We start from the raw sequence: 115,343 nt of genomic DNA on the forward strand, positions 1-115,343 counted from the left end.
GCGCGTCCATGGCAGGCGTCGGCAGGTCGATCTCCGGCCCGCCGGAGATGCGGTGGGGAAATTGGCCGCCGGGCGAGAGAACCACGACGGATCGGGCCGCATCCGACAGGCGCCGATCGTGGGCGAGCACGTAGACGAGTTCGAGGGCGCTCGCGTTGGCGCCGACGATCAGGAGGTTGCGCCCGTCCGGCGACGCGGACAGCAGCCGCTCGCGTACGGCCGAAAGGGTGGCGTCGAAGGAGGGCGCATAGGCGTCGTCGATCAGACCGGACCCGGGTCCCGGCGACACGCCGGGCGGAAGGATCGACCGGCCGGGCGGGCTGCCGACGGCGAGGACGACCGACCCGGCCGCCAGATCCGCGACCGGGCTATCGGACCGCGCGACGGAGACCACGAAGCCCTGGCCGGCCCGACGCAGGTCGGTCGCCTCGCCGTGAAGGACGGTCACGGTGGCCAGACCGTCGCGGCGCGCGGCCTCGATCGCGTCGGCCATCTCGGCCTGGAGGAAGGCTCCGAACAGCCGGCGCGGGATGTAGGCCTCCGCGAACCGGCCGGACGCGATGGCGTCGGCGTTGCGGTCCTGCCACGCGCGGGCGCATTCGCCGCCCGCCTCGGCGAGGTCCGCCGTCCAGCGCGGCCGTTCGCGCACGAACCAGGCCGCGAACCGATCGGCGAGTTCGGCGGGCAGGAATTCAGCGGCCGTCGTGATGATCAGCGCGTTCGGCGACGAACGTCGGCCGTAGGGGAGTCCCGTCCAGGCCTGGTCGTCGCGCTCCACGACGACGACATCGACCGGGCGGTCCCACCTCGGAGATCGGCGCAGACGATCGAAAAGCGAAAGCACGGTGCAGCAGCCCGCCACGCCGCTCCCGATGACAGCCACGTCCGCTTCGGTCCGGTCCAAACCACGTGTGTTCAACCTGTTCTCCTATGGCGAGCCCTGCCGCCCCATCCGGCACGCTGTGGTCTTGCCGGAAGACATATGTCGGATTAAGGATGTATTTTGTTTAGGTTTTTATCACAATTGAAAGCAGCAGCCCGGGACTTCAAGGTCAGATCTCTATAGTCGATTTTCTTGAGCCGGCGCTACGCTCCGGCGCGTTGGATAGAAATCACGACGCGAGGCGAATAGAAAGGCGTCGTTCGTCTGCCCTACATTCGTCGACGTACAGCGGTCGAGCGCACTTCATGACAGCGATGGTTCATCCACTGGCGGAATGCCGGAGTACAAGTCTTGGCTCTGGAACAAAGATTTGGCAATTTTCGATCATCGAGACAGGCGCGATAATCGGCGCGGAGTGCAACATCTGCTCCCATTGTCTCGTTCACGGCGGCGTCGTCGTCGGTGACCGAGTCACCATCAAGAACGGCGTGGAGCTGCCGCCCGGGACCGAGATCGGCGACGACGCCTTCATCGGCCCGAACGCGAGCTTCGCGGCGACGAACGGCCGGGGCGCCGCGGCGCGCGACGCGCGCATCCGTGTGCTGAAGGGCGCCTCCATCGGCGGCGGCGCGGTGATCGCCGCCGGGGTGACGATCGGGGAGAACGCCATGATCGGCGCCGGCGCGGTGGTGACGCTTTCGGTGCCGCGCAACGCCATCGTGGTCGGCAACCCGGCGCGGATCATCGGCTACAGCGACGCGCCGGCGGCCGCGGCGCCGGTGCTCGCACCGGAGCGGATGCCGATCGGAGCGACCCCGTCCAACGTCAAGGGCGTGAGCCTCCACAGGATGCCCCTGATCGAGGACATCCGGGGCAATCTCACCGTCGGCGAGTTCGAACGGTCGGTGCCGTTCGCCGCCAGACGGTACTTCATGGTCGTGGGCGTGCCGAGCCTGGAGACCCGGGGCGAGCATGCGCACCGGGAATGCGAGGAATTCCTGATCTGCGTGACCGGCAGTTGCCGGGTGGTGGCGGACGACGGCGAGCGGCGCCAGGAGTTCAGGCTCGACAGCCTCGACCAGGGACTCTATCTGCCCCCGCGCGTCTGGCGGACGCACTTCGGCTATTCGAGCGACGCCATCCTGCTGGTGTTCGCATCGCACCACTACGATCCGGACGACTACATCCGGGACTACGACCAGTTCCGGCGCGAGGTTCTGCAGTCTCCATGATTCCTTTTCTCGATCTGGCGCCCGCCACCCGCGAGGTGCGCGGCGAACTCGACGCGGCGATCGCGCGCGTGCTGGACTCCGGCATCTACATCCTCGGCCCCGAGGTGGCGGCCTTCGAGGAGCGTTACGCCGACTACTGCGGCGTGTCGGCCTGCATCGGCGTCGCCAACGGGCTCGACGCCCTCGTCCTTGCCCTCCGGGCGGTCGGAGTCGGCCCGGGCGACGAGGTGATCGTGCCGTCGCACACGTTCGTGGCCACCTGGCTGGCGGTCGTCCACGCCGGCGCGACCCCGGTGCCGGTGGAACCGCTGGAGACGACCTTCAACATGGACCCCGCCCGGATCGAGGCGGCGATCACGCCGCGCACCAGGGCGATCGTGCCGGTCCATCTCTACGGCCAGCCCGCGGACCTCGACCCGATCCTGGCGATCGCCCGGCGCTTCGGCCTGAAGGTGGTGGAGGATGCCGCGCAGGCGCAGGGCGCCCGCTACAAGGGCCGCCGGATCGGCGGGCATGGCGACGCGGCCGCCTGGAGTTTCTATCCGGCGAAGAACCTCGGCGCGCTCGGCGATGCCGGCGCGGTGACGACCAACGATCCGGAGATTGCCCGGCAAGTCCGGCTGCTGCGGAACTACGGCTCGGAGGTGCGCTACTACAACGAGGCGGTCGGCCACAACAGCCGCCTGGATCCAATCCAGGCGGCGGTCCTGTCGGTCAAGCTCGCGCACCTGGACGCCTGGAACGAGCGTCGGCGCGCCGTCGCGGCGGCCTATCTGGACGGACTTCGCGATGTCCTGCCGCTGCCGGCGGTGCCGGCCGGCATGGAGCCGGTCTGGCATCTCTTCGTGGTGCGGCACCCGCGGCGCGACCTTCTGAAAGCCCGGCTGGAGGAGGCGGGCGTCGGCACGCACATCCACTATCCGGTCGCCTGCCACCAGCAGAAGGCCTTCGCGGCGATGCCGGTGGCCGGGGCCGACCTGCCGATCGCCAGCCGGCTGGCAGACGACGTGCTGAGCCTGCCCATGGGGCCGCACCTGTCGCTCGATGAGGCGGCGCGGGTGATCGCGGCCGTCCGGCATGTGCTCCGCTCGCCGGATCTTGCCGACGGGGCCGCCGGACGCGATGGCTGAGCCGTCGAGCCATCGGCACATTCTCCGGGCGGTCGCGCTCCTCGGCAGCTCCTCCGCCGTCCAGGTCGTCATCGGCATTCTTCGGGTCAAGCTGATCGCGGTCCTGATCGGGCCGGCGGGCGCCGGACTCGTCGGCCTCTACAGCGCGGTGCTCGCCATGACGAGCACGTTCGCGGGCTTCGGCCTGTCGCACGGGGGCGTCCGCGAACTCGCGGCCGAGAAGGAGAACCGGCCGGCGGCCGACGAGATCCGGCGGACGCTGTTCTGGGGCGGCGTCGTGCTCGGCGTCCTTGGGGCGCTCGCGGTCGTGCTGCTGCGCCATCCGATCGCCGAGCACATGGTGGGCGACCCGTCGCGCGCCGATGACGTGGCCTGGCTCGGCGTCGGCACTGTCCTGACGGTCATCGCGGCCGGGCAGACGGCCCTCCTCAGCGTCCTCGGCCCGGTCCGCGATCTTGCGGTGATCGGCGTCGTGTCCACCGTCATCGCATCCGTGGTCGGGATCGGCATGATCCTGCTCGCCGGCCTGGACGGGGCCGTGTGGGTCGTGATCGCGCTTCCGCTCGCCAGCGTCCTCGTCGGCGCCGTCTACGGCGCGCGGCTGCCGCGTCCGGCCTGGCCGCCGGTGCGGGTGGCCGGCGCGCCGGCGCGGTTCGGCGGCATGATCCGGCTCGGCATCGCGGTCACCATCGCGGGCGTGGTCGGCAGCCTCGCGCAGGTCCTGGTGAGAACCGCCGTGACGGACGAGCTCGGCCTGGACGCGGTCGGCCACTTCCAGGCGGCCTGGGCGATCTCGATGCAGTACCTGGGCTTCGTACTCGCCACCATGGCGGTCGACTACTATCCGCGCCTGTCCGCCGTGGTGGCGGACCGGGAGAAGGCCTCCGCCCTCGTCAACGACCAGACCGAGGTGGCGCTTCTCCTGGCGGGACCGTTCCTGGTCGGCGGCGTGGCTCTCGCGCCCGTCGTCATCCCGATCCTCTATTCGGCGGCGTTCGCGGAGGCGGTGCCGGTGCTCCGCTGGCAGATCGTCGGGGACGTGTTCAAGCTGGCCGCCTGGCCGATCGGCTTCCTGCTCCTGTCGCAGCGGTCGAGCCGGTGGTTCGTGATCACCGACGCCCTCTGGGGCGTGCTCTACGTGGCCTTCGTCGTGGTGGCGCTGCCCCGCCTCGGGCTGCTCTCGACGGGGGTCGGGTTCGCGGCCGCCTACCTGGTCTATTTCCTTGCGGTGCTTGCCGCGGCGGCGCGGATCGCCGGCCATCGGCCGACCCGGCGGAACGTGGGGTTGATCGGCCTTAATCTCGTGCTGATCGGGGCCGTCTACGGCCTATGCGCGGCGTCGCCGCTCGCCGGCGCGATCGTCGGCTGCGCCGTCGCGGCGCTCTATGCCGGCATGTCGGCGGTCCTCATCTCGAACCGGGTCGATCCGTCGTCGCGGCTCGGACGGGTGTACGGCCGGATCAGGCACTTCGCCCGGCGGCGTGCTGCCTGACCGGAATCGCCGGGCCGTGCGGATGCGGGTGCGCGCGCAGGGCAAATCGGTTTATGAAATCGAGATCCATCAGCTGAGGCCCAGACGACGGGTGGGGGGAATGGCATGCTGGCTCCGATCGACACGCGCCTGATGGCTCTGCTTTCGCTGCCCCGGAACGCCGTCGGGGCGGAGATCGGGGTGCACGAGGGGGCCTTCTCCCGGGAGATCGTCCGGATCGCCCAGCCGAAGCGCCTCTACCTGATCGATCCCTGGCTCCTGTTTCCCGGCGAGACCTACGCGGACAGCTGGTACGGGACCCGGCGCGCCACGCAGGACATCATGGACGCGCGCCATGCCCATGTGGCGGCCACCTTCCAGCGTCAGATCGAGGCCGGGTCGGTCCGCATCCTCCGGGCGCTCAGCGTGGACGCGGCCCTGATGATCGCCGACGACGAGCTGGATTTCGTCTATGTGGACGGAGACCACAGCTACGAGGGCGTCACCGCCGATCTCTCCGCATACGGTCCGAAACTGAAGGTCGGCGGGCTTCTGGTCGCCGACGACTACATGCTCGGCTCGTGGTGGAAGGACGGCGTCGTGCGCGCCGTGAACGACCTCATCGGCCGGGGGCAATACGCCATCGAGTTCAAGATGGGCTCGCAGATCGCGCTCCGGAAACTCACCGGGTGACGACCGGCCAAGCCGCCCGCGAGGACCGCCCAGTCCTCTCGGCCCGCCGCTCGGCGTCCGTTGCCCGCCACACCCCCCTCGGTCATGGTCCTCGACCGCGCACCGCCCTGGTCGTCCCGCCTGAGTCCATGGATCGTCGGCCGAAAGGCGACCATGTCGGGCGAGGGGAGACGGGTCGCGGGCCGGCCGGCGCGGATCGCCTTCGGGTTTGTGACGATTTTCTATTTTGATATGGAGTGATATCGGGGCCCTGCGGGTGGGGGAGCAAGCGGCCGACGAGGACCAGGACCCCGGATGAGAGTGAAGTTTATTGCCTATTACCTTCTGGCGCTGGGGTGCGTGCTTGCTCTCATGTCAGTCGTCTACAGCTACAGACCGGACCATGCGGGCGTCCTGGAGGGTTTGATCTATTCGATCCTATTGGCGTCTGTGGCCGTCATCGTCCTCTATCTTCTTCGCAGGCTGTTCTATTCTCGGTCCCGAGACACTCATCACTAGCATACCGTTGGGGGAAACGCGGCATCGGTTCCGCGTGCGGACGGACCGAAAGCCGGATCGTCGACCTTGCCGTTGACCGCGGCCTATTTTTGTACGCAAATCACAATGTTTCTATTTTGATATTGGGGCGAGTGGCTCTGGCTGGTCCGATTTTTCATGGAGATCGCCCGCGGGACGGCGATCTCGCTGCCATGCGTGGGTGGATCGGATACAGGCGGTCGGGGCTGGCGCGCGTCATCTGTTTCGGGGATGGGTGATGAGGCGGTCATCGATCGAACACATCAGAAGCAAGTTGCCGGACCGGGGGGCGCACCTGGAATGCCCGGTCTGCCACGGCCAGGATCTCAGATCGTCCATCAAGCAGGAGGACGTGCCGCTGGCGCTTCTCTACGAGGGGCAGGCGACCTCCTTCTTCGGCCCGCCCGGATATCTGCGCGTCTATTCCCTGACCTGCGCGTCCTGCGGCCACGTGATGCTGTTCGATGCGGACGTGATCGATCGGAAGTGACGCGCCGATACCCGGAGCGGCCCCGGCGTCGATGGCGGCCGCGGGCGTTCGAGGCGTCATCGGGGGAGGGCAGGAAGGCCCGACACCGCCTATGGTCAATGCATCGTTTCCGCCCACGGTGGCGGCGCGGTAAAAGGGAGGCGAGTCGGTTCTCCGGGCGCTGAGCCCGGCCTTGTACTGGGTGCCCGATGCATTTCTATGTTGCCCGAGTGACGCTCGCCTCAGGCGATGTGCTGCCGCCCATCACCCTCTACGCGGACACGGCCGTGGAGGCCGAGCTTGCGGTCAGCCGGATCCCGGGCCTTCGGGACAGGGACAAGGTCGCCGTGACGGTCGTCGACAATCCCGCCGTGGAGAAGTGGCTGGGCAGAAGCCGCTCGGACGGCCGCGGCATCGTCCGCCACACGGTCGCCTGGACGGACGAGGTGCCGGGCACCTGACTTGAGAGACGACCCTCCGGCGCCGGCCACGCGGCCGGGCGGCGAGGGCGTATCCGCCCGTCTTCCCGGCGCATACGGGCGCGCGGAGAGGGCCGGCGGCGCCCGTCCATCCATGAGATCGCCGCAGTTGGCGGTTTGAACGGGGCCGGCCCCCAGGTGGATTTTCCCGGTGCGGCCTGCCCTTTCTTGTGCGATGCATCAGCCGAACGGCATAGATTGGCCGTTCGCGTCCATCGCCCCGAGCCGCAGCGAGTTCATGGCCACGAATCGCAAGATCTTCATCAACACGGTCGCGGGAGGCGCCACGCGGATCCTGGGGCTGGCGATCGCCTTCGTCACCACGCCGGTGATGATCGTGACCCTCGGCGACCAGGGATTCGGCCTCTTCACCCTGATCGGGGCGCTGACGGCCTACGCCGGCCTTCTGGATTTCGGCATCGGGCCGGGGCTCGTGCGCCACTATTCGGAATACACCGAACGGGGCGAGCCGCTGGCCGTCCGGCAGGTGACCACGTTCAGCATCGTGTTCTACGCCGTGCTGTTCCTCGTGGTGGCCGGTCCGCTCTACGCCGTGGCGCCGGCGCTCTGCGACCTCCTCGGACTGCCGGCCGAGATGCGCGACACGGCGGTCGCGTCGATCATGCTGATGTTCGGCTGGTTCATCCTGTCGTCGCTCGGCGGCGTGTTCGGATCGCGGCTCGTGTCGCTGCACCGGATGGACGTCGTCTCGGTGATCGCGCTGGTCGGACAGATCCTTTACGCGGCGCTCGTCATCCTGGTGCTGCCGATCTACCCGACCGTCACGGCGGCCATCCTGTTCAACGTGGGGCAGGTGCTGTTCACCGCGCTCGTAATGCTGGCGCTGGTGATCCGCGCGGACGGCAACCCGGTCTCCAACCCGTTCCGCATTCCCGGGGCGCTTGTGAAGAAGCTGCTTAGCTTCGGCGGGTGGATGCAGATCAACCAGTTCGCCGCCATCGTGTCTCTGGAGCTCGACAAGCTCATCATCGGCCGCTACCTCGGCGTGGCGGCGGTGACGCCCTACCAGATCGGCAACCGGCTGGCGACGCTGAACCGCCTGATCCCGCTCCAGTTCCTGTCGGCGATCGTGCCGGCGGCCACCAGCATCGCGATCCGCGCCCGCGGGCCGGAGCTGGAGGCCTTCTACGTGCGGATGAACCGCTACCTGATGGTGATGACGCTCGCCATCACGGGCTTCGTGGTGGCCGACGCCAACCGGCTGGTGCTCGCCTGGATCGGGCGGGAGTATGCGGAGGCGGTGTTCGTCATCATCGCGCTGTCGATCTCGTTCGCGGTCAACAACCTGACGGGCGGCGGGACGACGATCGTCCGGTCGGCCGGAATGCCGCGCTACGAGACCTACTACGCGCTGGTCTCCACCGGCCTCAACGTGGTGCTCACCCTGGCGGCGGCGCCGTATTTCGGGCTCGTCGGCATCATCGGGGCGACGATTGTGGCGAACGTGATCGGCTCGGTCTACTTCCTCGTCCTGTTCGGGCGGCTGTTCGACTTCCCGCTCTGGCGCTCGCTCCTCAGCTGGCTCATCCCGCTCGTCGCGGTCACGGTGGCGTCCATCCTGGCGGTCAAGGGCGTGCACGCGGTGTTCCCGCCGCAGGCGGACGCGGGACGCTGGGTGCATCTCGGCTGGCTGATCATCGAAGGGTCTCTGTTCATGCTCGTCTTCGTGCCCGGACTGTTCGTCGCGAGATTCTGCACGGAGGAGGAGACCGCGCTCGCCTCCCGCTTCCTGGCAGGCTTCCGCCGCACGATCCGGATCTGAGCGCGATGACCAGGCCCCTTTCGATCACCTTCGTGCTGCCGTCGTTCGTCACCTTTCCGATCGGCGGCTTCCGGGTCGTCTATGAATATGCCGACCGGCTGGCCGCCTACGGCCACCGGGTGACGATCGTCTTTCCGCGGAAGATCCTGCCCGGGGATCGGCCGGACAGCGCGCTGGATCCGGTCAAGGAACTCCTCTGGCCGGTGAAGACGCGGCTGAGGCACCGGCCGCTGGTGCCCTGGCACAGCTTCCATCCGGGCGTGAAGCTGCACCTGGCGCCGCGCGTGGTCGACCGCTTCATCCGGGACGCCGACGTGGTGGTGGCGACCGGCTGGCAGACGGCCGAGCCGGTGGCGCGGCTGTCGCCCTCCAAGGGCCGGAAGCACTACCTGATCCAGCACTACGAGACCTGGTCCGGCCCGAAGGAGGCGGTGGACGCCACCTGGCGGCTGCCGCTGAAGAAGATCGTCATCTCCAAGTGGCTGCGCGAACTCGGCCGGGAGCTCGATCCGGGCGGGGAGGTGGCCTACATCCCGAACGGGCTCGACTTCGACCGGTTCAGGATCATCGTGCCGCCGGAGAGCCGGCCGCTCAGCGTGCTCAGCCTCTACCACAACTTCGAATTCAAGGGCGTCGCCTACGCCCTTAAGGCGCTTGCGCGTTTCCACGAGCGCCATCCCGACGTGCCGGTCACCCTGTTCGGCGCCGAGGCCAAGGGGCCGGAGGTGCCGGACTGGATCCGCTACGTGGAGGGCGCGGACCAGGAGGCCCTGGTCAAGGACGTCTACAACCGCCACGCCATCTATCTCGGCGCCAGCATCACCGAGGGCTGGGGGCTTCCGCCGGCCGAGGCCATGGCGTGCGGCTGCGCCTTCGTGGGCACCGACATCGACGGCTTCCGGGAGTTCGCCGTTCACGAGGAGACGGCGCTGCTCTGCCCGCCGCGCGACGCGGACGGCCTCTATCGCAACCTGTGCCGCATGGCCGACGACCCGGCGCTTCTGAGGCGGATCCAGGAGACCGGCACGGCCCACATCCGCACCTTCACGTGGGAGCGGGCCGCGCGCGTCTTCGAGGCCTACGTCCAGGGCTGACCGCCGGGGCAGGGCGGGTCCGCCCGCTCCGCGTTCCGTGATCGCGGCGGGAAAACCGGCGCGACCGCTTCACCGTAAGAGACGGAAGCGGCGGCTTGGCTCTTCCCTCGGGGGGCCGGAGCCGTCCCCACGATACGGGAGGCCCTGCCATGATCCATCTCGCAACCGCTGCATTCAAACGGCCTGGATGCGCCCGCCGGATCGGCGCGGCCGCGCTCGCCGCGGCGATTCTCGCCCTTTCGGCCGGGCAGGCTGCGGCGGAGCGGCCGCCCATGACGTCCGCCGAGATCAAGAGGACGGTCAACGGCAAACGGATCTATCTGCAGACCCCGTTCGGGGGCGAGTTCCCCCTCTACTACCGGGCCGACGGGGTGGTGGACGGCAGCGGCGAGGCGCTGGGTCTCGGCCGCTTCATGGCGCCGAAGGACAGCGGAAAGTGGTGGGTGAAGGACGATCGCCTCTGTCAACAATGGCAGGAATGGTACGACGCCAAGCAACAGTGCTTCATTCTGGAGCGGACCGGCGACACCACTCTTTACTGGAAACGGGATGACGGGTTAGAAGGTGAAGCGCGGGTGGGGCAGTGAGAACTGGCCGACCTCTGGGTTCACGATGATGCGCTCGACGGACCGGCCGGTCGGACACGCTGATCCATTCAGGAAGCGTTAACGATTTACCGGAACAATGACCGGAGATCCCGTGGGGACGGGAACTACGGTTTCGTGGCTTGTTGGTGAAGCGTCACGAAGCGCTTCGCCGCGGTCACGCTTGTGCCCGGCGTTCGCATCTTCAGGTCAGGGTTGACGACATGATCGAACGGCGGAAGCAACCGCGAACGGACAAGGCCACCGCGTCCGTATCCCGTCTCCTCGCCGCGGTCGCCACGACCGTCCTCATCTCCGCCGGGCTCGCCGGGTGCGGCACGGTGGCGAAGGCTCCTGCCCCTAAACTCGCCAAATCCGAGATCGATCCCAAGTACGGCGTCGCGCCCAGCCCGCGGCTCTATCAGCCGGGCCAGTCGGTGCCGAAGGGCGGCGGCCGCGAGATGGTCGGCAAGCCCTACACGGTCGCCGGCAAGCGCTACGTGCCGCGCATCGACCCCGACTACAAGAAGGTGGGCCTCGCCAGCTGGTATGGCGACGCCTTCCATGGCCGCTACACGGCCAACGGCGAGATCTATGACGCCAACCACCTGTCGGCCGCCCATCCGACGATGCCGCTGCCGTCCTACGCCCGGGTCACCAGCCTGACCACCGGCCGAAGCGTGATGGTGCGCGTCAACGACCGCGGGCCCTATCACGGCAACCGGGTGTTGGACGTGTCGCGCCGCACGGCCGAGATGCTCGGCATCCGCCGGGCCGGCGTCGCCAAGGTTCAGGTTGAATATGTCGGGCCGGCGCCGAAGGAAGGCGACGACACCCGCATGCTGCTGGCCTCCTACAAGGGGCCGAAGGACATCGGCCCGATCGGCATGCCGGAGACGATGGTCGCCTCCGCCGACACGGGCATCGGCACGCTGCCGGGGCTCGCGTCCCGGGTCGCGGCCCGCCTGACCGGCTCCTCCGCGCCGGCCTCCGGCAAGGCGGCGCCGGCCGCCACACCGGCTGCGCCAGCCCCGAGCTTCGCGATGGTGGCCGCCGTGGCCCCGAAGCCGCGCCCGGCGCTGGTGGAAGAGGCCTACGTGGTCGTCGCCTCCGTCGACCCGGCCGACGCCTACCTGTCGGCGAGCCCGGTGCAGCTCGCCTCGCTCCAGGCGCCCGCCTCGAACGCGGTCCAGGACCAGGGCGGCCTCGCCGCCGCGGCGTCCGTCGGCTTCACGGAAGCGTCCTTCCAGGTCGGCCCGCAGCCGGCCGCCTACCAGCCGACGCCCGCCACCTATTCGGTCACCGACACGCTGATCGCCCCCATCCCGGAGGCGCCGCCAGCCCGGTCGTCCTACGCGTCCGACCGGATCGACCAGGCCTACGCGGCCGTGGACGACATCGGCTCGGGCGTGGCGCTGAACGAACTCGCGAGCGGTCTCGCCCGGCTGTCCGCGCCCGCCGCCTCGACCTCGGCGAGCGAGCCGGTGACGGCTCCGTCCGCCGCGGTCGTGGAGATCGGCGTATTCTCGAATCCGGCCAACGCGGAACGGATCGCCTCGGCGCTTCGCGGCGTCGGCAAGGTCACGATCGAGGACGTGGTCGTCGGCGGCAAGCCCATGAAGCGCGTTCGCATGGCCAGCCTGTCCGACGGTCTCAGCGCCGTCGAGGCGGTCGAGGCCGCCGAGCGGGCAGGGGCCCGGGGAGCGCGCGCGCTGGTTCGGTGAGCGCGCGTCGGGATTTGCGTGCATCGGGCCGCGGTCGGCCCGGAGGGTCGTCACGATGCGGTTCGTCGCCCTCCTTTGTTTCTACCTGTTCGCCGTGATCGGCTCGGCGGCGATGGCCGGCGCGGTCGAATCGGCCGCTCCGCGCGCGCTCGTCGTGGAGGTGGACACCGGCTCCGTGCTCTACGAGAAGCGCGCCGACCGGACCTTCGCGCCCGCCAACTTCGCCAAGCTGATGACCGCCGCGGTGGTTTTCGACGCCCTCGCGGCGGGTGAGATCACGGAGGAGACGGTCTACACGGTCAGCGAACAGGCGTGGCGGACGGGCGGCGCTCCCGCCCGCGTTACCACCATGTTCGCGGCGGTGAAATCCTCCGTCCCGGTGGGCGCTCTGATCCGGGGGCTGATCGTCTCCTACGCGAACGACGCCGCGCTCGTTCTGGCGGAAGGTCTGGCGGGATCTCCCGACGCCTTCACCAAACGGATGAACGACCTCGCCCGGCGGATCGGCATGTCCGACAGCCGGTTCATGAACCCGACCGGCTACCCGGACCCGGAGGCGCGCACGTCGCTCGGCGACGTCGTCAAGCTCGTCACCTATCTGCGGACCCGGCACCCGGGATACTCGGCGCTCTACACGCTGCCGGAGTTCGAGTGGAACAAGATCCGCCAGACCAACAAGACGCCCTTCCTGCGCGACCTCGCCGGCACGGAGGGACTCGTCGTCGCCTATGACGAGGCGGACGGATTCGGGGCGGTCGTTCTCGTCCGCCGGGACGGGCGGAGCATGCTGGTGGCCGCGAGCGGCTACACCAGCCTGACCCAGCGCGACGCCGACGTCCGCCAGCTCGCCGAGAGCGCCTTCAAGGACTTCGCCCGCGTGACCCTGTTCGAAGCCGACACGGTGATCACCACCGTGCGGGTGTTCGGCGGGACGGTGACGCGGGTACCCGTCATGGGCCAGACGCCCGTGCAGGCGACGCTGCCGGTAGGCGACCGGGAGGCGTTTCGCGCGCGGGTGATCTACGAGGGCCCGGTGCGTGCGCCGGTGAAGCAGGGCGATACGGTGGCGGCCCTGGAGATCCGGGTGGAGGATCGCGTCTACCAGACCGTGCCGCTCATCGCCGCCGCCGACGTGCCGGTCGGGGACCTGACCGACCGGGCGCGGGACGGGCTCGGCGAACTTCTGCTCGGCTGGTGGTGACGACTTCGCGGCGTGTGCTAGAGAAAGCGCGACGGACCGGGGGCGGGACAGACCGGGGCAGGGACGGGCACGTGCGCGGACGCTTCATCACATTCGAAGGCGGGGAGGGGGCCGGCAAGTCCACCCAGGTGCGGCTTCTCGCCCAGGCGCTCCAGGCCGTCGGCCGCGAGGTGGTGACGACCCGCGAGCCGGGCGGCTCGGCGACCGCCGAGGCGATCCGGGGCCTGCTCCTCTCCGGGCGCGCCCGCCCGCTCGGCACCCTTGGCGAGGCCTATCTGTTCGCGGCCGCCCGGATCGACCATCTCGCAGAGACCATCCGCCCGGCGCTGGAGCGCGGCCGGACGGTGCTCTGCGACCGGTTCATGGATTCCACGCGCGTCTACCAGGGCACCGCCGGCGCCCTCGACGCCGCCACCATCGACGCCCTGGAACAGGCGGCGGTCGGCGACACCCGGCCCGACCTCACCATCATCATCGACGTTCCGGTGGCGATCGGCCTCGGGCGGATCCGCGCCCGGTCCGGCGCGGCGGCGGACCGGTTCGAGGCGGACGACGTGGCGGTCCACGAGGCGCGGCGGGCGGGCTTCCTGGCGCTCGCCAGGGCCGAACCGCAGCGGTGCGTGGTCGTGGACGGGTCGGGCGACCCGGAGGCGGTCGCCGCGGCGGTCCGGGCGGCCGTGCAGGACCGGCTCGCCATCGCGCTGCCGGCCGGATCCTGATCGTGGCCGACGGACAGGACCATAGCCAGGACGCCGACTGGATCGAGGGCCTGCCGCTACCGCGCGAGCAGACGGCGCTCGTCGGCCACGACGCGGCGGCGCGGACCCTGCACGAGGCCTATGCGGGCGGGCGCATGCACCACGCATGGCTGATCGCCGGGCCGAAGGGCATCGGCAAGGCGACGCTCGCCTTCCGGTTCGCGCGCTTCGCCCTGTCCCACCCGGACCGCGACCGGGCGCCGCCGCCGGAGGCGGGGCTTCTGCCGGCCGATCCGGGCGTGGTCGCCAAGGTGGCGACCGGCGCGCATCCGAACGTGCTCCATCTTCGCCGGCCGTGGGACGAGCAGGCCAAGAAGCTGAAGACCGTGCTGACCGTGGACGAGGTGCGGCGGACCGTGAGCTTCCTCGGGAATTCGGCGGGCAGCCGGGGCGACCGCATCGTCGTCGTGGACGCGGCGGACGACATGAATCCCAATGCCGCCAACGCGTTGCTGAAGCTTCTGGAGGAGCCGCCGAACCGGGCCATGTTCCTGGTGATCAGCCACGCCCCCGGGGCGCTGCTGCCGACCATCCGCAGCCGGTGCCGGCGGCTTGCCTTGTCGCCGCTCGGCGAGGAGGATCTCTCGGCGGCGCTGGAGACGCTGGGATTGGAGGTCGATCCCGCCTCGCGGGCGCAGCTTGCCGCCATCGCCGAGGGCAGCGTCCGCCGTGCGGTGGAGTGCCTGGAAAGCGACGGGCTGGCGCTGTTCGGCGCCTTCGCGAGCCTCGCCGAGGGCTTTCCGGCCCTGCCGCGCAAGAGCCTGCACCGGTTCGCCGAACTCGCCACGGGCCGGCGCGGCAGCGACCATTTCGGGCTCGTGGCGGATTTCGCCCGGTCGTGGCTGCGGGCGCGCATGCATGCGGGCCTGTCCCAGCCCGGCGCGGATGTTCGCCGCTGCGCCGAAATCTGGGATACGGTGAACCGCATCGAGGCGGAAACCGAGACCTTGAACCTCGACCGCAAGCAGGCCGTGATGACGATCATCCAGAGCCTTGCGGAATGCGCACGACATTGAGTATCCGGGGTGCGCGGCCGCAGCTCGGCCGGACCGCGACCAGAAACGGGCTTCCATGAAACCGACGTTCTTCATCACCACGGCGATCAGCTATCCGAACGGGGCTCCCCACATCGGTCACGCCTACGAGGCGATGGCCACGGACGCGATCGCCCGGTTCATGCGGCTCGACGGCTTCGACGTCCGTTTCCTGACGGGCACGGACGAGCACGGCATCAAGATGCTGCAGACGGCGCGGCGCGAAGGCATCGGCGCCCGCGAGCTCGCGGACCGGAACAGCGCGCTTTTCCGCGACATGGCGGCCCTCCTGGGGCTCTCCAACGACGACTTCATCCGCACCACCGAGGAGCGGCACAAGCGGGCGAGCCAGGCGATCTGGGAGGCCATGAAGGCGAACGGCGACATCTACCTGGACAGCTACGCCGGCTGGTACTCGGTCCGGGACGAGGCCTTCTACCAGGAGAGCGAGACCGAGGTCCGGGCGGACGGGGTCCGGTACGGACCCCAGGGGACTCCGGTGGATTGGGTGGAGGAGGAGAGCTATTTCTTCCGCTTGTCCGCCTATGGAGACAAGCTGCTGGCGCTCTATCAAAGTAATCCGGACTTCATCGGGCCGGACGAGCGGCGCAATGAAGTCGTTAGCTTCGTCAAGGGCGGTCTGAAGGATCTTTCGATCTCGCGCACCACGTTCGACTGGGGCATTCCGGTGCCGGGCGACGAGCGGCACGTGATGTACGTCTGGGTGGACGCGCTCACCAACTACATCACCGCGCTCGGATACCCGGACGTGGAGGGCGATCTCTTCTCCCGTTACTGGCCCGCGACGCACGTGATCGGGAAGGACATCGTCCGCTTCCACACCGTCTACTGGCCGGCCTTCCTGATGTCGGCGGGCCTGCCGGTGCCGAAGCGCGTCTATGCCCACGGCTTCCTGTTCAACCGCGGGGAGAAGATGTCGAAATCCGTCGGCAATGTCGTGGGACCCAAGGACCTCGTCGACACCTACGGCCTCGACCCGGTGCGCTACTTCTTCCTGCGCGAGGTGCCGTTCGGCCAGGACGGCAACTACAGCCACGAGGCCATCGTGGCGCGCATGAACGCGGACCTGGCGAACGACCTCGGCAACCTGGCGCAGCGCTCGCTGTCCATGATCGCCAAGAACCTCGGCGGCGTGCTGCCCATGCCGGCGGACCTCAGCGACGCCGACCGGGCGATCCTCGGCGCGGCCGACGCCCTGCTGCCGATCTGCCGCGAAGCCATGGAAAAGCAGCAGATCCATCAGGCGCTGAACGCCATCTGGGCCGTGGTGGCGGACGCGAACCGCTACTTCGCCGCCGAGGCGCCCTGGGCCGTGCGCAAGACCGACGAGGTCCGGTTCGGCACCATCCTGTGGGTGACCGCGGAGGTGCTGCGGCAGGTGGCGATCCTCGCCCAGCCGGTGATGCCGGGAAGCATGGCGAAGCTCCTGGATCTTCTGGCCGTGCCGGAGGACGCCCGGACGTTCGCGGTCCTCGGCGAAGCGGGGCGGCTCGCGGGCGGCTCCACGCTGCCGGCGCCGGCCGGCATCTTCCCCCGACATGTGGACGACAAACCGGCCACCTGAGCGCCCTTGTCGCCCACATCGGGACGATCGATGCCGCGCCGGTCCACCGGCGCGGCATTTCGCTTCCATAGGGATGCGTACATATGTTGCCCGCCATATCGCCCATGCCGCAATGCGGCATCGGGCGGGCGTGAACCCTCGACAGGGGATGCCCCGGGGGCTATGTCGGGAGGGGCGCCGTCTTCACGGGATTCTATTCTTCGATGCTCGTCGACAGCCACTGCCACCTGGATTTCCCCGACTTCGCCGACGACCTGCCGGGCCTCCTCGCCCGGGCCGGGGAGTCGGGGGTCGGCCTGATGGTGACGATCAGCACCCGGGTCCGCCGCTTCGACCAGATCCGCGCGCTCGCGGAGGCGCACAAGCAGATCTATTGCTCGGTCGGCACCCATCCGCACAACGCCGGCGAGGAGCTGGACGTGACCGTGGACGAGCTCGTCGGCCTGTCCGCCCATCCGAAGTGCGTGGCGATCGGCGAGGCGGGGCTCGACTACTTCTACGACAGCGCGCCGAGGGACGCCCAGGCGACCGGGCTCCGCCGGCACATCGCGGCGGCGCGCATCACCGGCCTGCCGCTGGTCATCCACGCCCGGGACGCAGACGACGACATGATCGCCATCCTGAAGGACGAGGCGGCGGACGGCGCGTTTCCGGGGCTCCTCCACTGCTTCTCGTCCGGGCGGCGGCTGATGGAGGCGGGCGTGGACCTGGGGCTCTTCGTGTCCTTCTCGGGCATCCTGACGTTCAAGCGCTCCGAGGAGCTCCGCGCCATCGCGGCGGACGTGCCGCTGGACCGGCTGCTGGTGGAGACCGACGCGCCATACCTCGCGCCGCAGCCGTGGCGCGGCAAGCGGAACGAACCGGCCTATGTGGCGCATACCGCCAAGGTGCTGGGGGAGACGAAAGGGCTCGACCCCGACGCCATCGCCCGGGTGACCACGGACAACTTCTTCCGGCTGTTCACCAAGGTGCCCCGGGTTTCCGCCGCATGACCGGCGCGGTGCTCCGGTTCACGGTCCTCGGCTGCGGCTCCTCGCCGGGCGTGCCGCGCATCGGCAACGACTGGGGCTCCTGCGACCCGCGCGAGCCGAGAAACCGGCGCCGGCGGGCGTCGCTGCTCGTGGAGCGGATCGCGCCGGGCGGCGAGAAGACCGTGGTGGTGATCGACACCGGGCCGGACTTCCGCGAGCAGATGCTGGACAGCGGCACGGGCTGGGCGGACGGGGTGGTCTACACCCATCCGCACGCGGACCACATCCACGGGATCGACGACCTGCGCGCCTTCGTGCTCAACCGCCGCCGGCGGGTGGACGTCTACATGGACGCCGCCACCGCCGAGCGGATGCGCGAGGGCTTCGACTACTGCTTCCGGACGCCGCCCGGGTCCAGCTACCCGCCGATCTGCGTGGAGCACATCATCCGGCCGTGGCACTCGTTCTCGGTCGACGGCCCGGGCGGCCCGATCGACCTGCTGCCCTACGACCAGCAGCACGGGGACATCCGCAGCCTCGGCTTCCGGATCGGCACGCTCGCCTATTCGTCGGATGTGAGCGCCATGCCGGACGAGTCGCTGCCGCTCCTGCGCGACCTCGACGTCTTCATCGTCGACGCCCTCCGCTACACGCCGCACCCGAGCCACTACTCGCTGGACGAGGCGCTGGTGCTATCGAAGGTGCTGGCGCCGAAGCGGACGATCCTCACCCACATGCACATCGACCTGGACTACCAGGCGGTCCGCGCCCGCCTGCCGGCGGACGTGGAGCCGGCGTACGACGGGATGGTGATCGAGCTGCCGGTGGGGTGAGGGGACGGGGGGCGCTGAATATCCCTCCCCTTAGGGGAGGGTCCGGCGGAGCCGGGGGAGGGGTCGTGTTTGTGGGAGGTGCCGGGGCGCGTTTTCCGTCAGTGGAAGCGCTCTACTGTTGCCGAAGACGACCCCTTCCGGCGCTTCGCGCCACCTTCCCCTAAGGGGAAGGATGGTGTGGCGCATTTCCCTCGGGGGAAGCGCTCTACTGCTGCCGAAGACGACCCCTTCCGGCGCTTCGCGCCACCTTCCCCTAAGGGGAAGGATGGTGTGGCGCGTTTCCCTCGGCGGAAGCGCTTCACTGCGGGCGAAGACGACCCCTTCCGGCGCTTCGCGCCAACTTTCCCTGAGGGGAAGGATAGGCGGCGTTTTCTGTCCGAGGGGGCGCCTCGGCTGTGCGAGGACGACCCCGTCACCCGTTTCGTGCTACTCGCCTACACGGGAAGAGAGCGGGCGGCGGGCGCGGGGGCGGCCGCCGCCTTGTGCTTTCTCAGGAGCCCTTGCTGAGCTCGGTCCAGTAGGTGCCGGCGGCGAAGGTGGCGGACTTGCCGACGAGGTCGGGGCCGCCGAGGTCGGCGAGGACCTTGAAGAGGGTTTCGGCGTCGGCGACTTCCTCGGCGACCGGCCGGCTCGGGATGCCTTGGCGGAAGCGGTCGCGGAGGGCGTGGAGGGTCGGGTCGTCGTCGGCGCGGACGAGGGGGCGGATGCGCTCCCATTCGGCGTCGGACGACTTCAGGATCTGCTTGGCCTCGCGGGAGGCGGCGACGAAGCCCTTGGCGGCCTCCAGGTTCTCGGTCGCCCACTTCTCGCTGAAGACATAGCCGACCGCCGAGATCGCGCCCTTGGCGCCCATCGCGATGGCGGCGTCCTCGCCGGAGATGAGGGTGCGGAAGCCCTTGGCCTCCAGACGGGCGGCGAAGTTCCAGAAGGTGAGGGCGGCGTCGAGCTCGCCCGATTCCAGCTTCTCCGAGAGGAGCGGCGGCGCGCCGAACTGCGGGGACGTCTCGGCGGCGAGGTCGAAGTTGAAGTCGCGCTTGGCGAGGCCCTGGAGCAGCAGCCAGTTCTTGTCGAGCGGCCCGCCGGCGACGCCGACGCGCTTGCCCTTGAGGTCGGCGAGGGTCTTGATCGGGCTATCGCCCGGAACCATGACCGAGCCGACCGACGAGGAGAAGGGCACGAAGGTGAGGTCGGACCCCTCGCCGCGCTCGCGGGCGACGAGCAGCCAGTCGGACGTGATCACGTCCACGTCGCCGGCCTGGAGGGCGATGCGGGTCGCCTCGTTGTTGGCGACCTCGACCACATCGAGCGTGAAGCCGTGCTTCTTGTCGAGGCCGTTCTCGCGGATGACGTTGAGCTCCCAGTTCACGGTGCCGGTCTTCAGCACGGCGATCCGGATCGTTCCGCCGGCCGCGAAGGCCGGCCGCGCCGCGAGCGCAAGGCCGGTGCCGGCCATGACGCCCAGGAACTGGCGCTTGCTGAGAATGAAGGTCATCGATGAGTCCTCCCGTGAGGCGGCGCGTCGAGCGCGCCCGTCCCTTGTTCTTCGAACGCATTCCGGTTCGCGGGGACGGCGGCGCGTCGCGCGCGCGATCGCCCGTCGGTCGCCCGCGGTCGACGCCGACGGTAGGGACGGCGGTCGCCCGCCGCAATGCGGCCCTTCGGCTCGCCGAGGTTAAATTTTTGTAATCCCCACGCCGCTTTAGCGCCGCCCGCACGGGTCCGGCGCGGCATCGGCAGGGCTTCACGCGTGAAGCACGCGGAGTTCTGGCAACTGCTAATTTGCATGACAATAAAGACACCGTCCGGAATGACTTGACAATGAGAAGCGAACGGGACTTAAATAGCGCATGTCAACGTTGTCACTTGAGCTTGGCCGTAAGGCCGGGCTTTGGACACGGTGTCACCTGACTGTCGAATGCTCGTCCGACCCGAAGCGGTCTAGACTGGCGTTCCAACGAGAACAGCAGGGGGAGGAATGCGGTCGTGGTAACCTTGCGAGATGTGGCCCGCATGGCGGGTGTGTCCGCGAAAACCGTGTCGCGCGTGGTCAACGACGACCCCGCCGTGCACTCGGAGACGCGCGACGCCATCCTGGCCGTAATCCGGCAGCTCGACTACGTGCCCGACCACGCCGCCCGCATGATGCGGGCGGGAACGTCCAGCGTCGTCGGCCTGATGACCGACGTCGTGGCGACCACCCCCTACTCGGTCGACATCGTCCGCGGAGCGCAGGATGCCTTGCGCCGGGACGGCCGCACGCTCCTGATCGCCAACACGGAGGGCGACCGGGTGCTGGAGCGGGAATACTGGCGGATGTTCCGGGCCCACAAGGTCTCCGGCGTCATCTACGCCACCATGTACCACCGGCCGCTGGACCTCGGGGAGCCGGAGTTCGCCAGGACGATCGTGCTCGCCAACTGCTTCTCGCCGAAGGGCGACTGCCCGGCGATCGTGCCGGACGACGAACTCGGCGGCTACGCGCAGGCCGCCCATCTGCTGCGGCTCGGCCATCGGCGGATCGGCATCGTGTCGCTGAACCCGGTGCTCCGGGCGTCGGTGCTGCGCGGCGCCGGCTTCCGGACGGCATTCGCGGAATTCGACGTGCCGTTCGAGCCGGACCTGGAGCGGCCCGGGTTCACCGGTCCGATCGGCGAGGAGATGATCGTCGCCTACGAGGCGGCGCTCGACCTTCTCCGCCGGCCGAACCGGCCGACGGCGATCATCTGCGGCAACGACAAGATCGCCATGCAGGTCTACGGGGCGGCGGCGAGCCTGGGGCTCTCCATCCCGCAGGACCTGTCGGTGATGGGCTTCGACGACATGACCGTGATCGCCGAAACCCTGAGGCCGGCCCTCACCACCGTGGGCCTGCCCTATTTCGAGATCGGGCGGCGGTCCGTGGAGATCATGGCCGGGTTGCCGGCCGCTCCGCAGGCCGAACGCCACCAACCGATCCTGGTGCCGTGCCCGCTGGTGGAGCGGGACTCGTGCCGGGCCATCGCCTGAGGCGCCCGCGCCTCCAGGCTCAGCATCGACGTGCAGTTCATTCTTGAAAGGACGGCCGGGACGGGAGCCTGGCCGCGTAGGGAGGAGATTGGATATGACAACGATGTCAAAGGGCATTCTGGGCGGCGTCGTCGCGCGCGGCGCGGGTCTCGCAGCGCTTCTGGCGCTGTCGCTGACGTCCGTGTCGGCGGCGACCCTGAAGGTCTGGCACCACGGCGGCCGCGGCGACGGGGAGAGCGCCAACGTGGCCGCGCAGATCGAGGCCTGGAACAAGGCCAACCCGGACATGACGGCCGAACTCGTGCAGCTACCGGAAGGCGCCTACAACGAGCAGGTGCAGGCCGCGGCGCTGGCGGGCAGCCTGCCTGACCTCCTGGACTTCGACGGCCCGAACTACGCGAACTACGTGTGGTCCGGCTACCTGGCGCCGCTCGACGGGCTCATCGACCCGGCCGTGACGGCGAACCTCCTGCCGTCGATCGTCTCGCAGGGGACCTACGCGCCGGACGGCAAGCTCTACGCGGTGGGGCAGTTCGACAGCGGGCTGGCGCTCTGGGCGTCGAAGTCGCTGCTGGAGAAGGCGGGCGTCCGGATCCCGACCGGCCTCGCCGACGCCTGGACGCTGGCGGAGTTCGAAGACGCGCTCGCCAAGCTGAAGGCGGCGGGTGTGGAGTATCCGCTGGACCTGAAGCTCAACTACGGCAAGGGCGAGTGGTACACCTACGGGTTCTCGCCGATCGTTCAGTCGTTCGGCGGCGACCTGATCGACCGGACGACCTGGAAGGCCGAGGGCACGCTGAACTCCGAAGGCTCGGTGAAGGCGCTGACGGCGCTCCAGGGCTGGGTTAAGGCGGGCTACGTTGTGCCGGCCTCGGCGGGCGACGACGCCTTCTACGGCAAGAAGTCGGCCGCGATCTCGCTCGTCGGCCACTGGCAGTACGGCGCCCACACGGCGGCGCTCGGCGACGACCTCCTGCTGCTGCCGATGCCGAAGTTCGGCGACAAGGCGGTGACGGGGCAGGGCTCCTGGGCCTGGGGCATCCCGGCGGCGGGCGCCAACAAGGAGGCGGCGGGCAAGCTGCTGTCCTTCCTGATGAACGACGAGAACGTGCTCTCGATCACCAAACAGAACGGCGCGGTGCCGGGCACCAAGTCGGCGGCGGCTGCGGCCGACCTGTTCAAGCCGGGCGGCGCGCTCGCCCTCTACGTGGAGCAGCTGAACGCCATCGCGGTGCCCCGGCCGGCCCATCCGGGCTATCCGGTGATCACGGCGGCCTTCGCGCAGGCGGTGGACGACGTGGTCAACGGCGCCGACCCGAAGGCGGCGCTCGACACGGCGGCGGCGGCCATCGACGAGGACATCGCGGCGAACAGCGGCTACCCGCCCTTCGCCAAGGAGTGAGCCGCCGGGCGGCTCCGCGCCCCGCGAGGCCGCGGGGCCGCCCGTCTCCCCGATCCACCCGGCACGATCCGGACGACCGCCCCGACCGGGCGGGCCGGCCGGTCGCGCCCGTCCGCCGCCGCACCCTCACGAGTGGACCGCGCCGGCGAGGTCACCGCCATGTCCAGACCGAGATCCCGGCTTCACGACCAGTCCCGGCCCGCGCTCGCCCTGATGGCGCCCGCCGGCGTGCTGATCGTCGTCTTCATCATCGCGCCCTTCCTCCTCTCGCTGGTGCTCTCCTTCACCAACCAGCGGCTGGTGCCGAACCCGAACCTGCCGACGGCGTCGGTGGGCGTCGCGAATTACGTGCGCCTGCTCGGCAGCGGGGAGTTCTGGCAGGCGTTCCGCAACACCTTCACGTTCGCGCTCCTGACGGTGCCGCTGCAGTCGGCGCTGGCGCTGGGGGCGGCGATGCTGGTGAACTCGCGGCTGCCGGCCCGCAACGTGTTCCGCGGGATCTTCTTCCTGCCGACCGTGCTGACCATGGTGGTGGTCGTGGTGATCTGGTCGAACCTCTACCAGATCAACGGCTTCTTCAACGCGGTGGTGCGGACGATGACGTTCGGCGCGCATCCGGGGTTCGACTGGCTGGCGAACCCGTATCTGGCGATGCCGTCCATCGTGCTCGTGTCCATGTGGCAGGGCTTCGGCTTCCAGATGGTGATCTACCTGGCCGGCCTGCAGAGCATCAACCCGGAGCTCTACGAGGCGGCCCGGGTGGACGGGGCGACGCGGTGGCAGGAATTCTGGGCCGTCACCATGCCGGGCCTCCGGAACACCCACATCTTCGTGCTCGTGACCACGACCATCCTGGCGCTGAAGCTGTTCGCCCAGGTGGATCTTCTCACCAAGGGCGGGCCGCTCGGCTCCACCCAGACGGTGGTGCGGCTGATCTACGAGACCGGGTTCCGCAAGGGGCAGGTCGGCATGGCGGCGGCGCTGTCGGTGATCTTCTTCCTGGTCGTCCTCGCCATCTCGGTCGGCCAGCGGGTGTTCCTCAAGGAAGACAGGGAGGTCGCATGACCACGCGCTCCGAACGCCTGCTCCAGCTCGCCCTCGCGCTCCTCGTGGTGCTGATCGTGCTGGCGCCGCTCGCCCTGATGGTGGCGACGTCGCTGAAGGGCGACGAGGGCCGCATCCTCCTCGACATCGGGTCGCTCGCGGCCTTCTGGGTGAGCCCCGGGGAGGCGAGCCTGACCAACTACGTCCAGGTGCTGTCGTCGGCGACGCAGCCCTTCCTGCGCTTCCTGTTCAACTCGGTCTTCGTGGTCGGCTGGATCGTGGGCGTCGGGATCTTCGTGAACTCGGCGGCCGCCTTCGCGCTGTCGCGGATGCGGTTCCGGGGCCGGAACCTGATCCTGGCTGTGGTGGTGGCGCTCATCATCATCCCGATGGAGGCGCTCGCCATCCCGCTGCTCCTGATGGTGAACCGGGTGGGCTGGCTGGACAGCTACCAGGCGCAGATCGTGCCCTTCATCGCGCACCCGTTCTCGATCTTCCTGTTCTACCAGTTCTTCGCCAAGCTGCCGAAGGACATCGACGAGGCGGCCTACGTGGAGGGGGCCTCGCCGTTTCAGGTCTACTGGAAGATCGCGCTGCCTCTCTCCGGCCCGGTGATCGCCACCGTCGCCATCCTGCAGAGCCTGGAATACTGGAACGCCTATCTCTGGCCGCTGATGGTGACGCGCGGACCGGAGGTGCGGCCGGTGTCGCTGGCGCTCGCCCAGTTCTTCGGCACCCCGCCGCCGACCTGGGGCGACCTGATGGCCTTCTCGGTGATGATGAGCCTGCCGATCCTCATCCTCTATCTCGCGTTCCAGCGCTGGTTCATCCAGTCGGTCGTGGCGAGCGCGGTGAAGTGACCCCATGGGCGGGGCGGCCGCCGGCGGCGCGGCCGTTCCGCCCCCCTTCTGCCTCTCCAAGGAGACACCCGATGGCCTTTCGTCCGGAAGACCGCTTCGTCTGGGACTACTGGATCGTCCGCAACGGCGCGGACTACCACATGTTCTTCCTGAACGCGCCGCGGTCCATCGGCGACCCGGAGCTGAGGCACTGGAACGTCTCGATCGGGCATGCGGTGTCGCGCGACCTCACCACCTGGACCGAGCTGCCGCCCGCGCTGACGCCTGCCGACGGGCCGGCGTGGGACGACTACACCACGTGGACCGGATCGATGATCCGGCGGCCGGACGGGCGGTGGATGCTGTTCTACACCGGCACCTGCCGGGCGGAGAACGGTCTGAAGCAGCGGATCGGCGCGGCGGTTTCGGACGACCTCGTCCGCTTCGAGCGGCTGCCGGAAAACCCGCTGCTTCAGGTGGACACGCGCTGGTACGAGGTGCTGGAGGCGAACCTCTGGCACGACCAGGCCTGGCGCGACCCGTGGATCTTCCGGGTGCCGGGCGACGAGCGCTGGCACATGGCGTTCACCGCCCGCGGCCTGGAGGGGCCGGCGTTCGGGCGCGGCGTCGTCGGGCATGCGACCTCGCCGGACCTCGTCGCCTGGACGGTGGAGCCGCCGCTCGCCGCGCCCGGCCTCTACGGCCAGATGGAGGTGCCGCAGATCTTCGAGCGGGGAGGGCGCTGGTACATGCTGTTCTGCCTCGCCCACGAGCATTTCGAACCGGCCTACGTGGCGACCGGCCGGCCGGGGGTGGTGACCGGCACGCACTACCTGATGGCGGATCATCCGCTGGGGCCCTGGCGCCTGCCGGAAGACCGGTTCCTGGTGGGCGACCCGGTGGGGCGGCTCTATGCGGGCCGGATCACCGAGGCGCCGGACGGCGGCCTGGTGTTCATGGGATTTGAGAACCTCGACGGGGACCGGCGCTTCGTCGGCGGCATCTCCGACCCGCTGCCGGTGACCGTGCTCACCGACGGGCGGCTCCAGGTGGACGCCAGCCGCTACGGGATCGAACCGGCGGCGCGTTCCGGCGAATGATGTGCCGAATGATGTACAGTGACAACAAGCACGAGCGGGCAGGGGGCGCGAGCCCCCCTCACCTGCCGGCATGAAGGGAGGAGACCGATGGCGAGCCTTTCGATCGAGCGACTGAAAAAGAGCTACGGCGCGGTGGAGATCATCAAGGGCGTGGACCTGTCGATCGCGGACGGGGAGTTCGTGGTCTTCGTCGGCCCGTCGGGCTGCGGCAAGTCCACCCTTCTCAGGATGATCGCCGGGCTGGAGGAGATCACGAGCGGCGAGCTGAAGATCGACGGCGCCGTCGTGAACGATCTCGCCCCGAAGGAGCGGGGCATCGCCATGGTGTTCCAGTCCTATGCGCTCTATCCGCACAAGACGGTCTACGACAACATGGCCTTCGGCCTGCAGATCGCCGGGACGGACAAGGCGGAGATCGACGCCAAGGTGCGCAACGCCGCCCGCATCCTGAAAATGGAACACCTGCTGGACCGGCGACCGAACCAGCTGTCGGGCGGCCAGCGCCAGCGGGTCGCCATCGGGCGGGCGATCGTCCGCAACCCGAAGGTCTTCCTGTTCGACGAGCCGCTGTCGAACCTCGACGCGGCGCTGCGGGTGACCATGCGGGCGGAGCTCGCCAAGCTGCACCGGGACCTCGCCGCCACCATGATCTACGTGACCCACGACCAGGTGGAGGCGATGACGCTTGCCGACACGATCGTGGTGCTGGAGGGCGGCAACGTGCGTCAGGCCGGTTCGCCGCTGGAGCTCTACCACCTGCCGCGGAACCTGTTCGTGGCCGGCTTCATCGGCTCGCCGAAGATGAACATGCTGCCGGCGACGGTGTCCGCCGTCGCGCCCGCCGGTCTCACCGTGTCGGCGCCGTGGCTGGCGCCGACGGTGATCCCGGTGAATCCGGGCGGGGTCGCCGTCGGGGCGACGGTGACCGTCGGCATCCGGCCCGAGCACATCCAGGCCGGCGAGGGCGCCGTGTCGGTGACCGGCACCGTGGGCCTCGTGGAGCGCCTGGGCCACCAGACGATCGTGGAGATCGCCGTCTCCGGCGGCGGGCTGACGGCGCTCATCGACGGCGAGACGATGACGTCCCCGGGCGAAACCCTGACCGTCGGCTTCCACCCGAAGGACGCCCACGTGTTCGACGCCGCCGGCGAGGCGCTGACGCGCCTGGTGGTGCCGGAGATCGCGAAGGTGCGCAAGCAGAGGCCGGCGGCCTGAGCGGGGCGGCGCGCCGGACGGTTCCGAGGGGACCCGGCGCGCTCAGCCGGGTCCGTTCAGCCGGACATGTTCCTCCACCCGGCGACGCACCTCGTCCTGCTGGCCCGGCTTCAGGCGCGCCATCGCCTTGTCGAGCTTGGCCTTCGCCTCCTCGACGAACTGGTCCATGACCGGGTGCTCGAACGACTGCAGGTCCGTGAGCGCATAGTTGAAGGCGGCCTCGATGGGATCCTTCCGGGTTCCGACCCCCTTGTCGTACATGTCGCCGAGCCGCAAGCGCGCCTCGCCGAACCCGCGCTCGGCGGACAGCGTGACGAGCGCGAAGGCGCGGGCGGCGTCCTTCTTCACGCCGACGCCTTCGCGGTAGAGCTGGCCGAGGAAGAGCGGCGCGAAGGCGTTGCCGGCGGCGACCGCCTTCTCGAACCAGTAGCGCGCCCGCGCCGTGTCCTTCGGGGCTCCGCGCCCGTCGAGGTGGCGGTGCCCGAGACTCGTCATGGCGTTGGTGTTGCCCACGAAGGCCGCGGCCTGGAACAGCTCGAACGCGGCCGCCTCGTCCTTCTCCACGCCCCAGCCGCTGAGGTGCATGTTGGCGAGGAGGTCCATGGAGTTCGGCCAGCCTCCGGAGCTGGCGAGCCGCAGCCAGAGCACGCCCTCCGCCGGCGACGCGGCGACGCCGAGCCCCTGAAGGTAGGCGAAGCCGAGGTCGGTGCGGCAGCGCGGGTTGCCGAGTTCGGCCCCTTTCCTCAGGAAAGGCAGGGCGGCCGCCATGTCGACCGGCCGACCACGCCCGGTCATGGACATGTAGGCGAGGTTGGCGAAGGCGGCGGAATAGCCCCGAGCCGCCGCTTCCCGGTAGAAGGCCTCCGCCCACTCGTACCGCTTGCCCATGTCGAGAAGCCGGCCGACCTGGAAGAGCAGGCGCGGATTGTCCGGCGCCTTCGCGAGGTCGCCGATGCAGACGCGCGACGCGACGCGAAGGTTGACGAGGCCCCAGCGGATGCCGGGCGACAGGCGCTGCGGATCGTCCGGATCGCCGGCGACCAGATCGCACGGGGTCGCGAGCGTGCCGAGGCCGTCCGGGGTGGCGGGCAGCACGGTCGGCCACAGCCGCACCTGCGGGGGCGGACTGCGGTCGCCCGCGACACCGAACGCGAGGCTCTGAAGGTCGGGGGCCGCATCGGGGTCGGATGCCGCGCCGGCGCCGGCACGGGTGAGCCGGCCGACGCCCGCAGCCTCGCCCCTGGCGAGGGAGATCGTCCGGGCGGCCGCCCGCTCGGCGAGCGCACTTCCGGGGAAGGTCTGCTGGAAGAGCCCGAAATCAGACGGTTCGGCGCTGTCCTTGATGTAGGACCAGAGAACCAGGTCGAGGTCCGGGCGGGTTTCCGGCGCCGCCGCCACCACCTCCGCCTCCGGGCGAAGCACCACGTCGAAGGCGGCGTCGCCCTCGGACATCGGCACCTGCGCGCCGCGGGTGGCTTCTCGCACGGTGCGGCGGACTTCCCGCAGGGCCGACTGGAGGCCCTTGCCGGGCTCGCCGAGCGTATTGGCGACGACCGTCGCGAAGATGCTGTTGCCGCCCGGGTTGCCCTCCGCGTCCGGCAGGGCGGTCGCGCCCGAGTACGAGACGAGCAGCCTCGCCCGTCCGGCGGTGATGGACGGCTGGCGGGCGAACGGCCGCACCGACCGAGTGCCGGGATCCTTCGCGAGGGCGGGCGCCGGAATGCCGTCCAGCATCACGACGGTGGCTTCGGCGCCGGCGTCGAGCGCGTCCACCATGCGGGCGAGGGACCAGCCGGGAGGCGACCTGTCCGCCCCGCCGGCGGGGGCATCGACGGCCGTCAGGATGACGTCACCCTCCGCGCCGCTGCCGACGCCGGTGTAGTAGAAGACCGCCAGGTCGCTTCCCGCCACATGACGCGAGACCGTGTCGGCCACCGCGTCGAGTTCGGCGGCACGCAGGTTCTGGACGAGCAGAACGTCGAAGGCCGCCTCCCGAAGGGTGGTGGCCATGAGTTCGCCGTCCGCCCGGGCGGTGGCGAGGCGCCGGTCGCCGAAAGCCTCGTTGGAGACCACGACCGCGGCGCGTCGCCCGGCGGCGTCCGCAGCGCCGCCGAGGCCGACGACGAGGGCCGCGCCGGCGAGGGCCAGCGCGACGAGGCGCCGAGAGAGGGTTCGGCCGGCGGTTTCCGCCGAGAGCGCGGTCATGGATGGCTATCCTCCGTCAGGGGAGCTGGCGCACGAGCCGGAACCCGAAATTGGTGTCCCGCTCGACCGGATCGCTGCGCATGCGCGCGCTGGAGCGGGCAGCCGACGGCTGGCTGAGCCAGGAGCCGCCGCGAAGGACCCGCTCCTGACACTCCGGATCGGACGCCGGCTCGGCGGTGCCCGACGCGGCCGAGTAGTCGTCGCGCCAGCAATCGCCGACCCATTGCCAGACGTTGCCGATCATGTCGGAGAGGCCGAACGGGTTCGGCCTGAAGCTGCCGACCGGGGCGGTGCCGGCGTAGCCGTCGGAACAGCCGTGCGGCGTGCCGGCCCAGGCCGAGGCGTCGCCGGCCGTCCGTCCCGGCGCGAGGGCGGCGGTGTCGTAGACGTTGGCGAAGCCGCAGGCGGCGGCCGGGTCGTCGCCCCAGAAGCGGGTGGTGTCGGTTCCGGCGCGGGCGGCGTACTCCCACTCGGTCTCGGACGGCAGGCGCCAGACGGCGCCGGTCCGTGCCGAGAGCCATGCCGCGTAGGCGTTGGCGTCCGTCCAGCTGACGTTGACGACCGGCCGCTGCCCCCGGCCCCAGCCGCCGTCGTCGGGCACCGGCGGGCAGCCGCCGTCGGCCACGCAGGCGTCCCACTCGGCGAAGGTGATCGGAAAGCGCGTCATCGCGAAGGCGCCGACCACGGCCCGGTGGGCGGGCCGCTCGTTGTCGGTGGCGGACCGGTCCTCGGCGGACGCGCCCATCAGGAAGGAGCCCGCCGGCAGGCGGACGACCTCCGGGCAGGTCGGGCAATCGCGCGCGGATGGAGGGGCCGGGGACTCGGTCGCCGGAAGGGCGGATCCGGCCGCCGGAAGGGCGGATCCGGCCGCCGGAAGGGCGGGCGAGGGCAGGGCGGCGACGAGGACCCGGCGTTTCTCCGCCGCGGCGGCGGCATGGGGGCTGTCCGGGAAGCGGCGCAGGAAGAGGTCGTAGGCGGCCGGATCGTCGCTGCCCTCGATGGCCCGCCAGAGCACGACGTCCGCCGTCTCGCCAGCGGTCTGGGCCGGCGGCCCCGCGAGGTAGACGTCGGCGACCAGCGAGGAGTTCTCCCACGGGGTCTGCCGGCCTTCCGTGGCGGCGATCACGGCCTGGCGGGCGCGCGTCAGCATCTGGCGGATCTCCAGGCCGGGCGTGCGGATGTGCGCCAGAAGGGCGGTGGTGAACGGGCTGTTGGAGGCGCCGCCGCCGCCATCGGACGCGACCGCCTCCGGGCTGGTGGCGAAGGCGATCAGGGTGCCGGTGTCCTGCACGTTCAGGCGCGCCAGGCCGCGCCCCACAGACCGCCCCGCCGCGGTTGCCATGAAGCCCTCCTTGAACGGATTGTCGCGGCAGGCGTCCAGGAGGAGGATGCGGCCGCGGGCGCCGGACATGGCGCGGAGCAGCGCCTCGGCGCCGATCGCCTCGAACTCGAGGTCCAGTCGGCTCTCCAGGCGCACGTCGGTGGGCAGCAGCCAGTTCTCGTTGTCCACCTGGACGCCGTGGCCGGCATAGAAGACGAGCGCCAACTCGGCCCCGTCGGCGATGCGGGCGAAGTCGCGCAAGGCGCGGGTGAAGGCGGCGCGGTCGAGGTCGATGCCGTCGACCACCTCGAAGCCGAGGTCGCGGAGGGCGCCGGCCATGGCGCGCGCGTCGTTCGGCGGGTTGACGAGCGGCGTGACGGTGGCGTAGCGGCCGATGCCGATCACGAGCGCGGCCCGCCGCTCCGCCGACGCCGCGGTGGCGATATCGGCGAAAATGACGCAGGCGATCACCAGCCCGGCCATCGCCGCCGCGACCCCGCGCCACCAGCCCGCCCGCACGCCAGACCGCCCAGCCATCCGTCCCACTCCCGCCGCGGCAAAACAGCCGGCCGCGCCCCGGCAGTCCTCGCGCAGCGGCGCCGGATCGTCGGCCGTGAAGACGAGTGTATCGCCGCCCCGATGATCCGTCGACGCCGGGATCCGGCCTGTAGAGGGCAAGATACATTACCGTTTTCGATTGTGGCGCCGACACCGGATCCAATGGTAGCGGCCGGATGTCAAGATACGTAAAGAGGCGCGCGCTGAAGACGCGTCATCAAATTAGATGATGCGTAAAGCGCGACTTGTGGGAGACTGCATCATCCAATGATAGAGTCACCCGATTGCCTGCGAGTCTGATGTGACATGACCGCATGGTACGTTTCCGCCTGCCCGCCGTTTATGCAGACAATTCTATCCTAGTTCAGGATCTTCCCGTGATGGGCAAAGTGATCTTTGCATCCATAGGTATCGTCTTGCCTGTGGTGCTGTCTTACTTGGCGGCGGGTCATCTGCCCGGGACGACGTTTCCGGTGATCGCGCTCGGCGCGACGGCCTTCAGCCTGATGGCGCTGAACCTCCTGTTGGCCACCCGGGCCCCAGGGCTGGACCGCCTGTTCGGCGGTCTCGACCAGATCTACTTCACCCACAAGTGGCTGGGCATCCTGGCGCTCGTCTGCGCTTTCCTGCACCAGCAGATCAAGATCAGCACCGACGGCAAGGAGGTGATGCAGACCCTCAGCCTGCTGGCTGTCGACGTGGCCGAGGTCGCCTTCCCGATCCTCGTCGTTCTGGTGCTGATCAGCTTTTTCAAGCGGCTGCCGAAGGTGCCGTTCGAGATCCCCTACGGCATCTGGCGCTGGTCGCACCGGCTGCTCGGCGTGGTATTCGCCGCGCTCGCGTTCCACCAGTTCTTCGTGAAGGCGCCGTTCGACAACAACGTGCTGCTGGCCACGCATCTCAACGCGATGGCGGTGATCGGCCTCGCCAGCTTCGGATGGACGATCGGGGCGCCGCTGATGCGGCGCAGGACCTATCGGGTCGCCGCGGTGACCAAGCACCCGGCCGCGACCATCGTCGACCTGGAACCGGTCGGCCGCGGCATCGACGTGCGGCCGGGCTCGTTCGCCTTCGTGTCCTTCTCGGCCAAGGGCCTCGGCGAGCCGCATCCGTTCACGGTGTCGGAGGTGCGGCCGAACGGCGGCATCCAGTTCTCGATCCGCGGGCTCGGCGACTTCACCCGCCGCCTGCGCGACGCGCTTCTCGTGGGCGACACGGCCCGCGTGGAAGGCTGCTACGGCCGGTTCGACTACCGGCGCGGCGGCGCGCGGCAGGTCTGGACCGCCGCCGGCATCGGCATCACGCCCTTCCTGGCCTGGGCCGACTCGCTGCCGGACAGCGGCTCGCCGGAGATCTGCCTCGCCTATTGCGTGCGCACGGAGGCCGAAGCCGTGGGCCTGGAGCGCCTTCGCCGGGCGGCCGAACGGGTGCCGGGCTTCACCTTCCGGCTGCACCAGAGCGAGACCGAGGGCCGGTTCGACGCCGCGCGGCTCGCCGCCCTGGTGCCGTTCGACATCACGACGGCGAGCTTCTGGTTCTGCGGCCCGGCTCCGCTGCGGGAGGCGCTCCGGAAGGGACTGAAAGGCCTCGGGAAGACGCCGAGGTCCATCCACTTCGAACGGTTCGAATTCAGGTGATCGCCGGCGATCGGGAGGCCGACATGAGGGGTAGCATGGCTGGACGTGCAGGCATCATCGCGGGCGGCCTGGTTCTCGCCCTGGCGGGGTCGGCGGCGGCGCAGGAGCCGTTCGCGGACGGCGCGTTCTCGTCGCACACGCCGGACGCCGCGCGCGGCGCGGTGATCTACAACGCGTCCGGCTGCGCGACCTGCCATTCGGTCGAGGGCAACCTGGACCTCCTGGCCGGCGGACGCGCGTTCGAGAATCGGCTCGGCAAAGTCTACGCGCCGAACATCACCCACGATCCGGTCGCCGGCATCGGACAGTGGACGGACGCCGAGTTCCTGAACGCGCTCCTGCGCGGTGTCGCGCCGGACGGCCACAGCTACTACGGCGCCTTCTTCCCCTATCTGGCCTATGCGCGGATGAAGCCGGAGGATGCGCTCGACCTGAGGGCCTACCTGAAGACCCTGCCGCAGAGCGACGCGCCGTCGAAGGAGCACGAGGTCAACTTCTTCGGCCGCAACGCGCTCCTGCTCATGGACAGCCAGCGGCCCGCCCTGACGCCGCCCGCCGATCCGCAGATCGCCCGCGGGCAGTATCTGGTGGAGGCGCTCGGCCATTGCGGCGAATGCCACACGCCCCGCAGCGGCCTCGGCCTCGACGAGGACGCCGCCTTCACCGGGTTCCTGGGCTACTTCGGCGACTTCGCGCCCGACATCTCCAAGGAGCGGCTGGAAACGTACGGGCCGGCCGCGTTCGTGACGGGCACGCTGGCGAACGGGCTGAAGCTGAACGGCAAGCCGATCGGCGCGGCCTCCATGCTGCGCATCGCCGCCGCGACGGCCAAGCTCAGCATGGACGACCGGGCGGCCATGTACGCCTACCTGACCAACGCGCCGGTGGACGTGTCGAAGCTGCCGGCCGAGACGATCGTCGCCAAGGCCGGCGACCAGGGTGGCGTCGCGCCGAAGCCGGCCACGCCGGTCGCGTTCGATCCGGTCGCCGCGGGCAGGTCGACCGGATCGGAAGGGCTGATGCAGATCGTCGCCGCGGCCTGCGAGGAAACGGCCCCGGCGCCGGCCGCCTCGTTGGCCGTCGCCCCGCCGGTCGCGGCCGGAGTGCCGCCGGAGGTGGAGCGCGCGGCGGACCGGGTGATGGACCAGAGCTGCCGCACCTGTCACGGCCCCGGACAGCGCAACGACCGGACCTTTCCGATGCACGACATCGCCGACCTGGCGGCGGACCGGTCGGCCGTCATCCCCGGCAACCCCGACAAGTCGCCGCTCTACCAGTCGATCGCGCTCAACCGCATGCCGCTCGGCACCAAGCTGAAAGCCGAGGAGCTGGACGCCATCCGGACCTGGATCATGGCGCTCGGGGCCGCGCCGGCGACGGCGACGCCCGCCGCGACCGACGCGAAGGCGGCCGCGACCGGCAAGCAGACGCTGCCGCGCTACGTGGGCGGCGACCTGACGGCGCTGACCATGGCGGCGGTGGCGGACCTTCGCTCCCTGGAAGAGACGGACCGCCCGTTCATCCGCTACATGAGCTTCGCGAACACGCCGCTGCCGCAGATCGACTGCAAGGCCGAAGGCGTGCTGCGAAACCCGATGCACTACCTCCATGCGGGGTTGAACAAGTTCATCAACTCGGTGAGCCGGGGAACGCGGCTCGCGACGGTGAAGCCGGTCGCCGGAACGGAAGGGACGCTGGTCCGCATCGACCTGCGCGACTACGGCTGGAGCAGCGACGACTGGCTGTCCCTCACCACCGGCGCCTATACCCACGGCGCCACCGAGGCGGGCTTCTCGCCGGACAGCTGGGCGGATCTCGCGACGATCTACCCTTATTCGATCGACCCCATGTCGGACGACCTGACGGCCGTGCTGGCGAACGGCACCGGCGCGGCCGTGCCGATCCTCAACGCCAGCTGGTTTGTGCACTTCGCCTCGCAATCGCCCTTCTACGACCTGCTCCTGCGCCTGCCGGCGGACATCGCCGAACTGGAGACGCGGATGGGCCTCGACGTGACGCGGCTGATCCAGCAGGGCGAGGTGGTGCGCGCCGGCTTCGTGGAGGGCAGCTCCGGCGTGTCCGATCACAACCGCATGCTGGAGCGGTTCGACCTGACCCGGAACGGCTACTACTGGAAGTCCTACGACTTCGCCGGCAGCGACAATCGCCAGTCGCTGCTGCAGCATCCGGACGGCCCGGTCGCGGCCATGCCGCTCATCTCCGGGACCGAGCCTTTCGAGCATGACGGCGGCGAGATGATCTTCAGCCTGCCGAACGGCATGCAGGGCTATTATCTCTCCACCGCCGCGGGCGAGCGGCTGCTGGTCGGTCCAAGCTCCATCGTGTCGTTCAGGAACAAGCCGATCGGCAAAGGCGTGGAGATCGTCAACGCACGCTCCTGCTTCGACTGCCACGAGAACGGCATCATCCGGAAATCGGATGAGATCCGCAGCTTCATCGAGAGCTCGAACCGCTACACGAGGGAACAGCGCGACGCCCTCCTGGAGATGTATGTCTCGCCCGAGGACCTGGAGGAGCACTATACCCGCGACATCGCGGCCTTCGTGTCGTCGCTGGAGACGATCGGCGCCGTGCAGCCGTCGGCGGCCGGCATTCCGGTCAGCCTGCAGGCGCCGACCCCCGCCGGCGGTCAGGAGATCGTGACCTTCCTGGCCGACCTGCAGTTCGAGAACCTGGATCTCCAGGACATCGCCCGAGCCTTCTTCCTGACCGAGGACGAGTTCCGCGAGCGGGTGAAGACCATGGGCGATCCGCACCTGATGCAGACGGTGGACGTCTGGATCCGGCGGATCGACGACGGGCTGTTCGTGACACGATCGGAGATCGAGGAAGTCTGGTCGGCCCTGCTGCCGCGCCTGACCGATTTCCGGCCGCTCGGCGGGACGAACGTGGCCTTCCAGCCCCAGAGTCTCGCAGGGAACCTGGAACAGGCAGCGGCCTTGGCGCTGGCCGCGGAGCTGAAGGCGAAGGCGGTGCCGTTCACGCCGCCGAGCACGACGGAACTCGCCCCGTTCAATCCTGTGGTGAAGCCCGCCGACGCCCTGCAGCTGCAGCTGTCGGTGCCGCGCGTGAACGTGAAGGTGAACGACCTCCTGCAATTCGACGTCAAGGCGACCAAGCGCTGCGAACTCCAGGTGCTCTACGTGGAGGAAACCCGGGTCGTGGAAGACCTGCCGACGGAGGTGATCGGCCCGGCCTTCCTGGAGGCCGGGGAGACGCGTCGCATCCCGTTCCCCGGATCAGGCTTCCAGTTGCGCTTCGACACGCCGGGCCGGGGCGAAACCATGGTGGCCTTCTGCCGGGAGGGTGGCCTCGGCACCAAGCGGATCACCGGCGCGGCCGCCATGGCCTTCGCCAAGGAGCGCTTCCAGCCGCTGTCGCGAGGCATCGTGATCGAGCGGACCCAGCAGGTGGCTGCCGACAACGGCCTGAGCGCCACCAACGTCATCACCTTCGACGTCGCGCCATGAGCGGGGAGGGCAGAATGGGCATCCTACGGACATGCATCCTTGCCGCCGGGATCGCGGTCGCGACGGCCGCGCCGCCCGCGCGGGCGGAGACCGGGTGCGCGGCGACGCTGGCCTCGCTGCAGTCGTCCTACGGGGGCGGCGACGTCGCCGCGGTGATCGCCGGGTGGAAGGCCGTCGAGGCGGACGCATCCTGCTCGGCCGCCCAAGTGACGGGCGCGCGCTCGCAGGTGTCGGCGGCGATCGCCAAGATGGCCCAGGAGAAGCTCTCCGCCGGCGACGCCACGGCGGCGGACGCGATCGTCCGGCAGGCGCCGGGCGTCCACTGGGCGGTCCAGGCCGTGCGCGGCGACATCGCGGCCCGCAAGGGCGACCGACCCGAGGCGGCGAAGCTCTACAACGCCGCCCTCGACAGCCTCGGCGACCCGGCGCTGACCGCGCAGACCGAGGCGCTGGTGCCCATCGCCGGGCGGCTCGCGCTGCTGGCGCAGGAGAACATGATGCTGGCCGGCAGCATGGAGGCGACCGTGACGCGCGGCGGCGAAGCCACCGGCGTGATGGCGGTCATCGCGCGCGGGCTGGCGGTGGAACGGGCCAACCCGGCCGTGGCGACGGCCACCCAGTCGCCGGCGCCACCGCAGCCCCCGGCGCCGGCGCAGACCCTGGCGCCGACCCCATCGCAGCCGGCGGCGCCGCAACAGACGGCGCTGGTGACGGTGCAGGAGGCAGGCGCGCAGGCCTCGGCGCCCGCGCCGGCCGAACCGCCGGCGCAGAGCCCGGGTCAGGTCGCCGCGAAGGCGTCCGACGCGGCCGCGGGCGTTCAGTTCGACGGCGTGCAGATCCAGAGCGGCAACACGTTCAACGTCATCTCGGCCGCCGCGCTGCAGGTGCAGTCCGTTTTCCTGCCGATCCGGTTCGGCTTCGACAGCGACCAGCTGGACGGCGACGGCACACGGGAGGCGCAGCGTCTGGCGGCCTTCCTGAAGGCGAACCGCGTGGCCGGCGTCGTCATCGCGGGGCACACCGACGACGTGGGCGACCCGACCTACAATCTCGACCTTTCGCTCCGGCGCGCCCGTGCGCTCGCCGATTTCCTGGTCAAGGACGGCGTGCCGTCGCGGATCCAGATCGTTGGAAAGGGCGAGGCCGAGCCGCCCGCGGTGGTGGACGCCCAGATCTATTCGACGGACGAGCTGCGAACCATAGCGCGGCGAGTGGAGGTGGCTTTTGGATCGTGAAGGCCTTGGCGGGTTGGCCCTTGCCGTGTTCCTCGCGGCCACCGCTCCCGCCGCAGCGAAGGACTGGGGACTGGTGGTCGGCATCAACGACTACCGGCACCTGGTCGCGGCCGAAGAGACGGTGCCCGGCCAGCTGAGCGACCTGCAAGGCGCGGTGAACGACGCCATGGTGATCGCGGAGTCGCTTCGCGCGGCCCGGGTGGACCTGCCGGACGACCGGGTGCTGCTCGACGCGTCCGCGACGCTGGACGCCTTCCTCGGCGCGTTCGAGAGCATCAAGACGCAGGCGACCGCGGGCGACACCATCATCGTGACCTTCGCCGGCCACGGCGGCCAGGAGCATGAAGTCTCGGCCCCGGTGGACGAGACCGACGGTCTCGACGAGACGATCATGTTCCATGATTTCGACCCCGCGAACGCGCGGGAGGGCCGACTGAACGACGACCAGCTGCGGACGCTTCTGGAAGGCGCGGCCGCGTTCCAGGTTCTGTTCGTGATGGACAGCTGCCATTCCGCGGGCCTGGAGCGCAAGGTCGCCCGCGGCACCGGGTTGCGGCGCACCGGCGGCGTCTGGGACATCCCGCTCGACCCGATCCCGGGTGAAGCGCCGAGCGGCCAGGGAGACTCCGGCCTGCCGCCTCTGCCGAACGTGACGCAGATCCTGGCCACCGCCACGGAGGATCGGCTGGTGCAGGAGACCGTGTTCGAAGGGAAGCGTCACGGCGCGCTGTCCTGGTTCTTCGCCAAGGCGGTCGCCGGCGAGGCGGACCAGAACGGAGACGGCGCGCTGACCCGCCTGGAGATGGCCGCCTATATCGGCGACCGGGTGTTCACCCACATGGAGCAGAACCAGCAGCCCCGGTTCCTGCCGCGCGGCGATCCGTCGGTGATGCTGCAGTTCCGCGAACCGGCCAGTCCGGTCGCCGAGGTGATCGACCCCAAGGCGATCCTTGTCCAGCTGATCGGCGAGCCGCCCCCGTCGCTCGACCTCGCCACCTGCGGCTGCCGGCTGGTGCCGAGCGGCGGTGCGGTCACCATCGAGCGGAGCGGCGCCGGGTGGACCGTCTACAACGGCGTCGGCGACAAGGTGACCGAGTTCACGGGCGACGTGGGGCCGCACCTCGCGCGCGCGAAGTTTCTCCTCGACCTCAACGCCGCGAAGGTGACGCACCTGCCGCCGATCGAGATCGTGCCGCAGCAGTCCGCCGCCCGGCAGCCGCTGGACGCGCTCGTGGGGTTCGACTTCCGGCCGCCGACGCCGGATCTGGTGTTCATCACGCTCTTCAACGTGGCGAGCGACGGGCGGCTCCAGTACGGCCTCTATCCGCCGGGGGTGCGGGAGGACGTGCCGGCGCCCGACGGCCTGTCGCTGCGCTTCACCGTGGTGCCGCCGACCGGCGAGGACCAGCTGGTGGTGGCCTGGTGCGCCCGCCCGCCGCTGGCGCTGCACGCGCTGCTGGCGCAGCACAACGACCGTCTGGTGCCGCCGATGGCCGATGTGGTCGCGGCGGCGTCGGACACGACCTGCCAGTTCGGCCGCATCGGGCTCTTCACCGAAGGCGGCTGACGCGGAGCGCCGGTCCGGCGCGGGAGCGTCCGGACGGTTCTCCGGGCGGATGAGGGCCGGGGCACGGGAGAGGGGACGACCCGCGATCGGGGAGGGGCGTCCGTTGGATCTGCATGAGGCCGCCGGGGCGGCCGGAATCGAGCGAGGGTGAAATGAGCGTCTTCAGCATGCTGCGCCGGGTGCGGGGACTGATCGGCCGAAGCGCGTCGGTCGCCGTGACGACGGCGGTCCTGGCCGGATGCGCGACGGCCAACCAGGTTCCCGAACTCTGCGCCACACCCCAGGCGGCCCAGCGCGACCCGAAGTGCGCCGAGCCCGTTAAGGCGCAGAAGCCGGTGGCGTCCGCCCGGACGTCCGCCGCATTCGCGGTGGGCAGCGGACGGGACAGCGGCTCGGACTACTGAGCCGGCGGACGCCAGGACCGGAATGCCGGCTCGAGGAGCATGGTTGCGGCCGGCTGCGGGCCTTGAACGCGGGTTGGCAAGGCGGGGGCGCGAACGCGGCCGGACCGGCGGCCCGGTTCGGCGCGGTCAGATGCGGATGGCGGGGCTGCGGTCCGCCCGGACGGTGCGGGCGGCGTCCTCCACGAACCGCGCGATTTGGTCGGCGCCGTTCGCTCCGTCCGAATGGGACCGGCAGGCCTCGGCCATGCGCGCCCGCTCGGCCGGATCGAGGAGGGTGCCGACCAGGTCGCGCGCCACGGGGGTGTGGAGATCGCGGCGGCAGACGAGCCCGCAGCCGCTCAGCTCCGCCCAGATCGCGCGGTTCACCTGCAGGTCCATCTCGGGCGCCTCGTTGGGCACGAACAGGGTCGGGATCGCGCCGAGGATCGCCTCGTGGAAGGCGTTGTAGCCGGCGGCCAGGATGGCGGCGTCGAACGCGGCGGAATGCCGGAAGGCCGGAAAGAGGCGGACGGCCCGATGCCGCGGATGGTCCGGGCCGGGTTCCTCAGGGCCGACCTGGACCGGCGAGCGGATGTCCAGAAGGATCGTGTCGGGCCGGGAGAGAACCGCCTCGACGAGGACCGTCCGAAGCGCCGCGAGGGGATAGTTGTTGCCGCCGCCGAGCTGCAGGGCGACGACGGTCGCGTCGTCCGGGAGGCCGAGGTCCCGGCGGGCGGCGGCCCTCGGCAACCGGTCGGCCGGCGACAGGTGCAGGACCGGCGGCACCTTCATGACAAGGTCGCTCTCATCCGTCGTGGGGCCGAGGTCGAACGCGGCGGCGAGTTCGCCGGGCTCGATCACCGCGTCGAAGCGGCGGGCGGCGTCGAGGAAGGGGCGGTGGCTCTCCTGCCACATGGGCCGGCGGACCCAGATGGTGAAGGCGTCGCGATAGACCTCCAGAGCCCGCAGGATGCCCCCGAAGGCGGCCGTCGCGTCGTAGAGCACCACGCGCGGACGAAGACGGATGAGGAGCTCGAGCACCACCTCCGCCATGTGGTCGTTCCAGAGCGGGACCGGCAGACCGCCGTTGCGGTGGTGCGGCAGGAATTCGGTCGGATAGCCGGCCTGCCGGACGACGGAGGCCGCGTAGGACATGGTGGCGAAGACCGGCCGCAGCTGGGGGGACAACCGGTCGGCGATCGCCATCTGCTGGACGAGATGGCCGACGCCGATCCCGTTCGACGACAGGAAGAGCACCGGCCGCTCGGGAAGAACCGGCGGGGAGGTGAGGGGTGAACCGGTCGGGAGCGACGATGGGGACGATCGGAGGGACCCGCTCCAGCGGCCCTCGGGCGACTGGGCGGATGCGAGGCGGGACCGGCCGTCCGCGAGGATCGGCTCGACGCGCCGGGCGAACCGATCCGCCCCGAACGTCTCCTCCACGAAGGCGCGCACCGCGTCGGACCGACTCTGCCACGCCCCCGGGGTCGCCAGGAGGGCGCGGACCGTCGCCTCCACGTCGGCGGGAACGCAATAGAGGGCCGCATCGCCGAAAAGCGGCCGAAAGTGCGGCGGCAGGATCACCGGCACGCCCGTCGCCATGGCCTCCAGGGTGGTCCGGCCGAACGCTTCCGACCATGCGTCCGAGTGGAAATAGACCCACACGTCGAGACCGGCGAGAAAATCGGCGACCGGTTCGCTGTTGAACGCGACGAGATCCCAATCCGGCGGCCGCTCCGGATAGAGGTCGAACAGGAAGTCGCCGGCGCCGAGCACGCGCACGGTCCAGCCGGGGGGCGTCGGGTAGGCCGCGCGCGCGTCCTCGATGGTGTCCGGCCACTTCTTGGGATCCGGGCGGGCGTGACGGCCGATGATCACCCGGTCCGCGCCCGCCTGTGGATCTCGTGGCGGCCGACGCGGCCAGGCCTCGAGCTCGATGAGGTTCAGCCAGTCGGCCGGCATCACGACCGACCCGGCCGGCGGGCGCGCCGGCAAGCCCTGGCGGACGACCGACGACACCGGCGCGATTTCCACTGTCCGCCCGAACGCCATGCGGCCATTGGCCACCACGGCGTCCAGGTCGTACTGGAGGCGACCAGCGGCATCGCGCCTCGGGTGGTGGAGAACGACGACCAGGCGACCGGCGCGAACCTTCGGACGCGGCACGAAGGCATGAGTCAGGATGGACGGGTGGTGGACAAGAACCACGGCCGCTTCGACGGCCTCCTCCGGGTCGACTCGCTGGACGAGGCCTTCATCGACGGCGGCGGCGATCTCGGGGTGGCTGGCGAGCGTCCGGCGGATCACCGGGCCCTTCACCATGAGGAGACCGCAGCGAAGCCCGAGGCGGGCCGCCGCCCGCATCTCGACGGCCACCGCCGTGCTGACGCCGCCTTCGAAGCGCGGATCGGTGACGAAGAGAAGGTCGACCGTCCGCATCAGGCCGCCGACGCTCCGCGGGCGGCACGCGCGGCTTCAAGGAAGCGGTCGACGTTCATCCCATAGGCGACGACGCTGACGGGCTTCCACTTGAGGAGAAGGAGCGTCCACTTCTCGGCCAGATAGTCGGGCCAGTCCATGAGGTGCCGGAACCGAACCTGGTCTTCGACGGGCGCGAAGTATTCCAGCGCCGCCTGACGGGCCAGGAAGGGACCGAACACATCGGTGCTGACCAGGAAGACGAGCTTGTGGCTGGCGTTGAAGGTGTCAAACACCTTCTCGACGATTTCGACGTGCTCGGCCGGATCCACCTCGAGAAGCGTGACGAGGAGAACGGGAGGCGTCGCTGTCGGCACGGGAGGCGTCGCTGTCGGCGGGGCGATATCCTCGGGGTCCGCCGGCGACGGATCCGGCGCCGCGACGGGCCGGTCGGAGAACAACCGCTTCAGGAACGCTCGCATGAAGGTCAAAACCGACGGGGCGGGGAGGGCCATTTGCGGCCGATGACCAGGACGATAGCCGCCGCCGCCGCCTCGTTCAACCCGCCGCCCTGGCGCGGAGCCGGCGGGGAGGGCGGGTGGAGGGGAGGGACGGGCGCCCTCCCCTCGGGCGGTCAGCGGGGGATGGTGCAGGCCTTGGCGCCGCGCACCTTGGTGGCGTAGCGGACGGCCGGATAGCCGTCGAAGAAATCGGCCACCACGAAGGTGCCGGACTTGTCCGGCGCGATGATGCTGGTGGCGACGAGCGAGACGGTGGAGAGGTTCATGTCCTGGGTCTGGACCTCGATCTCGGTGAGGATCTTGTCCTTGAACCGGTTCGTCACGTCCCAGGTGAAGGTGTTGAACTGGGCCTGCCAGGAGGGGTTCTCGGCGCGCAGGTCGCGGAACTCCTCCTTGGAGAGCGGCTCCGGGGTGCAGCTCGCGTAGGCCTCGTAGAGGCCGGATTTGCGCAGGTCGTCGAGGGCGGCGGCGTCGCACCGGTCGCGGCACTGTTTCACGGTGTCGGCGAACTGGAAATAGTCGTCGGTCTTCGGCGGACGCTCCGCCATGCAGCCGGCGAAGCAGCCGCGGGCCGGGGCGGCCGACGCGGCGGCGAGGGGGGTGAGGCCGGCCGCGAGGGCGGCGCCGAGCAGGATGAGGCAGCGCGAGGCGCGCGGGGCCGAAGCCGTCATTGGGTCGTCTCCTCGGCGGCCCGCCCGGATCGATGCGCCCGGGTTGCAAAACGGCCGCCCGGTGCTGCTACGCCCGGGCGGCCGTTTTGGTTCAAAGGCCGGAACGCCGCAACGGGCGGTCCGGCCGGACAAGGAGTCTCGCGTCCGGCCCCCGGAGACCGTTACTTCAGGAAGCCCTTGCTCTTCAGGTAGTCCTCCGCGACCGCCTTGGCGGGCTCGCCGCCCACCTGGATGCGGGCGTTGAGGTCCTGGAGCGTGACGAGATCGAGGCTCTCGAACACCGGCTTCAGGGCGGCCTCGATGCCGGGGTTCTCCTTCAGGGTCTCCTCGCGCACGATCGGGGCGGGCGCGTAGACCGGCTGGACCGACTTGTCGTCCTCCAGAACCACGAGGCCCGACGGCCCGATGGCGCCGTCGGTGCCATAGACCATGGCGGCGTTGGCGCCGTTGGTCTGGTCGGCGGCCGCCTTGATGGTGGCGGCGGTGTCGCCGCCGGAGAGCACGATCAGCTGGTTCTCCTTCAGGGTGAAGCCGTAGGTGGACTGGAAGGACGGCAGGGCGGCCGGCGAGTTCACGAACTCGGCGGAGCCGGCCAGAACGACTGTGCCGCCCTTGGCCACCCAGGCGCCGAAATCGGTGAGCGTCTTCAGATCGTTCTCTTCGGCAACTTCCTTACGGACGGCGATCGCCCAGGTGTTGTTCGCCGGCGCGGGCGTGAGCCAGACCACCTTGTTGGCCTCGTAGTCGAGCGTCTTGGCGGTCTCGTAGCCCTTGGCGGCGTCCTTCCAGACGGGATCCTCGGCCCGGTTGAAGAAGTAGGCCGCGTTCCCGGTGTATTCCGGATAGATGTCGATCTCGCCGCCCGTGATGGCCTTGCGCACCACCGGTGTCGGGCCGAGCGACACCCGGTCCTCCGTCTCGATGCCATTCGCCTGAAGGACGAGCAGGATCATGTTGCCGAGAAGCGTGCCCTCGGTGTCGATCTTGGACCCGACCACCACGTCGGCCGCCGCCATGGACGGGGATGCCAGCAGAAGCGCGATCGCAAGAGACAGGGACCCGGTCTTGTTCGCCATGGCTTGAAGCCTCGCTTGATGAAGGAGAAGAGAACGCCGCAACGCCAACGCAGGGCGACGGCAAAGGTTCAGTTTGAAGCGCTTACGCAAAATCGGCGGAATGGATCGTGCGACTGGAGAATTCTCGCGGGCCAAGCGTCAACGGGTGTCAGGATCGGCGGTAGGCCCGGTAATGCCTCCAGTGTCACGCGAGGGGCGGGGGCACGGGTTTCGGTGAGGAGTGAGAGGAGGGTTTTTGCGCTTGCCGGGCAGGCATTTGGCCGAGCATCCGGACGTGAAGATGTGTTCACCCGGAGATATCCGATTCGCATAAGGGATATTATGGAACGCACGATGGAGCCCCAGGTGGCTGGAATTCCGGGCGGATACGCCTGGACGGACGCAGCATAGCACCGGTGGATCCTGCCGATCACATCCCGTCTGCGTCCGGATCGTCGGCCAGCCTCGCCTCGGCTTCCTCCAGCGTCATGGACACGACGGCGCGCGCGACGCCGTAGCCGTGGCCGGCGCGGCAGAGCGCAGCGATGTCCTTGGCGGCGCGGTCGTCGCCGGACCGGCCGGGCGAGCGCCACGGGCCGAGCCGCCGCCGGCGGGCGAAGGCCAGCGCGGCGGACCGCTCGCTCGGCGCCTCGCGGGCCACCACGGCTTCGGCAAGGTCGCGGTCCACGCCCTTTGCGGCGAGCACGGCCATCATCTTGCGACGGGACAGGCCCTTGCGGGCGCCGGACGCCACCTTGGTCTCCACGAAGGCCTCGTCGTCGAGAAGGCCCAGGCGGCGGCAGGCGCCGATGGCTTCGGAGATCAGCGCATCCGGATCGGCGATGTCGCGGCCGGTCACCGTGGCGCGGCGGCGGATCTTGCGGCGGAGAACCCGGACGAGATTGGCCTCGGACGAGGCGTAGCGCTCCAGGTAGGCGAGGGCGGCGCGGCGCAGCCAGTCCCGGTCGGCCGTCGATGCGCCCTCCCCGGCCGCGCCCGCTGTGTGCTCGCCGTCGCTCATGAGGCGAGGATAGCGGGTCGGGCGAGCGGACCGCAAGGCGGCCCACGACGCGTTTTCCATCAAAGACTTGGCGGGGTCGCCTGAGGGGGCGGTCGCAGGTCCGGCCGCCGGCCGCGCGGCAAGGTGGGAAAGCGGCGCGGAGGCTTGAACCGGCCGGCCGTCGCCGGCCGGCGGACGGGCGGGCTCGCGCGGTTTCATGTATGCGGCGGAAGCGATGCGATTGAGCGGCCGGACTGCCGATCTGCCCTTGACTCGCGCCGGGGCGGCTCTACATTGAATTGCGAATAGTTTGCAATTGCAGTCCAGCCCCTTTTCAGACGGACCCCATGACCTCCATCGACCGACGTGCTTTCCTGCAGGTTTCGGCGGGCGCCTGGTTCGCCGCCGGTCTGCGTCCGGCCGCGGCGGCGCCGGTGCTCTCCGTGGTCGGCACGACGGGGATGATCGCCGACGCGCTCCGCTCCGTGGGTGGCGACCGGGTCGCCGTCCAGGGTCTGATGGGCGAAGGCGTGGACCCGCACACCTATCGACAGACCCGATCGGACATAGCCGCCATGGTGAAGGCGGATGCCGTGTTCCGGCACGGGCTCTATCTGGAGGCCCAGCTGGAGGACTTCTTCGCCGACTTCGCGCAGCACCGGCGCCTGTTCACGCTCGCCGAGGCCGCCGTGCCGGCGGAGCGGCTGCTGGCGCACGACGAGTACAAGGACCGGTTCGACCCGCACGTCTGGATGGATCCGCGGATGTGGTCGCTGGTGGTGCGCGCGGCCGGTGACGCGCTGACCGAGCTCGACCCCGCGGGACGGGAGGTCCATGCCGCCAACCTCGCCCGCACGGAGCAGGCCATAGAGGCGGTCGCCGCCTATGCGGACGAGGTGCTGGCGAGCGTGCCGGCGGAGACGCGGGTGCTGGTGACCGCCCACGACGCGTTCAACTATTTCGGCCGCGCCTACGGTTACGAGGTGCTCGGCATCCAGGGCATCTCCACCGAGAGCGAGGCCGGGCTGGCGACCGTGGAGTCGTTCGTGGACGTGCTGGTGAACCGGGGCATCCGGGCGATCTTCGTGGAAAGCTCCGTCTCGGACCGGAACGTGAAGGCGCTGATCGAAGGCGCGGCGGCGCGCGGGCACACGGTGACCATCGGCGGCCAGATCTATTCCGACGCCATGGGTCGGCCCGGCACCTACGAGGGCACCTACGTGGGCATGATCGACCACAACGCGACGGTCATCGCCCGGGCGCTCGGCGGCACAGCGCCCGCCGCCGGCCTGAACGGGCGCCTCGGCGCGGTGAACTGACGGAGGAGCGGCCATGCTGAAGCGAGCGTCCGTCCTTCCCGAACCGACCTCCCCGTTGGACGTCTCGGCGCCGCTGTCGGTGCGCAACCTCACGGTGGCCTACCAGGACATGCCGGCGGTGTCGGCGGCGAGCGTGGACGTGCAGGCCGGCTCGCTGACGGCCATCGTGGGGCCGAACGGGGCGGGCAAGTCGACGCTCTTGAAGGCCGCGCTCGACCTCATCCCGCGGCGGGAGGGGCGCGTCGCCTTCTGGGGCCGGCCGTTCAAGGCCGCCCGGCGGCGGGTCGCCTACGTGCCGCAGCGGGCGGCGGTGGACTGGGACTTCCCGGCGACTGCGCTCGACGTGGTGCTGATGGGTCTCTACGCGGAGATGGGCCTCGTGCGGTTCGCGCGCCGGCGGCACAAGGAGAAGGCGCGCGCGGCGCTCGCCCGCGTCGGCATGGGGGACCTCGCCGACCGGCAGATCGGACGGCTTTCCGGCGGCCAGCAGCAGCGGGTGTTCCTGGCGCGCGCCCTCGCCCAGGACGCGGACCTGACGCTCCTCGACGAGCCGTTCGCGGGCGTCGACGCCGCCACCGAGGCGGCGATCGTGGACGTGCTGCGCGACCTCAACGCGGCCGGCCGCACCATCGTGGCCGTGCACCACGACCTCGGCAGCGTGACTAGCATCTTCGACCGGGTGATCCTGATGGCCGGCCGCGTGGTGGCGGCCGGGCCGACCGCGGAGGTGTTCACCCCCGACCTCCTGGAGGCGACCTACGGCGGCCGGCTGGCGGTGGAGACCTTCCCCGAGGAGGGCCGCCGGCCATGACCTCGCCGGCCGTCGACGCCGCGGACGCCCTCCTCCAGGCCCTCACCTTCCAGGCCGGATACAACACCACGCTCGTGTCGATCGGAGCCGCGCTCCTCGGCGCGAACGCCGGCGCGATCGGGACGTTCGTGACGCTGCGGCGGCGGGCGCTCGTGTCGGACGCCATGAGCCACGCCACCCTCCCCGGCCTCGCCATCGCGTTCATCGTGATGGCGCTCGCCACCGGCGACGGCCGCTTCCTGCCCGGGCTGATGCTGGGCGCGGTGGCGACGGCGGTGCTGGGGCTGCTGGCCATCGACGCCATCACGCGGCACACGCGGCTGGACGAGGACGTGGCGATCGGCGCGGTGCTCTCCACCTTCTTCGGCGCCGGCGTGGTGCTGATGACCGTGATCCAGTCCATGGACGTGGGCGGCCAGGCTGGCATCAGCGGGTTCCTGCTGGGCGCGACGGCGGGCATGCGGCTGATCGAGGCGCAGACCATCGCGCTGTCGGCGGCGGTCGCCGGGTTGCTGGTGATGGCGCTGCGGCGGGCCTTCACGCTCGTCTGCTTCGACCCGACGTTCGCGGCGGCGACCGGGGTGGACGTGCGCCGGACCGACCTGATGATGATCGGCCTCCTCCTCGTCGTCATCGTGATCGGCCTCCAGGTGGCGGGGCTGGTGCTGGTGGTGGCGCTCGCCATCGTGCCGCCGGTGGCGGCCCGGTTCTGGACCGACCGGGTGGGCACCATGACGCTGGTCGCCGCCGGGATGGGGGCGGTCTCCGGCCACGTGGGCGCGGCGCTGTCGGCGGCCGGGCCAGGCCTGCCGACCGGGCCGCTGATCGTGCTGACCGGCACGGCGATCTTCATCGTCTCCATGCTGGTGGGGCCGGCGCGGGGCGTCTTCCCGGGCCTCCTCGGTGGGCGGAGCGGGGAGGCGGCGCGATGAGCGACTTCGTGATGCTCTCCCTGATGCCGATGGTGGTGGGCACCGCGGCCGCCCTCGCCTGCGCGCTCGTCGGCAACTTCCTGGTGCTCCGGCGCCAGAGCCTGATCGGCGACGCGGTGAGCCACGTGGTGCTGCCCGGCATCGTGGCGGCCTTCCTGCTGACCGGCGTGGTGGCGCCCATCCCGATGCTGGCGGGGGCGACCGTGGCTGCCATCGTGGCGGCGGGCCTGATCGCCCTCGTGCGCCGGGCCGGCGGCGTGGAGCCGGGCGCCGCCATGGGGGTGGTGTTCACCAGCCTGTTCGCGGCGGGCGTCCTCCTCCTGGAGACGTCCGGCGCCCGGTCGGTCCACCTCGACGTGGAGCATGCGCTGCTCGGCAACCTGGAGAGCCTGATCTGGTTCGAGGGGCTCGGCTGGTCGGCGCTTCTCGACCCGAGCGCCCTCGCCGCCGTGCCCCCGCAGGTCTGGCGGCTGATCGTGGTGCTGGCGATCGTCTCGGCCTTCGTGGTGCTGTTCTGGAAGGAGCTGGTGCTCGGCTCGTTCGATCCGGTGTTCGCCGCCACGGTGGGCGCGCGGCCGGCTCTGTTCGACGCCGCGCTCATGCTGCTGACGGCGGTGGTGGCGGTGTTCGCGTTCGAGGCGGTGGGCTCGATCCTGGTGGTCGCCATGTTCGTCTGCCCGCCCGCGGCGGCCCGGCTGATGACCGACAGGCTGGTGCCGCAGGTGATGTGGAGCCTCGCCTTCGCGGTGCTCTCCGCCGTCGGCGGCTACGTGCTGGCGGGCTATGGGCCGCTCTGGCTCGGCTACCAGTCGAGCGTCAGCGCGGCCGGCATGATCGCCGTCGTCTCCGGCCTGATCCTCGCCGCCGCCTGCGTGGCCGGGCCGCGGCGGAAGGGCACCCGGTCGATCGGCGCGCCGGCCTGAGCGGCGGACGGCCAGTGGCCTCCCGGCGGCGGCGGTGATAGGGAGGAGCCCCGTTCCATCCGACGAGGAGCCGCCCGTGCAGCCCGGCCGCGACATCACGATCCTGCTCGACATCATGGCCCGCCTCCGCGACCCGGAGACCGGTTGCGCCTGGGACGTGGAGCAGACCTTCCGGACGATCGCGCCCTATACGATCGAAGAAGCCTACGAGGTGGCGGACGCCATCGAGCGGGGTGACCGGCCGGACCTCTGCGACGAGTTGGGCGACCTGCTGCTCCAGGTGGTCTATCACGCCCGCATGGCGGAGGAGGAAGGCAGCTTCGCCTTCCCGGACGTCGTTCAGGCGATCACCACCAAGATGATCCGCCGGCACCCGCACGTGTTCGGCCCGGAGGAGACCCGCTCGGCCGTCATGGCCAAGGGGCTCTGGTCCAAGATCAAGGCTGAGGAGAAGGCGGAGAAGCGGGCGCGCCGGGAGGCCGCCGGGCTCGGCGAGGAGGACGGGCTGCTCGCGGAGGTGCCGGCCGGCATGCCGTCGCTGTTCGCGGCGGTGAAGCTGCAGGACAAGGCGGGAACCGTCGGGTTCGACTGGAACGACCCGAAGGCGGTGATCGCCAAGATCCGCGAGGAGCTGGACGAGATGGAGGCGGAGATCGAGGCCGGGTCGGGCGCCTCGGCCGTCGAGGGCGAGCTTGGCGACGTGCTGTTCGCGCTCGCCAACCTCGCGCGCCACCTGAAAGTGGACCCGGACGCCGCGCTGCGCTCCACCAACCAGAAATTCCGCAAGCGGTTCGGCTACATAGAGCGAAGCCTCAAGGCGCGCGGCCAAACCTTCGCCGAGGCCGGGCTGGAGGCGATGGAGGCGCTCTGGCAGGAGGCGAAGACGGCGGACTGAGGCGGCCGGGCGCGCCCGCAGGGGGTGGCGACGGGGATGGTCGGACGTCCCTCCCCGCCTCGCCGCCGCCTCCCTCCCCTGCCGCCCGATTGATCATCCCGGCGTCCGGATAGGCAGCGCATGCCACCGGATCGACGCCGGAACCGTTTTTGGCATTCTCGATATTTTTGCCGCCCGCCTGAGGGGTAGGCTTTCCCCATGGGTCGACCCGACCGCGGTCGGCCGTTCACGTGGGGCAGACATACGATGACGGTAAGAACTCAATTCGGCATGCGTCTGGTGCGCGCCGCGGCCGCCGGCCTCGCGCTCGGCTCCCTCGTCGCCGCCGGGGCCACCGGCGCGCGGGCCGAGGTGCTGAAGATCGGCAACGAGGGCACCTATCCGCCCTTCTCGATCGTGGACTCGTCTGGCCAGGTGGTGGGCGTGGAGCCGGACCTCGCCCGCGAGGTGTGCAAGCGCATGAACGTGGAATGCGAGATCGTCGCCATCGACTTCAAGGCGCTGATCCCGTCCATGCTGCAGGGCAAGTTCGACCTGATCGCCACCCAGCTGGCCCCGACGGCCGAGCGCGCCGAAAAGGGCCTGTTCAGCCGCCCCATCGTGTACAACCCGACCACCTTCGTGGTGCCGGCCTCGTCCGACTGGACGTTCACGGCTGAGGGCCTCGCCGGCAAGAAGATCGGCCTGCAGCGCGGCGCCGCGACGATCAAGTACATCGAGACGCACTTCGGCAAGACCATGGAATTCGTGCTCTACGACAACCCGGACCAGATCAAGCTGGACCTGCTGGCCGGCCGCATCGACATGACGTTCGACAGCAAGATCAACTGGACCATGGAGCTGATCAAGAAGCCGGAAGGCAAGGACTGGAAGCTCGTGGGCGATCACTGGATCGGCGACCCGTCCGTGCCCGAGGACAAGCGCGGCTTCTCGTGGTTCGTCCGCAAGGACAGCCAGGAGCTGCTCGACAAGGTGAACGTGGCGCTCGACGCGATCATCGCGGACTGCACCTACACCAAGATCCGCGCCAAGTACCTGGACGTGCCGACGCTCCAGGGCGACGCGGACTGCGTGGCGAAGATGAACTGACCGGCAAAGAGCTGGTGGAGCGAGAGGCCGCCGGGTGGCAACGCCCGGCGGTTTTCGCGTTTCCCGGCGAAATGGGAAGAAATGCGTGGGTGGTCCGCCTGCGCGGACCATGACGGTGGAGGGTGGGGCGGACGGGGAGCTAGGCGGGCTGGAGCGGGCGTTGCCGCAAGGCGATGTCTCGGTGCGCCCTCCCCTTCCTGTTCGTCATGGTCGGCTTCGGGCCGACCATCCACGCATCTGCGGGGGGAATGCCTGGTTCGCGGGCGAGGACCATGACGGTGGAGGGTGGGGCGGACGGGGGTGCGCCCTCCCCTGCGTGTTCGTCATAGTCGGCTTCGGGCCGACCATCCACGCATTGCGGCGGGGGAATGCTTGGTTCGCGGGCGCGGACCATGCCGGTGGTGGGTGGGGCGGTGTGGTCTAGGGCGCCGTCCAGTCCTCGACCTGGAGGCCGGACACGCGCGCGAACTCCCGGACGTTGTTGGTGACGAGCGGCAGGTCGGAGGCGATGGCCTGGGCGGCGATCCAGAGATCGTTGTTGCCGATCATGGCGCCGCGACGGGCAAGGTCCGCCCGGATCACCGCGTAGGCTCGGGCCGCCTCCGAGGTGACCGGCAGGATCGTGAAGTAGGCGAACACGGAGTCGAGGAGCGCGCGAGACCGCGCCGGGTCCGGGCTCTTCTCCACACCGAAGAGGAGTTCGCCCTCGGTCACGACCGAAAGGGCGAGGTCGCCGACCGCGTGTTCGGCGATGCGGGTCCGGAGGCGGCTCGTCGGCGCGCTCTTCTTCAGGTGAACGAGGACGTTCGTGTCGACGAGATAGCGGATCGCCATCAGGGCTCGTCCCGCTCCTGGGGCGCGGCGTCGTCCGGCACCTCGAGAAGATCATCCGGAAGGGCGTCGATCAGGTCGAAAAGGCCGGCCATGGAGCGGGGCTTCTCCCGCAGCACGATCTCGTCGCCCCGACGGAAGATCTCCACCTCGGTCGAGGTGAAGCGGAACTCGCGGGGGAGACGGACGGCCTGGCTGTTGCCGGACATGAAGATCTTGGCGGTGGGCATGGGCGCTCGCGTATATATGGGACGGATATACGGTAGCGGAGGGATGGGTCGGGGGCAAGCGGCGCGGGAAAATGCGTGGGTGGTTCGCATGCGCGGACCATGGCGGTGGAGGGAGGATGGGAGGGGTGTCGCCCCTCCCCTCAGCGTCGTCCGAAGCCGCTGCCGCCTTTGGTGCCTCGGCCCTTGGCCTTGAAGCTGGCGACGCTGGGGTAGCTGCCCTTGCGGACGGGTTCGGGGGGTGGGGGTGGCGGGGTGACCGGCATGGTGAGCTTGGTGGGCGCGCCGGATTTGGCCTCGTCGACCATCTTGGCGAGACGGACCAGGATGGCGGCGGTGCCCTTGAGGCGCTGCTCGGGGTCGGGCCAGTCGCGGACGAGGACGATCTTCTGGTCCGGGCGGATCTTGGCCATGATGCCCTGCTCGCCGATGTACTTGACGAGGGCCGGCGGGTTGTCGAAGCGGCCCTCGCGGAAGGAGATGACGACGCCCTTCGGGCCGGCGTCGATCTTGTCCACGTTGGTCTTCCGGCAGAGCGCCTTGATGGTCACGATCTTGAGGAGGTGTTCCACCTCGGTCGGCAGCGGGCCGAAGCGGTCGATGAGCTCGGCGCCGAAGGCGTCGATGCTGGAGGCGTCCTCCAGGTCGGCGAGGCGGCGGTAGAGGCCGAGGCGGAGGGTGAGGTCGTTGACGTAGTGGTCCGGGATCATCACCGGCGTGCCGACGGTGATCTGCGGGCTCCACTGGTCTTCCGACAGGCTCTCGTCGCCGGTCTTCAGGGCGGCGACGGCTTCCTCCAGCATCTGCTGGTAGAGCTCGTAGCCGACCTCCTTGATGTGACCCGACTGTTCCTCGCCGAGGAGGTTGCCGGCGCCGCGGATGTCGAGGTCGTGGGACGCGAGCTGGAAACCGGCGCCGAGGGTGTCGAGGCTCTGCAGCACCTTGAGGCGACGCTCCGCCTGGGCGGTGAGCTTCTTCTCCGCCGGCGTGGTGAAGAGCGCGTAGGCGCGGGTCTTGGAGCGGCCGACGCGGCCCTTCAGCTGGTAGAGCTGGGCGAGGCCGAACATGTCGGCGCGGTGGACGACCAGGGTGTTGGCGGTCGGGATGTCGAGGCCGGACTCCACGATGGTGGTGGAGAGGAGGACGTCGTACTGGCCTTCGTAGAAGGCGTTCATGATGTCTTCCAGGTCGGTCGCGGCCATCTGGCCGTGGGCGACCGCGACCTTCACCTCCGGCACGTGCTTCTCCAGGAATTCGCGCTGGGAGGCGAGGTCGGAGAGGCGCGGGCAGACGTAGAAGGCCTGGCCGCCGCGGTACTTCTCGCGCAGGAGCGCCTCGCGGATGACGAGCGGATCGAACGGCGTGATGAAGGTGCGGACGGCGAGGCGATCCACCGGCGGCGTGGCGATCAGCGACAGTTCGCGCACGCCGGTGAGGGCGAGCTGGAGCGTGCGCGGGATCGGCGTCGCCGACAGGGTGAGGACGTGCACGTCGGCCTTCAGCTCCTTCAGGCGCTCCTTGTGCTTGACGCCGAAGTGCTGCTCCTCGTCGATGATGAGGAGGCCGAGGTCCTTGAAGGTGATGCCCTTGGCGAGAAGCGCGTGGGTGCCGACGACGATGTCCACGGTGCCGTCGGCGATCCCTGCGCGGGTGGCGGCGAGCTCCTTGGCGGGGACGAGGCGGGACGCCTGGCGGACCTCGATGGGCAGGCCGCGGAAGCGGGCCTCGAAGGTGCGGAAATGCTGGCGCGACAGCAGTGTGGTCGGCACCACCACGGCCACCTGCTTGCCCGACATGGCGGCCAGGAAGGCGGCGCGGAGCGCCACCTCGGTCTTGCCGAAGCCGACGTCGCCGCAGACGAGGCGGTCCATGGGGCGGCCGGAGCCGAGATCGCCCATGACGCTGTCGATGGCGTTCAGCTGGTCGTCGGTCTCGTCATAGGGGAAGCGGGCGGCGAACTCGTCATAGACGCCTTCGGGCGGGATCAGCGACGGGGCGGTGCGGAGCATGCGGGCGGCGGCGGTCTTGATCAGCTCGTCCGCCATCTCGCGGATCCGCTTCTTCATCTTGGCCTTGCGGGCCTGCCAGGCGCCGCCGCCGAGCTTGTCGAGCTGGGCCTCGGTGTCCTCCGAGCCGTAGCGGCTCAGGAGCTCGATGTTCTCCACCGGCAGGAAGAGGCGGTCGCCGCCGGCGTACTGGATCTCCAGGCAGTCGTGCGGGGCGCCGGCGGCCTCGATGGTCTTCAGGCCCATGAAGCGGCCGATGCCGTGGTCCACGTGGACGACGAGATCGCCCTCGGCGAGGGCCGCCACCTCCTTCAGGAAGTTGTCCGCCCGCTTGCGCCGGTTGGCGCCGCGGATGAGCCGGTCGCCGAGCACGTCCTGCTCGGCGACGACCACCACCTCGGGGAGTTCGAAGCCGGTCTCCACGCCGAGGATGGCGAGGGGCAGCACGTGCGCGGGCGACTTCAGGGCGGCCGCGAGGTGCGGCACGGTGTCGGTCTGCTGGACGCCGTGGTCGGCGATCACCTGGGCGAGGCGATCGCGGGAGCCCTCCGACCAGCAGGCGAGGACGACGCGCCGGTTCTCCGCCTTGAGGGCGCGGATGTGCTGGACGAGGACGTCGAACACGTTGGCGTCCGGGCTGGCGCGCTCGGCCGCGAAGGACCGGCCGGTCTTGCCGCCGAGATCGACGATCTTGGCGGACGACTGTTCGGGCCGATGGAAGGGCGTGAGGCGGGCGACGTCGCGGCTGTCGAGGGCGGCCTTGACCTCGCGCTCCAGGAGGTAGAGCGCGCCCGGCGGGAGCGGCTTGTAGGGCGCGCCGGCGCCGCCGTCCTTCAGGGCCTGGATGCGGGCGTCGAAGTGATCGGCGACCGTGACGAGGCGCTCGGTGACGGCTTCGTCGGCGAGCGGGTCGAGCACGTACGGGGCGTCGGGGACGTAGTCGAACAGGGTGGCGACGCTCTCGTGGAAGAGCGGCATCCAGTGCTCGACGCCGGCGTAGCGACGGCCCTCGGAGACCGCCTCGTAGAGCGGGTCGCCGGACGTGGCGGCGCCGAAGGCGGCCACGTAGCCCTGGCGGAAGCGCTTGATGGAGGCGGGCGTGAGCTGGACCTCGGACATGGGCACGAGGTCGAGCCGGATCAGCTGGCCGACGGTGCGCTGGGATTCCGGATCGAAGGTGCGGATGGATTCCAGCGTGTCGCCGAAGAAGTCGAGCCGGACCGGGTATTCGGCCCCGGGGGCGAAGAGATCGAGGATGCCGCCGCGGACGGCGTATTCGCCGGTGTCGCGGACGGTGGAGGTGCGGGAAAAGCCGTTGTCCTCCAGCCAGGCGGTGAGCGTGCCCATGTCGATGCGGTTGCCGGGCGCGGCGGCGAGCACCGCGCCGGAGACGAGCGACGGCGGCACCACCTTCTGGACGAGGGCGTTGACCGTGGTGAGGAGCACGAAGGGCCTGGCTTCGTCGCGGCTCGCCACGAGGGCGGCGAGCGTCGTCATTCGGCGCGCCACGATGGCGGGCGTCGGCGAGACGCGGTCGTAGGGAAGGCAGTCCCAGGCCGGGAATTCCAGGATGCCGATCTCGGGCGCGAAGAAGGCGAGCGCGCGCTGGAGCTGGGCGAGGCGCTGGCCGTCGCGGGCGACATAGACGGCGCGCACACCCTTGGCGGGGCCGGACCGGGCGATCTCGGCGAGCGCGTAGGCCTCCGCCCCGTCCGGCACGCCCGCCACGGTGACGGCGCGGTATTCGTCGAACAGGTGGGCGTCGAGGGGCTTCTGGTCGGAACGGGGCATCTCGGCTCGTGGAAGCAGCCTCGACGCCGCGAAGGGTCGGCCGAGGGGACAACGGCAGGTCTCCGCCGAGCCCCCGAGGGGCCCGTCGGCATCGGGCTTCTATGTAGCGCCGGGCGGCGGGAATGTCAGGGGGAAAGCGTGCGACACGCGAGGACCGCCGCCCTGCCTGGTCAACCGGTCAATCGGTCAGCCGGTCAGCGGATTGGCGAGCGCGAAGGCGAGGACCTTGTCGGTCACGGGGCCCTTGTAGTTGTCCGGCGTCGGCTCGCGGCCCAGGATCCAGCCGAACAGGTCGCGGTCGGGCACTTCCATGAGGCGCTCGAACGCCCCGAGTTCGTCGTCGGTAAGGTCGGCGATGTGGGCGTCGGCGAAGCGGCCGAGGAGAAGGTCCATCTCCCGCGTGCCCCGGTGCCAGGCGTGGTAGAGCGCCTTGCGCCGGCGGGTGTCGAGGTCGTCCGAGGTGCGGGTGAGACCGTAGGACTTCACGGACATGGGCGGGCTCCGGGCATCGGCGGTGTGTGTCGGCGGATATGTAGCGCGGCCGGAGGCGGCTGTCAGGCGCGCCGGGCCGTCGCGGGACGGAACTTTCGCATCATGTCGGACCGTTCGGGCGGGGGTGGCGGGAGCGGCACGCCCGCGGCGGCTCGGGGATCGGCTAGGCTGCCTGCGGCGCGAGTCGGCCGGCCACCGGCCGCCGAGGGCGCGAGCGGCTGCTGACGCGTGCGGGCGGCGGATGCGCGCAGCATGGCGCCGGGGCATCCCGGCGGAACGGAGCATCATGGGCGGAGCGGATCGGCGGCTGTACGGCATGGCCCTGGTGGCGGTGGGAACGGTGCTCTGGAGCACGGCGGGCCTCTTCATGCGCTCGTTGGATCTCGATGTCTGGACGGTGCTCGGCTGGCGCGCGCTGTTCGGGGCGCTGGCGCTGTGGCTGATCGTGCTGGCGCGGCACGGCCGGAAGTCTGGCGAGGCGGTGCGCTCCATCGGTCTTGCCGGGCTGGTGGCGGTGCCGATCACGGCGGCGTCCATGGTGAGCTACGTGGCGGCGCTGAAGCTGACCACGGTGGCGAACGTGCTGGCGGTCTACGCGACGGTGCCCTTCCTGGCGGCGCTGATCGCCTGGGTCTGGCTCGGCGAGCGCGCGACGCCGCGGGTGCTGCAGGCGAGCGGGATCGCGCTCGTCGGCATCCTGGTGGTGACGGGCTTCTCGGCGCGGCCGGAGGATGTGGCGGGCAGCGCCCTCGCCTTCGTGATGACCGCGAGCTTCGCCGTGGTGCTGGTGATGGCGCGGCGATATCCGGGGATGGAGATGGCGTCGCTGAACGCGCTCGGGGCGGGGCTCGCGGCGCTTCTCGCCTGGCCGATGATGGGCGAGGCGATCCCGCCGGCGCGGGACCTTCTGATCCTGGCGGGGTTCGGCGTCACCACGTCGGGGCTCGCGTATCTGCTGTTTCTCGTGGGCGGCCGGCACATCCGCTCCAGCGAGGCCGGGCTGATCGGCATGACGGACGTGGTGCTCGGCCCGCTGTGGGTCTGGCTCGCGTTCGGCGAGAACCCGGGCGTGGCGGCCGTGGTGGGATGCGCCATCGTGATGGCGGCGGTGGGCTGGTACCTCATGGACGCGCTGCGCGCGGAGCCGGCCGGGGCGGGAGGCGGGTGAAATCCTGCACCCCGAAGGCAGGTGGCCCGAAGGGTCGGATAGGGCTGTCGTCCTTGTGGGCGGGGCTTGGTCGCAGGGTCGGGAACGATGGCGTTGGTCAGGGTTGCTGGAGCGGGATGGTTCCAAGACGATCCCTTCCGGCCGGCTTTTCCGGCCACCTTCCCCTGAGGGGAAGAATATCGGCGGCGATCTGGGTGCCGGCTCCGTTGTAGCTCCTCGCCTGCGCTTGGGGTAAAGCCGGGCGACGCGGTGTTTCCCTTTAACCTGAACCGACTCGCCTGATGCGCCCTGCCCTTCTCAACCCGCTGTTCGCGCCGCTCTCCGCCCTGCCGGGCGTGGGGCCGAAGCTGGCGCCGAAGATGGGGCGGCTGGTGGGGCCGACCGGCGAGACGGCGCGGGAGGCGGTGATCGCCGATCTGCTGCTGCATCTGCCGCGCGAGGTCGTCGACCGGTCGCGGGAGGCGCTGATCGCGACGGCGCCGGAGGGGGCGATCGTGACGCTGAGGGTGCGGGTGGACCGGCATCGGGCGGCGCCGCCGAACAACCCGCGCATGCCCTATCGGGTGATGGTGCACGACGAGAGCGGCGAGCTGGCGCTGACCTATTTCCACGCGGAGAAGGCCTGGCTGGAGAAGCTGTTCCCGGTGGGGGAGATGCGGCTCGTGTCGGGCCGGATCGAGTGGTTCAACGGCTCGCCCCAGATGGTGCATCCGGACCACGTGGTGAGCCTCGACGAGGCGGAGAAACTTCCGCGCATGGAGCCGGTCTATCCGCTGACCGAGGGCGTCACGGCGCGGGTGTTCCGCAAGGCCGTGGAGGGCGCGCTGGAGCGCCTGCCCGCGCTGCCGGAATGGCAGGACGCCTCGGTGCTCGGCCAGGAGCGGTGGGTGGGGTTCGGCGAGGCGCTGCGCCGGCAGCATCGACCGTTGGAGCCGTCGGACCTGTCGGAGGAGAACCCCTTTCTCGCCCGACTCGCCTATGACGAACTGCTGGCGGACCAGTTGGCGCTCGCCCTTGTCCGCCGATCCTTGCGCACGGTGACCGGACGGGTGCGCCGGCCGACCGGAGCCTTGCAGGCGAAGATCCGGGCCGCCCTGCCCTTCGCGCTCACCGGATCCCAGGAAGGCGCGATCCGGGACGTGCTCGCCGACATGGCGGCGCCGACGCGGATGATCCGGCTCGTGCAGGGCGACGTGGGCTCGGGCAAGACCATGGTGGCGCTGTTCGCGGCGGCGGCGGCCGTGGAGGCCGGCGGCCAGGCGGCCTTCATGGCGCCGACGGAGCTCCTGGCGCGCCAGCACGCCCGGTCCATCGAGCGGCTTTGCGAGGCGGCGGGCATCCGGCTCGCCGTGATGACGGGCGCGGACCGGCCGAAGCAGCGCAAGGAGACGCTGGAGGCGGTGGCGATCGGCGAGGTGGACATCCTGGTCGGCACCCACGCGCTGTTCCAGCAGGGCGTGCAGTTTCGCGACCTGGCGCTCGCCGTGGTGGACGAGCAGCACCGGTTCGGCGTGCACCAGCGGCTGGCGCTGTCGGCCAAGGGGGACCGCACCGACCTCCTCGTCATGACGGCGACCCCGATCCCGCGCACGTTGCAGCTCTCCTATTTCGGCGACATGGACGTGTCGCAGCTGACCGAGAAGCCGGCCGGTCGCAAGCCGATCGTAACGCGGACCGTGTCGCTCGACCGGCTGGACGAGGTGGTGGACCGGATCGAGGCGGCGGTGCGGAGCGAGAGCGCCAAGGCCTACTGGGTCTGCCCGCTGGTGGAGGAGAGCGAGGTGAGCGACCTCGCCGCCGCCACCGAGCGGTTCGAGATGCTGAAGACGGTGTTCGGCGACGCTGTGGCGCTGGTCCACGGCAAGATGAAGCCGGCCGAGAAGGACGCCGCCATGAGGCGCTTCGCCTTCGGCGAGGCGCGGGTGCTGGTGGCGACCACGGTGATCGAGGTGGGCGTGGACGTGCCCGACGCCACCATCATGGTGATCGAGCACGCGGAACGCTTCGGCCTCGCCCAGCTTCACCAGTTGCGCGGGCGCGTGGGCCGCGGCAAGGCGGCGTCCACCTGCCTCCTCCTGTTCAAGGGGCCGCTCGGGGAGACCGCCAAGGCGCGCCTGTCGGTGATGCGCGACAGCGAGGACGGCTTCCGCATCGCCGAGGAGGACCTGCGGTTGCGCGGCGGCGGCGAACTGCTCGGCACCCGCCAGAGCGGCGCGCCCGGTTTCCGGCTGATGCGGCCGGAGATCCACGGGCGGCTGGTGGAGATGGCGCGCGACGACGCGGCGCTGGTGCTGGCGCGCGATCCGGATCTGGCGGGAGAGCGAGGTCAGGCGCTCAGGGTGCTGATGTACCTGTTCGGGCGGGACGAGGCGGTGCGGCTGATCCGGGCGGGGTGATAAGGAGATTGTCAGAAAGCGCAAAAAGCTTGTAAACTAGATGCGCCTGGACGGTGGAGGTGAGGACCATGGGCAGGACGCGACCTGCGCGCTCGGAGCTGATGCCGCCCGGTACGCCGTCGACAGACGGTACGCCCGTCGACAGTGGAAACCGACATAGCCGGACCGCGACACGGCAAACTGAGCCGGTCGAGGCACCGTTCGACGCAGCCCGATGGGCGGAGGAGAATGGCGACGCGATCAAGCTCTGGAAAGAGTGGGCAGAGCGAAACGGACCGTTTCTGAAGCCGATCTGGGACCGGTGAATGGCCCGGTTCGACGTCTACCCCATGCGGGGGTCCGACGATTGCTTTCTGGTCGCCGTCTCCAGCCCTCTGATCGATGGCCTCGGCGTGCGGGTCGTTGTCCCGCTTGTGCCGCCCGACCGAGTACCGCCGGCCACACCAAGGCTCCACCCGCAGATCAGCTTGAACGGACAGCGTCTCGTGCTCGTGACGCACATGATCGCCGCGGTCCCGATCAGCGACGTGCCGGTCGCCATAGGCAGTGCCTCTCAGGAGGAGTACGCCATCGGCCGCGCGCTCGACCTTATATTCTATGGCTTCTGAACAAGGTTGCCGGATCCGCGACGGTAGGGTGCTCAATACCGAGACAGCGGGCAGAACGAACAGACATGCGCCGCCCCATAATCCTTCGGTTCTTCGGACAGATGCCGTCATCCCGGCGGACGCCGGGATCAAACTGCCGCATAGATCGATCAAGCCGGGGCGGCGTTGGCCCAGGTCGGTTGGACCCCGGCGTTCGCCGGGGTGACGACCTGCATGGACCTAGGCCCCCGCCCCTTCAGTCCGCCTCCCCTCAGGTGATCACGTCCGGGGCCTCGCGGCCGGTGCGGGTCTTGATCTGGGCGAGGGTTTCGGCGGCTTCGATGACGGGCTTCAGCGCCTCCTGGGCGTCGAGGCCGTGGCGGGCGGGGTCCTTCTCGTAGTTCTCCAGGTAGACGCGGAGGGTGGCGCCCTCGGTGCCGGTGCCGGAGAGGCGGAAGACGAGGCGTTCGCCGCCTTCGAAGAGGATGCGGATGCCCTGCTTCGTGGTGGTCGAGCCGTCGACCGGATCGAGATAGGAGAAGTCGTCGGCGGCGGTGACCTTGAGGCCGGCGACCGTCTGGCCGGGGAGGTCCGGCAGCATGGCGCGCAGGTGGTCCATCAGGCCCTCGGCCGAGGGGGCGTCCACCGCCTCGTAGTCGTGCCGGGTGTAGAAGGTGCGGCCGAACTCGGCCCAATGCTTCACCTGGATGTCCTTCAGGCTCTCCTTGCGGACGGCGAGGATGTTGAGCCAGAGGAGCACCGCCCAGAGGCCGTCCTTCTCGCGCACGTGGTCGGAGCCGGTGCCGGCGCTCTCCTCGCCGCAGAGGGTGCAGAGCCCGGCGTCGAGGAGGTTGCCGAAGAACTTCCAGCCGGTCGGCGTCTCGTAGGCCTTGATGCCGAGCTTGGCGGCGACGCGGTCCACGGCACGGCTCGTAGGCATGGAGCGGGCGACGCCGGAAAGGCCGCGCTTGTAGCCCTTGGCGAGGTGGGCGTTGGCGGCCAGCATGGCGAGGCTGTCGGACGGGGTGACCACGGCGCCGCGGCCGAGCACGATGTTGCGGTCGCCGTCGCCGTCGGAGGCGGCGCCGAAGTCGGGGGCGTCGGGGCCCGCCATCAGGTCGTAGAGCTCCTTGGCGTAGATCGGGTTCGGGTCCGGATGGCCGCCGCCGAAGTCGGGCAGCGGGACCGCGTTGACCACCGTGCCGGCGGGGGCGCCGAGCACCTCCTCCAGGATGCGCTTCGCGTAGGGGCCGGTGGCGGCGTGCATGGCGTCGAAGCGCATGGTGAAGCCCGACTTGAACAGGCCCGCGATGGCGTCGAAGTCGAACAGGCCCTCCATGAGGGTGACGTAGTCCTCCACCGGATCGACGATGTCGACCACGCTGTCGCCAAGCGCGGCGGTGCCGAGGGTGTCGAGGCCGAGGTCCGCGCCCTCGGCGATGTGGTATTCGGAAATGGTCTTCGTCCGGGCGAAGATCTCGGCGGTGACGCTCTCGGGCGCGGGGCCGCCGTTGGCGCCGTTGAACTTGATGCCGAAGTCGCCGTCCTCGCCGCCGGGGTTGTGGCTCGCCGACAGGATGATGCCGCCGAAGGCGCCGAGCTTGCGGATCATGTTGGACGCGGCCGGCGTGGAGAAGAGGCCGTTGCGGCCCACGACGAGGCGCTTGGCGCCGTTCGCGACCGCCATCCTGATGATGGTCTGGATGGCGCGGTCGTTGAAGAAGCGGCCGTCGCCGCCGACCACGAGGGTCTCGCCCTTGACGCCGCCGACACCGTCGAAGATGGCCTGGACGTAGTTCTCCAGGTAGCCGGGCTCCATGAAGACGCGGGTCTTCTTGCGCAGGCCGGAGGTGCCGGGCTTCTGGCCCTCGATGGGGGTGGTCTGGATCGTCTTGATGGTCATGCCCCGTTCTCCGCGGTTGCTTTGGGCGGGCGTTTGCGCGTGTCGGCGGCGACTTCGGCAAAGGCCAGGATGGACCGTCCCTGCATCTCGATGAGGCGGCCGGGTGGAAGGGTGGCCCGTGAGGCCGGACTGCCGGTCGGCGCGTCGGTGGTCAGGATGGGTTCCCATCCGTGGCCGGCCTTGCCGCGCGGCAGGGTGATCGGAAGCTTGTCGCTGCCGGCGTGGACGAAAATGAGGACGGCCGGGCCGTCGGCCTCCAGGTGCGGCAGCGCGGCGCCGCGGAGCACGACGCCGAAGGAGCGCATGCCGCGCTGGCGCCAGTCGTCGGCGCTCGCCGGCTGGCCGCGCGTGTTGAACCACTGGACGTCGAGCATGTCGTCGGACGCCCGCTCCTCGGCATGGAGGAACCGGCCCTGGCGCAGCACCGGGTGGGCGCGGCGAAGCCGCGCCACATGGGCCGTGAAGGCGACGAGATCCGGGTCCTGGGCCGCGCCGGGCCAGTCCACCCAGCCGGTCGGGTTGTCCTGGCAGTAGGCGTTGTTGTTGCCGCCCTGGCTGTTCCCCAGTTCGTCCCCCGCCGTCAGCATGGGGACGCCCTGGCTGAGGAAGAGCGTGGCGATGAAGTTGCGCACCTGTCGCCGGCGGGTGGCGAGGATGCCGGGCAGGCCGGTCGGACCCTCGACGCCGTAGTTGGCGGAATGGTTGTCCGAGTGGCCGTCGCGGTTGTCCTCCAGGTTCGCCTCGTTGTGCTTGTGGGCGTAGGAGACGAGGTCGTGGAGGGTGAAACCGTCGTGGGCGGTGACGAAGTTGATCGACGCCCAGGGCCGGCGGCCGCGCCGGTCGAACAGATCGGCGGAGCCGAGGAGGCGGGCGGCGAACTCCGGCGCCACCGCCTCGTCGCCGCGCCAGAAGCGGCGGACGGTGTCGCGGTAGCGGTCGTTCCATTCCGAATGGCCGGGCGGGAAATTGCCCACCTGATAGCCGCCGGGGCCGATGTCCCAGGGCTCGGCGATGAGCTTGACGTCGGCGAGCACCGGATCCTGGCGGAGGGCGCCGAGGAAGCGGCCGTTCGGGTCGAAGCCGGTCGGCTCGCGGCCGAGGGTGGCGGCGAGATCGAAGCGGAAGCCGTCGATCCCGAGGGCGGTGACCCAGTAGCGCAGGCTGTCCATGACCAGCTGCGTGACGCGCGGGTGGCCGACGTTGAGCGTGTTGCCGGTGCCGGTGTCGTTCACGTACCAGCGGGGGCGGTTGGGATTCAGCCGATAGTAGCTGGCGTTGTCGAAGCCGCGGAAGGACAGCGTGGGGCCGTGCTGGTCCACCTCGCCGGTGTGATTGTAGACCACGTCGAGGATGACCTCGATGCCGGCGGCGTGGAAGCGATCCACCATGGCGCGGACCCGCTCCAGGGTGCCGACGCCGCGGGTGGTCTGGTCGTAGCGGGGCTCCGGGGCGAAATAGGCGATCGGCGAGTAGCCCCAGTAGTTGGTGAGGCCCTTGCGCACCAGGAAGCCTTCGTCGGCGAAGGCCTGGATCGGCAGGAGTTCGACGGCGGTGACGCCGAGGCGCACGAGGTGGTCGAGGATCGCCGGATGGGTCAAGGCCTCGTAGCGGCCGTGCAGCTCCTCCGGGACGGCCGGATGGCGCATGGTGAGGCCGCGGGCGTGCGCCTCGTAGATGACCGTCTCGGCCATGGACCGGTTCGGCCGCCCGGTCACCGGCGGCAGGAGGCCGGGGTCGGTGACGAGGGCCTTCGGGACGACGGGCGCGCTGTCGCGGTTGTCGAAGGTGAGGTCGTCGAGGGTGAGCGCCTGGTAGCCGGCCATCACGTCGGCGGAGCGGATGCGGCCGGTGAGCACCCTGGCGTAGGGGTCGATCAGGAGCTTGTGGGGATTGAAGCGGTGGCCCGCCTCCGGGTCGTAGGGCCCGTGGACGCGGAAGCCGTAGGCTGTGCCGGGCCGCAGGCCGGGCACGTAGCCATGCCAGACCTCGTCGGTCAGTTCCGGCAGGCGCAGCCGGGCGTATTCGTGGCCGGTGAGCGGCGCGAACAGGCAGAGGTCCACCGCCGTCGCGTGGGCGGAGAAGACCGCGAAGTTCACGCCGTCGCCGTCGAAGGTGGCACCGAGCGGATACGGGCGCCCGGCCATGACCGCGTGCCCGCCGGCGCCGGGCGATCCGTCAGACGGGGCGCCGGCCGAGGAGATCATCGTAGAGCGCCTTGTATTCGGCGGCCGAGGCCTCCCACCCGACCGGGTGGGCCATGGCCTTGGCCTGGATCTTCTTCCACGTCCGGCGATCGTGCCAGAGAGCGAACGCCCGTTCGAGCGCGAAACCGAGACCGGCCGCGGTGACGGGCGAGAACTGGAGCCCGGTGGCGCAGCCGGTGCGGAGCGCCGCCTCGTTGGCGTCGATCACCGTGTCGGCGAGGCCGCCCGTGCGGGACACGATGGGCAGCGTGCCGTAGCGCAGGCCGTAGAGCTGGGTGAGGCCGCAGGGCTCGAAGCGGGACGGAATCAGGATGGCGTCGGCGCCGGCCTGGAGACCGTGGGCGAGCGTCTCGTCATACCCGATATGGGCGGCGACCTTGCCGGGATAGCGGCCGACCGCCTCGGAAAAGCGGCGCTCCAGCCCCGGTTCGCCGGTGCCGAGGACAGCGAGCTGGCCGCCGCGGGCCACGATGGCGTCGAGGTGCGGCAGCACAAGGTCGAGGCCCTTCTGGCCGGTGAGCCGGCTGATCACGGCGAAAAGCAGGGCCTCCGGGTCGTCGGAGAGGCCGAGGCGTCGCTGCAGGTCGGACTTGCAGCGCGCCTTGCCCTGGAGCTTGCGGACCGAATAGACGGCCGGGAGCAGCGGGTCGGTCTCCGGGTCCCACTCGCCGTCGTCGATGCCGTTGACGATGCCGCTGAGGACGTCCGCCCGCTCGTTGAGAATGCCCTCCATGCCGAGGCCGTATTCCGGCGTGCGGAGTTCGCGCGCATAGGTGGGGCTGACGGTGGTGAGCCGGTCGGCGAAGACGAGGCCCGCCTTCATGAAGGAGGCGTTGCCGTAGAACTCGACGCCGGCGGGCGAGAAGAACCAGCCCGGCAGGCCGAGGCCGGCGAATTCGCTGGCCGAGCAGAGGCCCTGGAAGGCGATGTTGTGGATGGTGAAGACCGTGCGCGGGTGCGGGTCCTCCGATGTGGCGAAATAGGCCGGCACCAGGCCCGCCTGCCAGTCGTGGGCGTGGATCACCTCAGGATGCCAGCCGCTGGCGCCGAAGCGGCCGACCGCGGCGCCGATCGCCCCGAGGGCGGCGAACCGGCGCGGATTGTCGGACCAGTCGCGGCCGTCGACCCCGGCGTAGATTCCGCCGGGACGGTCGTAGAGGTGTCCGGCCTCGAGCGCCATGACGGGGAGCCCGTCGCGGGTGGAGCCGAGGAGCAGGCGTCCGGGGCCGCCGAACACGTCCGGATAGGCGGCGACTTCGTGCACGCCCTCCAGCTTGTCGAGAACGCCCCGATAGGCCGGGATCATGACACGGACGTCGGCGCCGAGGCGCGCCAGGGCCAGCGGCAGGGCGCCGACCACGTCGGCGAGGCCGCCCGTCTTGACGAGCGGGTAGCATTCGGAGGCGACGAAGAGGATGCGCACGGAAGGACGCTCCTGTCAGAGGCTGGCCGGTCGCGCGCCGGCGGAGGCCGGCCGGGAACCGATGAGGGCCGATCGCGGACCGGCGGAGGCCGGCCCCGAACCGTTCGGGGTGAGCCGCGGACCGGCCGGTGCCGGTCGCGGACGCGCGGCATCCGTGGCTGGTGGTGTCTCCCAGTGTGTCAGTGTCCGCCCCGCCCTCTGGTGGCCGGGCGCCGTGACGCGCCCGTCCCATCCCCGATCCCGTGTCGCCGCGAGCGGGCGTTTCCGCGCGCCGCAGCCTTCTGGTGAACGAGGCGGCTCCCGTCCGGAGCCGCACCGCTCAAGCTATGCACGGAGAATGCGACAGAACGGTTGCCATTCCGTCGCCATCAGCTCCGCGATTGTCCGGTCTCGTCGCCGGACCCGTCCGCCGGCGGGGCGCCCCTGCCCCGCCTCGCCGTCGGCGATCCGCCGACCTGCGTCTCAGACGGCGATCTTGTCGATCATCTGCTGGGTAACCAGGCAGATGCCGCCTTCGCTGCGGCGGAACCGGCGGGCATCTTCCTCCGGGTTCTCGCCGATCACAAGCCCCGGCGGGATGACGACGCCACGGTCGATGACGCAGCGCTTCAGGCGCGCGCCCCGGTTGACGGTGACGTACGGCATCACCACGCAGTGCTCCAGGTCCGAGAAGGAGTGGGCGTGGACGCCGGTGAAGAGCAGCGACTTGTCGATGCGCGAGCCGGAGATGATGCAGGCCCCCGACACCAGCGACGACGTGGCCATGCCGCGACGGCCGTCCTCGTCGTGGACGAACTTGGCCGGCGGCACGATCTCCGCATAGGTCCAGATCGGCCAGTCGCGGTCGTAGAGGTCGAGCGCCGGGACGAAGTCGGTGAGGTCGATGTTGGCTTCCCAGAAGGCGTCGATGGTGCCGACGTCGCGCCAGTAGGGCTCCTCCTCGGTGGTGGAGCGCACGCAGCTTTCGGAGAACTGGTGGGCGACCGCCTTCCCGTTCTTGACGATGTGCGGGATGATGTCCTTGCCGAAGTCGTGGCTGGAGTTGGGATCGCCCTCGTCCTGGCGCAGAAGATCGAGCAGGAAGTCCGTCTTGAAGACGTAGATGCCCATGGAGGCGAGGGCCACGTCCGGCTTGCCGGGCATGGGCGGCGGGTCGGCCGGCTTTTCCACGAAGGCGAGGATGCGGCCGGTCTCGTCGATGTGCATGACGCCGAAGCCGGTGGCCTCCATGCGCGGGACCTCGATGCAGCCCACGGTCACGTCCGCATCGGACGTGCAGTGCTGCTCCAGCATGATCTCGTAGTCCTGCTTGTAGATGTGGTCGCCGGCCAGGATGATGATGTATTCGGGCGCGTAGCTCTCGATGATGTCGATGTTCTGGGTCACCGCGTCGGCGGTGCCGAGATACCACTTGTCCTCGGCGACGCGCTGCGACGCCGGCAGGATGTCGAAGCTCTCGTTGCGCTCGGGCCGGAAGAAGTTCCAGCCGTTCTGGAGGTGCCGGATCAGGCTGTGCGCCTTGTACTGGGTGGCGACGGAGATGCGCCGGATGCCCGAGTTGAGCGCGTTCGAGAGGGCGAAGTCGATGATGCGGCTCTTGCCGCCGAAATAGACGGCCGGCTTGGCGCGCCGGTCGGTGAGTTCCTTCAGCCGGCTCCCCCGTCCGCCGGCGAGCACGAAGGCCATGGCGGAGCGCGCCAGACGTCGCTGGCCCCGATGTTCGTCCCTCATCCCTTCCTCCCGTCGATTGCGGTTCGTGGACGGCCGTCCAGGACGATCGCCCATGCCGCGATTCGCTTCGGCGATGGTCGCATGCTTCGCCGAGTCCACTATGGCGGTTCGCCAGCGGTTTGTCTTCCCTCGGGAAACCGATCAAGACGCGCGCATATGACCCGGAAAAGGATTAAGAAACAAAGCGGTGCCCCGCCCGCCGGATGGTGCCGGACGGTCGGGGCGGGACAGCTGCGGCAGAGCCGGAGCCGAAGCTCAGGAGAAGTAGGGGTTGCCTTCCAGGACCACCACCTCGGTGCCGGTCGGCACGCGGCGGTAGAGGTCGATGGCGTCCTGGTTGATCATCCGGATGCAGCCGGACGACACGTTGGAGCCGATCGTCCAGGGCTCGTTCGTGCCGTGGATGCGGTAGAGCGTGTCGCGGCCACCTTGGTAGAGGTAGAGGGCGCGGGCGCCGAGCGGGTTCTGCAGGCCGCCGGGCATGCCGTCGGCCCAGAGCTTGGCCTTCTCGTCGCGGGCCTGCATCTCCACCGGCGGATGCCAGCTCGGCCATTCGGCCTTGCGGCGGATCACCGCCCTACCCGACCAGCCGAAGCCCTCGCGCCCGACGCCGATGCCGTAGCGCATGGCGCGCCCGTCCGGCTGGACGAGGTAGAGGTACTTGTCGTGCGGCTCGATGACGATCGTGCCGGGCGCCTCTTCGGAGTCGTAGCCGACCTCGCGGCGGAAGTAGCGCGGGTCGATCTGGCGCAGGTCGATGGCCGGAATCGGGAACTGCTCGTCCGGCATCGCGCCGTACATGGACAGGTATTGCGGGTCGCGGCGGGGATCGGTGACGACCGGCACCATGGGCACGCCGCCACCGGCGCAGGCGGACAGGGCAAGCGGAAGACCGGCGAGAAAAACGCGACGCGAAACCGCCGACCGGCGGGACTGTTCGACGATCGGCAGGGACTTGTTGGTCATTGTGAACCTTCTGAGGCGCAAGCGTGACGGACGTGCGTTCATCCGCTGAACGTTGCCACATTGCAGGCGGTTCAATTGTTAGAGCGTCACATGGACGTGAGGTAAACAGCCGCCGTCCACGTGCCCGACGAGTGTTGCTGCGCCGCAACGATCATCGACCGCGGTCCGCGCAGGGCGCTTCAGGCCTCGGCGGCGGCGGCGTCGTCGCCCTCGGTCCAGCCGGAGAGGTCGAGCTCGGCCGTCGTGATCGCGAACACCGGCGGGGCGAAGGTCGGGATGACCGCCTCCTGCGGAGAGGATACACGAACGGACCGATAGCCGTCCGGCGCGGGGTCGCGATGCACGTGCACTTCCATGCGGACGGCGCCGGCGCGAACGGGTTTCACGGCCGGCGGCGACCGGTCAGTCCTTGCTGTCGTAGGGGTTGTCGCCGGTGGAGCGCATCTGGATGCGGATCGGCACGCCGGGCATGTCGAAGGTTTCGCGCAGGCCGTTGACCAGATAGCGCATGTAGCTCTCCGGCATGGCCTCCGGGCGGGTGCCGAACAGGACGAAGAAGGGCGGACGCGTCTTCGCCTGGGTCATGTAGCGGATCTTCAAGCGGCGGCCGGACACGGCCGGGGGCGGATGATGCTCGATCAGCGCCGACAGCCAGCGGTTCAGGCGGCCGGTGGAGATGCGGGTGTTCCAGAGGTCGTAGGCCTTGACGCAGGCGTCCATCAGGCGGTCGAGGCCCTGGCCGGCGAGGCCGGAGACGGGGACGAGCTGCAGCCCGCGAGCCTGCGGGAGCAGCCGGTCGGCCTCCTCGCGCAGTTCCTTCATCTTGGCGCTGCGGTCCTCGATGAGGTCCCACTTGTTGAGGCCGATAATGATCGCCCTGCCCTCGCGGATGACGAGGTCGGCGATCTGGAGGTCCTGCTTCTCGAACGGGATGGTGGCGTCGAGGAGGACGACAACCACTTCGGCGAACTTGATGGCGCGGAGCGCGTCGGCGACGGAGAGCTTCTCCAGCTTGGCGGAGACGCGCGACTTGCGGCGCAGGCCCGCGGTGTCGAAGAGCTTCACCTCGCGGCCCTTCCAGGACCAGTCCACGGCGATGGAGTCGCGGGTGATGCCGGCCTCGGGGCCGGTGAGGAGCCGGTCCTCGCCGACGAGGCGGTTGATGAGCGTGGACTTGCCGGCGTTCGGGCGGCCGACCACGGCGATGCGGAGGGGGCGCACCGGATCGTCCACGATCGCGTTGCCCTCCTCGTCGAGGTCGATGCCGGTGACCGCCTCGTCGGAGAAGTCGGGCGGGGCGTCCGGCTGGGCGTCGATGATCGGGCGGAGCGCGTCGTAGAGGTCGGCGAGGCCCTCGCCGTGCTCTGCGGAGAGGGCGATGGGCTCGCCGAGGCCGAGCTCGAACGCCTCCATGATGCCGGGCTCGGCCTGCCGGCCCTCCGCCTTGTTGGCGACCAGGATGACCGGCCGGTCGATGCGGCGGACCACTTCGGAGAAGTGCTTGTCGAGGGGCGTCAGGCCGGACCGCGCGTCGATGACGAACAGGATGGCCGAGGCTTCCTTGATGGCGGTCTCCGTCTGGGCACGCATGCGGCCCTCCAGGCTCTCCGGATCCGCCTCCTCCAGGCCGGCGGTGTCGATCACCTGGAAGCGCAGGTCGCCGAGCTTGGCGTCGCCGATGCGCCGGTCGCGGGTGACGCCGGGCGTGTCGTCCACGAGCGCGAGCTTCTTGCCGACGAGGCGGTTGAAGAGCGTGGACTTGCCGACGTTCGGCCGGCCGATGATGGCGACGGTCGGGGTCATGGGCATGTCGGGAACTCCTCCTGGAGGCGGTGCGGCGCCGTTCGCGGCCGCAGCCTCAACAAACAAACGAGAACGGCACCCGGTCGCCCGGCGGGGCGTCCTTGCGGGTGCCGTGGATCATCCGGGTCGGAGACAACGGCGAAACCCGCCGGTCGATCCCCGCCGCGGTTCAGTTCAGCGCCACCAGCGACCCGTCGCCACCGAGGACGACGACGGTGCCGCCGGCCGCGACGGGCGCGATGACGCCCTCGACGCCGATCGCCGCCGTGGTGCCGGCGACGCCGGACACCGCGTCGACCGTGATGAGCTTGCCATCCACCGAGACGAGCCAGAGGCGGCCGCTGCCGAGGAGCGGGCCGGCCCAGCTGGTGCGGGTCTTCTTGTCGCGGACGACGGGGAGCTGGGTGGCCCAGAGCACGTCGCCGGACGACCGGTCGAGCGCCACGAGGCGATCGTCGAGGTCGACCAGGAAGACCGCGCCGCCGGAGACCACCGGCATGTGGGCGCTGCCGATGTCCTTGGCCCAGATCTCCTCGCCGGTGGCGAGGCGCACCGCGATGACGCGGCCGCTGATGCCGGTGGCATAGACGACGCCGTCGTTGATCACCGGGCTGGCGGACGCGTCCTGGATGCCGGTGACGGCGGCCGTGCGGGCTCCGCCGCCGACGGACGCGCCCCACTTCTGCTCGCCGGTGGCGACGTCGAAGGCGAGGATTTCGCCGCTGGACGACGGCACGATCACCAGCCCGCCGCCGACGGCGGGGCTGGCCGCGCCGACGAGGCTGGCGCCGGAGCCGCTGGTGGTGCCGGTCCACAGGATCTTGCCGGTGGCGGCGTCGACCGCGTGGACGCTGTTGGAGCGGGTGACGACGAACACCTTGCCGCCGCTCGCCGTGGGAGCGCCCCGGGCCGGGCCGGTGAGACGCGAGCGCCAGACCTCGGCGCCGGAGGCGGCGTCGAGAGCGACGAGCTCGCCGTAGCCGGTGGCGGCGAAGACGCGGCCGGCCTCGCTGGCGACGCCGCCGCCGGACACCGCGGCGTCCTCCCCGTCCGGACTGACGTCCGCCGACCAGGCGCGGCCGCCGTTGGCGAGGCCGTGGGCGCTGACGACGCCGGTTGGGCTGTAGGCGTAGATGCGGCCGCCCGCGATCACGGGCCGGGCGGCGACGCGGATGCCGGCGGACGAGCCCAGCCCGAAGCCGAAACCGCTGCCGGACCCGGAGCTGCCGGCCTTGACGGCGAACGCGCGGGCGCCGGTGCCGTTGACGGCCACGTTGCCGGGATTGTTGCCGGCCGTGCCGCCGGGCTGGGACCAATCGGCGAGCGCGGTGGCCTGGCCGATGACCGCCGGGCGGCCGGTGCTGGCGGCGACCGGGTCGGAGCCGGGGAGCACGGCGCGGCGGGCGCCGGGCAGAACCTGCTCCTCCTGCTTGAACGGATTGAGGCCGGACAGGGTCTCGCCCGGGCCGTCCGCGCAGGAGGCGAGACCGACCGCGGCGGCGAGGAGCACGAGCGCGCCCGCGCGATGCGGCCGGATGGTCATGACGCGGTCTCCGGCGCCTTGGTCTCGGCGGGGCCCTTCTCGGCGTCGATGATGGCGCGCAGGATCTCCGCCCGGGAGCGGATGTCCTGGGAGAGCGCCGGGTCGGCGAGGACGGCCTCCACGCGGGTGCGCGCCTCGGCCCAGTCGCCGGCCTTGATGGCAGCGAGCGCGATCAGTTCGCCGGCGGCGTTGCGCCAGGAGTTGGTGGGCGCGGCGAGCGGTTCCAGGCGGGCCTTCACGGCCGCGAGGTCCTCCACGTCGAGCGCCAGCATGGCGGCGCGGATGCGGGCGAGGTCGCGCAGGTCGGTCGGGACGGCGGCGGCGTCGGCGAGCGCCTGGAACGCCTCGATGGCGCCCGGCACCTCGCCGGCCTTCGCCTTCTCGGAGGCGGCGCGGAAGCGGGCGAGCACCCTGTAGCCGTCGGGGGCGTCGGACGCGAAGGCGAGCAGGCGCTCGGCCGCGGCGGCGGGATCCGCCTCGGCGTCCTTCAGGGCCGTCATGTAGGCGCTGCCTGCCTCGGCGGCGCGCGTGGCGGCGTAGTGCTCCCAGATCCGCCAGCCGGCGACGCCGACGACGATCAGCACCGCGATGGCGATGATGACCACGCCGTAGCGCTGCCAGATCTTCTTCATTTGCTCGCGCCGAAGGTCTTCGCCGACCTCGTCGAAGATGTCCGCCATCTTGGAACCCGTGTCCTTCCCCTGTGGGCGCGCGCTTTCCGCCGGCGCGGGCCTCGGTTCCACGCGTTTACAGGGTTTCTTCAGCCGCGCCAACCTGAGCGCGGCGGTGCCGACGCGAAAACGTCACGCGAGCGGCGCGACGCCGAACAGGGCCTCGTGGGCCCAGAGCACGAACAGCCCGTAGAGCGCGAGGCCGCCGAGTACCGCGATGCCGTCGTTGAGCGGCCCTCCGGGCGCGCCGACCGACGCCTGCCGGGGGTGCCGCTTGATCGAGATGCGGTCGACCACCGCCCAGGCGAGGAAGCCGCCGAAGAGGACGAGGTCGGCCAGCGTGCCGTTGGCGAGGAGATGGGCGAGCGCCCAGAGCTTCACGGCCACCAGCATGGGGTGCTTCAGCGTCGTCTTGATGCGCCCGGGCAGATAGGCGGCGAGGAGCAGCGGGAAGACCGGCAGCATCAGGAGGAGCGCCAAGTGCCGGGTGGCGGTGGGCGGATCGAAGAGGACGATCGGCGCCTCGCGGGCCGCGCCGTAGCCGATCACCACCAGGACGAGGCCGACGGCCGCGACCACCGAATAGAGAAGCTTCCAGGCCCCCTCGCCCCAGCGGGCGATCGCCGCCTCGCGGGGGGCCGGCGCGACGATGCGGACGGAATGCACGCCGAGGAAGACGAGGAGGCCAAGAAGGAGGAGTGCCATTGTGGTCGGGTCCGTTCACCGTGCCTAAACCGGGATGGTCCGCACATTATACGGTGCGTCAACCGTAAGCTTTAGCGGCGTTTCAATGCATGGCTGCGACCATTTGCAGACCCCCGGTTCCTCAGATGGGTCCGACCATGGTCCGCGCCGCAGCCCTCGTCCTCGCAGCCTCCCTGCCCTGCCTCGGCCTGACCGTCGCCCCGTCCATGGCGGACGTGCGGGCCACGAGCGCCGACCCGGTGCCGACGGCGGACCTGCGCCCGGCCGTGGACCCGGTCGTGGTCGCGAACCTCAGGCCCTCGGTGGACCCGCTGGCGGAGATGGCGCCGCTGGCCGAGGAGCCGCGCCCCCAGCCGGCCCTGGCCGACCGGATCGCCATGCGGCCGAAGCTCGTCGCCAAGGTCAGCCTGTCCCGGCAGACCATGACGGTGCTGGTGGACGGCGAGGTGGCGCACACCTGGGAGGTTTCCACCGCCGGCAAGGGCTACCGGACGCCGAAGGGCGTTTGGACCCCCTATCGCATGCACACGATGTGGTACTCGCGCACATACGACAACGCGCCGATGCCGCACTCCATCTTCTTCACCGGCGGCTACGCGATCCACGCGACGCCGCACCTGAAGCGGCTGGGCACGCCGGCCTCGCACGGTTGCGTGCGGCTTCACCCGGACAATGCCAGGATCCTGTTCAAGCTGGCCAAGACCTTCGGCCGCGACCGGATGCGGGTGGTGGTGGAAAACTGAGCCGGACGATGGCACGCGCTGGCGCGGCCGGCGCGAGCGACGGGCGCGGGACACGGGCCCGCGCCTGCCCGAACGGTTGCGGCGCGCCGGGCAGGCCTGTCTCCTAGAGCGCTTTCCGACCTGACGGAATCGTCAGGTCGACAAGAAAACGCTCCGGATTCAATAAGCTGGAGCATTCTCTCGGCGATTAAGTCGTGCAACTTGATCGGAGAATGCTCTAGCCTTGTGCGCCTGGCCGGGACGTCTGATCGCGGATGCGGTCTTCAAGCTCGGCCATCTCCGGCGTGTAGGCCTCGCCGAAGTCGGCGGCTTCGAAGATGGGGCGGATCTCGATCTCGCTGCGACCCGGCATGGGGTTCGGGCAGCGCTTCAGCCAGTCCACGGCTTCGGCCATGTCCTTCACCTGCCAGATCCAGAAGCCGGCCACGAGGTCGCCGGTCGCGCCGAACGGCCCGTCCACCACGGCGCGATCCGGCCCGTCGAACACGACCCGCTTGCCCTTGGAGGACGGGTGCAGGCCCTCCCCGGCGAGCATGACGCCGGCGTTCGCGAGCTCGACGTTGTAGCGGCCCATCGCTTCAAGAAGCTCGCTCGACGGCACGACGCCAGCCTCGCTCTCGGCCGTCGCCTTCACCAGAACCATCACACGCATGTGTCTCTCCCCGGATGACCGGAGCCCTGATCGGCCCCTGTGACCCGAGGACGGCGGAGGCGGCGCCGATCCGACACGCGTCGGCGACTTTCTTCCGGACCCGGCGGCCCTGACGGCGAGCGGGCGTCGACGCCGGGGTCAGGAGCGCTCGGCGTAGTAGGCGGAGCGGCCGGAATAGAGGTAGCCGTCGCCCCGGAATTGCTCGTACTTCCGCTGGACCTGCATATCGACCTTGTTCAGGACCACGCCGAGGCACTTGCGGCGGAGGCGTTCGTCCTGGACGAAGATGTCGCGAACGGCCTGACGGGGTGTCCGGCCCCATTCGACGACGACCAGGAAGGCGTCGATCCGGTCGGTGATGGCCCGCACGTCGATCACCGGGGCGACGGGCGGCAGATCGACGATGATGTATTCGGACCGTTCGCCGGCGGACGCGAGCAGCGCCTGCATGGCCGGAGAGGCGAGGAGCTCGCCGGTGTGCGAGACGCGCTCGCGGACGACGGCGGGCAGCACGGCAAGTCCCGTTTCCCGCTCGACCAGGAGGCAGGCTTCCAGCGGCTTGCCGTCGACGAGCATGTCCAGGAGGCCGGTCTCCGCGTCCGCCGCGACGGAACGGGTCAGCCCGGGGTTGCGGAGGTCGCAGTCGATCAGCAGGGTCCGGGCGCCGAGATTGGCGAGGAGCGACGCCAGGTTCTTCGAGACCGTGGACTTGCCCTCGCCGGGAAAGGTGGAGATGACGCCGATGACCTTCACCGGCTTTTCCACGAGCATGAGGTCGGCGGCGATCTTGGCGGCCCGAAGGGTCTCGGCGAAGGCCGACAGGGGCGCGTCGAGGGTCTGGCGCATGACGGCGCTGGACGTGCGGATGAACCGGTCGGCGCCGCCGTTCGGCGCAGTCTCCACGGACCGGCGGGGCTGGAGCGGCAGGAGGCCGAGGAATTCCAGCCCGAGCACGCCGCGCACCTGATCGCCGGTGCGCAGGCCCCGATCGCCGAGTTCGCGGATGGCGCCGGCGACCACCCCGGCCATGCCGCCGAGAACCAGGGACAAGGCCAGGATGAGCGGCTTCCTCGGAAAGCTCGGCTCGCTCGGCGGCATCGCCACCGTGATGACACGCGCCTCGCCGACCGGGAAGGACTGTTGCTGCACCGTCTGCTGATGACGCTGCAGGAGGCTTTCGTACAAGGTGCGGTAGCTTTCCGCTTCCCGCTCCAGCTCGCGCAGCGTGACGAGGGTCTCGTTGGTGCCCGCGTTCGCGCCCACCATGGAGGCGAAGCTGGCCTCCACGCTGGCCTGGCGCGTCTTCGCGATCTCGTACTCGCTCCGATAGCTCTGGGCGATGCGGCCGAGCTCGTCGAAAATCACCGTCTGGAACCCGGCCATGTCGCTCTTCAGCTTCACGGCCTGGACGTGCTCCGGCCCGAGAGTCCGGCTGATGTCGGCGTAACGCTTGGCGGCGTCCAGGTACTTGGAGCGGAGATCCGCGATGACGGGGTTGCTGAGCGCCTCGCTGACGGCGGCGTCCAACTGGCCGCTGCTGACGATCTCCTCGATCCGCCGGACCTTCGCCTCGGCCTTGGCGGTGTCCGCGCGGGCGGCCGCCACCTGGGCGTTCATGTCGGTGAGCTGCTGGTCGCCGAGGAGCGTGCCCTTGGAGGCGATCAGGTCGTGCTCCGCCCGGAAGCGCTGGACGGCCAGGTCCGAGTCGAGCGACTTCTGCCGCAGGTCCTGCAGGCGCGACTGCATCCAGTCGCCGGCGCGGCGAGCGGCGTCGAACCGGGCGTCCAGCTGATCGAGCAGATAGGCGTCGCCGAAGCCGTTGCTGATACGCGCCGCCTGTCGAGGATCGGACGACGTGTAGCTGATGTTGATGACGTAGGTCGCGCCGGACCGGGACACCTGGAGATTGGTCTCGATGATCTTCAAGGCCGCGCGCCGCTTCTCCATCTCCACGTCCGAGACGGAGGGCGGTTCGATCCCGAGCGAGCCCTTCAGGTCGATCCAGTCGAACAGCGGCTCGATCGCGCGGTCGATGATGGACTCCTCGATGCCGAGGAATCTCGGATCGTTTGCGAGATCGAGCCGGTCGATCACCGACAGGGCGATCCGTTCGGCCTTCAGAAGCTCGACCTGGCTGTCGATCTTCGCCGTGTCGTAGCGCATGTCGACGCCGGTCTCGCTTTCGGCAAAGCGGATCTGCTGGTCGTCGACGAGAAGCTGGGTGGTGGCGGTGTAGAGCGGCTGACTGCCGAAGATGAAGACGAGGCCGAGAAGAAGGCCTGCGATGCCGCCCGCCACGATGACCGGCATCTGACGCCCGGCGGCCGCGACGAACTGGTCGAGATCGACGGTGAGTTCGTCGAGGGGCTCGGCCGAATGGCCGTAGGCCCGGGAGGTTCCGGACGGCCCAGACGACCCATGGGTTTGCGACGGCATGGAACCCTGATCAGGAGCGGGCTTGCTGGACATGAACACCAAAACGACGATGAGGACTGGAGATGGCGAGGCGGATGCCGGCCATCCGGCCCCGCCGCGCGCCCGGCGAAAGCCGGATATCGTGAGGAGCCGCCGATCGAGCCGACCGCCTGCCCGCGGGTCGGCCGGGGAACGCGGTGGTCGGCATGACGCGCGCATAGGGCGCAAGACCGCCGCCCAAGGACTGTACACCTGTGTCATTTGTTACTAGTTGCCGTCGCGCCGTGCAAGTCGGCGCCCCGCCCCGTGGGCGTCTCGACGGGGTCATGGCGAGTGCGTCTCGACGGCGCGTTCGGCTCGCGCCGGCGACATGCGGTGGGGACGGAGAACGCCCGAGGCGCGGCCGGACGATCGGGCGAGGACCTGGTCGTAGACCTCGGCGGTCCGCTGCGCCATGCGGGCGACGGAGAAGCGCTCCTCGGTGAGACGCCGGCCCGTCCTGCCGAAGGACAAGCGAAGGGCGCGGTCCGCGAGCCGTCGGACCGCATCGGCGCCGGCCGCCCCGTCCTGGCTGGGGAAGAGGAACCCGTTGACCCCGTGGGCGACCACGTCGCGGTTTCCCACCACGTCGGTCGCCACGACCGGAAGCCCTTCCGACATGGCCTCGAGCACCGCGAGCGGCATGCCCTCCCAGCGCGAGGTTGACAGAAAGGCGTGCGCCGTGCGGAACACCGCTCTCGGGGCGGCGCACGGGCCCGCGAAATGGACGCAATCGGCGAGGCCGCGGGCCATGGCCGCCTCCCGGCAGGCGGCCAGACGCTCGCCGGTGCCGAGGACGGTGATCCTGAACGCCGGAGACGCCGGATCGGCCCGGAGCCAGCCCGCGATGTCCAGGATGAGGTCCGGGTTCTTCTGGACGTCGAAGCGGTTGACGGCGACGATATGGAGCCTGTCGTCGGCCGGTTCGGCGGCCCGGAGCGGCGGCGTCGCCACGCCGTTCTCGATGACGCGGAGCTTGGAGGGCGCGACCACGCCCGTGCCGGCGATCTGGCGGCGCTCCCCCTCGGACACGCAGATCGCGGCCGCCGTTCTGAGGCCGAGCAGCGCTTCGACGCCGAGATAGGCGAGCGTCGCCGCGCGACCGTAGCCGCCGACATGCAAGCCGTGGAAGGTGTGCACCGCGGGTTTCCCGGTGAGCGCCGACAGGAGGCGGCCGTAGACGCCGGCTCCCTTGCCGTGGGAGTGGATGAGCGCGACGTCGCGGGCGCGGACCTCGCGCGCGAGGTCCAGGAGGGCGGTCCGGGAGAAGGCCCGGTGCGGGACGTCGACCAGCCGCCCGGCGCCGACGACGCTTGCGAAGCGCTGGCGGTAGGGCTGCTCGTCCGGACAGGCCACGTGAGCCTCGTAGCGGTCCGGCAAGTGCGCGAGCAACTGATGGAGGTGCTCGGGGCCGCCGCCGATGTCGGCTCTGACGGTGATCTGGAGAAGCGCGGCGGGGGTCATGCGAATGAACTCCCGGTGCTTGCGACCCGCACCGGATGGCGGGACCTATCCAAGCGCGCGACAAGGCCGAGGCTGAAGCCGATCAGGTAGGGCGTCGGCGTCAGCCAGAAGCCGCCGCTACCGAAACTGGTGACGAGATAGGCGACCAAGCCGACCTTGTACAACCGAAGTTTCCAGGGTCCCAGGGCGGCGATGATGAAGGCGTAGAACCCGACAAGAACGAATATCCCGTAGTATTGAGCGATGCTGAACGGAAGTACTTCGTACACGGGCATGATCGAGCGGTTCGACATCTCACCTATGAATACGATCGCTATGTTGTCGGACATGCGGCTCAGCCACATGTCGGTCTTCAGCCAGCGCATGTTGTCGGTCAGGTCGCGCTCGAACAGTTTGGCCGAAAGCAGGTCGACGACACCGCATTCACCGCTGTCGCACGCCAGACTGAGCGCAAGCACAAGGCTGAAGAGGACAAGCGCGACGATGATCACGGCAACCAGATATCGACGCGCAAAAAACAGCACGAAGAGCAGATCGATGATCAGGAGCGAGATGTAGCTCGTCGTGCTTGCGCTGTAGAGGACGACGATATGAAGGAATATAAAGCTGACGTACCTCAGGTATATGTTCTTCTCCAGGCTGAAGACGATCGGGAATAGGATGATCAATGCGATCGAGAATAGATTGCCATTCTGATAGGTGCTGAACAATTTGTACGTCTCGCCGCCGAGACGATGGATCACGTTCGACCGAGTGATGATCTCGTCGAACTCGTCGACGTAGTTCGCCGTGACGTACTGGATTGCGACCTGGTCGGCACCGAAGAGCAATTGCAGGAGGGAATATGCGATCAGAAAGTAGAATGCGAAGAGGATGCTGCGGTGCAGGAACTCGTCGTCAATCCTGATCCACTTCATGAAGTAGTAGACGCCGAGTCCCGTGAGTGGAAGAAACAGGAAAAACAGTCGGGCCGCGCGCCGCGCCTGCACTCCGCCGGAGGCTTCCGAAAGGACATGGCCCAGCCATATGACGGACGCCACCAGGATCAAGGCGAGGCCGATCTTCTCGACGCTCCAACCGAAGTGCCTTACCGCCAGCAGCCATCCGACGGCCGACACGATCTGTCCAACTATGACGGATGCATAGATCGGCACATCGCCGCCGACCAGAACGCCGGCTTTCGGAAGCGCCACAACGGAAATCGCGAACAGAACGACGAGTGGCGCGGCGACGTCGACAGTCGGGCCGGCGGGAGACTGGAAGCTGCGCGCGCGTGCGATCATGCCCACTGCCCGAAACGGCCGGAGCCTCGATATGACGGCGCGCCACTCCCGGCAGCCGCATCCGGAAGGGGGCGGAGCGTCGAAGAGGTGGCGGTCGTCATCCTGGCCGCACCCAGTGGGTCAGGTCCCGGCCGAGTTCGTTGGAGAGCAACTCCACGTCCGCCCGGAAGTAGGCCATCATCTCGGCTTTCAGACCGGGCGAGATCGGTTCGCGGTCCTTTCGCTGGTTGAGCCGCTTCTTGATCCATTCGACGGGCGGATAGCGGTTCTCCCAGAGATGGCGGCGGAGACGCAGGACGGGGCGCTCCAGGATCGCCGGCGGCGTCAGGACGGCCTTCGCAAGCCACTCGTAGCGGTGGCCATGCGCCGAGTTGACCGTCTCGAACCTGGTCCGGCCATCGTCCGGCAGGCCGAGGAAGGCGAGCGTCTCCCGGTAGACGCGGCCGGGGTCGCTCTTGAAGTCGTCGAAGACGATGATCCTCACCTGGTCGGCCGGCGCGAGCCGTCTGAGCCGCGCCACCTGGGCGCCGAGGGACGCCACCTCGCCATATTGGAGAAAGGCGGGTTCGCGGCACGCTTTGGGGATGCGATCACCGCGGGCTCTTGCCTCCTGGGCGCGCCAGGCGTCCTCGAAGGAGACGATGTCCTCGTGAAGGGAGTAGCGCTGCTCCATGTGGTAGGCCGGCGCCAGGTCCACCGGATTGCGCAGCATGGCGATGAACTTCGCCGCCGGGTTGAAGGCCAGGATGTTGGCGACGGCGACGGTGGAGCGCAGATACCGGGTGCTGCCCTCGGCAACCACGGTGTGGCGGGCCGGGTCCGCCTTCCGGAACAGGGCGAGGTAGTCGTCGAGATCGCGGAGCGACATCTCGTGCTTCAGGCGCGGAAAATCCGAGCACCAGTAGAAGGGCTCCTTCGGAACGCAGAAGAAGACGTTCTCGTGCGCGGCAAGGTAATGCGCGAGCGCCGAGGTGCCGGTCTTCGGGGCGCCGATAATGAACGTGTCAGGTTTCATCGATCCAGTGCCTCAGGCTTCGTCCGGTCAGCTGTTCGGTGAGAGCGACGTCGGCCGCGAAGGCCCGGCGCAGGTCGAGCGCGAACGACCGCGGGATCGCGGCGCGCGGCCTGTGCTCGGCGATCGCCGCCGTCATGCGGGATTTCAGGGCGGCCGACAGGTGCGCGCGGAGCAGGCGCTTCGCCGACCGGACCAGCGGCTTCAGGATGGCGGGCGGCGCCTGATAGAGGCGCGACAGGCGCCGGAACCGGTTGAAGTGAGCGCCGCCGACCACCGGAAAATCCGTGCGGCCGTCATCGGGCAAGCCGAGGAAGCCGAGCGCGGCGAGGTAGACGGCGCGGGGGTCGCGCGCCATGTCCTCCGTGAAGAGCACGAGCAGCTGCTCCGACCGCACGAGGCTCGTCACCCGCTCCAGCTGCCGACCGAGGCTGGCGACCGCGAGGTACTGGAGTTCCGCCGGCTCCACGCAGGTGGGCGGGACGCGGCGCCCTGCCCGGCGCTCCTGCTGCAGAGACCAGGCGGTCTCGAAGTCCTCGACGTCCTCCTGGTGATTGAAGACCTTCTCCATGTGATAGGCGTGCGCGACCTCCGCCGGGTTGCGCAGGATCACGATGAACCGCGCGTCGGGCGCGAACGCCAGGATGCGGGCCACCGCGACCTCGGAGAGCAGGTAGCTGGTGGATGCGTCGAGGACGATCTTGGCGGATCCCGCGCGCCGGTAGAGGGCGAGGTAGTCGTCGAGCCCGCGCAGACGCACCACGGCTTCGCTGCGCTTCAGGTCCACACTCCAGAACGACGGCTCCTTCGGGTAGCCGAGGAAGACGTCCGGGTGCTCGGACAGGTAGTGGGCGAGCGAGGTGGTGCCGCACTTCGGCCCGCCGATCAGGAAGGTGTTGGGGCGCGGTCCTGCCATGGATCAGGTCCCGCTCTCGAGCCAGCTGGAGAAGGACTTGCCAAACGTCTCGTCCAGCCATGCGAGGTGCGGGGCCGCCAGCGCGCGGATGTCGCGGCGCAGCGCCTCGTCCACCTCGGGCTTGTCCCGCAGGCGGCGATAAAGGACGGCCTGGACCAACGGGTTGAACTTCACCGCCGAGATCAGCCGCTGGCCTCCGTGGCGCTTGAGGCGCTTGGAGGCGATGCTCGCGAGTTTGGCGAGCCAGCGGACCCGCGCGCTCCGGGCCACGTTCACGGGCTGGAGGACCTCCGGAGGAAGCGTGAAGGCCGGGACGCCGAGGAAGCCGGAGAGATCGTCCACCATCGCCTGCGGGCGGCGGGCGAGGTCGTCGAACCGATAGATGTGGATGTTCTCGGGCCCGAACCGCTCCACGTAGGGCTCGATCATGTCGCGGTAGCGAAGCGCGCCGTGGCTGCGCCCCTCCCTGTGCCAGTCCGCGAAGGTGCCGTCGAACTGCCCGCTGCGCCGTGTGAACAGGTAGTCCGAGACGCAGTAGTCGACCGGCTCCCGAAGCCCGATGACGATCTTCACCGGGCCGAGGTCGCGGAGGATCCGGTCCGCGGTCCGCCCGTCGCGCAGATAGCGGTGCGCGATCTCCCCGACCACGCTGTCCGCCGGGGCATCCGCAAAGAAGGAGGCGTACCAGCCGAGGCCCTTGTCGTGGTTGAGGTCGAAAAAGTTGGTCTCCTTCACCGGCGTCACGTAGATGTTCGGATGGGCGTTCAGGGCCTTGAGGAGCCATGTGGTACCGGCCTTGCCGGTTCCGACGTAGATGAAGTCCGGCAGCCGCATGGGAGTTGTTCCGCTCATTTGGGCCTCGCGGCGAGGCTGAGGATGGACGGATCGACCTTGAGCCGAGCCTTCGCCCGGACGACGCAGGCGACGTTCCAGGCGGATTGGCTGAAGGTCAGCGCGAGGGCGGCGCCGATCGGCCCGAGGGCGAGGCCGAGAGGCGCGAGAGCGGCGATCGAGACGCCGTTCACGATGGTGACGATCCGCAGGAAGTGGCGTTCGTCGCCGGTCATCTGCAGGAGCTGGGACGAAGAACCGGACAGGGCGTTGACGAGATAGCCCGCCGACAGGAGGACCAGCGGCCAGTAGGCGCTGCCGTAGCCCTCCCCGAACAGGGCCAGGACGTGGTCGCCCGCCAGGAGGATGAGCGCGAAGAGCACGCCGGTGGGCAGAGCCAGCCCGATCACGATCCGGGTGCACAGCCGCTGAAGTTCGCCCTCGCCGCCCCGATGGTGGCTACGGGAGATCATCGGCGCGGCGATCATGTTGGAGGCGATCAGGAACAGGTTGAGGAGCATCGAGACGCGCAGCGCCGCGAAGAAGGGACCGGTCTGCTCCGGGCTGAGGATCAGGCCGAGCACCACGACCGCCAGATTGGGCGCCGCCATGGTGACGACGCCGCTGGCCCAGAGACCCCACATGGCCTGGCGCCACGACGGGCGATCGCTCATGTCGGCCGGGCGCGTCAGGAGCGTCGTGGGACGGGTCACCGGGTGGGCGAAGGCCTGTCCGACAAGGATGGCGGCCAGGATGCCGCCGATCAGGAACAGGCCGCCGGCGGCGTCGAGCATGGGCATCACGCCGGCGGCGGACCCGAGCGCCGCCACCACGACGCTCGCCCGCCAGAGGATGTCGTTCGGCGCGAGGGCGAGAACCATGCCGCCCACGGCGCGGAGCACGTGCGCCTGATATTCGGCGAAGCCGAGCATGAGCGCGAAAAGGCCGGCGGCGACCAGGTAGCCGCGCGGCTCCAGCCCCGGAAGGATGAGAGCGACCAGAACCGTCGCGGTGGCGCAGAGGCCGCAGCCGAGCGCCACGAGACGGTAGCCGTCGCGGACCACGCCGGTGAGCTTGGCGGTCGCGCCGTCGTGATCGTAGACCGGCGCGAACCGCAGCACCAGGGTGCGCTGGCCGAGGCTGCCGACGGCGGCCAGCAGGGTGGCGAGCGAGAAGCCGAAGCCGAACCGTCCGAAGTCGTCCGCGCTCATGGCGCGGGCGAGGACCAGGAGCATCAGGAAGGACAGGCCGGCCGACCCCACCTTGATGACGAGCGCGGCGAGACCGCCCTTCATCAACCGGCGCGACAGCTCGTCGCCGACCAGCCGGTCGGCCAAGCGCCGGGCTCGTGCGACGGCGCCGCCGATCACGGCAGCGCCTGCAGGGCCGGGGCGAGGCCGAGCCGGGGCGCGACCGTCGTGGCGGCCAGGGCCTTGAGGAAGCCGCGCCGGAACTCCGCCTCGTCGAACTTGCGGGCGTGCGCCACCAGGGCGGCGGGATCGAAGCAGCGGCCGTCCGCCCCTTCCAGCCGTTCGACGGCGGCGATCAGGGACTCCACGGTCTGGTCGCCGAAGAGGAAGCCGCTCACGCCGTCCTCGACCGTCTCGACCGCACCGCCGCGTCCGTAGGCGATCACGGGACGGCCGGACGCCATGACCTCGACCGGGACGATGCCGAAGTCCTCCTCGCCGGGGAAGATCAGCGCCCGGCACCGGGCCATGTAGTGCTTGAGGGTTTCGAACGGCACACGGCCGAGGAAGGTGATGTTGTCGCGCGCGGTCTTCTTCAGCGCCCGCACGGCGGTGTCCGGGCCGCCGATGACGACCAGTTTGCGGCCGAGGCGGTTGAACGCCTCGACGGCGAGATCGACGCGCTTGTAGGGCACCAGTTCGCCGGCGCAGAGATAGTGGTCGCCGATCTCGCGGGCGGGCACCGGCGCGAACTCGTTCACCGCGACCGGCGGGTGGACGACTGTCGCGTCGCGCCGCCAGTATTTCTCGATCCGGCTCGCGACGTGGGACGAGTTCGCCAGGAAACGATCGACCCGGGCCGCCGATATGACGTCCCACTGGCGCAGGCGGTGGGTGAGCATGGGCGCCGCCAGCCGCGCCAGCGGACCCGCCTCGCCCCGATAGGCGTGGTAGTGGTCCCACAGGTAGCGCATGGGCGAGTGGCAGTAGCAGAGGTGCGGCACGCCGGGCGGCGCGATCACACCCTTGGCGGGGCCTGCCTCGCTGGAGATGACGAGGTCGTAGCCCGTCAGGTCGAGCTCCTCCAGGGCCATGGGCATCAGCGGCAGGTAGCTCTTGTAGAGCCGCGCCGCGCGCGGCAGCCGGGCGATGAAGGTGGTCCGGATCTCGTGACGCGCGAGGGTGGAGCTGATCCTGTCCCGGTCCACCACGTGGGTGTAGATGTCGGCGGTCGGGAACAGGCGGGAGAGGGCCTCCAGAACCCGTTCGCCGCCGCGCATGCCGACCAGCCAGTAATGGATGATCGCCACGCGCATCCGTTCGTGACCCGGGAGCGGTCCGGGTTGCATGGCGTCAGGGGCGACGAATAGTCGCTGAGGAACCGTCACCGGCCGAATTCCATGCCGCGGATCGGCCCGGGGATCGTGCACGAGGTGCGACCCGACGGCACGCGCGCGGCGGGAGCGACGGCACGAGACATCAATGCATGATCGTTAAATGCATATGCTCGCGTCATAGCGCGCTCCGGACAAATGGATCAAAACGGGACTGGTCGGGAAAAGAGCCGACAGGAAACAACATCATTCAGGACAATGTTATTTCTATCACACGTTTCTCAATGAATTGCTAGCGGAACGGCGACTCAGCACGCGGATCGGCGATTCCGAACGCGGCCGTTCGTCCGCCCACCTCTCGACGCGGTTGAGCGGGTCGTCGGACGGCTCATAGATCGTGGGTTGCGAATCCGAAGCCGATCAGAGGCGAACGAGATCGTCGATCGGCGGGACGCCGGCGCTGTCCGGGAAGATCGCATCGACGAGGCGTTCCTGGTCGACGCCGAGGTGGTCCCGCAGCAGGCCCTTGAAGAGCGAGCGGATGTCGAGGGTCGGCAACAGGTCGCGGCCCTCGTAGAGCGCGGACGCGCCGAGTCCCGGCCAGTCGGCCAGCACGCGGCCGCCCCGGACGGCGCCGCCGGCGAGGATGGCGACGGTGCCGACGCCGTGGTCGGTCCCCGACCCGTTGAGCCGCACCGTTCGGCCGAACTCGGTGACGGCGCAGACGATGGTCTGGCGCCAGACCGGCGCAAGGCTCTCGGCGAGGTCGTGAAGCACCGCGTCCAGCCGCTCAAGCTGACCGACGAAGCGGGCGTCGAAGGGCTCGCCGTCCACGTGGGTGTCCCAGCCGGAGAGATCCATGGCGCCGACCCGGGGTCCGGCAGGATCCAGGAGCAGCCGGCCGACGGCGGCGGCGGTCATGCGAGCCGTGTCCAGCGCACCCGGCCGGGACGGCGCCGCCCGGCCCATGGCCGCCTGGGCCGCGGTCTCGCCGGAGAGGTCGTCGAGCCGGAGAGCGGCCTTGAACACGCGCAGGAGCTCGGGGTCCGTATGGCGGTAGAGATCGGCCAGCCTGCCGCGGATGTCCTCGCCCGCGGCCGCGTAGCCCGGCGGCATCCAGGACAGCACCTCCGCTTCGCCGCGCAGGAGCAGCGGCACCGTGGCGCCCACGACCAGACCGCTCGCCGGACCGAGCCGGTCGCCCCGCGGCAGGGCGCCGAGCGCCCGGTTCAGCCAGCCGGAGCGCGAGCGCCCGACGCCCGGCAGGCCGGATTCGAGCACGTCCTGCGCGTCGAAGTGGGACCGCTGCCGATAGGGCGTCGACACCGCGTGAGCGATCAGCGCATCGCCGGACCGGTACAGGCGGCCGAGCGTCGGGAGCGCCGGATGGAGAACGAAGAAGCCGTCGAGCGGCAGGCCGCGCGCCGGATCGTCCGGCGAGAGGACGGCTTCGCCCCGCAGCCGGTGGTAGTCCGGGTCGCCGACGGGGGCGACCGCGCCGACGCCGTCCAGCCCGCCGCGCAGGTTGATCACCAGAAGGCGCGGGTCGCGGCCCGGAACGGCGCCCGCGATCCGCGTCTGGTACGCCCAGGTGATCAGCGCGCCGGTGCCGGCGAGAATCTGGCGCCGCGAGACATGACCGATGTTCATGGCGACTATCTCCTTTGGAAGCCGGGGCTCATGACCATGATGGCAAAGGCCTGCTCGCGGCTCTCCGCGCGCTGGACGACCAGCCGCGTGTCGGGATCGTAGGCCGCGCCGAGAATGCCGGCCGCGAACGCGTCGATGTCGTCGGGCAGGTCCGCCCGGGCGGCGACGGTCTCGGCCCAGTTCAGGCGCTCCAGCAGGGTGTCCGGCGCGAGCCAGGCATCCGGCGCATCCGGCCAGCCGGCTGGCGACGGCGGCGTCCAGAGCGGCTGCCCGAAGACGTCGAGGACGCGGATGATCTCCTGCGGCCGGGGCCGGACGCCGGACGCGCGCAAGGCCGCGACCACATGGTCGTAAGGGGCGAGGAACACGGGGCGCTCGGCCCGCCACATCTCCGGGTCCGTCACCAGGGCTCGGGTCATGGCGGCGAGATCGCCGTCGGTTCCCGCGTAGACGGCGGCGAGCCGGTCGGCCAGCGCGGCATGGGGAGCGCCCAGAAAATGGCGCACCAGCTTCATCGCCAGAAACCGGGCGGTCGACGGGTGATGCGCGAGGTCGCGGAGCACCGCGAGCCCCCTGCCCTCGCCGTCCCCGTTATAGCTCCGGCCGAGAACGGTCGCCGGACCGGGCTCGCGCCGGGCGGCCTGGAACCGGAAGTCGCCCAGTCCGTCGCCGTGGCCGGCGCGATCGAAGGTCCAGCCGGTGAGGATCTTGGCGAACTCGGTCACGTCCGACTGGTCGTAGCCGCCGTCCACTCCGAGCGTGTGAAGCTCCAGGATCTCGCGGGCGAGATTCTCGTTGAGCGCCTTGCCGGTACGCTGCCCGGCCCTGGACCTGGGCCCGACGGACTTGGTGCTGTCGAGGTAGCTCAGCATCGCCGGATGGCGGATGGCCGCGACCAGCATGTCCTCGAACCGCCCGAGCACGTGCGGACGGATCGCCTCGCGCTCGAAGAGACCGGCGAACAGGCGCACCAGCGGGCCGCGGTTCGCCGCGACGCAGAGGTGATTGGACCAGAAGGCGACGAGGCGCTCCAGGACCGGCGTCCCGGTCTCGACCGCCCGCAGGCAGCGCGCGTGCGCCTCGTCCCGGTAGATCGTACGGGCCGGGTTCGGGCCGGGCCGTTCCGGCTCGCCGGCTTCCTCGTCGACCATGGGCGAGTCCGCGGGGCGGGCCTTTCGGGCCTCCCGATGCGCCCGGTGCAGAGCGAGAGCGCCCTGCCGGTCGGGGAGACGCGCATCGGCCAGAAGCGCGTCGGCCGGCCGGTCGAGTTCCGCCAGAACGCTTCCGACCGGGTCGTGGAGCCGCTCGGCGATCTCGCCCGGGACTGCTCCGCAGCCGAACCGCTTCGTGGCCAGAAATGCTTGCAGATCCCTCGCCATCAGACCGTCCCGCCGTTATTCGGGAGAGGGTGGCCCTGTCAATTCAGGAAGGCAAGCGGGCAGGTTTATCGAAGTGTATCAACGCGACGCACCAGCACCGGCCGGGAACCGATTTGCCTTTAGGCGGATCATCCTCACTCCCACTCGATTGTCCGAACCCCAGCTAGGCAATTGATCCAGATGGGTTTTTCCTTGCTTGAGGCTTGCAGAGCCGACACTCGGGCCGTCGGAAAGCTACGGTATTGATATCGAAGGAAAAAACAGCACGAGAATACTTCTGGCGTTTCGCCAACTGTCGGGGACGATCGGACGATATTCGCACCTCGGGCCGCTCTGTGGCCGACGCAACCGGCCGCGAAAAGTACCGTCACCAACACGTATCACAATCTCGCCGCTAAGGCCGCCTGGGGCATCAGGAATGCTCCGATGTCTCGAACGACGGTCCCGAAATCACCCGGGTCATGGGCGACATCCCCAACAAAGGCACGCCACTGTCGCTGCTTCTGTGCATCCTCGGCAAATGCCGGTTTCAGCGCATCCGGCAGGTCGTGAGGTATCGCCGTCGCGCGCCGTGTGAAGGTGGCGGAAATCGCTCGCGGCAACCTGTCATCGTCGAAGGTGAAGGACCGGCTGAGTATCCAGATGTCGTAGTAGTCCTTCATTCGACTGTTGACCCGCCCCAGTGCCACCATCGCCTGGAATTTCTCGGCAATGACGGTCTCTCGCGCATAACCCCGCAGCCGGGGCATGGGAAAGTCCAACATGGATGGATAGTCCAGTTCTTCGGCGCCAGGTTCCAGCGCATCGCCAAAGCCGATGTCTATGGTCAGGCTGATCCGCGCGCCGCTGATGGAGGCCGTCGTCCGAAGCCTGAGCCCGCCATAGTCCAGTTCCTCACGGATGCGGTCGACGCGAAGTTCGTCAGCGTCGAACGCGACGCCATCGTCGGCGTCCTGCGCCAGGATCTCCCGAAACGTTGCCAGCATCGGCTCCGGGCTCGGATCGCCAAATCCCAGCAGGTCAAGGTCGCGGGTGCCGCGGTGCGGATCATCGAACCAACTCATCATCAGCATCGCACCCTTCAGCACGAAACGGTCGGCGTGGGATGATTTGCTGAGGCGGAAGAGCAGCCGCTCGAGGGCGAAGCGGGTCAGAACCAGGTCGAAGCTCTGGCCACTTGCCTTGGCGAGTTGCAGCAAGCGTGCGCGCACCGAGGCGCCGATGTTCTTGATCTCCTTAGCCATTGGCAATGAGCGCCTCGAGATACGGTCGGATCACCGTGGCGACGCCGCCGCGCTCGGCCTTTCTGGCAATATCGCCGGGAGTGGCCTTGCGCTGACGCAGCGCTTCCTGGAGGCCCTCGATCGCCACCGACAGGCCGATCTTGTTGCGATATCTGAAGCAGTCCGCGATCGTCTTGGCGACGCCGAAGACCTTGACGGGCACGCCCTCGACGGGGTGGGTTTCGACGTCCTCCGTCAGGAGGCGATCTGTAAAGCGCACCAGCCGTATAGGGGTGCCTTCGGGTTTCGGAGCCCAGTCTTTCTGGCCAATGGCGAGCCAAACCTGTCTCGGGAGTTGATCGGTCAGACCGTGGAACGTGAGGGCGGAAACGAGGCAAACCACGCCCTTCGGGACTCGTTTTGCGGCTTCTGCGAGACTGTGGTGAGCGTCGAGCGTTGCATCGGAGAGTTGGTAAAGCCCTCGTGCGAGCCGAAGCACCTCTCCATCCCGTTCCATGCGGCTCATGGTGGCGGCTGTCACACCCGCATCGCGCAGTTCCCCAAGGCGTGCGATTCCGCGCGCGGTGAGGAGAGCATGGGCAATCTGACGCTGGGAGGCGGGTTCAGCCACGATATGAAAGCTCGGATTTTCAAGTCTATTCTCCGAGACATTGTATCAGTATTCCCGCCCCTTGCGAAGCTATCCATACTCCGCGAAAGCTTCTTTCGACCGTCCTAACCCGAGCCCGATATCTGTCCTCTCTCCCAATCAGAAGTGACAGACATGACTTCGAAGAAACCAGGACGGGTGCGCGTTTTGATGATGCACTATCAAAATGATGCTGTGGGCTAATCTGGTCCCGTAACAGTACTGAAGCGTGCCGGCCCCAGATGATCGGCGCTCAAGACCCCCGACTCCACTTGTTGGCAGTGACGTCGTTCCCATCAGCCGGCTTCAGCAGCAAGTGCCTTGGAACGCTCAGAAACCAAGGCAATCACTTTGTCCAGCGCTGTTCGGGCCGCCTCCGTCTCAGCCGCAAAGGCGGGTAGCCGAAGCCCCTTCGCCCGATCGGCGACCCGCGCGGTCAGGTCCGCGATCGCAATTTCGGCATCGCCGACGGACACGCCGATCGTTCGCGCCAGCGCAAGGAAGTCCCGGCGCGTCAGACGACCGCCCGCGCGAAGACGCCCACCCGCGACAGCGCGACACAGTGCGTGCGTGCAGGCAGCTCAGCTACCGACCGACGGCACCATCATAGCAGTGATGCCCACTGCAGAGGCGATCGGGCTATTGAGCCGGGCCAATGCCGCCTATTGGCAGCGACCGGGTTCACGCCAGCCACCCCGACGTTGAAACTCCTTCGAGATGAGGGAGTCGACGTCAATGCTCATGCACCGCCTTCTGGAGGCCAGCGCCCTCCGCGTCCCGGATCGCGTCGCCTTTCGTTGGGTCGACCGCGACCGGACGCTGACCTACGCCGAAGCCGTCGCCGCCATGGAGCGGATGGCCGGTGCGCTCGCCCATCTCGGCGTCGCTCCCGGCGACCGGGTGCTGATCTTCGCCCACAACGGGCTCGACGTGCTCACGGCCATGCTCGGCGCCTGGCGGATCGGGGCGATCGCCGCGCTGGTCAACGTCCGCTACGCCGACGAGCTGGCCTACTACGTCGGCGACCACCGGCCGAAGGTGATCGTCTACACCCACGACATGGGCGCCCCGGTCCGGGAAGCGGCGCAGTCGGTCGGCGGGGTCGCGCACCTCGTCTGCATGGACGGGCCGCAGGAGGGCGCCGTCGCCCTTGGCGACCTGATGGCCGCCGCCTTCGCACCGCCGGCCGATCCGGGCAGGGCGGACGCGATCGCCCACCTCTCCTACACCTCCGGCACCACCGGCCGGCCGAAGGGCGCCTGTCTCGCCCACGAGCCGACCGTCACCGCCGCGCGCTGCATCGGGGAGCGGCTCCGGATCCGCGGCGACGACCGATCCTTCGGGCCGACCGCCCTCTCCTCCTCCTATCAGCTCGTCGCCAACCTGCTGCCGCAGATGGCGGTCAGCGCGACCATCAACGTCATGGGCCGCTGGACGGCGGCGACCGGCTACGACGCGCTCGCCGCCACACAGGCGACGATCTTCGTCGGCAACCCGGTCGTCCTCACCGACCTCCTGGAGGAGAGCGAGGCACGCGGCCGGCTGCCCTCCCTGCTCCGCTTCGGCCTCTCCGGCGGCGGACCGGTGCCACCGGCTCTGAAGATCGCGTTCCGCGACCGGCTTGCCCTGCCCCTCGTCGAGTCCTACGGCCAGAGCGAACTTGGCGGCTTCTTCGCCCTCGGCTTTCCGGAGTTGGAGCCGGACGACGGCAAACTGCTCCGCGTCGGGCCCGGCCTGCCCGACAAGGAGGTCGCGATCCTCACCTCGTCGGGCGAGGTCGCCGACCTCGGCCGGATCGGCGAGATCAGCCTCCGCGGCGGCTTCATGGCCGGCTACTGGGGCCGAACGGAACAGACCGAGGCCGCGACGCGCGGCGGCTGGCTGCGCTCGGGCGACCTCGGGGTGATGGACGCCGAGGGCTACGTCACCATGCGCGGCCGGCGGTCCGAACTCGTCACCGTCGACGGCGTCGACTGGTACCCACGCGACGTCGAGGAGGCGCTGGCGGCCGAGCCCGGCGTGTCGCTGGCGGCGCTGGTCGGGGTGACGGTCGCCGGCCGCACCCGACCGGTGGCCTTCGTCACCGCGAAACCCGGAACCCCGCCGGAACTCGCCGGGCTGAAGGCCGCGATCGCCCCCCGCCTCCCATACGACCTCGCGCCGCTGGAGATCCGGCTCGCGCCTTCGCTCCCGACCACGCCAACCGGCAAGATCGCCAGGGCGACGCTCGCCGAAACCGCCTTTGCGGAGGCCGCGGCATGACGGGCTCGCACGTCTGGTGGGACCACTCGACCGCGGATTTCGCCGCCCGCGACCTCTCGAACACCGTCGTGGTGTTCCCCGTGGCCGCGGTGGAGCAGCACGGCCCGCACCTCCCCGTCCAGGTCGACGCGGCCTGCCTGACGGCGAGGACCCGCTTCCCGCCATGACGCTTCCCGTCCGCGACCCCGAGACGATCGAGACGCGGATGGCGGACGGGGCGCGGCTCGTCGCCGACGTCTGGCGCCCAGCCGGCCCCGGGCGCCATCCGGTCCTGCTGATGCGCCAGCCCTACGGGCGTCGGATCGCCTCCACCGTGGTCCTCGCCCATCCCGCCTGGTACGCCGCACAGGGCTTCGTGGTAATGGTGCAGGACGTCCGCGGTCGCGGCGACAGCGAGGGCCGCTTCCGCATCCTCGCCGACGACGTCCAGGACGGCGCCGCGACCCTTGCCGCCGCGGCCGACCTCTCCGGGGGGGACGGCCGGGTCGCGACCTACGGCTTCAGCTACCAGGGCATGACGCAGTTCATGGGGCTCGCCGGCGCGCTCGCGGCCGGGACGGTGAAGCCGGCGGCGATGGCGGTCGCGATGGCGCCCTGGAACGTCCGCGATCACTGGGCCTTTCGCGGCGGTGCCTTCCAACTCCACGGCAACCAGCTCTGGGCCGTGCAGATGGCGGCAGAGAATGCGCGGATCGCCGGCGATGCCGCCGCCTACCACGCCTTCCGGTCGGCCGCCAGTCGCCTCTGCAGCGGACCGGTGCCGGCCCGGCTCGACGTGTTCGACGCCCATCCGCACCTCACGCACTATCTCGACTGGCTCGCCGACGACCCGGCCTATTGGTCATCCGCCTCGCCGCATGCGGTGCTCGCCGGCCGGCGACTCGACGTGCCGAGCCTGCATGTCGGCGGCTGGCTCGACGTGATGATCGACGGCACCTTCGCCGCGTACGACGCCTTCGCGGCGGGCGGCGCCGAGACGCGGCTGACGGTGGGCCCCTGGGCGCACATCCCCTGGGGACGCCACGTCGGCGCGCTCGACTGCGGCGAGGAGGCCGGGGCCGGCGGCGACGCGGCGTTCGCCGGCTTCCTGCGGCACGTGCTCCACGGCGACGATCTCCTTGAGGCGCCAGTCCGGCTGTTCGATCTCGGCCGGCGCTGCTTCGCCGGATTCGGATCGCTGCCGCGCGGACGGCGGACGACGCTGCACCTCGCTTCGACCGGGCGCGCTGCTCCGACGGTGACCGACGGACGGCTGACGCCGGAGGCGGTCACGTCCGGGGTAGACCGACTGGTTCACGACCCCTGGCGCCCCGCGCCCTCCGGCGGCGCCGGCTACCACGACAGATCGGCGATCGATGACCGCGGCGACGTTGCGGTCTACACGTCCGAGCCCCTGACGGCGGAAACCGTGCTCTGCGGCGCCGCCGTCGCGGAGATCGTGGTCGAGGCCGATCGCCCGAGTTTCGACCTCCATGCCACCCTGTCGGTGCTGCTTCCGGACGGCCCTGCCCTCGTGATCGCCTCGGGGACGCGGCGCTGCTTTGCCGGCGAAGAAACTGCCCCCGCGCCTGTCCAGCTTCATCCGACGATGATGACGCTGCCGGTCGGGAGCCGAGTCCGTCTGTCGCTTGCGGCCGCCGCCTACCCGGCCTTCATGGTCAATCCCGGGACCGGACGCCGGCCGGAGTACGCCGCTCTCAGCGATTGCCTTGTCACCACCCTCGCGATCGGCCACGACGGCTCGCGGCTGGTCCTCACCCTCCTCGACTGACGCTTACCACCCGCCGGTCTCGAGCCAGCGTTCCATCATCGCCATGCGGTCCCAGCCCCAGAAGGGCTCGCCGTCCGCAAAGAAGAAGGGCGATCCGAAGACGCCGCGCGCGACGGCCTCCTCGGACGTGGCGCGCACCGCGTCCTTCAAGGCCGGATCGGCGATGCCCGCTTTCAGGTCCAAAGGGTCGGCGTCGACGGTAACCGCCGCGTGGGCCGCGATCGCCTCGGTCGAGGAGGTATCGAGGGCGCCCGCGTAATAGGCGTGGAATATCGATGCGGCGAAAGTCGCCGCCCGGGCCCGGTCCTGCGCCTCGATCCAGTAGAAAGCGCGGGTCGCGGCGAGCGCGACCTTCGGGTGCTCGTCGGGCGGTGCGAAGGGCACGCCTTTCTCCCGCGCGATGCGCTCCCAGTCGCGGCGGGCGTAGTCGCTCTTCATCGGCGTCGAGGATAGCCCGCGCGCGCCGGTCACCTTGAAGGCGGTGCCAAGCATGAAGGGGCGCCAACGGATCCGCCGGCCGACCCGGCGCCCGAGCGCCTCAACGTCCAGCGCCGCGAAGTAGGCGTAGCCGGAGGAGAAGTCGAACCAGAACTCGATGTCGGTGGATGTCATGGGCGGGCGGAGTGCGCTGGAACGGCGGATCCGCAGGTTCGCCGTCGCCGCCCGGGCCGTCAACTTGCCTCAAAGGGGCTTGCCCATTCCTCAGACCAACTTCAGCGCCACGCCGTAGCGGGCGGTGAGCTTGCAGGTGTGGTGGTCCACCACGTTGGTGTCCGCGAGTTCCAGGTTGAAGAAGCTACGCTCGCCCTCCTCGAACAGCGGACCGGCGTGCCAGGTGCCGGTGTAGAGCATCACCGCCGTGTCGCCCGGGATTCGGAAGGCACGGATGTCATCAAGCTTCGGTTCGGCGCCGTCGACGTCGCGATCAAAGGGCGGCGCCACGGCCAGCCACCAGTCGTGGCCGCCGGCGGAGGCCAGCGTCTGCGTCACGCTGCGGTGACGGGTGATCTGCTTCACGACGAGGCCCCGCCCCGGAATGCGCATGCAGTAGAAGCGCGGCGTGCCCTGGGTCAGGTCGAGCTTGGCGTCGTGGTCGCCGAACTCCACGCCGTCCTCCATCGGCGGCACGACGGTGCCGAAGGGCGCGAAGCTCTCCGGGGTCAGCTCCTCGATCGCAAGGTCGCGGAGCGCGAAGTCGGCGGTGGTCGGCGTTTCCATGGGTGTCTCCTCCTCTGAAGGGATCTTGTCCTGAAAGGCCGGTGCGGTCAGCGCCAGCGGTCCTCGAAATCGTCGGGCACCGGCAGGTCCTCGCTGGTCCAGGCGAAGAGCTCCGGCAACACGTCGTCCAGTTTCTCCGCCAACAGCCGGCGCGTCACCCCGCGAACGAGCCGCGGCATGGCGTGGCGGTGGCCGCTGATCGATGTCGAGTGCGGGCCCTGGCTGACGTAGCTGAGCGCGTTGAAGGCGAAGACGCGGCGGACCCAGCTGTCGGCCTCGGCCCGCGGCTCGAAGCCGTAGCCCTCCGACAGATAGGGCAGCGCCGCGAGGCGGCCGTCCTCTTCGTCCGCCGGCGGGGCGAAGCGGTCGCCCCAGCGGGCGACGCGGTCCTTCAGCGTCGCAAGTTCGGGCCGAGCCGCGAGATCGACCACCGCACCGGTCGCCAGGATCAGGTGATCGTAGACGAGCGGCCCCGCGGGCGTCTCGATCCGCACCGCCCCGTCCGCCATCGACGCGCCAAGCCAGGGCGTGCCGGGTCGCAGCCGGCAACGCGGATCCTCCAGGGCTTCCGTGAAGCTGCGCATCGGCGGCGGCTGGTCGTGACGGCGGAAGAAGCGCGCGATCCGCCAGCGGGTCTCGTCCGGCAGCATCGGGAAGTGGGTCATCAGCCCGGCGGTCTCGAGCTGGCGGTGCGGGTTGGTGCGCGGCAGCCGCTCCCGGCGGAAGCAGATCTCGACGCTCGACGCGCCGGCCTTCAGCACCGCGATGGCGTTGTCGAAGGCGGACGCGCCGTGTCCGAGGATGCCGACGCGCCGGCCCGCGAGCCGGCGGACGTCGACCGGACCGTTGGAATGGTCGTAGACCGCGCGCGGCAGCGCCTCCGCGATGAAATCCGGGACGCGCCAGGCGCCCGCGCCGTCAAAGCCGGTCGTCAGCACCACGGTCCGGGCGTAGCGGGTGCGCGGCCGGCCGGCGACCAGCGTCTCCACCCGCACGAGAGGGCCAGCGTCGGCGATGTCGGTCACCACCGTCCGGTTCTCGATCTCGATCCCCACGACCGATGCGTACCAGTCGAGATAGGCCTTCCAGGCTGTGCGGGGGATCTTGTCCAGCGCCTCCCAGGCGGCCGTGCCGTAACGGGTCTCGTACCAGCGGCGCACCGAGAGATTCACGATGCCGAACTCGTTGCCGACCGTGACCTTCGGGGTCCGGAGTTCCGCCATGCGGGCGAAGGTGAGCCAGGGGCCCTCCTCGCCCGGCGCGCCCTTGTCGAGCACGGCCACGCGGGCGACGCCCTCGCGCTTCAGGTGGGCGGCGATGATCACGCCCGACTGGCCGCCGCCGACGCAGATCACGTCCTCGGCCGGCTGGCCGTCGGGACCGTCGACCGGTTCCAGCCAGGTCCGGTCCGGATAGCTCAGCGCCGCGAGGTCGGCGCGGGCGGCGTCCGCGAGCGCCTCGACGGGATCGGGAGCCTGGTCCAGCACGGCGCTCATTCGGCGGCCTCGTGTTCGACGGCGCGGTGCTTGGCGATCTTGGTCATCAGATGCGCGCCGGATGTGACGGGAACGAAGCCGCTCGGATCGGCGCCCTCGATGGGCAGCACCTCGATGACGGCGTCGTGGTTGGGCTGGTGGAAGAAGGCGATCGACATCCGGTCGCCCATGCCGAGGTCCGGCGGCAGCACGACCCGGTGGAGAGTCGACTTCCACGCCCCGCCGGTCCAGTCCTGCATCAGGTCGCCGAGGTTGACCACGAAAGCGCCGGGGATGTCCGGCACAGGGGTCCAGCGGCCCTCGGACAGCACCTCGAGCCCGCCCGGGGTCTCGTCGCGCTGGAGGATGGTGAGGCTGCCGTAGTCGGAATGCACGCCGGCCCGCAGTTGTCCGGGCTTCGCCGGGCGATTCAGCGGCGGGTAGTGCAGCACGGAGAGATTGGTGATGTGCCGGTCGATCCTGCCGTCGAAGAAGGTCTCCGGCAGCTTCAGGCCGAGCGCGAACAACCGCATCAGCTCGCGGGCGAGATCGGTCATCGCCCGGTAGTAGGCCTCGTAGGCCTCGCGCATGCCCGGTACCGCGTCCGGAAAGACGTTCTCGGCGAAATAGGCCAAGCCCACCAAATCGGCGCGGTCCTCGGGCGACACGTCGACCGGGCCGATGTTGTAGACCTCCTTGAGATCGGCCGGCGCCGGCTCGTCGAGCGACAGCGACAGGCTCTCGCTCTCGATCGGGATGAAGCCGCGGTAGGTCGTCGGCGTCACCGCGATCTTCGCCTTCTCCGCCTCGGGCAGCCGGAAGAAGGCCGCCGACGTCTCGCGGATCGCAGCGACCAGCGCGTCGGGCACCCCGTGTCCCGAGATCACCAGGAAGCCGAGGCTGCGGCAGGCGGCGTCGATCGCGGCCGCGGTCTCCAGCCGGGCGGCCGGATCGCCGGCGAGGGCACGGGAGAGATCGATGACGGGTATGCTCATGAGGATGCCTCCGGCTGTCCGGTGAGGGCGGCGGACGGGCGACGGGCGGCGCGCCGACGCCCTCTCCGGCGGTAGAGTTCGCTGAGGACGACGATCACGGCCGTCAGCGCGAGCACGGTGACCTGCATGGCGTTGAGGTCCGGCCGCAGTTCGCGGCGGAATTCCGAGGCGACCATCAGCGAGAGCGGCTGGGTCCGCCCCGCCAGGAACATCGCGATGGTGAGGTCGGCGAGCGAGAGGATGACGCCGACGGAGAAGGCGCCGGCGAGCGCGCTCTTGATCTGCGGCAGCAGGACGAGGCGGAAGCTCTGGAGCGGGGTCGCGCCGAGATCGCGCGCCGCCTCATCGAGCCGCGGATCGAGCCGGATCAGCACCGCGGACAGCATGGCCGTCGTGAAGGGCACCACCACCAGCGACTGGGCGAGGATCAGCGCGGTCGCGCCGCGCTCCAGCCCGATCCGGCTCATGATCATGGCCTGGGCGATGGAGAGCACGCTCTTCGGCACCACGAAAGGCAGCAGCACCAGCGCCAGGAAGGCGAAGCGCCACTTGAGGTTCGACGACGTCAGCGCCAGGGCCGCGGCGAGCCCGACCGTCATCCCGATCAGCCCGACTGGCTGGGCGACCAGGAAACTCGTCAGGAAGCCCGCATGGAAAGCGTCGTTGGCCGCGAGTTCGCCATACCATTTCAACGTGAAGCCGGAGAGCGGGAAGGCCATCAGGTCGCTGTCGTTGAAGGAGAAGATCGCCAGCACCACGATCGGCAGGTAGAGGAAGACGGTCGCAAGACCGAGGACGGTCCAGCCGGTGCGGCTCATGTCCGCCCCCGCTGCAGGACCGCCCGCGCGCCGCGGGTCTGGAGCAGGAGCGAAGCCAGACCGACGGCCGCGACGAACAGCGCGACCAGAAGGGCGAGCGCCAGCGCCGAGGCGAGCGGCCAGTCGAAGGCGGTGCCGAACAGGTTGTCGATTATCGCCATCGCCGTCGCGCCATAGGTGCCGCCCAGGAGGCTCGGCGTCAGCATCTCGCCGGCGGCGAGCGCGAAGACCGCGAAGACGCCGGCCGCGAGACCCGGCAGGGTCAGGGGAAAGGTCACGCGGGCGAAGGCGGAGATCGGCCGCGCCCCGAGGTCGCGGGCGGCCTCGATCAGGCGCCGGTCCACCATCTCGGCCGACACCCAGATCGCCAGCACCATGAAGGGCAGGTTGTTGTAGAGAAGCACGAGACCGATGGTCAGCGGCGAGAACAGCAGCACCTTCAGCGGATCGTCGATGAGCCCGACGGCCTCCAGCACCGCGTTCACCAGGCCCTCAGCGCCGAGCACGATCCGCCAGGCGTAGATCCGCACGATTTCGCCGGTGTAGAGCGGCGTCAGCAGCACGACAACCGCCACGCCCTTCCAGGCGGCGGGCAGCCGCGCGAGCGCGAGCGCGACCGGATAGCCGGCGAGGCCGGTGAGCAGGGCCGTCATGGCGCCATAGAACAGCGCCCGACCGATCAGCACCCAGTAGCTCGGGGTCGTGAAGAGTTCGGCCCAGGCGCGACCGGAAAAGGCCGGCACCAGTTCGAAATCCTCGACCTCGAAGACGCTGAAGATCACAAGAACGGCGAGCGGCGCGAGGCAGCCGAGCCCGACGAGCAGGGCCACGGGCAAGGCGAGATGGGCCCGGCCGAGCGCCGGCAGGCGCGCCGTCACGCCGCGATCCTCGTCACGAAGCAGCGCTCGCGGTCGAGCGAAAGGCCGATGGTCTCGCCGACTTCTGGCGGAGCGTGATCGGCGAAGCGGAGCGCGACGCCCTGCGCCACCGCCTCCACCATGGTCCGCTCGCCCTGGTAGACCGCATGGACCACGCTCGCGGGCAGGCCCGTACCGGTCGGCACCAGCGACAGGGCCTCGGGCCGGATCACCAGAACGGCCCGCTCACCGGCGGCGAGGCCTTCCACCGCGGGCGCGTCGACCGGACCGATCGCGGTCGCGATCGAAGCCCGGCCGTTGCCGGCGGCCGACACGGTGCCGTCGACCAGTGTCGCACCGCCGATGAAGTCGGCGACGAAGCTGTCGGCCGGCCGGGAGTAGATGGTACGCGGGTCGGCCGTCTGGGCGATCCGCCCCTTGTTCATGACCACCACGACGTCCGAGAGCGCGAAGGCCTCCTCCTGGTCGTGGGTGACGTAGACGAAGGCGATGCCGAGCCGGCGCTGCAGGTCCTTCAGCTCGACCTGGAGATGGGCGCGCATCCTGCGGTCGAGCGCCGACAGCGGCTCGTCGAGAAGCAGGAGCCGCGGCTCGGCGACGATCGCGCGGGCGACCGCGACCCGCTGTTGCTGGCCGCCGGACAGCTGGTGCGGATAGCGCTCGCCGAAGTCGGCCATGTGGACGGCGTCGAGCGCCCGCTTCACCCGGCCTTCCAAATTCGTCACCGCCGAGAGCAGGCGGAGCGAGAAGGCGACGTTCTCGAAGACGGTGAGGTGCGGAAAGAGCGCGTAGGACTGGAACACCGTGTTGACGGGCCGGCGCTCCGGCGGGACACCTTTCAGCGGAACGCCGTCGAGGCTGATCGTCCCGGCGTCCGCCGTCTCGAAGCCGGCGATCATCCTGAGGATCGTGGTCTTGCCGCAGCCGGAGGGGCCGAGGAGGGTCGTGAACATGCGCTCGCCGATGTCGAGGTCGACGCCCGCGACCGCCGGCGCCGCACCCCGGCCGTAGGTCTTCACCAATCCGCGGGCGGACAGGAGGAGGGGGGGCGCGGTGTCGGCGATCAGGGTGGACATGCGGTTCTCCCGGACTTCATTCCTCCCGCGGGGGTCGCCGCGCGGTCGGCCGGTGGCCGGAAACGCCCGGCGAGAGGGTTGGCCGACTGCCGTGGCCGGCCCGCCAGCTCTCGCCTGTTCTGCGGCTCGGCTCGGCCGATGCTCGTCAGGCGGCCTTCACCTCGTTCCAGACCTTCAGCCAGTCCGAGTAGTTGTCGGGGGCGACCGGCCACATGAAGCTCGACATCACGTCGAGGTCGTCGATGAAGATCGCCGCCTGCTTCTCGGGCGTGAGCGTGTCGCGGATGATCCCCGAGGAGGTCGCGTAGTTGCCGATCTCGGCGATGATCGCGGCATAGTCGGCCCCGAGCAGGTAGTCGCCGAAGGCGTAGGCGAGTTCCATCTTCTCCTCAGGCAGGCTCGCCGGGATGGCGAAGCAGTCGCACCAGCCCATGATGCCGGCCTTCGGCTTGGCCATCGCGACCGGCATCTTGTCCTTCAGCGCGTCGTAGGGGACGCGCCAGGAGAAGGCCGCCGTCACCTCGCCGGTAGCGAACAGGTTGGTAAGGTCGCCGATGGTCTGCCAGTAGGTCCGGAGCAGCGGCTTCTGGGCGATCAGCACCTTCTTGGCTTCGGCCAGCTCCGTCTCGTCGAGCAGGAAGGCCTTCTCCTTCGGAATGCCGAGGTGCAGGGCGGCGATGGCGATCGACTCCAGGGCGTAGTCGCGCATGGCGAGCTGGCCCTTGTACTTCTCGTCGAAGAGCGTCGAGTAGGTCGGCTCCTCGGCGTAGACATCCGTGCGGTAGACGATCGGGTTGAGGCCCCAGAGGTAGGGGATGGCGTAGGTCGCGCCGTCCTCGCCCTTGACCCGGTCGGTGGTCTTGAAGACGTCGTACATGCCGGCGACGCCCGGCATCCTGGAGAGGTCGAGCGGCTTCAGCACGCCCGCCTTGATGTAGCGCCAGGCGCCGTTGATCGACGGGTTGACGATGTCCCAGTCGGAAGCCGAGCCCGTCTTCAGCGCCGCGAACTGCGCGTCGTCCGAGGTGAGGTAGGAAAGTTTCACCTTGGAGCCGGTCTTGGCTTCGAAGGCGGTCACGTACTCCGGGTGGCCGTTGGAGTCCCAGGTGGCCCAGACGATGTCAGAGGCGGCGAGCGCGCGGCCCATCGGTCCGAGCACCGTCAGGCCCGCGCCGGCGGCGAGGCTGGCCAGAACCTCGCGGCGGTTCATCGAAAACACGGTCATCCTGATACTCCCCTCACCTGTCTGGTCGATCGGGCAAGTCTAGGTTCGGGTTTTCGCGGATGCCTATTCGGGCGCGGCTATACTGGATATAGGCCGGAATGATGCAGTGCAGAAAAGCGGCAGAACCTGCGGCGGGAGCCCAGAAAGAGGGCGCTTAGCCGACTTGACGCGCAGGCTCGAGGCCGGGATCGTGGGCCGTCCTGCCGCATCGTACCGGAGGCCGTCCTTGGCCCTGCCCGACATCGATTTCACCCCCTATCTCCGCCGGGCCTTCGCGCTCGCCGAGGAGACCGCCGCCGGCGGCAGCCATCCTTTCGCCTGCGTCCTGGTCGACGGAGCCGGCGCCATCGTCATGGAGCAAGGCAACGCCTACCATCCCCACCACGACATGACCGGGCATGCGGAGCGGGTGCTCGCCACCCGCGCGTCGCAGACCTGGCGGCCGGAGGCGTTGGCCGACATGACGATGGTGACCTCGGCCGAACCCTGCGCCATGTGCGCGGGGGCCGCCTACTGGGCCGGCATCGGCCGGGTGGTCTACGGGCTGTCGGAGGCGCGGCTGAAGGAGATCACCGGCGACCATCCGGAAAACCCGACACTGGACCTGCCCTGCCGGGACGTCTTCGCCGCCGGCCAACGGCCGACCGTCGTGGTCGGTCCGCTGATGGAGGACGAGGCGGCCGGTATCCACGAGCGCTTCTGGGCCGCGCGATGACTGACGATCCGTTCGCGACCGCCGGGTCCGCCGTTGTTCTCAATCCGCGGGCGGGCGGGTCCTACACGCCGGCCATGCAGGCGATCCTCTCCGATGCCGGGCTCGCGGCCGCGCGCGCGACGATCACCGGCTGGCCGGGCTATGCGCCGACGCCGCTCGTCGCGCTGCCGGGGCTCGCCTCCCGTCTCGGCGTCGGATCGATCGCCTACAAGGACGAGGGCGGCCGCTTCGGCCTCGGCAGCTTCAAGGCGCTCGGCGGCGCCTATGCGGTGTCGCGGCTGCTCGCGGCGGAAGTGGAGCGGCGCAGCGGCGTCCGGCCGACCGTCGCCGCCCTCCTCTCCGGTGCCCATGCGGACGCGGTCGGTTCGGTCACCGTCGCTTGCGCGACCGACGGCAACCACGGTCGGTCCGTCGCCTGGGGCGCCCGCCTGTTCGGATGCCGCTGCGTGATCTTCATCCACGCCACCGTCAGCGACGGACGGCGAGCGGCCATCGCCGCCTTTGGCGCGGAGGTCCGGCGAACCGCTGGCAACTACGACGACAGCGTCCGCACCGCGCAGGAGACCGCGACCGCCGAGGGCTGGTTCGTCGTCTCCGACACGTCCTACCCCGGCTATCGCGACGTCCCGAAGGACGTCATGCAGGGCTACGAGCTGATGGCGCTGGAGGCCTTCGAAGCGCTCGAGGCGCCGCCGACCCATATCTTCCTGCAGACCGGCGTCGGCGGCATGGCCGCGGCGGTCGCGGCGCTCGCCTGGCGCCGTTTCGGTGCGGACCGGCCGAAGATCGTCCTCGCCGATCCGGAGAAGGCAGCCTGCTTCGTGGAGAGCCTCGCCGCCGGCCGGCCGGTCGCCGTCCATGGCGACCTCGACACCATGATGGCGGGGCTCGCCTGCGGGGAGGTGTCGGAGCTCGCCTGGGAGATCCTGGCGACCGGGGCCGACGCGGTGGTCCGGCTACCGGACGCGGCGGCGATCGCCGCCATGCGCCTGTTGGCCGACGCGCCCTTCGGCGATCGGCCGGTCGTGGCCGGTGAGAGCGCCGTCGCGGGTCTCGCCGCACTCGCCGCGAGCCTCAAGGACCCTGCCGCCGCCGCGGCGCTCGGGCTAGGCCCGACCGCGCGCGTCCTGGTGTTCGGCACCGAAGGCGACACCGATCCCGATCTCTACCAATCCCTCGTCGGGCAGCCAGCGGCCGCCGTGCGCGCCCGTGCCACCGCCTGGAGCCCGACATGAGCCGTCGTTTCGTCGCCGCCGCCGCCCAGCTCGGGCCAATCCAGCGCGAGGACAGCCGGGCCTCCGTCGTCGCCCGCATGCTGGCCCTCGTCGAGCAGGCGCGCCGGCGCGACGTGCGGTTCCTTGTCTTTCCCGAACTCGCGCTCACCACCTTCTTCCCGCGCTGGTACTTCGAGCGGGAGGAGGAGCTCGACGCCTTCTACGAGCGCGCGATACCGAATGCGGACGTGGCGCCACTGTTCGAGGCCGCGAAGGCGGCCGGCATCGGCTTCCACCTCGGGTATGCCGAGCTGAGCGAGACCGGCGCCGGCGTCGTCCGCCACAACACCGCGATCCTGGTCTCGCCGGACGGCGAGATCGCCCTCAAGTACCGGAAGGTCCATCTTCCCGGGCATCGCGAGCACGAGCCGCAGTTCCCCTTCCAGCACCTGGAGAAGCGCTACTTCACGCGCGGCGACCTGGGCTTTCCGGTCGCAGACTTCCTCGGTGGCAAGGCGGGCATCCTGATCTGCAACGACCGGCGCTGGCCGGAGGCCTTCCGCTGCCTCGGCCTGCAGGGGGTCGAACTGGTCGCCATCGGCTACAACACGCCGCAGCACTATCCGCGCGCCCCGGAACACGACCGGCTGCAGGACTTCCACAATCATCTCAGCCTGCAGGCCGGTGCCTATCAGAACGGCACCTATGTGATCGGCGCGGCCAAGGCGGGGCTGGAGGGTGGCTGCGAGCTGATCGGGGGCAGCTGCGTCGTCGCGCCGACCGGCGAGCTTCTGGCGGTCGCGGCGACAAGGGGCGACGAGCTCGTCGCCGCCGAGATCGACCTCGACCGCTGCGCCGAGATCAAGGCGAACATCTTCAACTTCAAGCTCCATCGCCAGCCGCAGGAATACGGGCGCCTCGTCGAGGGCACCGGACAGTAGGAGCGGTGCCGGCCGCCTATTCCGCCGCCGCCGGCAGGCCGACGGTCCGGCCGGCGAGTTCGCCGGCGCGCAGCTCCGCCGCGACGCCCTTGAGGAGCTGGCGCAGCCAGGCGTGTGCCGGCGAATGGTGCTTGGCCTCGTGCCAGAGCAGATAGAAGTCCATCCGCCCGAGCTCCGGCGGCGCGTCGAGCAGGGTGAAGCGGCCGTCGCGCGCGATCTGCTCGGCAAAGGGCGCCCCGGTGGTGAAGACCAGGTGCGAGCCGGCAAGCACATGCGGCACGATCGCGTATTCGGGCACAGAAGCCGTGATCCGGCGCTTGCGGCCGAGGGGGAGCAGGCGGCCATCAATGGGGCTCAAGGCCGTCACCTCGGCGGATGTCGGCGACAGGTGATCCTCCTGCAGCCACCTGTCCAGCGTCAGCGGTTCGGTCAGGTCGGTCAATGCATGGCCCTCGCAAACCACGCATTTGATCTTGGTGGAGAGTAGCGGCGCGATGCGCAACTGCTCTGGAGGGTTCGGCCAGTTGCCGACGACGAGGTCGATCGCGCCTTCGGCGAGTTGGGCCATCAAGTCGTCGTAAGCGGGCATGGGCACCACGTCGACGCGGACGTGCGGCGCCTCGCGGGCGACCGCGCGGAAGATGCGCGGCAGGAACACAGCCCCGAGGCAGTTGGCGGCGACGATACGGAACCGCCTGTCGCTGCGCGCCGGGTCGAAGTTCGGCAGCGGCGAGAGAAGCGCGTCCATGTCGGCGAGCAGTCGGCGAACGCTGTCGCGCAATTCAAGGCCCCGCTCGGTAGGCACCAGCGTCCCGCCCGACCGGACGAGGATCGGGTCGCCCAGGAGGTCCCTCAGCCGCTTGAGCGCGAGGCTTACGGTTGGCTGCGTGTGGCCCAGCATCTCGGCTGTCCGGGAGACACTGCATTCGGTCAGAAGGATGAGGAGCGTTCGAAGAAGACGGACGTCGAGCGCTCCGTTAACAGCGAGCATGGTCTGACCTCCGCGTGTCGGAAACTGTGGGTCGATCGCAGATATGCAGATTCCGCGCCAGCAGGCGCGCGTTCGGCCTGAACTTCAGTTGCCGTCGAAATGCCGTCGCGTTTCGAAACCGGAGAACCCCCGCCCCTCCGGCCCTGACGGCCGGCGTCGGCGAGCTCGTTCTCCATGACGTGGACGCGGTGCCCGCGAAAGTGTCAACCTGACGGGCTGCCGCAGTTTCGATTCCGATCCGCTCAAGACCTTGCTAGGTCTAGAGGCATAGAACAAAGAAGCCCCGCCATTGCGCACGGTCTTCTCTGCCTGGTCCGAACCCCAACGTTGGAGCGCCGGAGGTTAGAGTTTCCAGGGCTCAAACCACTCAGACCAATGTCGAGGCCGCCCCGACAAGTCCGACACGAGGGTGACGCAGGCATCGACCAGGAGACCGGAGCGGTTCTCCATCAGCGCCTGGCCGAGGAAGGCGGGCTTCGCCTCCATACCGGGACCCCTGCGGAAGAGCCGAAGGCCGGGATTGGTCATCAAGGCATGAGTCTCGTGGGAACGCGTCTCGCCGCGGAAGTCGGCGTCGGCACTACCGCATACCATGCCGGCCCGTGCCCTGAAGGGACAGCTGCGGACATTCGGTGACTATCGAAATACCTGCGTCGACAAGTTCCCGATGCAGTATCCATCGGTATCCGGCCCTACGCTCCCCTCACTCCCACTCGATTGTTCGAAACCAAGCTAGTTCTTTGATCTAGAGGGGTTTTTCTTGCTCGACGGCCGAAGAGCCGACCCACGGGCTGTCAAAAGCTTACGGTTCTGATTTTAAAGGACAGATCGCACCAGGAATATTCTGCGCAGTTTCGGTATCTATCGGGGTCCATCGCCTCTCGGCACTGATTTTCGGCTGCTTGGTGTCGCTCCAGAGCCCACCTAAAAGTACCGTCATGTCTCTAGAGCAGAGTTCACACGCCCGTTCCTGCCTGCGGTTCTAGGTGGCCTCAGGCGCCGCTAGAGCGTTCTCCGTCCAAGTTGAATGACTTGGTCGATAAGAGAACGCTCCAGCTTATTGAATCTGGAGCGATTTCTTGTCGACCTGACGATTCAGTCAGATCGGGAAGCGCTCTAGCGCGCATCAGCGCGGTGCCTTGCTGGGGGGTGGACCCGGGGCGCTCGACCGCCCCTACGCTTCACCGCTAGCTTTCTGCGGAACCGGGCAGTTCCCGCAGCCGGTAAACACCGGGATCGACTCCAGTCGAGGCTAGAGAAAGTGTAATCTTCGTGCTACATATTCCGCCGATCTGCAGCGCGAAGGTGGCAAATGCCTACTCCACATACCCCTCCAGCAGCCGTGCGCCGCGCCTTGCGGAAGCTCGGCGCGGATATCCACGACGCCCGCCGTCGTCGCAAGCTGCCTATGGCGGTCGTGGCGGAGCGTGCCTTCACGTCCCGCTCGACCCTGCAGAGGGTCGAGGCTGGCGACACCAATGTGAGCATCGGCATCTATGCCGGCGTCCTTCAGGCCTTGGGCCTGCTCGAAGGTCTGGGCCAAATTGCCGACATCAGCAACGACAGCGTCGGACAGGCGCTGGCCAGTGCCGACCTGCCCAAGCGCGTCCACCTCAAGCGGCCAGCCGGACCGTCCCGCGATGGCTGACTTCGAGGTGCATATCGATCTCAACGGCCGCACGCGCCCAATTGGATTGGCGAGGAGCAATCGCGTCCGCGGCACGGAAACAATTCTGTTCGAGTACGATGGCGCGTGGCTTGAAGATCCGGACCGCTTCTCGATGGAACCAGCGCTCGCATTGACGCGTGGCGCCTTCGCTCCTCCTGGTGGCCTCGCGACCTTCGGCTCAATCGGCGACTCCGCGCCAGATACGTGGGGCCGCCGCCTTATGCAGCGCGCCGAGCGCCGCTTCGCCGACCGCGAGGGCCGCGCAGTCCGCACTCTCGCGGAAAGTGACTACCTGCTCGGGGTCGCGGATGAGACGCGGCTCGGCGCGCTACGGTTTCGCCGGGTCGGCGAAGAGACTTTTCGAGCGCCGATCAGGGTCGGCGTGCCCGCCCTGATCGAGCTTGGCCGCCTGCTTCAGATTACCGAGCGGATTCTCCGGGATGAGGAAACGGACGAAGACCTTCAACTCATCTTTGCGCCCGGCTCCTCCCTCGGCGGTGCGCGGCCGAAGGCCTCGGTCATCGACCAGCATGGCCATCTCTCCATCGCCAAGTTCCCGAAGGAGATCGACGACTACAGCATGGAAACCTGGGAGGAGATCGCGCTGCGGCTGGCCGGCCAAGCCGGCATCGCCACCCCACAACACGAACTTGTCGAAGTGGCCGGCAAGGCGGTGATGCTATCGCGACGCTTCGATCGCGATGGCGCGATCCGCATCCCGTTCCTGTCCGCCATGGCGATGATGGGCGCCAAAGACGGCGAGCGTGGCAGCTATCCCGAGATCGTCGACGCCCTGGCCCGGTACGGCGCGCAAGGAAAAACAGATGCTCATGCGCTCTATCGGCGCGTCGTCTTCAACGTGATGATCTCCAATGTCGACGATCATCTGCGCAATCACGGTTTCCTCTGGCACGGCAAAGCCGGGTGGTCGCTGTCGCCCGCCTACGACCTCAATCCAGTGCCGACCGACCTCAAGGCGCGCGTGCTGACGACGAACATCGACCTCGACGAGGGCACCTGCTCGCTCGATCTGCTCGAACAGGCGTCGGACTATTTCGCACTCACGCTCGCGCAGGCCCGCGCGATCATCAAAGAGGTCGCGACCGTGACCGCGACATGGCGCGAGACCGCGAAGGCCGCCGGTGCCCGGGCGGCCGAGATCACCCGAATGGCCAGCGCCTTCGAGCATGACGATCTCAAGCGGGCGCTGGCGCTATGATCACGACCTACGTTCATGGCTTCGATCCGCCAGCCGGCAGCCATGTCACACGCAGCGACAAAAGCCGCCAAGTCTTCGCGCTCGCCGCCGTTAGTATCCGTCACTCCCGCTAGATTTTTCAAAGTCGAAATTGATGCCTAGAAACATCCAACCCATCGGCCCATTCTGACGATCACTCGCCGAACAAAAAGGACCGTCGACGCTGCCGAAACCATTGTTGGCCCGGTGCTTGCCTCACTGTCATTTCCTGCAAAGATACTGAAGCGGAGAGCGGAGGAGCGATGATGCTGTCAGAAGCCAGCCGATGGCGGGGAGGATCGCTTGCCGTTGCCTCCGTGATCGTCCTCGTCGCCGTCACCGTCTTCGCCGCGATCGCGGCGCGAACGATCCTGCTGCCCACGCTCGAGCGCACCGCGGACGGCCGGCTCTCCTCGGCCGACGCGGCGCTCGACGCCCGGATCGCGCGCTACGCCTACCTGCCGGATCTCCTCGCCCGTTCGGCCGAGATCCAGGCGGTGATTGCCGATCCGTCGGGTGCCGACGCCGCGAACCGATCGCTGGAGCTCACCGCCGCGACCGCAGGAGCCGGCGCGCTCTTCGTCCTCGACCGGGACGGCACCACACTTGCTGCCAGCAACTGGCGCGAGGAGAGCAGCTTCGTCGGCCGGAACTACGGCTTCAGGCCCTACTACCGCGATGCCGTCGCCGGTCGACCTGCGCGCTACTATGCCGTCGGGGTCACCACAGGTGTCGCGGGCTACTTTCTGTCCGCTCCGATCTGGCACGGCGACGCGGTCGTCGGCGTCGTGGTCGTGAAGATCGACCTTGCCCCGTTGGAGGAGGAATGGGCCCGGTTCGGAGAACGGATCGCGGTCGTCGCCGAGGACGACGTGGTACTGCTGTCCTCCGCCCTCGCCGATGGCGCGCGGCAGGCGATCCCGGTGGGGCTCGCCTGCGCGGTCGTCGGGCTCGTGATCGGCACCATGACGCTGACCGGCCTCGGCACCGTGATCGGCGAAGCCTTGATCGCGATCGGGAAGGACAATCTCCTCCTCACTCTCGTGCTCACCATGCTGTTCAGCCTGCTTCTCGGCATGGGCATCCCGACGATCCCGAACTACATCATCACCTCGTCGCTCGCCGCGCCGATCCTGCTGGAGATCGGCGTGCCGCTGATCGTCAGCCACATGTTCGTCTTCTACTTCGGGATCATGGCGGACCTGACGCCCCCGGTCGCCCTGGCGGCTTTCGCGGCGGCACCGATGGCCAGGGAATCCGGCATGAAGGTTGCAATCCAGGCGGTCCGGATCGCCCTGCCCGGCTTCATCCTGCCGTTCATGGCCGTCTACAACCCGCAGCTCATGCTGCAGCCGGTCGCCGGGCTAGAAGGCGCCGCCTACTGGTCCTCCGCCGCGTTCGTGCTTATGAAGGCCGTCAGCGCTGTCCTGCTCTGGGGCATCGCAGCCTTCGGCTGGCTGGTCGGTCGTGCGTCCATCGCCGAGCGGATCCTGGCGGTGATCGCAGCGGTGCTGCTTGTGACCCCGATGCTTGCCACCGATCTCCTCGGCTTTGCTATCGGTGGTGTGGTCGCCGGGCTCCATCTCATCCGGACGCGGCGACCGGTGCGAGAAGCCACTGCGGTCGGTTAGGGACTGACCTGAGGGTACCGTCTCGCAAAACCGGCGGGCCCAGTTCCCCGCGCCGGTGACGCCGCGACGGCACTTCGGCGGATCCAAGGCCGGCGGTGGGCGCGCCGCCGGCCCTCGCGGCCTTCGCGGCCGCTCCGATGACCAGGGACTCCGGCATGAAGGTCGCCGGACCAGGTTGTAGTCGGCTGCAGCGGTCTCTCAAGCGCGCCAAACGCCCAAGCGCGCGAGACCCCGACTCGTCCTCGGATCACGTAAGCGCTACAAGAATGCGGCGGCGCTTGCGCTTCTGCCTCATGCCAAGCCGGCCGGTCCCTGAAGGGACTATTGCGGACGTTCGGTGACTATCGGAACGCCTGCTTCTACACATCCCCGACGCCGTATCCATCGGTATCCGGCCCTACGATCCCCTCACTCCCACTCGATCGTGCCGGGCGGCTTCGAGGTCACGTCGTAGACCACGCGGTTGACGCCCCTCACCTCGTTGATGATGCGGGTGGCGGTGCGGCCGAGGAAGCTCATGTCGAAGGGGTAAAAGTCGGCGGTCATGCCGTCGACGGACGTGACGGCGCGGAGGGCGAGCACGGATTCGTAGGTGCGCCCGTCGCCCATGACGCCGACGGTCTGGACCGGCAGGAGCACCGCGAAGGCCTGCCAGATGGCGTCGTAGAGGCCGGCCTTGCGGATCTCGTCGAGATAGATGGCGTCGGCCTGGCGCAGGATGTCGAGCTTCTCGCGGCTGATGCCGCCCGGGCAGCGGATGGCGAGGCCGGGTCCCGGGAAGGGGTGGCGGCCGACGAAGGCGTCGGGCAGACCGAGCTCCCGGCCGAGGGCGCGCACCTCGTCCTTGAAGAGCTCGCGCAGCGGCTCCACGAGCTTCATGTTCATGCGCTCGGGCAACCCGCCCACGTTGTGGTGGCTCTTGATGGTGACGGACGGGCCGCCCGTGAAGGAGACGCTCTCGATCACGTCCGGGTAGAGCGTGCCCTGGGCGAGGAAGGACGCGCCGCCGATCTTCTTGGCCTCGGCCTCGAACACCTCGATGAAGAGCCGGCCGATGATCTTGCGCTTGGTCTCCGGGTCCGTCTGGCCCTCCAGGGCGGAGATGAAGGTGTCGGACGCGTCCACGTGGACGAGCGGGATGTTGTAGTGCTCGCGGAAAAGCGTGACGACCTGCTCGGCCTCGTTGAGCCGCATCAGGCCGTGGTCGACGAAGATGCAGGTGAGCTGGTCGCCGATGGCCTCGTGGATGAGGACGGCGGCGACGGCGGAATCGACGCCGCCGGAAAGGCCGCAGATCACCTTTTCGGTACCGACCTCGGCGCGGATCTTCTCGATCGCCTCGTCCTTGTAGGCGGCCATGCTCCAGTCGCCGGAGAAGCCGGCCACGTGCCGCACGAAGCGCTCGATGAGGCGGGCGCCGTCGGGCGTGTGCACCACCTCCGGGTGGAACTGGACGCCGTAGAACCGGCGGTCGTCGTCCGCGATGGCGGCGAAGGGCGCGCCCGGCGAGGTGGCGACGACGCGGAAGCCCGGCGGAATGGCGGTGACGCGGTCGCCGTGGCTCATCCAGACGGTGTGGCTGGTACCCTGGTCCCAGAGCCCCTCGAACAGCTGGCAGGGCTCCTGGACGTCGATGAGGGCGCGGCCGAATTCGCGGTGATGGCCGGCCTCCACCTGCCCGCCGAGCTGGGCGCACATGGTCTGCTCGCCGTAGCAGATGCCGAGCACCGGGATGCCTGCGTCGAACACCGCCTGCGGCGCGCGGGGGGAGCCGGTCTCCGTGGTGGACGCCGGGCTGCCGGAGAGGATGACCGCCTTCGGCTGCATGCGCCGGAACGCGGCTTCGGCGTTCTGGAACGGCACGATCTCGGAATAGACCCCAGCCTCCCGGACGCGGCGGGCGATCAGCTGCGTCACCTGGCTGCCGAAATCGATGATGAGAAGGGAATCGTGGGTCATCGGCACCCCTGGCGCGGTCGGGTGCGGCCTCGGCCGCAGACGGTAAGGAATGCCCGCATGCGATAAGGCGTCAGGGTGCGGGGGGCAAGGGGAAAGTGACACGCAGGAGACGCGGGACCGAACCGGAAGACCGCTTGAGCGACGACGCGCCGCGCGGCCCTCAGGCCGCGCGCTCCAGGATGGCGGAGAAGAAGCCGTCGGTGCCGGTGGTGGCGGGGGTGAGGCGGACGGCGGAGCCGCCCTGCCCTTCCAGGGTCACGACGGTGCCGGGGACGGCCGGCTCGCCGGTGACCTTGGTCCAGGCGGCAGCGGTGTCGCCGAGCCGGAAGTCCGGCTGGGCGTTCAGGAAGGCGGCGACCTGGTCCTCGTTCTCCTCCGGCAGGATGGAGCAGGTGACGTAGAGGAGCCGCCCGCCGGGGCGGACGAGGCGCGCGGCCTCGGCGAGCACGTGCGCCTGCTCCTGCCGGCGGGTGTCCAGGGCGCCCGGCGCAAGACGCCACTTGGCGTCCGGCCGGCGGCGCCAGGTGCCGGAGCCGGTGCAGGGCGCGTCCACCAGGACGAGGTCCATGCGGTCGGCGAGATCGCCGAGCACGTCGGTCTTGCGCGGCTCGCGGATCTGGATGTTGTGGGCGCCGGACCGGGAGATGCGATCCAGGATGTCGCCGAAGCGACGCTTGTCGCTGTCGTAAGCGTAGATCTGGCCGCGGTTCTCCATGGCGGCCGCGAGGGCGAGCGCCTTGCCGCCCGCGCCGGCGCAGAGGTCCACGGCCTGCTCGCCCGCGTGGGCGAGCGACAGGAGCGCGGCGATCTGGCTGCCCTCGTCCTGGATCTCGAACCAGCCCTTCTTGTAGGAGAGTTCCGAGGCCACGTGGGGCGGCTTGTCGTCGGCGGCGCCGGCGGCGATGCGCACGCCGACGGGCGACCAGCGGCAGGGCTCCGCCCCGAGCGGCTCCAGCGCCTTCAGGACGGTGGCGCGGTCGCTCTTCAGGGTGTTGACGCGCAGGTCGATGTCCGGCCGGCCGGCGAGGCCGTCGCCCTCCGCCTCGAGCCGGTCGCCGAAGGCGCGCGCGAGCGACCCTTCCAGCCAGTCCGGCACGTCCGCCCGCATCCAGCGGGGCGCGTCGGCCGGGATGTCGCCGTCCTGCAGGCGCGCGCGTTCGTCGTCGGTGAGCGGGGCGGGGGCGTGGCGGTCGTCGGCGAGCGCCGCGTCGAGACCGGATACGCCGCGCCCCCAGAGGCGCACGTAGCAGGCGAGCGTCAGCGCGCGCGGCGAATCGGACCCCATGAGGGCCGCGAGCGATCCGCGCCGGCGGAGCGTGTCGAACACCAGGTTGCCGACCGCGCTTCGATCGCGGGACCCGGCGAACCGGTGGGCGAGGCCCCAGTCCTTCAGAGCGTCCTGGACCGGGCGGCGCGTGCGCTCCACGTCCTCCAGCACTTCGATGGCCGCAGCCAGCCGTCCGCCGTCCTTCATGATCCCATCCTCGGTTGACCCGTACGGGGATCTGCATAGGGGAGATGCGGATGGGGGTAAAGGGGCGCGACGCGGCGGCGGTCGGAGCCTGGCGATGCCGCCGGCAGGTCGGACCGATCCGGACGGGGCCTTATCCCGCCACGAGCCGCACCGACACCCAGGCCGTCATCAGCATCAGGCACCCTACCCCGACCAGAAACACCTGGAAGCGCTGGACGATCCGGTTGGAGCCGGTGTGGATGGCCGTATGCACGACGCGGCTCGCCACGTAGGCGAACGCCAGCACGACGAGGACCCAGTCGGCGAGGCCGAGCACCAGGGCGAGAAGCACGAGCGCGTAGAAGAGCGTCGGCGTCTCGAACTGGTTGTTCATGTTGTTGGAGACCTTGAGGACATCGTCCGGCCAGGCCCGGTGGTCGAGGGCGATGTTGCCGGTGACGCGCTTGGCCCGGGCGGCGGCGAAACGCACCCGGGCGGTCCAGACCATCACGGCGAAGGTCCAGGCGAGCTGCAGCAGCATCGCCAGGACGAGCGCGGTCGCGGCTGCCGTCATCAGACGGCGCCGGGGTAGTTCGGGCTTTCCCGGGTGATGGTCACGTCGTGGGCGTGGCTCTCGCGCATGCCGGCGGGCGAGATGCGCACGAACCGGGCCTTGTCCTGGAGCTCCTCGATGGTGTGGGCGCCCACGTACCCCATGGCGGCGCGAATGCCGCCGACAAGCTGGTGGAGGACCGACGAGAGCGGGCCCTTGTAGGGCACCTGGCCCTCGATTCCCTCCGGCACGAGCTTGAGGGCGTCGCGCACCTCCGCCTGGAAGTAGCGATCCGCCGAGCCGCGCGCCATGGCGCCGACCGAGCCCATGCCGCGGTAGGCCTTGTAGCTGCGGCCCTGGTGCAGGTAGACCTCGCCGGGGCTTTCCTCGGTGCCGGCGAACAGCGAGCCGATCATGACGGCCGACGCCCCGGCGGCGAGCGCCTTGGCGACGTCGCCGGAAAAGCGGATGCCGCCGTCGGCGATGACCGGGACGCCCGCGTCGCGCGCGGCCGCGACCGCCTCCATGATGGCGGTGAGCTGAGGCACGCCGACGCCGGCCACGATGCGGGTGGTGCAGATGGAGCCCGGGCCGATGCCGACCTTCACGGCGTCCGCGCCCGCGTCGATGAGCGCCTTGGTGCCGGCCCCGGTCGCCACGTTGCCGGCGATGACCTGCACGTGGTTGGACAGCTTCTTCACCTTGGTGACGGCCTGGAGCACGCGCTCGGAATGGCCGTGGGCGGTGTCGACGACCAGGAGATCGACTCCCGCGTCGATCAGCATCTGGGAGCGCTCGTGCCCCTGGTCGCCGACCGTGGTGGCGGCGGCGACGCGCAGGCGGCCCTGGTCGTCCTTGGCGGCGTTCGGGTGCAGGCGGGCCTTCTCGATGTCCTTCACCGTGATGAGGCCGGTGCAGTGGAACTGGTCGTCGACGACGAGCAGCTTCTCGATCCGGT

95 protein-coding genes and 1 pseudogene (2 of these 96 cut by a window edge) are annotated in these 115,343 nt (G+C 69.7%); 46 read left to right on the forward strand and 50 right to left on the reverse strand.

What is annotated here, in order from left to right:
- Positions 1-883, reverse strand: partial view of an FAD/NAD(P)-binding protein gene (locus HND91_RS05130; protein WP_181705456.1) — the 5' portion only. Its footprint begins 695 nt before the window's first position; 883 of the gene's 1,578 nt are visible here — the first part of the coding sequence; it begins with the start codon at positions 881-883; its stop codon lies off the left edge, out of view.
- 314 nt (positions 884-1,197) lie between these two features.
- On the opposite strand from HND91_RS05130, the gene HND91_RS23020 reads away from it, so the two are divergent.
- The 16 genes from HND91_RS23020 (at position 1,198) to HND91_RS05210 (ending at position 18,440) form a co-directional block, all read left to right on the forward strand.
- Complete coding sequence (locus tag HND91_RS23020) at positions 1,198-2,115, forward strand: WxcM-like domain-containing protein (protein WP_281379034.1); 918 nt, start codon at positions 1,198-1,200, stop codon at positions 2,113-2,115.
- Positions 2,112-3,245, forward strand: a complete 1,134-nt coding sequence (locus HND91_RS05140; protein ID WP_181705458.1) for a DegT/DnrJ/EryC1/StrS family aminotransferase — start codon at positions 2,112-2,114, stop codon at positions 3,243-3,245. The genes HND91_RS23020 and HND91_RS05140 overlap by 4 nt, the downstream gene beginning before the upstream one ends.
- Entirely contained in the window at positions 3,238-4,737 is a 1,500-nt protein-coding gene (locus HND91_RS05145) for an O-antigen translocase (RefSeq protein ID WP_181705459.1), read from the forward strand. Before HND91_RS05140 ends, HND91_RS05145 begins: the two co-directional genes overlap by 8 nt.
- 105 nt (positions 4,738-4,842) lie before the next feature.
- Positions 4,843-5,409 carry a class I SAM-dependent methyltransferase gene (locus tag HND91_RS05150; protein ID WP_181705460.1) on the forward strand — a complete coding sequence of 189 codons (567 nt, stop codon included), beginning with the start codon at positions 4,843-4,845 and terminating at the stop codon, positions 5,407-5,409.
- Positions 5,410-6,199: 790 nt separating this feature from the next.
- A complete protein-coding gene (locus tag HND91_RS05155) occupies positions 6,200-6,415 on the forward strand; it encodes a hypothetical protein (RefSeq protein WP_181705461.1) in 216 nt (71 codons plus the stop codon).
- 188 nt (positions 6,416-6,603) lie between these two features.
- Complete coding sequence (locus HND91_RS05160) at positions 6,604-6,855, forward strand: hypothetical protein (protein WP_181705462.1); 252 nt, start codon at positions 6,604-6,606, stop codon at positions 6,853-6,855.
- A 256-nt stretch (positions 6,856-7,111) separates the two neighbouring features.
- Positions 7,112-8,656 (forward strand): lipopolysaccharide biosynthesis protein, encoded by a 1,545-nt coding sequence (locus tag HND91_RS05165; protein ID WP_181705463.1) that lies wholly within the window; start codon positions 7,112-7,114, stop codon positions 8,654-8,656.
- Positions 8,657-8,661: 5 nt separating this feature from the next.
- The gene (locus HND91_RS05170) at positions 8,662-9,750 is read left to right on the forward strand and encodes a glycosyltransferase family 4 protein (protein ID WP_181705464.1); all 1,089 of its coding nucleotides are present in this window, start codon (positions 8,662-8,664) and stop codon (positions 9,748-9,750) included.
- A gap of 149 nt (positions 9,751-9,899) precedes the next feature.
- On the forward strand, positions 9,900-10,337 hold the full coding sequence (locus tag HND91_RS05175) for a hypothetical protein (RefSeq protein ID WP_210272589.1): 438 nt from the start codon (positions 9,900-9,902) through the stop codon (positions 10,335-10,337).
- A gap of 221 nt (positions 10,338-10,558) precedes the next feature.
- Positions 10,559-12,058: a septal ring lytic transglycosylase RlpA family protein gene (locus HND91_RS05180; protein WP_181705465.1), complete on the forward strand. Its 1,500-nt coding sequence runs from the start codon at positions 10,559-10,561 to the stop codon at positions 12,056-12,058.
- 55 nt (positions 12,059-12,113) lie between these two features.
- Positions 12,114-13,259 carry a D-alanyl-D-alanine carboxypeptidase family protein gene (locus tag HND91_RS05185; RefSeq protein ID WP_181705466.1) on the forward strand — a complete coding sequence of 382 codons (1,146 nt, stop codon included), beginning with the start codon at positions 12,114-12,116 and terminating at the stop codon, positions 13,257-13,259.
- A 71-nt stretch (positions 13,260-13,330) separates the two neighbouring features.
- On the forward strand, positions 13,331-13,978 hold the full coding sequence (gene tmk, locus HND91_RS05190; RefSeq protein WP_181705467.1) for a dTMP kinase: 648 nt from the start codon (positions 13,331-13,333) through the stop codon (positions 13,976-13,978).
- 2 nt (positions 13,979-13,980) lie between these two features.
- Complete coding sequence (locus tag HND91_RS05195) at positions 13,981-15,033, forward strand: DNA polymerase III subunit delta' (RefSeq protein ID WP_210272590.1); 1,053 nt, start codon at positions 13,981-13,983, stop codon at positions 15,031-15,033.
- A gap of 55 nt (positions 15,034-15,088) precedes the next feature.
- The gene (gene metG, locus HND91_RS05200) at positions 15,089-16,636 is read left to right on the forward strand and encodes a methionine--tRNA ligase (RefSeq protein ID WP_181705468.1); all 1,548 of its coding nucleotides are present in this window, start codon (positions 15,089-15,091) and stop codon (positions 16,634-16,636) included.
- A 203-nt stretch (positions 16,637-16,839) separates the two neighbouring features.
- Entirely contained in the window at positions 16,840-17,628 is a 789-nt protein-coding gene (locus HND91_RS05205) for a TatD family hydrolase (protein WP_181705469.1), read from the forward strand.
- Positions 17,625-18,440 (forward strand): MBL fold metallo-hydrolase, encoded by an 816-nt coding sequence (locus HND91_RS05210; protein ID WP_181705470.1) that lies wholly within the window; start codon positions 17,625-17,627, stop codon positions 18,438-18,440. The genes HND91_RS05205 and HND91_RS05210 overlap by 4 nt, the downstream gene beginning before the upstream one ends.
- Positions 18,441-18,930: 490 nt before the next feature.
- Here HND91_RS05210 and HND91_RS05215 read toward each other — a convergent pair whose 3' ends face one another.
- Positions 18,931-19,932: an ABC transporter substrate-binding protein gene (locus tag HND91_RS05215; RefSeq protein WP_181705471.1), complete on the reverse strand. Its 1,002-nt coding sequence runs from the start codon at positions 19,930-19,932 to the stop codon at positions 18,931-18,933.
- 509 nt (positions 19,933-20,441) lie between these two features.
- On the opposite strand from HND91_RS05215, the gene HND91_RS05220 reads away from it, so the two are divergent.
- The 6 genes from HND91_RS05220 to HND91_RS05245 all read left to right on the forward strand — a co-directional run bounded on the left by HND91_RS05220 (position 20,442) and on the right by HND91_RS05245 (position 27,046).
- Positions 20,442-21,446 carry a LacI family DNA-binding transcriptional regulator gene (locus tag HND91_RS05220; protein WP_343057148.1) on the forward strand — a complete coding sequence of 335 codons (1,005 nt, stop codon included), beginning with the start codon at positions 20,442-20,444 and terminating at the stop codon, positions 21,444-21,446.
- A 94-nt stretch (positions 21,447-21,540) separates the two neighbouring features.
- A complete protein-coding gene (locus HND91_RS05225; RefSeq protein ID WP_246329305.1) occupies positions 21,541-22,848 on the forward strand; it encodes an ABC transporter substrate-binding protein in 1,308 nt (435 codons plus the stop codon).
- 159 nt (positions 22,849-23,007) lie between these two features.
- Positions 23,008-23,913, forward strand: a complete 906-nt coding sequence (locus HND91_RS05230; protein ID WP_181705472.1) for a carbohydrate ABC transporter permease — start codon at positions 23,008-23,010, stop codon at positions 23,911-23,913.
- The gene (locus HND91_RS05235; protein ID WP_181705473.1) at positions 23,910-24,752 is read left to right on the forward strand and encodes a carbohydrate ABC transporter permease; all 843 of its coding nucleotides are present in this window, start codon (positions 23,910-23,912) and stop codon (positions 24,750-24,752) included. Before HND91_RS05230 ends, HND91_RS05235 begins: the two co-directional genes overlap by 4 nt.
- Positions 24,753-24,823: 71 nt before the next feature.
- A complete protein-coding gene (locus tag HND91_RS05240; RefSeq protein ID WP_181705474.1) occupies positions 24,824-25,831 on the forward strand; it encodes a glycoside hydrolase family protein in 1,008 nt (335 codons plus the stop codon).
- 87 nt (positions 25,832-25,918) lie between these two features.
- Complete coding sequence (locus tag HND91_RS05245) at positions 25,919-27,046, forward strand: ABC transporter ATP-binding protein (protein WP_181705475.1); 1,128 nt, start codon at positions 25,919-25,921, stop codon at positions 27,044-27,046.
- A 42-nt stretch (positions 27,047-27,088) separates the two neighbouring features.
- Here the strand turns inward: HND91_RS05245 and HND91_RS05250 are convergent, their stop codons facing one another.
- Positions 27,089-29,251 carry a caspase family protein gene (locus tag HND91_RS05250; RefSeq protein WP_181705476.1) on the reverse strand — a complete coding sequence of 721 codons (2,163 nt, stop codon included), beginning with the start codon at positions 29,249-29,251 and terminating at the stop codon, positions 27,089-27,091.
- Positions 29,252-29,267: 16 nt separating this feature from the next.
- Entirely contained in the window at positions 29,268-31,109 is a 1,842-nt protein-coding gene (locus HND91_RS05255; RefSeq protein WP_181705477.1) for an SUMF1/EgtB/PvdO family nonheme iron enzyme, read from the reverse strand.
- 494 nt (positions 31,110-31,603) lie between these two features.
- On the opposite strand from HND91_RS05255, the gene HND91_RS05260 reads away from it, so the two are divergent.
- The 5 genes from HND91_RS05260 (at position 31,604) to HND91_RS05280 (ending at position 39,464) form a co-directional block, all read left to right on the forward strand.
- Complete coding sequence (locus HND91_RS05260; RefSeq protein ID WP_181705478.1) at positions 31,604-32,767, forward strand: ferric reductase-like transmembrane domain-containing protein; 1,164 nt, start codon at positions 31,604-31,606, stop codon at positions 32,765-32,767.
- A 35-nt stretch (positions 32,768-32,802) separates the two neighbouring features.
- Positions 32,803-36,258: a c-type cytochrome gene (locus tag HND91_RS05265; protein WP_181705479.1), complete on the forward strand. Its 3,456-nt coding sequence runs from the start codon at positions 32,803-32,805 to the stop codon at positions 36,256-36,258.
- Positions 36,259-36,272: 14 nt separating this feature from the next.
- The gene (locus tag HND91_RS05270) at positions 36,273-37,493 is read left to right on the forward strand and encodes an OmpA family protein (protein WP_181705480.1); all 1,221 of its coding nucleotides are present in this window, start codon (positions 36,273-36,275) and stop codon (positions 37,491-37,493) included.
- 13 nt (positions 37,494-37,506) lie between these two features.
- Entirely contained in the window at positions 37,507-39,060 is a 1,554-nt protein-coding gene (locus tag HND91_RS05275; RefSeq protein WP_181705481.1) for a caspase family protein, read from the forward strand.
- Positions 39,061-39,212: 152 nt separating this feature from the next.
- Entirely contained in the window at positions 39,213-39,464 is a 252-nt protein-coding gene (locus HND91_RS05280; protein WP_181705482.1) for a hypothetical protein, read from the forward strand.
- 126 nt (positions 39,465-39,590) lie between these two features.
- Here HND91_RS05280 and HND91_RS05285 read toward each other — a convergent pair whose 3' ends face one another.
- The 5 genes from HND91_RS05285 to HND91_RS05305 form a co-directional block, all read right to left on the reverse strand.
- Positions 39,591-41,882 (reverse strand): glycosyltransferase family protein, encoded by a 2,292-nt coding sequence (locus HND91_RS05285; protein ID WP_181705483.1) that lies wholly within the window; start codon positions 41,880-41,882, stop codon positions 39,591-39,593.
- On the reverse strand, positions 41,882-42,238 hold the full coding sequence (locus HND91_RS05290) for a hypothetical protein (protein ID WP_181705484.1): 357 nt from the start codon (positions 42,236-42,238) through the stop codon (positions 41,882-41,884). Before HND91_RS05290 ends, HND91_RS05285 begins: the two co-directional genes overlap by 1 nt.
- Positions 42,239-42,495: 257 nt before the next feature.
- Positions 42,496-43,053, reverse strand: a complete 558-nt coding sequence (locus HND91_RS05295) for a hypothetical protein (protein WP_181705485.1) — start codon at positions 43,051-43,053, stop codon at positions 42,496-42,498.
- Between the two features lie 161 nt (positions 43,054-43,214).
- Positions 43,215-44,129, reverse strand: coding sequence for a glycine betaine ABC transporter substrate-binding protein OsmF (gene osmF, locus HND91_RS05300; RefSeq protein ID WP_181705486.1), 915 nt, complete (start codon positions 44,127-44,129; stop codon positions 43,215-43,217).
- Positions 44,130-44,538: 409 nt separating this feature from the next.
- The gene (locus tag HND91_RS05305) at positions 44,539-45,129 is read right to left on the reverse strand and encodes a regulatory protein RecX (RefSeq protein WP_181705487.1); all 591 of its coding nucleotides are present in this window, start codon (positions 45,127-45,129) and stop codon (positions 44,539-44,541) included.
- A 326-nt stretch (positions 45,130-45,455) separates the two neighbouring features.
- Between HND91_RS05305 and HND91_RS05310 the strand changes: the two genes are divergently transcribed.
- The 6 genes from HND91_RS05310 to HND91_RS05335 all read left to right on the forward strand — a co-directional run bounded on the left by HND91_RS05310 (position 45,456) and on the right by HND91_RS05335 (position 51,077).
- Positions 45,456-46,427 carry a metal ABC transporter solute-binding protein, Zn/Mn family gene (locus HND91_RS05310; RefSeq protein ID WP_181705488.1) on the forward strand — a complete coding sequence of 324 codons (972 nt, stop codon included), beginning with the start codon at positions 45,456-45,458 and terminating at the stop codon, positions 46,425-46,427.
- A 13-nt stretch (positions 46,428-46,440) separates the two neighbouring features.
- A complete protein-coding gene (locus tag HND91_RS05315; protein ID WP_181705489.1) occupies positions 46,441-47,238 on the forward strand; it encodes a metal ABC transporter ATP-binding protein in 798 nt (265 codons plus the stop codon).
- Positions 47,235-48,170, forward strand: coding sequence for a metal ABC transporter permease (locus HND91_RS05320; protein WP_181705490.1), 936 nt, complete (start codon positions 47,235-47,237; stop codon positions 48,168-48,170). The genes HND91_RS05315 and HND91_RS05320 overlap by 4 nt, the downstream gene beginning before the upstream one ends.
- Complete coding sequence (locus tag HND91_RS05325; protein WP_181705491.1) at positions 48,167-49,093, forward strand: metal ABC transporter permease; 927 nt, start codon at positions 48,167-48,169, stop codon at positions 49,091-49,093. The genes HND91_RS05320 and HND91_RS05325 overlap by 4 nt, the downstream gene beginning before the upstream one ends.
- 76 nt (positions 49,094-49,169) lie before the next feature.
- On the forward strand, positions 49,170-49,988 hold the full coding sequence (mazG, locus tag HND91_RS05330) for a nucleoside triphosphate pyrophosphohydrolase (RefSeq protein ID WP_181705492.1): 819 nt from the start codon (positions 49,170-49,172) through the stop codon (positions 49,986-49,988).
- A 270-nt stretch (positions 49,989-50,258) separates the two neighbouring features.
- Positions 50,259-51,077: a transporter substrate-binding domain-containing protein gene (locus HND91_RS05335; protein WP_181705493.1), complete on the forward strand. Its 819-nt coding sequence runs from the start codon at positions 50,259-50,261 to the stop codon at positions 51,075-51,077.
- A gap of 420 nt (positions 51,078-51,497) precedes the next feature.
- Here HND91_RS05335 and HND91_RS05340 read toward each other — a convergent pair whose 3' ends face one another.
- The 4 genes from HND91_RS05340 to HND91_RS05355 all read right to left on the reverse strand — a co-directional run bounded on the left by HND91_RS05340 (position 51,498) and on the right by HND91_RS05355 (position 56,424).
- A complete protein-coding gene (locus tag HND91_RS05340; protein ID WP_210272591.1) occupies positions 51,498-51,911 on the reverse strand; it encodes a type II toxin-antitoxin system VapC family toxin in 414 nt (137 codons plus the stop codon).
- A complete protein-coding gene (locus tag HND91_RS05345) occupies positions 51,911-52,138 on the reverse strand; it encodes an antitoxin (RefSeq protein WP_181705494.1) in 228 nt (75 codons plus the stop codon). Before HND91_RS05345 ends, HND91_RS05340 begins: the two co-directional genes overlap by 1 nt.
- A gap of 140 nt (positions 52,139-52,278) precedes the next feature.
- Entirely contained in the window at positions 52,279-55,932 is a 3,654-nt protein-coding gene (mfd, locus tag HND91_RS05350) for a transcription-repair coupling factor (RefSeq protein ID WP_181705495.1), read from the reverse strand.
- Between the two features lie 186 nt (positions 55,933-56,118).
- A complete protein-coding gene (locus tag HND91_RS05355; RefSeq protein WP_181705496.1) occupies positions 56,119-56,424 on the reverse strand; it encodes an FAD assembly factor SdhE in 306 nt (101 codons plus the stop codon).
- Between the two features lie 286 nt (positions 56,425-56,710).
- Between HND91_RS05355 and HND91_RS05360 the strand changes: the two genes are divergently transcribed.
- The 3 genes from HND91_RS05360 (at position 56,711) to HND91_RS05370 (ending at position 60,596) form a co-directional block, all read left to right on the forward strand.
- Positions 56,711-57,592 carry a DMT family transporter gene (locus tag HND91_RS05360; protein ID WP_181705497.1) on the forward strand — a complete coding sequence of 294 codons (882 nt, stop codon included), beginning with the start codon at positions 56,711-56,713 and terminating at the stop codon, positions 57,590-57,592.
- A gap of 281 nt (positions 57,593-57,873) precedes the next feature.
- A complete protein-coding gene (gene recG, locus HND91_RS05365) occupies positions 57,874-59,988 on the forward strand; it encodes an ATP-dependent DNA helicase RecG (protein WP_181705498.1) in 2,115 nt (704 codons plus the stop codon).
- Between the two features lie 305 nt (positions 59,989-60,293).
- Positions 60,294-60,596 carry a CcdB family protein gene (locus tag HND91_RS05370; RefSeq protein ID WP_181705499.1) on the forward strand — a complete coding sequence of 101 codons (303 nt, stop codon included), beginning with the start codon at positions 60,294-60,296 and terminating at the stop codon, positions 60,594-60,596.
- Positions 60,597-60,846: 250 nt separating this feature from the next.
- On the opposite strand, the gene HND91_RS05375 is transcribed toward HND91_RS05370, so the two are convergent.
- From HND91_RS05375 to HND91_RS05420, 10 genes are all read right to left on the reverse strand, one after another.
- Positions 60,847-62,478: an alpha-D-glucose phosphate-specific phosphoglucomutase gene (locus tag HND91_RS05375; RefSeq protein WP_181705500.1), complete on the reverse strand. Its 1,632-nt coding sequence runs from the start codon at positions 62,476-62,478 to the stop codon at positions 60,847-60,849.
- Entirely contained in the window at positions 62,475-64,622 is a 2,148-nt protein-coding gene (gene glgX / locus HND91_RS05380) for a glycogen debranching protein GlgX (RefSeq protein ID WP_210272592.1), read from the reverse strand. The genes HND91_RS05375 and glgX overlap by 4 nt, the downstream gene beginning before the upstream one ends.
- A 31-nt stretch (positions 64,623-64,653) precedes the next feature.
- Positions 64,654-66,105 carry a glycogen synthase GlgA gene (gene glgA / locus HND91_RS05385; RefSeq protein WP_181705502.1) on the reverse strand — a complete coding sequence of 484 codons (1,452 nt, stop codon included), beginning with the start codon at positions 66,103-66,105 and terminating at the stop codon, positions 64,654-64,656.
- Positions 66,106-66,567: 462 nt separating this feature from the next.
- A complete protein-coding gene (gene glgC / locus HND91_RS05390) occupies positions 66,568-67,836 on the reverse strand; it encodes a glucose-1-phosphate adenylyltransferase (protein WP_181705503.1) in 1,269 nt (422 codons plus the stop codon).
- Positions 67,837-68,091: 255 nt separating this feature from the next.
- On the reverse strand, positions 68,092-68,802 hold the full coding sequence (locus tag HND91_RS05395) for a L,D-transpeptidase (RefSeq protein ID WP_181705504.1): 711 nt from the start codon (positions 68,800-68,802) through the stop codon (positions 68,092-68,094).
- 179 nt (positions 68,803-68,981) lie between these two features.
- Positions 68,982-69,146 carry a hypothetical protein gene (locus tag HND91_RS05400; protein WP_181705505.1) on the reverse strand — a complete coding sequence of 55 codons (165 nt, stop codon included), beginning with the start codon at positions 69,144-69,146 and terminating at the stop codon, positions 68,982-68,984.
- A 58-nt stretch (positions 69,147-69,204) separates the two neighbouring features.
- Entirely contained in the window at positions 69,205-70,605 is a 1,401-nt protein-coding gene (der, locus tag HND91_RS05405) for a ribosome biogenesis GTPase Der (RefSeq protein WP_181705684.1), read from the reverse strand.
- Between the two features lie 169 nt (positions 70,606-70,774).
- A complete protein-coding gene (locus HND91_RS05410; protein WP_181705506.1) occupies positions 70,775-72,148 on the reverse strand; it encodes an outer membrane protein assembly factor BamB family protein in 1,374 nt (457 codons plus the stop codon).
- Positions 72,145-72,828, reverse strand: a complete 684-nt coding sequence (locus HND91_RS05415) for a tetratricopeptide repeat protein (protein WP_181705507.1) — start codon at positions 72,826-72,828, stop codon at positions 72,145-72,147. The genes HND91_RS05410 and HND91_RS05415 overlap by 4 nt, the downstream gene beginning before the upstream one ends.
- Before the next feature lie 123 nt (positions 72,829-72,951).
- Positions 72,952-73,524: an NnrU family protein gene (locus tag HND91_RS05420; protein WP_181705508.1), complete on the reverse strand. Its 573-nt coding sequence runs from the start codon at positions 73,522-73,524 to the stop codon at positions 72,952-72,954.
- Positions 73,525-73,649: 125 nt separating this feature from the next.
- Here HND91_RS05420 and HND91_RS23330 point away from each other — a divergent pair, with 125 nt between their 5' ends.
- Entirely contained in the window at positions 73,650-74,267 is a 618-nt protein-coding gene (locus HND91_RS23330) for a L,D-transpeptidase (protein WP_425485421.1), read from the forward strand.
- Between the two features lie 217 nt (positions 74,268-74,484).
- On the opposite strand, the gene HND91_RS05430 is transcribed toward HND91_RS23330, so the two are convergent.
- From HND91_RS05430 to HND91_RS05495, 14 genes are all read right to left on the reverse strand, one after another.
- A complete protein-coding gene (locus tag HND91_RS05430; protein ID WP_181705509.1) occupies positions 74,485-74,919 on the reverse strand; it encodes a YciI family protein in 435 nt (144 codons plus the stop codon).
- A gap of 138 nt (positions 74,920-75,057) precedes the next feature.
- The gene (locus HND91_RS05435) at positions 75,058-77,355 is read right to left on the reverse strand and encodes a polysaccharide biosynthesis tyrosine autokinase (RefSeq protein ID WP_181705510.1); all 2,298 of its coding nucleotides are present in this window, start codon (positions 77,353-77,355) and stop codon (positions 75,058-75,060) included.
- A gap of 303 nt (positions 77,356-77,658) precedes the next feature.
- Positions 77,659-78,837 (reverse strand): glycosyltransferase, encoded by a 1,179-nt coding sequence (locus HND91_RS05440; protein ID WP_181705511.1) that lies wholly within the window; start codon positions 78,835-78,837, stop codon positions 77,659-77,661.
- Positions 78,834-80,120, reverse strand: coding sequence for a hypothetical protein (locus tag HND91_RS05445; RefSeq protein ID WP_181705512.1), 1,287 nt, complete (start codon positions 80,118-80,120; stop codon positions 78,834-78,836). The genes HND91_RS05440 and HND91_RS05445 overlap by 4 nt, the downstream gene beginning before the upstream one ends.
- 97 nt (positions 80,121-80,217) lie before the next feature.
- Positions 80,218-81,135 carry a sulfotransferase family protein gene (locus HND91_RS05450; RefSeq protein WP_181705513.1) on the reverse strand — a complete coding sequence of 306 codons (918 nt, stop codon included), beginning with the start codon at positions 81,133-81,135 and terminating at the stop codon, positions 80,218-80,220.
- Positions 81,125-82,048 carry a sulfotransferase family protein gene (locus HND91_RS05455; protein ID WP_181705514.1) on the reverse strand — a complete coding sequence of 308 codons (924 nt, stop codon included), beginning with the start codon at positions 82,046-82,048 and terminating at the stop codon, positions 81,125-81,127. Before HND91_RS05455 ends, HND91_RS05450 begins: the two co-directional genes overlap by 11 nt.
- Positions 82,049-82,051: 3 nt before the next feature.
- The gene (locus HND91_RS05460; RefSeq protein WP_181705515.1) at positions 82,052-82,900 is read right to left on the reverse strand and encodes a sulfotransferase domain-containing protein; all 849 of its coding nucleotides are present in this window, start codon (positions 82,898-82,900) and stop codon (positions 82,052-82,054) included.
- Positions 82,897-84,216 (reverse strand): lipopolysaccharide biosynthesis protein, encoded by a 1,320-nt coding sequence (locus HND91_RS05465; protein ID WP_210272593.1) that lies wholly within the window; start codon positions 84,214-84,216, stop codon positions 82,897-82,899. The genes HND91_RS05460 and HND91_RS05465 overlap by 4 nt, the downstream gene beginning before the upstream one ends.
- 29 nt (positions 84,217-84,245) lie before the next feature.
- Positions 84,246-85,385 (reverse strand): glycosyltransferase, encoded by a 1,140-nt coding sequence (locus HND91_RS05470; RefSeq protein ID WP_181705517.1) that lies wholly within the window; start codon positions 85,383-85,385, stop codon positions 84,246-84,248.
- 438 nt (positions 85,386-85,823) lie between these two features.
- Positions 85,824-87,053 carry a DUF1501 domain-containing protein gene (locus HND91_RS05475; RefSeq protein WP_181705518.1) on the reverse strand — a complete coding sequence of 410 codons (1,230 nt, stop codon included), beginning with the start codon at positions 87,051-87,053 and terminating at the stop codon, positions 85,824-85,826.
- 5 nt (positions 87,054-87,058) lie between these two features.
- Positions 87,059-88,432 (reverse strand): DUF1800 domain-containing protein, encoded by a 1,374-nt coding sequence (locus tag HND91_RS05480; RefSeq protein ID WP_181705519.1) that lies wholly within the window; start codon positions 88,430-88,432, stop codon positions 87,059-87,061.
- A 380-nt stretch (positions 88,433-88,812) separates the two neighbouring features.
- Positions 88,813-89,676, reverse strand: coding sequence for a nucleotidyl transferase AbiEii/AbiGii toxin family protein (locus HND91_RS05485; RefSeq protein ID WP_181705520.1), 864 nt, complete (start codon positions 89,674-89,676; stop codon positions 88,813-88,815).
- Positions 89,669-90,286, reverse strand: a complete 618-nt coding sequence (locus HND91_RS05490) for a type IV toxin-antitoxin system AbiEi family antitoxin domain-containing protein (protein WP_181705521.1) — start codon at positions 90,284-90,286, stop codon at positions 89,669-89,671. Before HND91_RS05490 ends, HND91_RS05485 begins: the two co-directional genes overlap by 8 nt.
- 314 nt (positions 90,287-90,600) lie before the next feature.
- Complete coding sequence (locus tag HND91_RS05495) at positions 90,601-90,780, reverse strand: hypothetical protein (protein ID WP_181705522.1); 180 nt, start codon at positions 90,778-90,780, stop codon at positions 90,601-90,603.
- A 259-nt stretch (positions 90,781-91,039) separates the two neighbouring features.
- Between HND91_RS05495 and HND91_RS05500 the strand changes: the two genes are divergently transcribed.
- The 3 genes and pseudogenes from HND91_RS05500 (at position 91,040) to HND91_RS05510 (ending at position 94,337) form a co-directional block, all read left to right on the forward strand.
- Positions 91,040-92,566, forward strand: coding sequence for a class I adenylate-forming enzyme family protein (locus HND91_RS05500; protein WP_181705523.1), 1,527 nt, complete (start codon positions 91,040-91,042; stop codon positions 92,564-92,566).
- A pseudogene (locus HND91_RS05505) lies at positions 92,563-92,700 on the forward strand (creatininase family protein); the annotation flags it as partial. The gene HND91_RS05500 and the pseudogene HND91_RS05505, both read left to right, overlap by 4 nt.
- A 29-nt stretch (positions 92,701-92,729) precedes the next feature.
- Complete coding sequence (locus HND91_RS05510) at positions 92,730-94,337, forward strand: CocE/NonD family hydrolase (RefSeq protein ID WP_181705525.1); 1,608 nt, start codon at positions 92,730-92,732, stop codon at positions 94,335-94,337.
- Between the two features lie 3 nt (positions 94,338-94,340).
- Here the strand turns inward: HND91_RS05510 and HND91_RS05515 are convergent, their stop codons facing one another.
- The 8 genes from HND91_RS05515 to HND91_RS05550 form a co-directional block, all read right to left on the reverse strand.
- Positions 94,341-94,949 (reverse strand): 2-hydroxychromene-2-carboxylate isomerase, encoded by a 609-nt coding sequence (locus tag HND91_RS05515; protein WP_181705526.1) that lies wholly within the window; start codon positions 94,947-94,949, stop codon positions 94,341-94,343.
- Positions 94,950-95,039: 90 nt separating this feature from the next.
- Positions 95,040-95,555: an ureidoglycolate lyase gene (locus HND91_RS05520; RefSeq protein ID WP_181705527.1), complete on the reverse strand. Its 516-nt coding sequence runs from the start codon at positions 95,553-95,555 to the stop codon at positions 95,040-95,042.
- A gap of 47 nt (positions 95,556-95,602) precedes the next feature.
- The gene (locus HND91_RS05525; protein ID WP_181705528.1) at positions 95,603-97,051 is read right to left on the reverse strand and encodes an NAD(P)-binding domain-containing protein; all 1,449 of its coding nucleotides are present in this window, start codon (positions 97,049-97,051) and stop codon (positions 95,603-95,605) included.
- Positions 97,048-98,025 carry an isopenicillin N synthase family dioxygenase gene (locus HND91_RS05530; protein WP_181705529.1) on the reverse strand — a complete coding sequence of 326 codons (978 nt, stop codon included), beginning with the start codon at positions 98,023-98,025 and terminating at the stop codon, positions 97,048-97,050. Before HND91_RS05530 ends, HND91_RS05525 begins: the two co-directional genes overlap by 4 nt.
- Positions 98,022-98,843, reverse strand: coding sequence for an ABC transporter permease (locus HND91_RS05535; protein ID WP_181705530.1), 822 nt, complete (start codon positions 98,841-98,843; stop codon positions 98,022-98,024). The genes HND91_RS05530 and HND91_RS05535 overlap by 4 nt, the downstream gene beginning before the upstream one ends.
- Entirely contained in the window at positions 98,840-99,721 is an 882-nt protein-coding gene (locus HND91_RS05540) for an ABC transporter permease (protein WP_343057117.1), read from the reverse strand. The genes HND91_RS05535 and HND91_RS05540 overlap by 4 nt, the downstream gene beginning before the upstream one ends.
- Positions 99,718-100,797, reverse strand: a complete 1,080-nt coding sequence (locus tag HND91_RS05545; RefSeq protein WP_181705531.1) for an ABC transporter ATP-binding protein — start codon at positions 100,795-100,797, stop codon at positions 99,718-99,720. The genes HND91_RS05540 and HND91_RS05545 overlap by 4 nt, the downstream gene beginning before the upstream one ends.
- Positions 100,798-100,942: 145 nt before the next feature.
- Positions 100,943-102,022, reverse strand: coding sequence for an ABC transporter substrate-binding protein (locus HND91_RS05550; RefSeq protein ID WP_246329306.1), 1,080 nt, complete (start codon positions 102,020-102,022; stop codon positions 100,943-100,945).
- Positions 102,023-102,248: 226 nt separating this feature from the next.
- On the opposite strand from HND91_RS05550, the gene HND91_RS05555 reads away from it, so the two are divergent.
- Genes HND91_RS05555 through HND91_RS05565 form a run of 3 tightly spaced genes read left to right on the forward strand, consistent with a single transcriptional unit; the run spans position 102,249 to position 104,892 of the window.
- Positions 102,249-102,737 (forward strand): nucleoside deaminase, encoded by a 489-nt coding sequence (locus tag HND91_RS05555; RefSeq protein ID WP_210272594.1) that lies wholly within the window; start codon positions 102,249-102,251, stop codon positions 102,735-102,737.
- Entirely contained in the window at positions 102,734-103,972 is a 1,239-nt protein-coding gene (locus tag HND91_RS05560; protein ID WP_181705532.1) for a diaminopropionate ammonia-lyase, read from the forward strand. The genes HND91_RS05555 and HND91_RS05560 overlap by 4 nt, the downstream gene beginning before the upstream one ends.
- Entirely contained in the window at positions 103,969-104,892 is a 924-nt protein-coding gene (locus HND91_RS05565) for an N-carbamoyl-D-amino-acid hydrolase (RefSeq protein WP_181705533.1), read from the forward strand. Before HND91_RS05560 ends, HND91_RS05565 begins: the two co-directional genes overlap by 4 nt.
- Positions 104,893-104,908: 16 nt before the next feature.
- On the opposite strand, the gene HND91_RS05570 is transcribed toward HND91_RS05565, so the two are convergent.
- Complete coding sequence (locus HND91_RS05570) at positions 104,909-105,883, reverse strand: LysR family transcriptional regulator (RefSeq protein ID WP_181705534.1); 975 nt, start codon at positions 105,881-105,883, stop codon at positions 104,909-104,911.
- A 1,312-nt stretch (positions 105,884-107,195) separates the two neighbouring features.
- On the opposite strand from HND91_RS05570, the gene HND91_RS05575 reads away from it, so the two are divergent.
- The 3 genes from HND91_RS05575 to HND91_RS05585 all read left to right on the forward strand — a co-directional run bounded on the left by HND91_RS05575 (position 107,196) and on the right by HND91_RS05585 (position 110,420).
- Positions 107,196-107,531, forward strand: a complete 336-nt coding sequence (locus tag HND91_RS05575) for a helix-turn-helix domain-containing protein (protein ID WP_181705535.1) — start codon at positions 107,196-107,198, stop codon at positions 107,529-107,531.
- Positions 107,524-108,771 carry a type II toxin-antitoxin system HipA family toxin gene (locus tag HND91_RS05580; RefSeq protein ID WP_181705536.1) on the forward strand — a complete coding sequence of 416 codons (1,248 nt, stop codon included), beginning with the start codon at positions 107,524-107,526 and terminating at the stop codon, positions 108,769-108,771. The genes HND91_RS05575 and HND91_RS05580 overlap by 8 nt, the downstream gene beginning before the upstream one ends.
- A 335-nt stretch (positions 108,772-109,106) precedes the next feature.
- Complete coding sequence (locus tag HND91_RS05585) at positions 109,107-110,420, forward strand: TRAP transporter large permease subunit (RefSeq protein ID WP_343057119.1); 1,314 nt, start codon at positions 109,107-109,109, stop codon at positions 110,418-110,420.
- A 408-nt stretch (positions 110,421-110,828) separates the two neighbouring features.
- Here HND91_RS05585 and guaA read toward each other — a convergent pair whose 3' ends face one another.
- From guaA to guaB, 4 genes are all read right to left on the reverse strand, one after another.
- On the reverse strand, positions 110,829-112,379 hold the full coding sequence (gene guaA, locus HND91_RS05590) for a glutamine-hydrolyzing GMP synthase (protein ID WP_181705537.1): 1,551 nt from the start codon (positions 112,377-112,379) through the stop codon (positions 110,829-110,831).
- 160 nt (positions 112,380-112,539) lie between these two features.
- A complete protein-coding gene (locus HND91_RS05595) occupies positions 112,540-113,853 on the reverse strand; it encodes an RsmB/NOP family class I SAM-dependent RNA methyltransferase (protein WP_181705538.1) in 1,314 nt (437 codons plus the stop codon).
- Positions 113,854-113,983: 130 nt separating this feature from the next.
- On the reverse strand, positions 113,984-114,406 hold the full coding sequence (locus HND91_RS05600; RefSeq protein WP_181705539.1) for an MAPEG family protein: 423 nt from the start codon (positions 114,404-114,406) through the stop codon (positions 113,984-113,986).
- Positions 114,406-115,343, reverse strand: the 3' portion of a protein-coding gene (guaB, locus tag HND91_RS05605) for an IMP dehydrogenase (protein ID WP_181705540.1). 568 nt of this gene lie beyond the right edge of the window; the window shows 938 of its 1,506 coding nt (coding positions 569-1,506); its start codon lies off the right edge, out of view; it ends in the stop codon at positions 114,406-114,408. Before guaB ends, HND91_RS05600 begins: the two co-directional genes overlap by 1 nt.

This window comes from Chthonobacter rhizosphaerae (genome assembly GCF_013839525.1).
GTDB lineage: Bacteria > Pseudomonadota > Alphaproteobacteria > Rhizobiales > Pleomorphomonadaceae > Chthonobacter > Chthonobacter rhizosphaerae.

Bases quoted from the DNA above. Each gene is read 5' to 3' on its own strand.
- HND91_RS23020 (WP_281379034.1), top strand. From the start codon at position 1,198: ATGGTTCATCCACTGGCGGAATGCCGGAGTACAAGTCTTGGCTCTGGA.
- HND91_RS05140 (WP_181705458.1), top strand. From the start codon at position 2,112: ATGATTCCTTTTCTCGATCTGGCGCCCGCCACCCGCGAGGTGCGCGGC.
- HND91_RS05145 (WP_181705459.1), top strand. From the start codon at position 3,238: ATGGCTGAGCCGTCGAGCCATCGGCACATTCTCCGGGCGGTCGCGCTC.
- HND91_RS05150 (WP_181705460.1), top strand. From the start codon at position 4,843: ATGCTGGCTCCGATCGACACGCGCCTGATGGCTCTGCTTTCGCTGCCC.
- HND91_RS05160 (WP_181705462.1), top strand. From the start codon at position 6,604: ATGCATTTCTATGTTGCCCGAGTGACGCTCGCCTCAGGCGATGTGCTG.
- HND91_RS05165 (WP_181705463.1), top strand. From the start codon at position 7,112: ATGGCCACGAATCGCAAGATCTTCATCAACACGGTCGCGGGAGGCGCC.
- HND91_RS05170 (WP_181705464.1), top strand. From the start codon at position 8,662: ATGACCAGGCCCCTTTCGATCACCTTCGTGCTGCCGTCGTTCGTCACC.
- HND91_RS05175 (WP_210272589.1), top strand. From the start codon at position 9,900: ATGATCCATCTCGCAACCGCTGCATTCAAACGGCCTGGATGCGCCCGC.
- HND91_RS05180 (WP_181705465.1), top strand. From the start codon at position 10,559: ATGATCGAACGGCGGAAGCAACCGCGAACGGACAAGGCCACCGCGTCC.
- HND91_RS05185 (WP_181705466.1), top strand. From the start codon at position 12,114: ATGCGGTTCGTCGCCCTCCTTTGTTTCTACCTGTTCGCCGTGATCGGC.
- metG (WP_181705468.1), top strand. From the start codon at position 15,089: ATGAAACCGACGTTCTTCATCACCACGGCGATCAGCTATCCGAACGGG.
- HND91_RS05205 (WP_181705469.1), top strand. From the start codon at position 16,840: ATGCTCGTCGACAGCCACTGCCACCTGGATTTCCCCGACTTCGCCGAC.
- HND91_RS05210 (WP_181705470.1), top strand. From the start codon at position 17,625: ATGACCGGCGCGGTGCTCCGGTTCACGGTCCTCGGCTGCGGCTCCTCG.
- HND91_RS05215 (WP_181705471.1), bottom strand. From the start codon at position 19,932: ATGACCTTCATTCTCAGCAAGCGCCAGTTCCTGGGCGTCATGGCCGGC.
- HND91_RS05225 (WP_246329305.1), top strand. From the start codon at position 21,541: ATGACAACGATGTCAAAGGGCATTCTGGGCGGCGTCGTCGCGCGCGGC.
- HND91_RS05230 (WP_181705472.1), top strand. From the start codon at position 23,008: ATGTCCAGACCGAGATCCCGGCTTCACGACCAGTCCCGGCCCGCGCTC.
- HND91_RS05235 (WP_181705473.1), top strand. From the start codon at position 23,910: ATGACCACGCGCTCCGAACGCCTGCTCCAGCTCGCCCTCGCGCTCCTC.
- HND91_RS05240 (WP_181705474.1), top strand. From the start codon at position 24,824: ATGGCCTTTCGTCCGGAAGACCGCTTCGTCTGGGACTACTGGATCGTC.
- HND91_RS05245 (WP_181705475.1), top strand. From the start codon at position 25,919: ATGGCGAGCCTTTCGATCGAGCGACTGAAAAAGAGCTACGGCGCGGTG.
- HND91_RS05250 (WP_181705476.1), bottom strand. From the start codon at position 29,251: ATGACCGCGCTCTCGGCGGAAACCGCCGGCCGAACCCTCTCTCGGCGC.
- HND91_RS05255 (WP_181705477.1), bottom strand. From the start codon at position 31,109: ATGGCTGGGCGGTCTGGCGTGCGGGCGGGCTGGTGGCGCGGGGTCGCG.
- HND91_RS05265 (WP_181705479.1), top strand. From the start codon at position 32,803: ATGGCTGGACGTGCAGGCATCATCGCGGGCGGCCTGGTTCTCGCCCTG.
- HND91_RS05270 (WP_181705480.1), top strand. From the start codon at position 36,273: ATGGGCATCCTACGGACATGCATCCTTGCCGCCGGGATCGCGGTCGCG.
- HND91_RS05280 (WP_181705482.1), top strand. From the start codon at position 39,213: ATGAGCGTCTTCAGCATGCTGCGCCGGGTGCGGGGACTGATCGGCCGA.
- HND91_RS05285 (WP_181705483.1), bottom strand. From the start codon at position 41,882: ATGCGGACGGTCGACCTTCTCTTCGTCACCGATCCGCGCTTCGAAGGC.
- HND91_RS05295 (WP_181705485.1), bottom strand. From the start codon at position 43,053: ATGACGGCTTCGGCCCCGCGCGCCTCGCGCTGCCTCATCCTGCTCGGC.
- osmF (WP_181705486.1), bottom strand. From the start codon at position 44,129: ATGGCGAACAAGACCGGGTCCCTGTCTCTTGCGATCGCGCTTCTGCTG.
- HND91_RS05305 (WP_181705487.1), bottom strand. From the start codon at position 45,129: ATGAGCGACGGCGAGCACACAGCGGGCGCGGCCGGGGAGGGCGCATCG.
- HND91_RS05310 (WP_181705488.1), top strand. From the start codon at position 45,456: ATGACCTCCATCGACCGACGTGCTTTCCTGCAGGTTTCGGCGGGCGCC.
- HND91_RS05315 (WP_181705489.1), top strand. From the start codon at position 46,441: ATGCTGAAGCGAGCGTCCGTCCTTCCCGAACCGACCTCCCCGTTGGAC.
- HND91_RS05320 (WP_181705490.1), top strand. From the start codon at position 47,235: ATGACCTCGCCGGCCGTCGACGCCGCGGACGCCCTCCTCCAGGCCCTC.
- HND91_RS05325 (WP_181705491.1), top strand. From the start codon at position 48,167: ATGAGCGACTTCGTGATGCTCTCCCTGATGCCGATGGTGGTGGGCACC.
- HND91_RS05335 (WP_181705493.1), top strand. From the start codon at position 50,259: ATGCGTCTGGTGCGCGCCGCGGCCGCCGGCCTCGCGCTCGGCTCCCTC.
- HND91_RS05340 (WP_210272591.1), bottom strand. From the start codon at position 51,911: ATGGCGATCCGCTATCTCGTCGACACGAACGTCCTCGTTCACCTGAAG.
- HND91_RS05345 (WP_181705494.1), bottom strand. From the start codon at position 52,138: ATGCCCACCGCCAAGATCTTCATGTCCGGCAACAGCCAGGCCGTCCGT.
- mfd (WP_181705495.1), bottom strand. From the start codon at position 55,932: ATGCCCCGTTCCGACCAGAAGCCCCTCGACGCCCACCTGTTCGACGAA.
- HND91_RS05355 (WP_181705496.1), bottom strand. From the start codon at position 56,424: ATGTCCGTGAAGTCCTACGGTCTCACCCGCACCTCGGACGACCTCGAC.
- HND91_RS05360 (WP_181705497.1), top strand. From the start codon at position 56,711: ATGGGCGGAGCGGATCGGCGGCTGTACGGCATGGCCCTGGTGGCGGTG.
- recG (WP_181705498.1), top strand. From the start codon at position 57,874: ATGCGCCCTGCCCTTCTCAACCCGCTGTTCGCGCCGCTCTCCGCCCTG.
- HND91_RS05370 (WP_181705499.1), top strand. From the start codon at position 60,294: ATGGCCCGGTTCGACGTCTACCCCATGCGGGGGTCCGACGATTGCTTT.
- HND91_RS05375 (WP_181705500.1), bottom strand. From the start codon at position 62,478: ATGACCATCAAGACGATCCAGACCACCCCCATCGAGGGCCAGAAGCCC.
- glgX (WP_210272592.1), bottom strand. From the start codon at position 64,622: ATGGCCGGGCGCCCGTATCCGCTCGGTGCCACCTTCGACGGCGACGGC.
- glgC (WP_181705503.1), bottom strand. From the start codon at position 67,836: ATGAGGGACGAACATCGGGGCCAGCGACGTCTGGCGCGCTCCGCCATG.
- HND91_RS05395 (WP_181705504.1), bottom strand. From the start codon at position 68,802: ATGACCAACAAGTCCCTGCCGATCGTCGAACAGTCCCGCCGGTCGGCG.
- der (WP_181705684.1), bottom strand. From the start codon at position 70,605: ATGACCCCGACCGTCGCCATCATCGGCCGGCCGAACGTCGGCAAGTCC.
- HND91_RS05410 (WP_181705506.1), bottom strand. From the start codon at position 72,148: ATGACCATCCGGCCGCATCGCGCGGGCGCGCTCGTGCTCCTCGCCGCC.
- HND91_RS05415 (WP_181705507.1), bottom strand. From the start codon at position 72,828: ATGGCGGACATCTTCGACGAGGTCGGCGAAGACCTTCGGCGCGAGCAA.
- HND91_RS05420 (WP_181705508.1), bottom strand. From the start codon at position 73,524: ATGGCACTCCTCCTTCTTGGCCTCCTCGTCTTCCTCGGCGTGCATTCC.
- HND91_RS23330 (WP_425485421.1), top strand. From the start codon at position 73,650: ATGGGTCCGACCATGGTCCGCGCCGCAGCCCTCGTCCTCGCAGCCTCC.
- HND91_RS05430 (WP_181705509.1), bottom strand. From the start codon at position 74,919: ATGCGTGTGATGGTTCTGGTGAAGGCGACGGCCGAGAGCGAGGCTGGC.
- HND91_RS05435 (WP_181705510.1), bottom strand. From the start codon at position 77,355: ATGCCGTCGCAAACCCATGGGTCGTCTGGGCCGTCCGGAACCTCCCGG.
- HND91_RS05440 (WP_181705511.1), bottom strand. From the start codon at position 78,837: ATGACCCCCGCCGCGCTTCTCCAGATCACCGTCAGAGCCGACATCGGC.
- HND91_RS05445 (WP_181705512.1), bottom strand. From the start codon at position 80,120: ATGATCGCACGCGCGCGCAGCTTCCAGTCTCCCGCCGGCCCGACTGTC.
- HND91_RS05450 (WP_181705513.1), bottom strand. From the start codon at position 81,135: ATGAAACCTGACACGTTCATTATCGGCGCCCCGAAGACCGGCACCTCG.
- HND91_RS05455 (WP_181705514.1), bottom strand. From the start codon at position 82,048: ATGGCAGGACCGCGCCCCAACACCTTCCTGATCGGCGGGCCGAAGTGC.
- HND91_RS05460 (WP_181705515.1), bottom strand. From the start codon at position 82,900: ATGAGCGGAACAACTCCCATGCGGCTGCCGGACTTCATCTACGTCGGA.
- HND91_RS05470 (WP_181705517.1), bottom strand. From the start codon at position 85,385: ATGCGCGTGGCGATCATCCATTACTGGCTGGTCGGCATGCGCGGCGGC.
- HND91_RS05475 (WP_181705518.1), bottom strand. From the start codon at position 87,053: ATGAACATCGGTCATGTCTCGCGGCGCCAGATTCTCGCCGGCACCGGC.
- HND91_RS05480 (WP_181705519.1), bottom strand. From the start codon at position 88,432: ATGGCGAGGGATCTGCAAGCATTTCTGGCCACGAAGCGGTTCGGCTGC.
- HND91_RS05485 (WP_181705520.1), bottom strand. From the start codon at position 89,676: ATGGCTAAGGAGATCAAGAACATCGGCGCCTCGGTGCGCGCACGCTTG.
- HND91_RS05500 (WP_181705523.1), top strand. From the start codon at position 91,040: ATGCTCATGCACCGCCTTCTGGAGGCCAGCGCCCTCCGCGTCCCGGAT.
- HND91_RS05510 (WP_181705525.1), top strand. From the start codon at position 92,730: ATGACGCTTCCCGTCCGCGACCCCGAGACGATCGAGACGCGGATGGCG.
- HND91_RS05515 (WP_181705526.1), bottom strand. From the start codon at position 94,949: ATGACATCCACCGACATCGAGTTCTGGTTCGACTTCTCCTCCGGCTAC.
- HND91_RS05520 (WP_181705527.1), bottom strand. From the start codon at position 95,555: ATGGAAACGCCGACCACCGCCGACTTCGCGCTCCGCGACCTTGCGATC.
- HND91_RS05525 (WP_181705528.1), bottom strand. From the start codon at position 97,051: ATGAGCGCCGTGCTGGACCAGGCTCCCGATCCCGTCGAGGCGCTCGCG.
- HND91_RS05530 (WP_181705529.1), bottom strand. From the start codon at position 98,025: ATGAGCATACCCGTCATCGATCTCTCCCGTGCCCTCGCCGGCGATCCG.
- HND91_RS05535 (WP_181705530.1), bottom strand. From the start codon at position 98,843: ATGAGCCGCACCGGCTGGACCGTCCTCGGTCTTGCGACCGTCTTCCTC.
- HND91_RS05545 (WP_181705531.1), bottom strand. From the start codon at position 100,797: ATGTCCACCCTGATCGCCGACACCGCGCCCCCCCTCCTCCTGTCCGCC.
- HND91_RS05550 (WP_246329306.1), bottom strand. From the start codon at position 102,022: ATGACCGTGTTTTCGATGAACCGCCGCGAGGTTCTGGCCAGCCTCGCC.
- HND91_RS05560 (WP_181705532.1), top strand. From the start codon at position 102,734: ATGACTGACGATCCGTTCGCGACCGCCGGGTCCGCCGTTGTTCTCAAT.
- HND91_RS05565 (WP_181705533.1), top strand. From the start codon at position 103,969: ATGAGCCGTCGTTTCGTCGCCGCCGCCGCCCAGCTCGGGCCAATCCAG.
- HND91_RS05570 (WP_181705534.1), bottom strand. From the start codon at position 105,883: ATGCTCGCTGTTAACGGAGCGCTCGACGTCCGTCTTCTTCGAACGCTC.
- HND91_RS05575 (WP_181705535.1), top strand. From the start codon at position 107,196: ATGCCTACTCCACATACCCCTCCAGCAGCCGTGCGCCGCGCCTTGCGG.
- HND91_RS05580 (WP_181705536.1), top strand. From the start codon at position 107,524: ATGGCTGACTTCGAGGTGCATATCGATCTCAACGGCCGCACGCGCCCA.
- guaA (WP_181705537.1), bottom strand. From the start codon at position 112,379: ATGACCCACGATTCCCTTCTCATCATCGATTTCGGCAGCCAGGTGACG.
- HND91_RS05595 (WP_181705538.1), bottom strand. From the start codon at position 113,853: ATGAAGGACGGCGGACGGCTGGCTGCGGCCATCGAAGTGCTGGAGGAC.
- HND91_RS05600 (WP_181705539.1), bottom strand. From the start codon at position 114,406: ATGACGGCAGCCGCGACCGCGCTCGTCCTGGCGATGCTGCTGCAGCTC.